The 110,126-nt window shown below is 67.0% G+C and carries 114 protein-coding genes, 3 tRNA genes and 2 pseudogenes (2 of these 119 cut by a window edge); 49 read left to right on the top strand and 70 right to left on the bottom strand.

What is annotated here, in order from left to right:
* The 6 genes in view from rplB to ACQY9P_RS20485 are tightly spaced (at most 15 nt apart) and all read right to left on the bottom strand, a layout consistent with a single transcriptional unit that may run on beyond the window.
* On the bottom strand, positions 1–219 hold the beginning of the coding sequence (rplB, locus tag ACQY9P_RS20460; RefSeq protein WP_421737412.1) for a 50S ribosomal protein L2. It extends 621 nt beyond the left edge of the window; the window shows 219 of its 840 coding nt (coding positions 1–219); it begins with the start codon at positions 217–219; the stop codon falls past the left edge of the window.
* A 4-nt stretch (positions 220–223) separates the two neighbouring features.
* Positions 224–520 (bottom strand): 50S ribosomal protein L23, encoded by a 297-nt coding sequence (locus tag ACQY9P_RS20465; RefSeq protein ID WP_419251732.1) that lies wholly within the window; start codon positions 518–520, stop codon positions 224–226.
* Entirely contained in the window at positions 520–1,158 is a 639-nt protein-coding gene (rplD, locus tag ACQY9P_RS20470; protein ID WP_421737411.1) for a 50S ribosomal protein L4, read from the bottom strand. Before rplD ends, ACQY9P_RS20465 begins: the two co-directional genes overlap by 1 nt.
* The gene (gene rplC, locus ACQY9P_RS20475) at positions 1,158–1,928 is read right to left on the bottom strand and encodes a 50S ribosomal protein L3 (protein WP_421737410.1); all 771 of its coding nucleotides are present in this window, start codon (positions 1,926–1,928) and stop codon (positions 1,158–1,160) included. Before rplC ends, rplD begins: the two co-directional genes overlap by 1 nt.
* 15 nt (positions 1,929–1,943) lie before the next feature.
* Positions 1,944–2,252 (bottom strand): 30S ribosomal protein S10, encoded by a 309-nt coding sequence (rpsJ, locus tag ACQY9P_RS20480; RefSeq protein ID WP_004616952.1) that lies wholly within the window; start codon positions 2,250–2,252, stop codon positions 1,944–1,946.
* Positions 2,253–2,265: 13 nt separating this feature from the next.
* Positions 2,266–2,451 carry a hypothetical protein gene (locus tag ACQY9P_RS20485; RefSeq protein WP_421738285.1) on the bottom strand — a complete coding sequence of 62 codons (186 nt, stop codon included), beginning with the start codon at positions 2,449–2,451 and terminating at the stop codon, positions 2,266–2,268.
* Positions 2,452–2,833: 382 nt separating this feature from the next.
* On the opposite strand from ACQY9P_RS20485, the gene ACQY9P_RS20490 reads away from it, so the two are divergent.
* The gene (locus ACQY9P_RS20490) at positions 2,834–3,592 is read left to right on the top strand and encodes a hypothetical protein (RefSeq protein ID WP_421737409.1); all 759 of its coding nucleotides are present in this window, start codon (positions 2,834–2,836) and stop codon (positions 3,590–3,592) included.
* A 100-nt stretch (positions 3,593–3,692) separates the two neighbouring features.
* On the opposite strand, the gene ACQY9P_RS20495 is transcribed toward ACQY9P_RS20490, so the two are convergent.
* The 7 genes from ACQY9P_RS20495 to ACQY9P_RS20525 all read right to left on the bottom strand — a co-directional run bounded on the left by ACQY9P_RS20495 (position 3,693) and on the right by ACQY9P_RS20525 (position 12,105).
* Positions 3,693–4,532: a GIN domain-containing protein gene (locus ACQY9P_RS20495; protein ID WP_421737408.1), complete on the bottom strand. Its 840-nt coding sequence runs from the start codon at positions 4,530–4,532 to the stop codon at positions 3,693–3,695.
* A 119-nt stretch (positions 4,533–4,651) separates the two neighbouring features.
* Positions 4,652–6,919 (bottom strand): FdhF/YdeP family oxidoreductase, encoded by a 2,268-nt coding sequence (locus tag ACQY9P_RS20500; RefSeq protein WP_421737407.1) that lies wholly within the window; start codon positions 6,917–6,919, stop codon positions 4,652–4,654.
* The gene (fdhD, locus tag ACQY9P_RS20505) at positions 6,919–7,734 is read right to left on the bottom strand and encodes a formate dehydrogenase accessory sulfurtransferase FdhD (RefSeq protein WP_421737406.1); all 816 of its coding nucleotides are present in this window, start codon (positions 7,732–7,734) and stop codon (positions 6,919–6,921) included. The genes ACQY9P_RS20500 and fdhD overlap by 1 nt, the downstream gene beginning before the upstream one ends.
* A 703-nt stretch (positions 7,735–8,437) precedes the next feature.
* Positions 8,438–10,390, bottom strand: coding sequence for a DUF3857 domain-containing protein (locus ACQY9P_RS20510; RefSeq protein WP_421737405.1), 1,953 nt, complete (start codon positions 10,388–10,390; stop codon positions 8,438–8,440).
* 213 nt (positions 10,391–10,603) lie between these two features.
* A complete protein-coding gene (tuf, locus tag ACQY9P_RS20515; protein WP_421736709.1) occupies positions 10,604–11,794 on the bottom strand; it encodes an elongation factor Tu in 1,191 nt (396 codons plus the stop codon).
* A gap of 57 nt (positions 11,795–11,851) precedes the next feature.
* A tRNA-Gly gene (locus ACQY9P_RS20520) sits at positions 11,852–11,925 on the bottom strand.
* Between the two features lie 94 nt (positions 11,926–12,019).
* Positions 12,020–12,105 (bottom strand) — tRNA-Tyr (locus ACQY9P_RS20525).
* 170 nt (positions 12,106–12,275) lie between these two features.
* On the opposite strand from ACQY9P_RS20525, the pseudogene rlmB reads away from it, so the two are divergent.
* From rlmB to ACQY9P_RS20540, 3 genes and pseudogenes are all read left to right on the top strand, one after another.
* Positions 12,276–13,113 (top strand): annotated as a pseudogene (gene rlmB / locus ACQY9P_RS20530) (23S rRNA (guanosine(2251)-2'-O)-methyltransferase RlmB).
* Between the two features lie 108 nt (positions 13,114–13,221).
* Positions 13,222–14,958 carry a stalk-specific protein X gene (locus tag ACQY9P_RS20535; protein ID WP_421737404.1) on the top strand — a complete coding sequence of 579 codons (1,737 nt, stop codon included), beginning with the start codon at positions 13,222–13,224 and terminating at the stop codon, positions 14,956–14,958.
* A 42-nt stretch (positions 14,959–15,000) separates the two neighbouring features.
* On the top strand, positions 15,001–15,753 hold the full coding sequence (locus tag ACQY9P_RS20540; protein ID WP_421737403.1) for a TerC family protein: 753 nt from the start codon (positions 15,001–15,003) through the stop codon (positions 15,751–15,753).
* 4 nt (positions 15,754–15,757) lie between these two features.
* Here ACQY9P_RS20540 and ACQY9P_RS20545 read toward each other — a convergent pair whose 3' ends face one another.
* The 3 genes from ACQY9P_RS20545 to ACQY9P_RS20555 are packed head-to-tail and all read right to left on the bottom strand — an operon-like array spanning position 15,758 to position 18,299.
* Positions 15,758–16,189, bottom strand: a complete 432-nt coding sequence (locus tag ACQY9P_RS20545) for a hypothetical protein (RefSeq protein WP_421737402.1) — start codon at positions 16,187–16,189, stop codon at positions 15,758–15,760.
* Complete coding sequence (locus ACQY9P_RS20550) at positions 16,186–17,196, bottom strand: phosphotransferase family protein (protein ID WP_421737401.1); 1,011 nt, start codon at positions 17,194–17,196, stop codon at positions 16,186–16,188. The genes ACQY9P_RS20545 and ACQY9P_RS20550 overlap by 4 nt, the downstream gene beginning before the upstream one ends.
* Positions 17,193–18,299 (bottom strand): hypothetical protein, encoded by a 1,107-nt coding sequence (locus ACQY9P_RS20555; protein ID WP_421737400.1) that lies wholly within the window; start codon positions 18,297–18,299, stop codon positions 17,193–17,195. Before ACQY9P_RS20555 ends, ACQY9P_RS20550 begins: the two co-directional genes overlap by 4 nt.
* A 111-nt stretch (positions 18,300–18,410) precedes the next feature.
* On the opposite strand from ACQY9P_RS20555, the gene ACQY9P_RS20560 reads away from it, so the two are divergent.
* The gene (locus ACQY9P_RS20560; RefSeq protein WP_421737399.1) at positions 18,411–18,791 is read left to right on the top strand and encodes a DUF423 domain-containing protein; all 381 of its coding nucleotides are present in this window, start codon (positions 18,411–18,413) and stop codon (positions 18,789–18,791) included.
* On the opposite strand, the gene ACQY9P_RS20565 is transcribed toward ACQY9P_RS20560, so the two are convergent.
* Positions 18,782–19,999, bottom strand: coding sequence for a multidrug effflux MFS transporter (locus ACQY9P_RS20565; protein ID WP_428150877.1), 1,218 nt, complete (start codon positions 19,997–19,999; stop codon positions 18,782–18,784). The two genes, ACQY9P_RS20560 and ACQY9P_RS20565, sit on opposite strands and share 10 nt — an antisense overlap.
* Positions 20,000–20,144: 145 nt before the next feature.
* On the opposite strand from ACQY9P_RS20565, the gene ACQY9P_RS20570 reads away from it, so the two are divergent.
* Positions 20,145–21,107 (top strand): alpha/beta fold hydrolase, encoded by a 963-nt coding sequence (locus tag ACQY9P_RS20570; protein WP_421738284.1) that lies wholly within the window; start codon positions 20,145–20,147, stop codon positions 21,105–21,107.
* Here the strand turns inward: ACQY9P_RS20570 and ACQY9P_RS20575 are convergent.
* The gene (locus tag ACQY9P_RS20575) at positions 21,104–21,364 is read right to left on the bottom strand and encodes a low temperature requirement protein A (RefSeq protein WP_421737398.1); all 261 of its coding nucleotides are present in this window, start codon (positions 21,362–21,364) and stop codon (positions 21,104–21,106) included. The two genes, ACQY9P_RS20570 and ACQY9P_RS20575, sit on opposite strands and share 4 nt — an antisense overlap.
* A 98-nt stretch (positions 21,365–21,462) precedes the next feature.
* On the opposite strand from ACQY9P_RS20575, the gene pip reads away from it, so the two are divergent.
* Positions 21,463–22,452, top strand: a complete 990-nt coding sequence (pip, locus tag ACQY9P_RS20580) for a prolyl aminopeptidase (RefSeq protein ID WP_421737397.1) — start codon at positions 21,463–21,465, stop codon at positions 22,450–22,452.
* On the opposite strand, the gene ACQY9P_RS20585 is transcribed toward pip, so the two are convergent.
* From ACQY9P_RS20585 to ACQY9P_RS20630, 10 genes are all read right to left on the bottom strand, one after another.
* Positions 22,449–22,994, bottom strand: a complete 546-nt coding sequence (locus ACQY9P_RS20585) for a GNAT family N-acetyltransferase (protein ID WP_421737396.1) — start codon at positions 22,992–22,994, stop codon at positions 22,449–22,451. The two genes, pip and ACQY9P_RS20585, sit on opposite strands and share 4 nt — an antisense overlap.
* Complete coding sequence (rodA, locus tag ACQY9P_RS20590) at positions 22,994–24,151, bottom strand: rod shape-determining protein RodA (protein WP_421737395.1); 1,158 nt, start codon at positions 24,149–24,151, stop codon at positions 22,994–22,996. Before rodA ends, ACQY9P_RS20585 begins: the two co-directional genes overlap by 1 nt.
* Positions 24,148–26,160, bottom strand: coding sequence for a penicillin-binding protein 2 (gene mrdA / locus ACQY9P_RS20595; protein ID WP_421737394.1), 2,013 nt, complete (start codon positions 26,158–26,160; stop codon positions 24,148–24,150). Before mrdA ends, rodA begins: the two co-directional genes overlap by 4 nt.
* A gap of 4 nt (positions 26,161–26,164) precedes the next feature.
* The gene (locus tag ACQY9P_RS20600; RefSeq protein WP_421737393.1) at positions 26,165–26,680 is read right to left on the bottom strand and encodes a hypothetical protein; all 516 of its coding nucleotides are present in this window, start codon (positions 26,678–26,680) and stop codon (positions 26,165–26,167) included.
* Positions 26,677–27,747 (bottom strand): rod shape-determining protein MreC, encoded by a 1,071-nt coding sequence (mreC, locus tag ACQY9P_RS20605; protein WP_421737392.1) that lies wholly within the window; start codon positions 27,745–27,747, stop codon positions 26,677–26,679. Before mreC ends, ACQY9P_RS20600 begins: the two co-directional genes overlap by 4 nt.
* A gap of 48 nt (positions 27,748–27,795) precedes the next feature.
* Positions 27,796–28,839 carry a rod shape-determining protein gene (locus tag ACQY9P_RS20610; protein ID WP_004623009.1) on the bottom strand — a complete coding sequence of 348 codons (1,044 nt, stop codon included), beginning with the start codon at positions 28,837–28,839 and terminating at the stop codon, positions 27,796–27,798.
* Between the two features lie 341 nt (positions 28,840–29,180).
* A complete protein-coding gene (locus ACQY9P_RS20615) occupies positions 29,181–30,059 on the bottom strand; it encodes a DMT family transporter (RefSeq protein WP_421737391.1) in 879 nt (292 codons plus the stop codon).
* Entirely contained in the window at positions 30,056–30,667 is a 612-nt protein-coding gene (locus tag ACQY9P_RS20620) for an O-methyltransferase (RefSeq protein ID WP_421737390.1), read from the bottom strand. Before ACQY9P_RS20620 ends, ACQY9P_RS20615 begins: the two co-directional genes overlap by 4 nt.
* 110 nt (positions 30,668–30,777) lie before the next feature.
* Positions 30,778–32,352: a 2-isopropylmalate synthase gene (locus ACQY9P_RS20625; protein ID WP_421737389.1), complete on the bottom strand. Its 1,575-nt coding sequence runs from the start codon at positions 32,350–32,352 to the stop codon at positions 30,778–30,780.
* Positions 32,353–32,589: 237 nt separating this feature from the next.
* Positions 32,590–34,563, bottom strand: a complete 1,974-nt coding sequence (locus ACQY9P_RS20630; RefSeq protein WP_421737388.1) for an alkyl/aryl-sulfatase — start codon at positions 34,561–34,563, stop codon at positions 32,590–32,592.
* 60 nt (positions 34,564–34,623) lie between these two features.
* Here ACQY9P_RS20630 and ACQY9P_RS20635 point away from each other — a divergent pair, with 60 nt between their 5' ends.
* Positions 34,624–35,304 carry a TetR/AcrR family transcriptional regulator gene (locus ACQY9P_RS20635; RefSeq protein ID WP_421737387.1) on the top strand — a complete coding sequence of 227 codons (681 nt, stop codon included), beginning with the start codon at positions 34,624–34,626 and terminating at the stop codon, positions 35,302–35,304.
* A gap of 97 nt (positions 35,305–35,401) precedes the next feature.
* On the opposite strand, the gene ACQY9P_RS20640 is transcribed toward ACQY9P_RS20635, so the two are convergent.
* Positions 35,402–36,109, bottom strand: coding sequence for a TVP38/TMEM64 family protein (locus tag ACQY9P_RS20640; protein ID WP_421737386.1), 708 nt, complete (start codon positions 36,107–36,109; stop codon positions 35,402–35,404).
* 217 nt (positions 36,110–36,326) lie between these two features.
* On the opposite strand from ACQY9P_RS20640, the gene ACQY9P_RS20645 reads away from it, so the two are divergent.
* Together ACQY9P_RS20645 and ACQY9P_RS20650 are read left to right on the top strand one after the other, a co-directional pair.
* Positions 36,327–36,989 carry an AAA family ATPase gene (locus tag ACQY9P_RS20645; RefSeq protein ID WP_421737385.1) on the top strand — a complete coding sequence of 221 codons (663 nt, stop codon included), beginning with the start codon at positions 36,327–36,329 and terminating at the stop codon, positions 36,987–36,989.
* A 60-nt stretch (positions 36,990–37,049) separates the two neighbouring features.
* Entirely contained in the window at positions 37,050–37,583 is a 534-nt protein-coding gene (locus ACQY9P_RS20650) for an NADPH-dependent FMN reductase (protein ID WP_421737384.1), read from the top strand.
* Here ACQY9P_RS20650 and ACQY9P_RS20655 read toward each other — a convergent pair.
* Positions 37,580–38,158, bottom strand: a complete 579-nt coding sequence (locus tag ACQY9P_RS20655) for a hypothetical protein (RefSeq protein WP_421737383.1) — start codon at positions 38,156–38,158, stop codon at positions 37,580–37,582. The genes ACQY9P_RS20650 and ACQY9P_RS20655 overlap by 4 nt on opposite strands.
* Before the next feature lie 285 nt (positions 38,159–38,443).
* Between ACQY9P_RS20655 and ACQY9P_RS20660 the strand changes: the two genes are divergently transcribed.
* The 5 genes from ACQY9P_RS20660 to ACQY9P_RS20680 all read left to right on the top strand — a co-directional run bounded on the left by ACQY9P_RS20660 (position 38,444) and on the right by ACQY9P_RS20680 (position 42,073).
* Positions 38,444–39,646, top strand: coding sequence for a pyridoxal phosphate-dependent aminotransferase (locus tag ACQY9P_RS20660; RefSeq protein ID WP_421737382.1), 1,203 nt, complete (start codon positions 38,444–38,446; stop codon positions 39,644–39,646).
* Positions 39,647–39,787: 141 nt separating this feature from the next.
* Positions 39,788–39,937: a hypothetical protein gene (locus tag ACQY9P_RS20665; protein WP_421737381.1), complete on the top strand. Its 150-nt coding sequence runs from the start codon at positions 39,788–39,790 to the stop codon at positions 39,935–39,937.
* A 9-nt stretch (positions 39,938–39,946) separates the two neighbouring features.
* Positions 39,947–40,207: a hypothetical protein gene (locus ACQY9P_RS20670; RefSeq protein ID WP_421737380.1), complete on the top strand. Its 261-nt coding sequence runs from the start codon at positions 39,947–39,949 to the stop codon at positions 40,205–40,207.
* Between the two features lie 138 nt (positions 40,208–40,345).
* The gene (locus ACQY9P_RS20675) at positions 40,346–41,416 is read left to right on the top strand and encodes a sensor histidine kinase (protein WP_421737379.1); all 1,071 of its coding nucleotides are present in this window, start codon (positions 40,346–40,348) and stop codon (positions 41,414–41,416) included.
* Positions 41,417–41,494: 78 nt separating this feature from the next.
* Complete coding sequence (locus ACQY9P_RS20680) at positions 41,495–42,073, top strand: carboxymuconolactone decarboxylase family protein (protein WP_421737378.1); 579 nt, start codon at positions 41,495–41,497, stop codon at positions 42,071–42,073.
* Here the strand turns inward: ACQY9P_RS20680 and ACQY9P_RS20685 are convergent.
* Entirely contained in the window at positions 42,070–42,705 is a 636-nt protein-coding gene (locus tag ACQY9P_RS20685) for a glutathione S-transferase family protein (protein ID WP_421737377.1), read from the bottom strand. The genes ACQY9P_RS20680 and ACQY9P_RS20685 overlap by 4 nt on opposite strands.
* Before the next feature lie 141 nt (positions 42,706–42,846).
* Between ACQY9P_RS20685 and ACQY9P_RS20690 the strand changes: the two genes are divergently transcribed.
* The 4 genes from ACQY9P_RS20690 to ACQY9P_RS20705 all read left to right on the top strand — a co-directional run bounded on the left by ACQY9P_RS20690 (position 42,847) and on the right by ACQY9P_RS20705 (position 44,824).
* Positions 42,847–43,431 (top strand): glutathione S-transferase family protein, encoded by a 585-nt coding sequence (locus ACQY9P_RS20690; RefSeq protein WP_421737376.1) that lies wholly within the window; start codon positions 42,847–42,849, stop codon positions 43,429–43,431.
* The gene (locus ACQY9P_RS20695; RefSeq protein ID WP_421737375.1) at positions 43,431–44,357 is read left to right on the top strand and encodes a DUF6807 family protein; all 927 of its coding nucleotides are present in this window, start codon (positions 43,431–43,433) and stop codon (positions 44,355–44,357) included. The genes ACQY9P_RS20690 and ACQY9P_RS20695 overlap by 1 nt, the downstream gene beginning before the upstream one ends.
* A gap of 2 nt (positions 44,358–44,359) precedes the next feature.
* Entirely contained in the window at positions 44,360–44,536 is a 177-nt protein-coding gene (locus tag ACQY9P_RS20700; RefSeq protein WP_421737374.1) for a DUF4169 family protein, read from the top strand.
* 66 nt (positions 44,537–44,602) lie between these two features.
* A complete protein-coding gene (locus tag ACQY9P_RS20705) occupies positions 44,603–44,824 on the top strand; it encodes a ribbon-helix-helix domain-containing protein (RefSeq protein ID WP_421737373.1) in 222 nt (73 codons plus the stop codon).
* Here the strand turns inward: ACQY9P_RS20705 and ACQY9P_RS20710 are convergent.
* On the bottom strand, positions 44,821–45,033 hold the full coding sequence (locus ACQY9P_RS20710) for a hypothetical protein (protein WP_421737372.1): 213 nt from the start codon (positions 45,031–45,033) through the stop codon (positions 44,821–44,823). The genes ACQY9P_RS20705 and ACQY9P_RS20710 overlap by 4 nt on opposite strands.
* A gap of 10 nt (positions 45,034–45,043) precedes the next feature.
* Positions 45,044–45,235: a hypothetical protein gene (locus ACQY9P_RS20715; RefSeq protein WP_421737371.1), complete on the bottom strand. Its 192-nt coding sequence runs from the start codon at positions 45,233–45,235 to the stop codon at positions 45,044–45,046.
* 109 nt (positions 45,236–45,344) lie between these two features.
* Between ACQY9P_RS20715 and ACQY9P_RS20720 the strand changes: the two genes are divergently transcribed.
* Positions 45,345–47,750, top strand: coding sequence for an ATP-dependent helicase (locus ACQY9P_RS20720; RefSeq protein ID WP_421737370.1), 2,406 nt, complete (start codon positions 45,345–45,347; stop codon positions 47,748–47,750).
* A 110-nt stretch (positions 47,751–47,860) separates the two neighbouring features.
* Positions 47,861–48,151, top strand: coding sequence for an EF-hand domain-containing protein (locus tag ACQY9P_RS20725; RefSeq protein WP_421737369.1), 291 nt, complete (start codon positions 47,861–47,863; stop codon positions 48,149–48,151).
* Between the two features lie 59 nt (positions 48,152–48,210).
* On the opposite strand, the gene ACQY9P_RS20730 is transcribed toward ACQY9P_RS20725, so the two are convergent.
* Entirely contained in the window at positions 48,211–49,779 is a 1,569-nt protein-coding gene (locus tag ACQY9P_RS20730) for a DUF885 domain-containing protein (RefSeq protein WP_421737368.1), read from the bottom strand.
* 137 nt (positions 49,780–49,916) lie between these two features.
* On the opposite strand from ACQY9P_RS20730, the pseudogene pcaF reads away from it, so the two are divergent.
* From pcaF to ACQY9P_RS20755, 5 genes and pseudogenes are all read left to right on the top strand, one after another.
* Positions 49,917–51,118: pseudogene (gene pcaF, locus ACQY9P_RS20735) on the top strand (3-oxoadipyl-CoA thiolase).
* Positions 51,119–51,193: 75 nt separating this feature from the next.
* Positions 51,194–52,741 (top strand): carboxylesterase/lipase family protein, encoded by a 1,548-nt coding sequence (locus ACQY9P_RS20740; RefSeq protein WP_421737367.1) that lies wholly within the window; start codon positions 51,194–51,196, stop codon positions 52,739–52,741.
* A 110-nt stretch (positions 52,742–52,851) separates the two neighbouring features.
* Complete coding sequence (locus ACQY9P_RS20745; RefSeq protein ID WP_428151685.1) at positions 52,852–54,705, top strand: glycoside hydrolase family 9 protein; 1,854 nt, start codon at positions 52,852–52,854, stop codon at positions 54,703–54,705.
* A 109-nt stretch (positions 54,706–54,814) separates the two neighbouring features.
* Positions 54,815–56,674: an ATP-binding protein gene (locus ACQY9P_RS20750; protein ID WP_421737365.1), complete on the top strand. Its 1,860-nt coding sequence runs from the start codon at positions 54,815–54,817 to the stop codon at positions 56,672–56,674.
* 74 nt (positions 56,675–56,748) lie between these two features.
* A tRNA-Gly gene (locus ACQY9P_RS20755) sits at positions 56,749–56,823 on the top strand.
* 22 nt (positions 56,824–56,845) lie between these two features.
* Here ACQY9P_RS20755 and ACQY9P_RS20760 read toward each other — a convergent pair.
* The gene (locus ACQY9P_RS20760) at positions 56,846–57,820 is read right to left on the bottom strand and encodes a UDP-glucuronic acid decarboxylase family protein (RefSeq protein WP_421737364.1); all 975 of its coding nucleotides are present in this window, start codon (positions 57,818–57,820) and stop codon (positions 56,846–56,848) included.
* Positions 57,821–57,973: 153 nt separating this feature from the next.
* Between ACQY9P_RS20760 and ACQY9P_RS20765 the strand changes: the two genes are divergently transcribed.
* Positions 57,974–58,579 carry an HD domain-containing protein gene (locus ACQY9P_RS20765; protein WP_421737363.1) on the top strand — a complete coding sequence of 202 codons (606 nt, stop codon included), beginning with the start codon at positions 57,974–57,976 and terminating at the stop codon, positions 58,577–58,579.
* A 14-nt stretch (positions 58,580–58,593) separates the two neighbouring features.
* Here the strand turns inward: ACQY9P_RS20765 and ACQY9P_RS20770 are convergent, their stop codons facing one another.
* Positions 58,594–58,968 carry a c-type cytochrome gene (locus tag ACQY9P_RS20770; protein WP_421737362.1) on the bottom strand — a complete coding sequence of 125 codons (375 nt, stop codon included), beginning with the start codon at positions 58,966–58,968 and terminating at the stop codon, positions 58,594–58,596.
* Positions 58,968–60,326 (bottom strand): hypothetical protein, encoded by a 1,359-nt coding sequence (locus ACQY9P_RS20775; RefSeq protein WP_421737361.1) that lies wholly within the window; start codon positions 60,324–60,326, stop codon positions 58,968–58,970. The genes ACQY9P_RS20770 and ACQY9P_RS20775 overlap by 1 nt, the downstream gene beginning before the upstream one ends.
* A gap of 186 nt (positions 60,327–60,512) precedes the next feature.
* Between ACQY9P_RS20775 and ACQY9P_RS20780 the strand changes: the two genes are divergently transcribed.
* Positions 60,513–61,094 (top strand): cytochrome b, encoded by a 582-nt coding sequence (locus ACQY9P_RS20780; protein ID WP_421737360.1) that lies wholly within the window; start codon positions 60,513–60,515, stop codon positions 61,092–61,094.
* A 150-nt stretch (positions 61,095–61,244) separates the two neighbouring features.
* Here the strand turns inward: ACQY9P_RS20780 and ACQY9P_RS20785 are convergent, their stop codons facing one another.
* From ACQY9P_RS20785 to ACQY9P_RS20820, 8 genes are all read right to left on the bottom strand, one after another.
* Positions 61,245–62,135: a TraB/GumN family protein gene (locus tag ACQY9P_RS20785; protein ID WP_421737359.1), complete on the bottom strand. Its 891-nt coding sequence runs from the start codon at positions 62,133–62,135 to the stop codon at positions 61,245–61,247.
* A gap of 73 nt (positions 62,136–62,208) precedes the next feature.
* The gene (locus ACQY9P_RS20790) at positions 62,209–63,102 is read right to left on the bottom strand and encodes an alpha/beta fold hydrolase (protein ID WP_421737358.1); all 894 of its coding nucleotides are present in this window, start codon (positions 63,100–63,102) and stop codon (positions 62,209–62,211) included.
* Positions 63,103–63,175: 73 nt separating this feature from the next.
* On the bottom strand, positions 63,176–63,850 hold the full coding sequence (locus ACQY9P_RS20795) for a hypothetical protein (RefSeq protein WP_421737357.1): 675 nt from the start codon (positions 63,848–63,850) through the stop codon (positions 63,176–63,178).
* A 25-nt stretch (positions 63,851–63,875) separates the two neighbouring features.
* Positions 63,876–64,070, bottom strand: a complete 195-nt coding sequence (locus ACQY9P_RS20800; RefSeq protein ID WP_421737356.1) for a helix-turn-helix transcriptional regulator — start codon at positions 64,068–64,070, stop codon at positions 63,876–63,878.
* The gene (locus ACQY9P_RS20805) at positions 64,067–64,468 is read right to left on the bottom strand and encodes a hypothetical protein (RefSeq protein WP_421737355.1); all 402 of its coding nucleotides are present in this window, start codon (positions 64,466–64,468) and stop codon (positions 64,067–64,069) included. The genes ACQY9P_RS20800 and ACQY9P_RS20805 overlap by 4 nt, the downstream gene beginning before the upstream one ends.
* 23 nt (positions 64,469–64,491) lie before the next feature.
* Entirely contained in the window at positions 64,492–64,932 is a 441-nt protein-coding gene (locus tag ACQY9P_RS20810; protein WP_421737354.1) for a hypothetical protein, read from the bottom strand.
* A gap of 125 nt (positions 64,933–65,057) precedes the next feature.
* On the bottom strand, positions 65,058–65,357 hold the full coding sequence (locus ACQY9P_RS20815; RefSeq protein WP_421737353.1) for a hypothetical protein: 300 nt from the start codon (positions 65,355–65,357) through the stop codon (positions 65,058–65,060).
* A 389-nt stretch (positions 65,358–65,746) separates the two neighbouring features.
* A complete protein-coding gene (locus ACQY9P_RS20820; protein ID WP_421737352.1) occupies positions 65,747–66,775 on the bottom strand; it encodes a 2'-deoxycytidine 5'-triphosphate deaminase in 1,029 nt (342 codons plus the stop codon).
* 159 nt (positions 66,776–66,934) lie between these two features.
* On the opposite strand from ACQY9P_RS20820, the gene metZ reads away from it, so the two are divergent.
* Both metZ and apaG read left to right on the top strand, forming a co-directional pair.
* Positions 66,935–68,119, top strand: coding sequence for an O-succinylhomoserine sulfhydrylase (gene metZ / locus ACQY9P_RS20825; protein ID WP_421737351.1), 1,185 nt, complete (start codon positions 66,935–66,937; stop codon positions 68,117–68,119).
* Positions 68,100–68,564, top strand: coding sequence for a Co2+/Mg2+ efflux protein ApaG (gene apaG / locus ACQY9P_RS20830; RefSeq protein WP_421737350.1), 465 nt, complete (start codon positions 68,100–68,102; stop codon positions 68,562–68,564). Before metZ ends, apaG begins: the two co-directional genes overlap by 20 nt.
* A gap of 125 nt (positions 68,565–68,689) precedes the next feature.
* Here apaG and ACQY9P_RS20835 read toward each other — a convergent pair whose 3' ends face one another.
* The 4 genes from ACQY9P_RS20835 to ACQY9P_RS20850 form a co-directional block, all read right to left on the bottom strand.
* Positions 68,690–69,595 (bottom strand): Hsp33 family molecular chaperone, encoded by a 906-nt coding sequence (locus ACQY9P_RS20835; RefSeq protein WP_421737349.1) that lies wholly within the window; start codon positions 69,593–69,595, stop codon positions 68,690–68,692.
* Positions 69,596–69,817: 222 nt separating this feature from the next.
* A complete protein-coding gene (gene argF / locus ACQY9P_RS20840; protein WP_421737348.1) occupies positions 69,818–70,753 on the bottom strand; it encodes an ornithine carbamoyltransferase in 936 nt (311 codons plus the stop codon).
* A 115-nt stretch (positions 70,754–70,868) separates the two neighbouring features.
* Positions 70,869–72,089 carry an aspartate aminotransferase family protein gene (locus ACQY9P_RS20845; protein WP_421737347.1) on the bottom strand — a complete coding sequence of 407 codons (1,221 nt, stop codon included), beginning with the start codon at positions 72,087–72,089 and terminating at the stop codon, positions 70,869–70,871.
* Positions 72,090–72,230: 141 nt separating this feature from the next.
* Positions 72,231–73,052, bottom strand: coding sequence for an ABC transporter permease (locus ACQY9P_RS20850; RefSeq protein ID WP_421737346.1), 822 nt, complete (start codon positions 73,050–73,052; stop codon positions 72,231–72,233).
* Between the two features lie 326 nt (positions 73,053–73,378).
* Between ACQY9P_RS20850 and ACQY9P_RS20855 the strand changes: the two genes are divergently transcribed.
* From ACQY9P_RS20855 to ACQY9P_RS20875, 5 genes are all read left to right on the top strand, one after another.
* Complete coding sequence (locus tag ACQY9P_RS20855; RefSeq protein WP_421737345.1) at positions 73,379–73,918, top strand: GcrA family cell cycle regulator; 540 nt, start codon at positions 73,379–73,381, stop codon at positions 73,916–73,918.
* A 77-nt stretch (positions 73,919–73,995) separates the two neighbouring features.
* Positions 73,996–75,528 (top strand): exodeoxyribonuclease VII large subunit, encoded by a 1,533-nt coding sequence (gene xseA, locus ACQY9P_RS20860; protein ID WP_421737344.1) that lies wholly within the window; start codon positions 73,996–73,998, stop codon positions 75,526–75,528.
* Between the two features lie 27 nt (positions 75,529–75,555).
* Positions 75,556–75,777: a DUF2093 domain-containing protein gene (locus ACQY9P_RS20865; protein ID WP_421737343.1), complete on the top strand. Its 222-nt coding sequence runs from the start codon at positions 75,556–75,558 to the stop codon at positions 75,775–75,777.
* Positions 75,774–76,610: a M23 family metallopeptidase gene (locus tag ACQY9P_RS20870; RefSeq protein ID WP_421738283.1), complete on the top strand. Its 837-nt coding sequence runs from the start codon at positions 75,774–75,776 to the stop codon at positions 76,608–76,610. Before ACQY9P_RS20865 ends, ACQY9P_RS20870 begins: the two co-directional genes overlap by 4 nt.
* A gap of 106 nt (positions 76,611–76,716) precedes the next feature.
* Positions 76,717–77,226, top strand: a complete 510-nt coding sequence (locus ACQY9P_RS20875; protein WP_421737342.1) for a response regulator — start codon at positions 76,717–76,719, stop codon at positions 77,224–77,226.
* Here ACQY9P_RS20875 and ACQY9P_RS20880 read toward each other — a convergent pair.
* Positions 77,223–78,149, bottom strand: coding sequence for a lysophospholipid acyltransferase family protein (locus tag ACQY9P_RS20880; protein WP_421737341.1), 927 nt, complete (start codon positions 78,147–78,149; stop codon positions 77,223–77,225). The two genes, ACQY9P_RS20875 and ACQY9P_RS20880, sit on opposite strands and share 4 nt — an antisense overlap.
* A 128-nt stretch (positions 78,150–78,277) precedes the next feature.
* Between ACQY9P_RS20880 and ACQY9P_RS20885 the strand changes: the two genes are divergently transcribed.
* The 3 genes from ACQY9P_RS20885 to ACQY9P_RS20895 all read left to right on the top strand — a co-directional run bounded on the left by ACQY9P_RS20885 (position 78,278) and on the right by ACQY9P_RS20895 (position 79,973).
* Positions 78,278–78,661 carry a helix-turn-helix transcriptional regulator gene (locus tag ACQY9P_RS20885; protein ID WP_035044176.1) on the top strand — a complete coding sequence of 128 codons (384 nt, stop codon included), beginning with the start codon at positions 78,278–78,280 and terminating at the stop codon, positions 78,659–78,661.
* Positions 78,662–78,703: 42 nt separating this feature from the next.
* Entirely contained in the window at positions 78,704–79,540 is an 837-nt protein-coding gene (hisN, locus tag ACQY9P_RS20890; RefSeq protein WP_421737340.1) for a histidinol-phosphatase, read from the top strand.
* Positions 79,541–79,610: 70 nt separating this feature from the next.
* Positions 79,611–79,973 carry a hypothetical protein gene (locus ACQY9P_RS20895; protein ID WP_421737339.1) on the top strand — a complete coding sequence of 121 codons (363 nt, stop codon included), beginning with the start codon at positions 79,611–79,613 and terminating at the stop codon, positions 79,971–79,973.
* A gap of 9 nt (positions 79,974–79,982) precedes the next feature.
* On the opposite strand, the gene ACQY9P_RS20900 is transcribed toward ACQY9P_RS20895, so the two are convergent.
* From ACQY9P_RS20900 to ACQY9P_RS20920, 5 genes are all read right to left on the bottom strand, one after another.
* A complete protein-coding gene (locus ACQY9P_RS20900; protein WP_421737338.1) occupies positions 79,983–80,939 on the bottom strand; it encodes an alpha/beta fold hydrolase in 957 nt (318 codons plus the stop codon).
* A 3-nt stretch (positions 80,940–80,942) separates the two neighbouring features.
* The gene (locus tag ACQY9P_RS20905) at positions 80,943–81,251 is read right to left on the bottom strand and encodes an SCP2 sterol-binding domain-containing protein (protein ID WP_421737337.1); all 309 of its coding nucleotides are present in this window, start codon (positions 81,249–81,251) and stop codon (positions 80,943–80,945) included.
* Between the two features lie 92 nt (positions 81,252–81,343).
* Positions 81,344–82,012, bottom strand: coding sequence for a hypothetical protein (locus ACQY9P_RS20910; protein WP_421737336.1), 669 nt, complete (start codon positions 82,010–82,012; stop codon positions 81,344–81,346).
* Complete coding sequence (locus ACQY9P_RS20915) at positions 82,009–82,896, bottom strand: class I SAM-dependent methyltransferase (RefSeq protein ID WP_421737335.1); 888 nt, start codon at positions 82,894–82,896, stop codon at positions 82,009–82,011. Before ACQY9P_RS20915 ends, ACQY9P_RS20910 begins: the two co-directional genes overlap by 4 nt.
* Positions 82,897–82,955: 59 nt before the next feature.
* On the bottom strand, positions 82,956–83,795 hold the full coding sequence (locus ACQY9P_RS20920; RefSeq protein ID WP_421737334.1) for a class I SAM-dependent methyltransferase: 840 nt from the start codon (positions 83,793–83,795) through the stop codon (positions 82,956–82,958).
* Between the two features lie 231 nt (positions 83,796–84,026).
* On the opposite strand from ACQY9P_RS20920, the gene ACQY9P_RS20925 reads away from it, so the two are divergent.
* A complete protein-coding gene (locus tag ACQY9P_RS20925; RefSeq protein WP_421737333.1) occupies positions 84,027–84,482 on the top strand; it encodes an Hsp20 family protein in 456 nt (151 codons plus the stop codon).
* An 81-nt stretch (positions 84,483–84,563) separates the two neighbouring features.
* Here the strand turns inward: ACQY9P_RS20925 and ACQY9P_RS20930 are convergent, their stop codons facing one another.
* The 3 genes from ACQY9P_RS20930 to gpmA all read right to left on the bottom strand — a co-directional run bounded on the left by ACQY9P_RS20930 (position 84,564) and on the right by gpmA (position 87,991).
* Positions 84,564–85,829 carry a pentapeptide repeat-containing protein gene (locus tag ACQY9P_RS20930; protein ID WP_421737332.1) on the bottom strand — a complete coding sequence of 422 codons (1,266 nt, stop codon included), beginning with the start codon at positions 85,827–85,829 and terminating at the stop codon, positions 84,564–84,566.
* Positions 85,830–85,930: 101 nt separating this feature from the next.
* On the bottom strand, positions 85,931–87,190 hold the full coding sequence (locus tag ACQY9P_RS20935) for a pentapeptide repeat-containing protein (RefSeq protein WP_421737331.1): 1,260 nt from the start codon (positions 87,188–87,190) through the stop codon (positions 85,931–85,933).
* Positions 87,191–87,277: 87 nt separating this feature from the next.
* A complete protein-coding gene (gpmA, locus tag ACQY9P_RS20940; RefSeq protein WP_421737330.1) occupies positions 87,278–87,991 on the bottom strand; it encodes a 2,3-diphosphoglycerate-dependent phosphoglycerate mutase in 714 nt (237 codons plus the stop codon).
* 98 nt (positions 87,992–88,089) lie between these two features.
* Here gpmA and ACQY9P_RS20945 point away from each other — a divergent pair, with 98 nt between their 5' ends.
* The 6 genes from ACQY9P_RS20945 (at position 88,090) to ACQY9P_RS20970 (ending at position 93,672) form a co-directional block, all read left to right on the top strand.
* Entirely contained in the window at positions 88,090–88,323 is a 234-nt protein-coding gene (locus ACQY9P_RS20945) for a hypothetical protein (protein ID WP_421737329.1), read from the top strand.
* Entirely contained in the window at positions 88,320–89,276 is a 957-nt protein-coding gene (locus ACQY9P_RS20950; RefSeq protein WP_421737328.1) for a KpsF/GutQ family sugar-phosphate isomerase, read from the top strand. Before ACQY9P_RS20945 ends, ACQY9P_RS20950 begins: the two co-directional genes overlap by 4 nt.
* A gap of 99 nt (positions 89,277–89,375) precedes the next feature.
* Positions 89,376–90,872 (top strand): phosphomannomutase/phosphoglucomutase, encoded by a 1,497-nt coding sequence (locus ACQY9P_RS20955; protein WP_421737327.1) that lies wholly within the window; start codon positions 89,376–89,378, stop codon positions 90,870–90,872.
* Positions 90,873–91,125: 253 nt separating this feature from the next.
* Positions 91,126–91,593 carry a GNAT family N-acetyltransferase gene (locus ACQY9P_RS20960; protein ID WP_421737326.1) on the top strand — a complete coding sequence of 156 codons (468 nt, stop codon included), beginning with the start codon at positions 91,126–91,128 and terminating at the stop codon, positions 91,591–91,593.
* Positions 91,594–91,698: 105 nt separating this feature from the next.
* A complete protein-coding gene (locus tag ACQY9P_RS20965) occupies positions 91,699–92,976 on the top strand; it encodes an amidohydrolase family protein (protein ID WP_421737325.1) in 1,278 nt (425 codons plus the stop codon).
* Positions 92,977–93,018: 42 nt separating this feature from the next.
* On the top strand, positions 93,019–93,672 hold the full coding sequence (locus ACQY9P_RS20970; RefSeq protein WP_421737324.1) for a hypothetical protein: 654 nt from the start codon (positions 93,019–93,021) through the stop codon (positions 93,670–93,672).
* Here ACQY9P_RS20970 and ACQY9P_RS20975 read toward each other — a convergent pair.
* Together ACQY9P_RS20975 and ACQY9P_RS20980 are read right to left on the bottom strand one after the other, a co-directional pair.
* On the bottom strand, positions 93,669–94,043 hold the full coding sequence (locus tag ACQY9P_RS20975) for a response regulator (protein ID WP_421737323.1): 375 nt from the start codon (positions 94,041–94,043) through the stop codon (positions 93,669–93,671). The two genes, ACQY9P_RS20970 and ACQY9P_RS20975, sit on opposite strands and share 4 nt — an antisense overlap.
* Positions 94,044–94,113: 70 nt before the next feature.
* Positions 94,114–96,966 (bottom strand): PAS domain S-box protein, encoded by a 2,853-nt coding sequence (locus ACQY9P_RS20980; protein ID WP_421737322.1) that lies wholly within the window; start codon positions 96,964–96,966, stop codon positions 94,114–94,116.
* 233 nt (positions 96,967–97,199) lie between these two features.
* Between ACQY9P_RS20980 and ACQY9P_RS20985 the strand changes: the two genes are divergently transcribed.
* Complete coding sequence (locus ACQY9P_RS20985) at positions 97,200–98,099, top strand: 5'-methylthioadenosine/S-adenosylhomocysteine nucleosidase (RefSeq protein WP_421737321.1); 900 nt, start codon at positions 97,200–97,202, stop codon at positions 98,097–98,099.
* A gap of 4 nt (positions 98,100–98,103) precedes the next feature.
* Here ACQY9P_RS20985 and upp read toward each other — a convergent pair whose 3' ends face one another.
* From upp to ACQY9P_RS21000, 3 genes are read right to left on the bottom strand one after another with little or no spacing between them, the layout of a single operon-like run.
* Positions 98,104–98,733 (bottom strand): uracil phosphoribosyltransferase, encoded by a 630-nt coding sequence (gene upp, locus ACQY9P_RS20990; protein WP_421737320.1) that lies wholly within the window; start codon positions 98,731–98,733, stop codon positions 98,104–98,106.
* Between the two features lie 50 nt (positions 98,734–98,783).
* On the bottom strand, positions 98,784–100,958 hold the full coding sequence (locus tag ACQY9P_RS20995; RefSeq protein ID WP_421737319.1) for a molybdopterin cofactor-binding domain-containing protein: 2,175 nt from the start codon (positions 100,956–100,958) through the stop codon (positions 98,784–98,786).
* A gap of 2 nt (positions 100,959–100,960) precedes the next feature.
* Positions 100,961–101,422, bottom strand: a complete 462-nt coding sequence (locus ACQY9P_RS21000) for a (2Fe-2S)-binding protein (protein WP_421737318.1) — start codon at positions 101,420–101,422, stop codon at positions 100,961–100,963.
* 387 nt (positions 101,423–101,809) lie between these two features.
* Here ACQY9P_RS21000 and ACQY9P_RS21005 point away from each other — a divergent pair, with 387 nt between their 5' ends.
* From ACQY9P_RS21005 to ACQY9P_RS21015, 3 genes are all read left to right on the top strand, one after another.
* On the top strand, positions 101,810–102,382 hold the full coding sequence (locus ACQY9P_RS21005; RefSeq protein ID WP_421737317.1) for an NUDIX hydrolase: 573 nt from the start codon (positions 101,810–101,812) through the stop codon (positions 102,380–102,382).
* A gap of 67 nt (positions 102,383–102,449) precedes the next feature.
* Positions 102,450–103,178, top strand: a complete 729-nt coding sequence (locus tag ACQY9P_RS21010; RefSeq protein ID WP_421737316.1) for an endonuclease III domain-containing protein — start codon at positions 102,450–102,452, stop codon at positions 103,176–103,178.
* A gap of 72 nt (positions 103,179–103,250) precedes the next feature.
* On the top strand, positions 103,251–103,700 hold the full coding sequence (locus ACQY9P_RS21015; protein WP_421737315.1) for a hypothetical protein: 450 nt from the start codon (positions 103,251–103,253) through the stop codon (positions 103,698–103,700).
* On the opposite strand, the gene ACQY9P_RS21020 is transcribed toward ACQY9P_RS21015, so the two are convergent.
* From ACQY9P_RS21020 to ACQY9P_RS21050, 7 genes are all read right to left on the bottom strand, one after another.
* Positions 103,657–104,646, bottom strand: a complete 990-nt coding sequence (locus ACQY9P_RS21020) for a M15 family metallopeptidase (RefSeq protein WP_421737314.1) — start codon at positions 104,644–104,646, stop codon at positions 103,657–103,659. The genes ACQY9P_RS21015 and ACQY9P_RS21020 overlap by 44 nt on opposite strands.
* A 15-nt stretch (positions 104,647–104,661) precedes the next feature.
* Positions 104,662–106,158: a CoA-acylating methylmalonate-semialdehyde dehydrogenase gene (locus ACQY9P_RS21025; protein WP_421737313.1), complete on the bottom strand. Its 1,497-nt coding sequence runs from the start codon at positions 106,156–106,158 to the stop codon at positions 104,662–104,664.
* A 76-nt stretch (positions 106,159–106,234) separates the two neighbouring features.
* Positions 106,235–106,759 (bottom strand): flavin reductase family protein, encoded by a 525-nt coding sequence (locus ACQY9P_RS21030; RefSeq protein ID WP_421737312.1) that lies wholly within the window; start codon positions 106,757–106,759, stop codon positions 106,235–106,237.
* A gap of 141 nt (positions 106,760–106,900) precedes the next feature.
* A complete protein-coding gene (locus ACQY9P_RS21035; protein ID WP_421737311.1) occupies positions 106,901–107,818 on the bottom strand; it encodes a hypothetical protein in 918 nt (305 codons plus the stop codon).
* Positions 107,815–108,735, bottom strand: a complete 921-nt coding sequence (locus tag ACQY9P_RS21040) for a glycosyltransferase family 2 protein (protein ID WP_421737310.1) — start codon at positions 108,733–108,735, stop codon at positions 107,815–107,817. The genes ACQY9P_RS21035 and ACQY9P_RS21040 overlap by 4 nt, the downstream gene beginning before the upstream one ends.
* On the bottom strand, positions 108,735–109,886 hold the full coding sequence (locus ACQY9P_RS21045; protein ID WP_421738282.1) for a GNAT family N-acetyltransferase: 1,152 nt from the start codon (positions 109,884–109,886) through the stop codon (positions 108,735–108,737). Before ACQY9P_RS21045 ends, ACQY9P_RS21040 begins: the two co-directional genes overlap by 1 nt.
* A gap of 120 nt (positions 109,887–110,006) precedes the next feature.
* Positions 110,007–110,126 carry the 3' end of a GAF domain-containing protein gene (locus tag ACQY9P_RS21050; protein ID WP_421737309.1) on the bottom strand. The gene runs 375 nt beyond the window's last position, so 120 of the gene's 495 nt are visible here — the last part of the coding sequence; the start codon falls outside the window, past its right edge; the stop codon is at positions 110,007–110,009.

The raw sequence follows: 110,126 nt of genomic DNA on the forward strand, positions 1-110,126 counted from the left end.
GCCTTGCTTGCGACGCTTGAAGTCGACCAGACGGTAGAGGCGCTTGGCGCCGCCGCCGCGGAAACGGACAGCGATACGGCCATTGCCGCCGCGACCGCCCGACTTGGTCAGACCTTCAACGAGCTTCTTTTCCGGGCGGCCCTTGTGGAGCTCGCTGCGGTCGATCAGCACCAGGCCGCGCTGGCCAGGGCTGGTCGGGTTAAAGTGCTTCAAGGCCATCTGATTAGAGCCCCGTCGTGATATCGATCGACTGGCCTTCGGCCAGGGTCACGATAGCTTTCTTGACGTCGGAACGACGACCAATGATGCCACGGAAGCGCTTGGTCTTGCCCTTGGTGACCATGGTGTTGACCTTGGTGACCTTGACCTTGAACAGCTCTTCGACTGCGGCGGCGATTTCGTCCTTGGACGCGTCGGCGGACACGCGGAAGACAACCTTGTTCTGCTCGGAAAGCAGGGTGGCCTTTTCGGTGATCACCGGCGACAGGATCGTGTCGTAGTGGCGGGCGGTTGCGGCCATTACGCGGCTTCCTTCTCAGCGAAACGCGCCGAGATCGCATCCACCGCGTCCTTGGTCAGGACCAGGGTGTGGCGACGCAGCACGTCATAGACGTTCAGGCCGGCGTTCGGCAGCACGTCGATGTTCGGAATGTTGCGGGCGGCGAGCTTGAAGTTGCCGTCCACTTCCGGACCCGCGATGACCAGCGCGTTCTTCAGACCCATCTTTTCGAAGTTGGCGCGCAGGGCGGCCGTCTTCGGATCGGTCAGAACCGCGCTGTCCAGCACGACGAGCGAACCGCTCTTGGCCTTCGACGACAGGGCGTGACGCAGAGCCATGGCTCGGATCTTCTTGGGAAGATCGAAGGCGTGGCTGCGGACGACCGGGCCGTGAGCCTTGGCGCCGCCGACGAACTGAGCCGCACGACGCGAGCCGTGACGAGCGCCGCCGGTGCCCTTTTGCTTGTACATCTTCTTGCCCGTACGAGAGACCTCGTTGCGGACCTGAATCTTGTGGTTGCCGGAGCGGCGCTTGGCCAGCTGCCAGGTGACGACGCGCTGCAGGATGTCGCCGCGGATGTCGGCGATGCCAAAGATGGCGTCGTCGAGATCAACGGAGCCGGCCTTGCCGCCGTCCAGATTGATGACGTCGAGTTTCATTAGCCTTCGCCCTCTTCGGTCGATGCCGCGGGGGCTTCCTCAGCGGGGGTTTCAGCAGCGGCGGACACCGGAGCCTGACCAGCCTTGCGGAAGGCGCCCGGACGCGGCAGGTCGGCCGGAGCGGCCTTCTTGATCGCGTCGCGAACCTTCACGTAGCTGCCTTCGTGACCGGGGACAGCGCCCTTGATCAGGATCAGGCCGCGTTCGACATCGACTTTCCAGACGGTGACGTTCAGCGTGGTGACGGTTTCTTGGCCCAGGTGGCCGGCCATCTTCTTGCCCTTGAACGTACGACCCGGATCCTGGCGTTGACCAGTCGAGCCGTGCGAACGGTGCGACACCGAGACGCCGTGGGTTGCGCGCAGACCACCGAAGTTCCAGCGCTTCATGGCGCCGGCAAAGCCCTTACCGACGGTGACGCCCTGGATGTCGACCTTCTGGCCGGCAACGTAGTGGTCGGCGGTGATTTCCGCGCCCACTTCAATCAGGGCAGCTTCTTCGACGCGGAACTCGGCGACGACCCGCTTGGGTTCGACCGAGGCCTTGGCGAAGTGGCCACGCATGCCATTGGGGGTGTTCTTCGGCTTCTTTGCGCCAGCGCCGAGTTGAAGGGCGGTATAACCGTCCTTTTCCTGGGTGCGTTGGGCGGTGACCTGGCAGCCGTCGAGCGAGAGGACGGTAACCGGGATGTGCTGTCCAGCTTCGTCGAAGAAGCGGGTCATGCCGAGCTTCTTGGCGATAACGCCAGTGCGTTGAGCGGGGAGAGTCATAAGATTCGGCCCTCCTTACAGCTTGATTTCGACGTCAACGCCGGCCGACAGGTCGAGCTTCATCAGCGCGTCCACGGTCTGCGGAGTCGGGTCAACGATATCGAGAACGCGCTTGTGCGTACGGATCTCGAACTGCTCGCGCGACTTCTTGTCGACGTGCGGCGAGCGGTTGACGGTGAATTTCTCGATAAGCGTGGGCAGGGGGATCGGGCCCCGTACCGTCGCACCAGTGCGCTTGGCCGTATTGACGATCTCGCGCGTGGAATGATCCAGCACGCGGTGATCGAAGGCCTTGAGCCGGATGCGGATGTTCTGACGATCCATATCGCTCGGTTTCCTAGTGGGCTGCGCCCGCGTCTCGAACCATTTCAAAGACCAACTCGAACCCCCGAGAGAGTTCGTACGCAGCGTCCGCAAAACAAATGACCCTCACGGTCGCCCGTGGGGGTTGATGTCCAGATATTGCACCAGATGGCGCTATGTCCGGGCGTCTCGCGAACCGCGTTTGAGCCCTAGAGCTCACAGCCGGTCCAACAGAGGCGCGCTTGTACGTTCCGAATCCGGTTTCGTCAAGCGCTCCGCTCGCTTCTTCGCCCCACAACGTGGAGCGACTCGGCGAGCCGCTTCTGGATAGGCGCCTGGCCCCTCCTCCGCAACCCCTCATCTGTAATGAGATTTTCAAAGAACAGCGTCACCCGAGCATGAACGTGCGCAGATGCGCGCTTAGTCGGTTAACCTGGTCTTTCAAGTGTCACAAATGCGCATCAAGTGACCCCCAAGCGGCGCCATTAGCCTTGTTAGCCCCCTCGAAGCTCCATAGATGCCGCCCTCCCCGACGGACTGGCGGCCCCTCCCCCCAATGACCGTCAGCGCCGGGGTTTCTCAGTAAGGGGATTACTCCACCAATGAAGACCAAGCTTTTCGCCGCCGCCGCCGTTCTGGCCCTGGCCGTCTCGGCCCCCGCCTTCGCCCAGCAAGTGGGTTCGGTCGGCGTCGCCGCGGACTACACCAACATCGACACCCGCCTGGGTGACGCTAACGGGACCTCGGCCCGTATCGACGGTTCGGTCGCGATCCCGACCGCCGCCGGCTGGACCGTCACGGTCAATGGCGACGTCAACATCGCCGACAACGACATCAGCGACGACACTGTCGCCTCGGGCGCCCTGCACCTGACCAGGGAACTGGGCGACAGCTGGCGCGTCGGTGGCTTCACCGCCCTGTCGAACCCGAACAACGACAATGTCTGGGCCGTCGGCGCCGAAGCTCACAAGTACCTCGACAAGGTCACCCTGTCGGGGGTCGCCGCCTATGGCCAGTCGGACGACCTGGACGCCGACCTCTACGCCGTGCGCGGCGAGGCCCGCTACTTCGTCACCGACGACTTCCGTCTCGACGGCGGTCTCGGCTATTCGCGGATCGACACCGGCTCCAAGGCCGAGCTGTGGGACGTCAACCTGGGCGGCGAATACAAGTTCGCCAACACCGGCTGGAGCACCTTCGGCAAGTACGCGCACACCGAGTCCGACGACCTGGCCGACCTGAAGTCGGACGCGGTCAAGATCGGCGTGCGCTACACCTTCGGCGGCAGCCTGAAGACCCGCGACCGCGCCGGCGCCGACCTGGTCGACGCCAGCACGCTGTTCGGCTTCGGCGCTCGCTAATCGCGACGACGACCGCCTGAAACGCGGAAGGCCCCGGGACATCCGTCCCGGGGCCTTCTCTTTGTCTCTCTATATATAAGAGTGCTCGGCGAGCCTCGGCCTAGTGGCCGATCATGACGTCACCCGAGCCGGCCACCGACTTGCTGATCGCGCCCGTCGCCTTGGCGACGCGCACGTCGCCCGACCCGGCCACCGAAACCTCGACATCGCCGACCTCGCCATTGTGGGTCACGTCACCCGAGCCCATGACGCTGACCTCAAGCGACCGCGACCGGCCGCCCGCGATGCTGACATCGCCGGAACCGAGAATATTGGCCTCGACCTTGCCGCCAACGGCGGCCGCGCTGGCGTCGCCGGAGCCGGCGATGGAGACCTCATAGTCCCCGGCGACGTCCTGGACCTTCACGCTGCCCGAACCGGCGATGTTGATCTCGGCCGAGCCGGCCGAGCCGACATTGGTGTCGCCCGACCCAGCCTGGCTGATCTCCAGCTTTCCCTTCACATTGGCGATGGTCCAGTCGCCGCACCCGGCGTTGGCCAGTTCCAGGCTTTCGCTGCGACCCACGCTGCCGAACACGGCGCCGCCGCCCGCGACCTCGACGTTCAGCGGCGTGCGGATGGCGATCTGCGGAATGTCTTCCCATTTCACATCGCCCACGCCGCGCACCTTGATGGTGACCTTGCCCATCGTGGTGTTGCAGCCGTGGATCTTGTTCATCCGCAGGTCGCCGTCGACGATCGTCTCATTGCCGTTCTGACGGATGCTCAGCGGCAGGCTCTTGTTGGTCGTGATGAACTCGACCTTCACGTCGGAGCGCGCTTCGGGAATGACCACGACGCGGGCCACCGCGTCCTTGATCTTGACGGAAGGCGCGGCGGAGGCGGCGCCGGCAAAGCCCAGGGCGGCCGCGCCGGCGGCCAGAACGAGAAGTGCGCGCATCGGATGTTTCCCCTGTCGGATGGCGTTGATGAGGGGAAGCTAGCGACGGTCGCGGATCGAGACGACTTAATTCGCGGTCATGACCGCGATGTCACAAATTGGCCGCTTTGCCGCAAAGCTCAGCTTGCGACATGCGCCGACAGCCGGACGGGGGCCGACTTGTAGGCCGGCGTGCCGCTGCGCGTATCGCGATCCTCCAGCGCCACCAGCACATTGGTCTCCGGATAGTAGGCGGCCAGGCAGCCGCGCGGGATCTCGCGCGCCACCACGGTGAAGCCGCGAACGACGCGCTCGCCGCTGGAGTCGAAGGCCGCGGCCAGGTCGATCAGGTCGCCCGACGCCAGCCCGCGCTCGGCGAGGTCGTCCGGGTGGGCGAAGACCACGTCCCGCCGACCGAACACGCCGCGATAGCGGTCGTTCTGGCCATAGATGGTGGTGTTGTACTGGTCGTGGCTGCGCAGGGTGGTCAGGATCATCACGCTGGCGTCGCCCTGGCGCGGATCACCACCGCTGGGCGCATGGGCCATGAAATTGGCCCGGCCCGAGGCCGTCTTCCACACCCGCTCCGACGGCGGCACCGGCAGACGGAAGCCGCCGGGCGTCCGGATTCGCTCATTATAGTCGTCAAAGGCCCCCGGGAACACGCGGGCGATCAGGTCGCGGATGCGGTCGTAGTCGGCGACCAGTCCGGCCCAGTCGACCCTGTCGTCCTCGCCCAGCACCGCCTGGGCGATCCCCGCCACGATGGCGGGCTCTGACATGAGGTGTTCAGACGCCGGCGGGTTCAGGCCCCTGGAGGCATGAACCATCGACATCGAGTCCTCGACCGTCACGGCCTGGCGACCGCCGACCTGGATGTCGATCTCGGTGCGGCCCAGGCAGGGCAGCAGCAGGCTCTCCTCGCCGACCAGCAGATGCGTGCGGTTGGGCTTGGTGGCGATGTGCACGGCCAGGTCCAGCCTGCGCATGGCGGCGAAGGTGCGGATCGGGTCCGGCGCCGCCACGGCGAAATTGCCGCCCAGGCCCAGGAACACCTTGGCCTCGCCCCGCTCCATCGCCTCGATGGCCTCGACCACCGTGTGGCCATGCTGGCGCGGCGGTTCGAAGTCGAAGACCACCTTGAGGGAGTCGAGCAAGGCGGCGGCCGGCTTCTCGGCCACGCCCACCGTGCGGGCGCCCTGCACATTGGAGTGGCCCCGCAGCGGACAGATGCCCGCCCCCGGCCGGCCGATGTTTCCGCGCAGCAGCAGCAGATTGACCAGCTGCTGCACCGTCCCCGACGAGTCCCGGTGCTGGGTCAGGCCCATGCCGTAGCAGAGGATCGCCGCCTTCGACCGCGCATAGACGGCGGCGGCCTCCTCGATCTGGGCCCGCGACAGCCCCGAGCCCATCTCGATCTCGTCCCAGGACAGCGCGTCCAGCGCCTCGACCAGGTCGTCGAACCCGGCCGTGTGCTCGGCGATGAAGTCGCGATCCACCGCCTGCAGGGCCAGCACCGCCTTCATCATGCCCTGCACCGCCAGGGCGTCGCCGCCGATGGTCAGCTGGTAATAGGCCGAGGCGATGGGCGTGGACGACAGGGTCGCCATCTCGATCGGATCCTGCGGCGAGGCGAACTTCTCCAGCGCCCGTTCGCGCAGCGGATTGAAGGCCAGGATGGTCGCGCCGCGTCGTGACGCCTCACGCAGGGTCGCCATCATGCGGGGATGGTTGGTGCCGGGGTTGTGGCCAAAGCAGAGGATCAGGTCGGCGTCGTCGAAATCTTCCAGCGTCACCGAGCCCTTGCCCATGCCGATCGAGTCCGGCAAGCCGACGCTGGTCGGCTCGTGGCACATGTTGGAGCAGTCGGGGAAATTGTTGGTCCCGAACCGGCGGCCCAGCAGCTGATAGAGGAACGCCGCCTCGTTGGACGCCCGGCCCGAGGCGTAGAATTCCGCCTGGTTGGGATTGTCCAAAGCCCGCAAGGCCGAACCGGTTCGCGCGAAGGCCTCGTCCCAACTGATCGGCAGGTAGCGGTCGCTGGCCGCGTCATAGGCCATGGGCTCGGTCAGCCGGCCCAGATCCTCGATCGCATGATCGCTCCAGGTCAGCAGCTCGCTGACCGTGTGGCGGGCGAAGACCTCGGGCGTGGCGCGCTTGCTGGTCGCCTCCCAGGCCACGGCCTTGGCGCCGTTCTCGCAGAACTCGAACGAGCTGGTGTGCTTGGGATCGGGCCAGGCGCAGCCGGGGCAGTCGAAGCCCTCGGGCTGGTTGGCCGACAGCAGGGTGCGCCCGCCCTCGATCACCGTGGCCTGATCGCCCAGGGCGCCGGCGACGGCCTTCAGCGCGCCCCAGCCCCCGGCCGGCGCATCATAGTCGCGGACGCCCGGGATCTTGATGTCCGACATCAGGCGGTCTCCATCGCGGCCTCGACCAGACGGTCGGCGCGGGTGAACACGGTATGCCCGTCGGCGCGGGCCAGGGCCACCAGGGTCAGACCCGCCTCCTCCGCCTTGCGGATCGCCAGATCGGTGGGCGCCGACACCGCCACCAGGATCGGGCAGCCGATGCGGACGGTCTTCTCGATCATCTCGAACGAGCAGCGACTGGTCACCAGAACAAAGCCGCTGTCGGCGTCGAGACCGCTGGCGGCCAACGCCCCGGCCAGCTTGTCCAGGGCGTTGTGCCGGCCCACATCCTCGCGCGACAGCAGGATGCGCCCGTCGACATCGGCGAAGGCGGCGGCGTGGGTCGCCCGCGTCAGCCGGCCCAGGGTCTGGGTCTCGGTCAGGGCGTCAAGCGCCCGCTGGATCGCCTGATGAGTCAGCGCCCTGCCCTCGCCGACGCGCGGCAGGGGCCGCACGGCGTCGGCCAGGCGCTGAACGCCGCACAGCCCGCAGCTGGACCGCCCCTCCAGGGTGCGCGGCCGGGCCTTGCGGGGCGCGGCCGCCGGGGCAAGCCGCACGTCGGCCATCAGGCCCAGCTCCGCTTCGGTAACCTCGATGGCCAGGATGTCGCCCGCGCCGGCGATGGCCTCGGTCAGGGTGAAGCCCCGCGCCAGATCCTCGATATCGGCCGGCGTCGCCATCAGCACCGTATGGGGCCGGCCGTTGAACGACAGTCCCACGGCGACCTCGTCGGGCACGGCGCGTTCGATGGGCTGGATCTCGGCGCCGACACGCCACTGGGCGGCGGCGCGGCGGGTAACGGAAGGCATCGACATGAACGCCAGCCTATCGCGCCGCGCGGCTCGCCGTCACGACAAATGCTGATGTCGGAATTTGCCGCGAAAGCCAGAACGCACGGGTTCGCATCCTCGCCGGTCTGACCGGCGAGTTGGGGAGGCGGCGGAGCGTCCGGGCCAGGCCCGGATGAGTGTGTAGTGGAGTACCGTTTCGGCCGTGGCCGGAGCGCTCCGCACGGTTGTTATCCCTCTGGCCGGGGCGCGCAGGTCTGGTTCAACCTTTCACCCCCATCCGGGTTTGTCCTGCCTCGCGACGGACCCAGCCTTGGGCTGCAGCCTCGCCGATTCCGGAGGACCCGGAACGTACCTTCGGACGGGCGGAGGCTTTGGCCTTCCTCCGATGGACAGGTTTACGTCCCCTGTCCTCTTGAACCCGTACAACCGCCCCCACCGCCCGTCAGGTCGCCAGCTTCGCGCCCTCCCCTGCGATGGGGCGAGGAGAAGTATGGGGCAGGTTTTGGGGGTGTTGCGTCGATTTTGCATCGTGACGCTGGGTGCGGCGGTTAGGGCATTGAATTTGCTGGGATCGAGGGGCGGCTATGCTCGTGAGGGCACGGGGATAGAGCTTCGTCGCAGCCAGAGTGAACGTTACAAAACTCTCTCTAATAGATAGAGGGGTTCTCAGGGGCGACTTCCGAGCCATTTGGGACATTGAGATCCCCACGGGCCGATACCGCGACGACTAGACAAGGTTACGGGCCACGTAGGACACGACCAAGATCAGAATCCAGATGCTGAAATAGATCAGTCTGACATCCAAGCTCACGCCCGCACCCTTGGGCTTGGGCGCGTCGGGATTGTCGGTGAGGACCAACGCGGACGAGTTCAGCGCCCCTTCGCGGAGGTCGAAGAACCGATCCGCCTCTTCGGCTTCGAGACACCGTCTGGACACCGTCACCCCCCTCATCAGGCGGAACGACCGTTCGCCGGACAAGGCTTCGAACTTCGAACTGGCGCGCACGCCCTTCATTTCGAACACGTCCGACCACGCCTCGACTAGGAACGACTTGGGCGTCTTGATCAGGGTTTCAACGGAAACGGCACGCGGCGCCCCCATGTCGATTGGATATTTGCGGTCGCTGGACCGCTGAGTCGTCAGATGCGGTGCGAAGAGATCGTCCCGCGTAGTGAACCTGACCTTCTTACCGTCCAAGGCTTCCCAGGCCCGAGCCAAGATATAGTGCTCGGTGATCTTCAGGACATTGGCGTCGAGGTCGTCAAAGGTCTCCATCGGTGAGACCTCGGTGACCCGACCATAGGACCGCTCGTAATACTCGCGATAGCTCTGCGCGAGCGCTTCGGGGCCCTCATTGTCCAAGCGTCGCCGCATGTCGTCGGCGCGCCAGGCGCGATAGACGGCCTCGACGCGCAGCGTGCTTACGCCGTCAGGCGCAGCGCCCAGATCGAATACCTCCTTCACGTCACACGTTGGCGTGGGCGTATCCTCCCCCATGGACTCCAGGGTCGCTTCGACCGTTAACGGCAGCGCCCAGCCATAACGAGGTTGGGCCAACACCGTCAGCGTGCCGCCCTGCGGATAGCGGGTGGGTTCCAGCCAATATGACACTCCGTCCAGGCGGGCTCGAACGATGCAGTGGTTGAATGCCAAGACGTTTGGCGCGTCCTGATGCAGGTCCGGGCCCTTCACGGTGTGAACCAGCGCGGGATCGGCTTCGATGCCCAGCCGTCGCAGCAAGGCGGTCAGCAGTCGCGATGAGTCCTTGCAGTCGCCGGCCCGGGTCGCCCAGATGCGGTCGATCGAGCGCGGTACAAATCCGCCCTCACCGAGGCTTACGGAGTGATAGCGCAACGAGCCCTGCACCAGGCGCAGCGCCTCGACCACGCGCAGGGCGGGATCGACCGACAAGGCCTCGATCCGGACCGCTTCGGCCTCGAGATCGTCGGGCAGGCTGGGCGGTGTGGCGTAGCCGCCGGCGAAGACGTCGGCGACTTCGCCCCATGACAGGGCGTCAGCGATCTTGAGCAGCGGCTGCGTCCGCACCCAGCCCGGCACGTCGGCCTCCGACCTGCAGGGTGGCGTATCGCGCGCGATCCAAACGCGGTCCACACCACCGTCGGCGAGGATACGCTTGTCTTCCTTGGGCGGATCCCGCCAGGCCTGCGTGACGAGTTGGCGCGAGGGGTCGGTGATGACCCGCACCTTGGTCTCGCCAACCCAGCAGCCCCACTGGAAGCAGACCTCGCAAGCGAACAGGCCCTTGAGCGCAGGATGCAGCCCGCTCTGGGTGTAGGCGTAGTCAACGATGTCGCCGATCCGTAGGTCCGGCACCACGACATGGGCGGTCAGGCGCCCGTCGTACATCGCCCGCTCCAGGTCGCGTTCCCGGCGGAAGACGCTGATCAGCGCGCGAACATCCAGTTCACGTACGGCGCCGTCACGAACGACCCGGATATGATGAATGTTGAGTTGCTCGTACGACGGCTCAAAGTCGATATTGATTTGCGCCGTCGGCTGCAGACCATCGGAACTGACGACCTCGGTGACGCCCCGCGTCATCCACTCGTGGCGGCCGCTCCGAAGGTCGACCTGATTGTCTGAAAGCCAGAACCGGCGACCACCATCCACACTGCCGTCCGGCGCGACCGCCGGCCGCGCGAAGACCGAAACCTCCACCCAATCGCCCACGGGCCCAAAACCGACCGGTCCTGGCCCCTCCCCCTCAACGTACACACAAGCCCCCGAAACTCGTCACTACAGCCTAGGATAGCAGCACGCCAAGGCACAGCTTACAACTAGGTTGCGGCCCACTTTCCCCCAAAGCAAAAGGCCCCGGCGTTTCCGCCGGGGCCTTCGCTTTAGATCAGCTTGTCGCTGAAGACCGGTCGACTACTCGACGATCTTGGCAACCACGCCGGCGCCGACCGTACGGCCGCCTTCGCGAATGGCGAAGCGCAGGCCCTGGTCCATGGCGATCGGGGTGATCAGCTCGACGTCCAGCTCGGCGTTGTCGCCCGGCATGATCATTTCCACGCCTTCGCGCAGCTTGATGATCCCGGTCACGTCCGTCGTGCGGAAGTAGAACTGCGGACGATAGTTGGTGAAGAACGGCGTGTGACGACCGCCTTCTTCCTTCGTCAGGATGTAGGCTTCAGCCACGAACTTGGTGTGCGGCGTGATCGAACCCGGCTTGCACAGCACTTGGCCGCGCTCGACGTCTTCGCGCTTGGTGCCGCGCAGCAGAACGCCGACGTTGTCGCCCGCTTGACCTTGGTCCAGCAGCTTGCGGAACATTTCGACGCCCGTGCAGACCGTCTTCTGAACCGGACGGATGCCGACGATTTCGACTTCTTCGCCGACCTTGACGATGCCCTTTTCGATACGGCCGGTCACCACGGTGCCGCGGCCCGAGATCGAGAACACGTCTTCGACCGGCATCAGGAAGGGCAGGTCAACAGGGCGTTCCGGCTGCGGGATGTAGTCGTCAACCGTCTGCATCAGCGCCAGGATCGACTGTTCGCCGATCTTGGGGTCGCCGCCGTCGATGGCGACCTTGGCCGAACCCTTGGTGATCGGAATGTCGTCGCCCGGGAAGTCATACGACGAAAGCAGCTCGCGCACTTCCATCTCGACCAGCTCGAGCAGCTCTTCGTCGTCGACCAGGTCGACCTTGTTCATGTAGACGACCAGCGCCGGAACGCCGACCTGACGGGCCAGCAGGATGTGCTCGCGGGTCTGGGGCATCGGGCCGTCGGCGGCCGAAACCACCAGGATCGCGCCGTCCATCTGCGCCGCGCCGGTGATCATGTTCTTCACATAGTCGGCGTGGCCGGGGCAGTCGACGTGGGCGTAGTGACGGTTGGCCGTCTCATATTCCACGTGCGCGGTGTTGATCGTGATGCCGCGGGCCTTTTCTTCCGGCGCCGCGTCGATGTCGGCGTAGTTCATCGCCTTGCCGCCGCCGGCCTTGGCCAGCGTGATCGTGATCGCAGCCGTCAGCGTCGTCTTGCCATGGTCAACGTGACCAATCGTGCCGATGTTGCAGTGCGGCTTGTTACGTTCGAACTTTTCCTTGGCCATGGTCTCTACCTTGCGCGCCGGCGGCTATGAGTGTGTGGGTCGGTATATATAGGGAGCTGGAGCGGGTAGCGGGAATCGAACCCGCATCCTCAGCTTGGAAGGCTGCTGCACTACCACTGTGCTATACCCGCCCAATACACCCCATCGGGCTAGCGGGGTCGCGGTCGGCTCCCGGTCTCTGGCTTTGAAACCCGTCTTGACCGCTCCAAAGGGCTCCAACGCGCGTGGTGGGGGAAGTAGGACTCGAACCTACGAAGGCGTACGCCAGGGGATTTACAGTCCCCCCCCTTTGCCACTCGGGACATTCCCCCAGCGCGCGTTGAGCGACCTCAGTGCGACCTTTCCCTTCCCGCGACCAACGGCGAGCCGTTCGTCATGAAAAAGGAACAAAAGCTTCCTCGAACACTGGCGGACGGTGCTAAAGCAGCGCCGCCCTGGCTCGTGGAAACCCTCAGGGCCCCAAATCGGAGCGCGTCTTATAGTGTCCTCTCATTCCGAACGCAACGACCGCCGGAAGCCTTCTGCACCGGGACGTGATTTTAGTCACAAGCCTCGGAATAAACAGCACTTTTCCAAGGGCGGAAGCGACGATAAGGACTGGATTTGGGGGATTCACGCTGTTGAAGCGGCCCTGGAGAACCCCGCGAGACCCGCTCCGAAGCGCCTGTTGGCCACTCCGGACCGCGCCAAACGACTCGCGCCGAATCTGGCCAAGCTGCCCTGTCTGCAGATCATGGAGGGCAGCGAGATCGCCCGCCTCCTGCCCCAGGGGGCCGCGCACCAGGGCCTGGCCCTGAAGATCGACGAGCCCGAGGCCCTGTCGATCGCCGAGCTGGGAACGCCCGCCGAAGGGTTCCTGGTCATGCTGGACCAGATCACCGACCCGCAGAACGTGGGCGCGATCTTCCGCTCGGCCGCCGCGTTCGGCGCGCGGGGCGTGATCCTGCAGGACCGCCACGCCCCGGCCCTGTCGGGCGTGCTGGCCAAGACCGCCGTCGGCGCGATCGACAAGGCCCCCTATGCGCGGGTGGTCAATCTGTCCCGCGCGCTCGAGGAACTGGCCGACATGGGCTGGCGGGCCGTGGGTCTTGCCGGCGAGGCCGAAGAAACCCTCGACGTGGTACTCGACGGCGCGCCGACCGTACTTGTTCTGGGGTCGGAAGGTGAAGGCGTACGCCGATTGGTCGCAGAGCATTGTGATGTCATGGGAAAAATTGCCATGCCCGGCGGCTTCGAGAGCCTGAATGTTTCAGCGGCGGCCGCGATCGCGCTCTACGAGACGTCGAGAGTTTCGCGCAGGGGATGAAATCGGTTCGTGAATCTTCCTTAACCGTTTTGATTTCGTCGCAAGCTCGTGTTCTTCTCGCGAAATAGTGTTCCGCGAGCGCCGCTCGGCGGATGAATCTAACATGGGATCGGGGGACCCGATGTTTGAACGTAACGTGCGTCTGGCGGCTCTAGGCGCTTCGGCGCTGGGCGCGTTGGTGCTGTCTGGCTGCGGCGCGAGCAACGGGGTCGACACCGCCCCGCCCGCGACGCGGGACCAGCCCAGCGCTTCGACGACGCCCGACCTGATGGGCGCGCCGCCTCCCCCGAACGCCGCCGCGGCGCCGGACGGCCTGCTGGGCGGGGCTCCCGGCACGGCCCCCGCGCCCGTCGCCGTCGCTCCGATCGCCGACGCGTCCAGCGCCCCGCCGAAGAAGGCGTCCATGCTGAAGACCTGGCGCCGTCCGGACGGCACGCTGGTCACGGCCATGCGGCCCATTCCCAATCCCAAGGCCGCGCGGGTGGTTCACCACCTGTCGCACGTCGCCTCGGCCCCCGCGCCGAAGGTGGTGGCCAAGCCCGTCCCGGCCAAGCCGGTCGTGGCCGCCGCGCCGGCGCCCAAGGTCGTCGCCGCAGCGCCCCCCGCCCTGAAGCCGGTGGCTCAGCCCAAGCCCGTCGAGGCGCTGGCCAAGGCCCCGACTCCCGCGATCCCGGCCCCGGTGGCCCCGGCCGCCAAGCCGCTGAGCAAGATCGACAAGCTGCAGGCCGCCATCGCGCCGGAAGCCACCAAGGGCGCCGTCCTGGCCGCCGGTGAAACCCTGGGCAAGGGCGAAGCGGGCCAGGTCACCCTGTCGCTGCCCGCCACTCTGGGCGATCTGATCAAGGCGCAAGCCGCCAAGCTGGGCCTGACCAAGGCCGCCAAGAAGACCAGCGCCTACGCCAAACTCGAAGGCGAAGGCTATGAGGTCACGCCCAACGGCAAGCAGACCGCCGTGGTCAAGCCGGGCGAGCCCACCACCTTCGCCTGGCAGGTCAAGCCGGGCGCCGACGCCAAGGGCCAGTTGAAGTCCGAGTTCGGCCTCGAACTGAACGGGGCCAAGACCGCCCAGACGTTCTCGCTGGGCGAGATCGTCAAGCGCGTCGCGCCGATCAAGGAAGAGGTCAAGACCAAGACCAACGGCCTGCTGACCAGGCTCAATCTCCCGGGCCTCGACGGCAGCGTCAACCTGCCCGGCCTGGGCGCGACGCCGCTGAAGTCGGTGCTGGGCGGCGCGCTTGTGCTGCTGGCGGTGATCATCCTGGCGATGATTTCGCGCGGGGCTTCTGCCAGCAAGGCCCGTGAGGAACGTCGCCGCAAGTTCCGCACCCTCACCGACTATGGCCGCAACGAGATGGAACCGGATGCGCCGACCACCGCGCATGTTTCCTATGTCAATCCGATGGTCGCCGCGGCGACCGGCGCGGCGGCGGCCACGGCGGTGAGCCATGATCACCACGACGATCATCACGCCCCGGCGGCGGATCATCATGACGATCACGCGGCGCACGACGATCATGGTCACGGGCACGATGAGCATGGCCACGGCCATGACGACCACGGCCATGCCGAGGACCTGCACGCCCACGCCCATCCCGATCCTCACGCTCCGGCCGAGCATGTCGGCTATGTCAGCCCGATGGTCGCCGCCACCCACGCGCCGGCGCATGACGACCATCATGGCCACGAGGATCACGGCCACGCCGCCGAAGCCGATCACGGCCACGACAGCCATGGTCACGAGGCTCACGGTCATGAGGCCCCGGCTCACGAGGCCTCTGGGCACGACGCGCACGCGGCGGGCGATCATGGCCCCGGCCATGATACGCACCACGCCAAAGAGCTTGAGCACGCACACTAGGTCGGGCTTGCCAGACCGGTCGCGCTGACGCATTGAGGGCCCATGTTTGACGCCCTGATCGCTCAAGGGAGCGGGCTGCAAGGCCCGCTCCTCGCCCTTCTGCAAGTCATGATGATCGACCTCGTCCTGGCGGGCGACAACGCGGTCGCGGTCGGCCTCGCGGCCGGCGGCCTGCCGGTCAAGGATCGCAAGAAGGTCATTCTGTACGGCCTGGGCGCGGCCGTGGTGCTGCGCATCGGCTTTGCCCTGATCACCACCTGGCTGCTGGGCGTGATCGGCCTGCTGCTGGCCGGCGGCGTCCTGCTGCTGTGGGTCTGCTGGAAGATGTGGCGTGAACTGCGCGAGCAGATGACCCACGACCAGGCCAACGCCATGGCCGATATCGACGGAAATCCGGCCACCGAGGCGGCGCCCCGCCCCGTCAAGAGCTTCAAGCAGGCCTTCCTGCAGGTGCTGATCGCCGACGTCTCGATGTCGCTGGACAACGTGCTGGCCGTGGCCGGCGCCGCCCGCGAACATCCCGCCGTGCTGGTCTTCGGCCTGCTGCTGTCGATCGTGCTGATGGGCCTGGCCGCTTCGGCGATCGCCAACCTTCTGCACAAGCACCGCTGGATCGGCTTCGTCGGCCTGGCGATCGTGCTCTATGTCGCCCTGCACATGGTGTGGCAGGGCCATCGCAGCGTGGTCATGGATCTGGACAAGACGGCCGCCTACAACGCCAGCGCGCCGGGCTTCATCGACATCAGCCCGGCCGAACAGGCCGAGCACGCCCGGCACGCCAAACCCAAGATCTAGCGGCTCACCGTCCCGGCAAGGGCGGCATGTCCAGCCGTCGCGCGTCGGCCATCTGGCCGTAGAGCCTCAGGATGGCGTGATCGCGGACGACATCCCCCGCCGTCTCGACCGCTTCATGCAGCGCGATCAGCGACCGACGCAGCGCGGCGTTGGCGCGGTCAAGCGCGCCCAGGGTGAAGTCCGTGTCCACGCCGGCGCCGGCCTCGGCGAAGGCGTCGCCATAGGCCTCTGCCGCATCGGTCAGCACCGCGCGGATGGCGGCGTTCTCCCAGACCCGGGCGGAAGGGCCGCGCTCGGCTTCCTGAGCGGCCAGCAGCGACAGCAGCGCCACGACGCCGACCTTGCCGGCCATGAATTCACCGGCCGACTCCGGCGGCGGCGGTTCGGCCATGCAGAGGAAATTACCGACCAGGATATCGGGCAGGCTTGGGGTCATGACAGGCCCTCCAGGCGCATGAGGCGATCGGCCAGGATCTGGTCGTGCCGACGGGCGGTGTACCAGCCCGAGATCGCCAGAACCGGATCCTTGAACCCGCCCTCGCGATATTCCCGCGCCGCCGAGGTCCAGATCGCCTGGCCCTTCACGGCGCTGAACAGTTCCCACCAGGCCAGGCCCTCGGGATCGATCGGCAGACCACTGGCCGAGCTCCAGATCGCCAGAGCCTCCGACCGGGGGATCATCCCGGCGACACGGTTGTCGTCATAATGTCCCCACAGGGGATCAATGGCCCAGGCCAGATCCTCCAGCGGATCGCCCAGATGCACCATCTCCCAGTCGAGGATCGCCAGGATCTTGCCCTGGCCGTCATGCAGGAAGTTGCCGGTGCGATAGTCGCCGTGCACCACCCGCACCGCGCTGGCGGGGGGTGGCGGCGCGCGGCGCAGGCGGCGAATGGCGGCGCGGACGATCGGCTGCGGATGCTGCTCGTCGGTCTCGATCACCTTGGCCCAGTGGTCCAGGGCGACGCGCCAGCAGTCGTCGGGCGCGGGCATGGGCGCATCGGCGGCCAGCGGCAGGCCCGCCGGCGGGGTCGCGGCGATGGCGCCCAGCGCGGTGAAGAAGGCCTCGCCGATCGCCTGGGCGTGCTCGCCATAGGGCTGCACGGTGAACGGCGACGCCGCCGCTCCTCCGTCCACACGGCTCATGATGAAGAAGGGCCGCTCCAGTTCGGTCCCCTCGCCTTCAAGGACGATCGGTTCAGGAACCGGCGCGCGACCGTGGAAGGACTGAAAGGCGAGATATTCCAGCCGCCGGTCGGTGTCGATCAGGCTGCCGGACGGATCGCGCCTCAGGATCAGCGGGCGAAGCTGGCCGTCGATCACCGCGTCGAAGCGATAGGTCTCGCGGCTGGCCCCGCCGGGAATGCGCGACAGGTCCGAGACCGTCGTCGGCGTCTGCCAATGACGGCTCAGATAGGCCTCCAGCCGTTCAGCGAGCGTCATGGCGCGACATCCAGAATCGAGGCGAACCCCGAGGGCGCGTGGGGGCCCAGCGCCAGTTGCTCGAACACGCCCCGTCCGACGCGAACACGGCCCGCGGCGTCGGTGAAGGTGACCCGGCTCAAGGCCTGGACGTGCAGGTGATGCGGCATCCGGCGGTCGAGGCCGGCGGCGTCGTAGTCCTCGCGCTCGACGGCCAGTTCGCCATGGTTCAGGCCATGGCCCCAGGTCGGATGCGTATAGCCCAGGCCCAGCATGAAGAACTCAGTCTGAGGCTCGACCACGACCTTGCCATCCGCGCCCAGGTCGATCGTCGCCGCCCTGGCGTTGCGCGTGCCCGAGCGCCAGTCGATCGTGCAGGACGCCTCTTCGAAGCCGCCCTCCCCGCCCTCGCGTCCGCCATCCTGAAGCCACAGCGCCCGGCGGTTCCAGGGGCGGCCCAGTTCGTCGTCATTGGTGTGGAAGAAGAGGCTGCCATCCTCGAAATTGCACGGCGACCACAGCCAGAAGAACTGCATGGGCGCGGGCGGCGCCAGCTCCTGCGGATCGCGCGCGCCCACGGGGCGCACGCCCCACGACCGATCGCGGGTGCCCACGAAGCCCTCGATGCTGGAACGGACGCCATCCACTTCGATCCAGCCGCTGTAGCGACCGTTCTGGGTCAGGCGAGTGTAGTCCATGAAAGTGCGGGGGCCGTTGCGGCGGATGAAGCGCGGCTCCTCCACCGGGAAGGCGCGGCCGTCGAAGGTGATCTCGGCGCGGATCGCGTGTTCGGGCGCCTCGACCGTCAGCTTCAGGCGCCGCAGGGGCTCAAGAACCTCGATGCTGATCGGTCCGACCCGCAGGTCCATCCGCTCCATGTTCAGCCAGCGGCTGGCGCGCAGGTTCACCTGCTTGCCGTCCTTCATCACGCAGAAGGCGGCGTCGGCGATGTTGAGATGGGGATAGACGCCGAACGCGGCGGCGAAGAACAGGTCGCCGCCGTCGCCGTCAGCGGCGTAGCCATTGAAGAAATAGCGGTCGTAGAAGTTTCGATCCGTACCGGCATAGGCCACCGGTTCAGGCGTCTGATGGATCGGATAATCGTCGCCCCAGGTGAGCGCCATGCCGTCCTCCCTTCTGGCCGCGCCAGGCCCTCTGACGGGGCGGCTTTACGGACAGGTGAACAACGTTAAGGTCGCGCCGAGCGAATGCAACAGTGACGGAACGTCAAGCACATGGCCACGTGGACTCCCAGGACCTGGACGGGCCTCGCGGCTCTGAGCGGATTGTCGGCCGTGGCGCTGGGCGCGTTCGCCGCGCATGGCGTCACGGCCCCCAAACCCGTGGAGTGGCTGCACACCGGCTCGCTCTATCAGATGACCCACGCCCTGGCGGTGTTCGCCGCCCTGGCCCTGCATCGCGCGGGCGCCAAGGGCATGGGAGTGGTCGCTGGGCTGTTCCTGGGCGGGACCCTGCTGTTTTCCGGTTCGCTCTACGCCATGGCCCTGGGCGCGCCGCGCGTGCTGGGCGCGGTGACCCCGCTGGGCGGCCTGGCGTTCCTGACCGGCTGGGCGGTGCTGGCGTGGCGGGCCTTCACCCTTCCCGATCAGGACTGAGCCTTGGCCCCGCCCTTGGGCAGGGCGATCAGGAAGATGGCCAGGGACGAGCCCACCAGGCAGACGAACATGACGCCGGCCATCGGACGTGGCGTGCCGTCGTGCAGCAGGCCGCTGACCCAGGACGCCAAGGCGCCAGAGCCGAACGAGGCCGAGCCCATCAGGGCCGATGTGGAACCCGCCCGCTTGGGATCGACGCTGAGCGCGCCCGCCATCGTGTTGCCGCCCATCAGGCCGTAGGTCGACAGCGACAGGAACAGCAGGGGCAGCACGGTCCACTGGCCGCCAAATCCCGTCCAGGCGGCCGTCACCAGCAGGAACGCGAAGACCAGCGAGGCGATGCTGGCCCGCATCAGCACCCGGTCCGGCGTCGTGCGGCGCAGCAGCAGGCGGTTGACCTGGCTGGCGCCGATGATGCCGACGGCGTTGAAGGCGAACAGGATATTGAAGACCAGCGGCGAGTGGCCATAGGTCCCCATGATCACATCGGGCCCGCCAGAGATGTAGGTGAACAGCACCGCGCCGTTCAGCGTGCCGGCCAGGCCGTAGCCCACCAGTCGCCGCATCCGCAGCAGGGCGGCGAAAGCCTTCAGCGGGTTTTCCGACCGCGCCTGGGCCAGGGTCTCGTCCGAACGGGACTCGCCCAGGGCCAGGGCCACCCAGATCCCGATGCACAGGCCGAACGCCGCCAGGGTCCAGAACACCCCGCGCCAGCCGGCGACCAACTGGATCAAACCGCCGAACTGCGGGGCCAGAACGGGCGCCAGGCCCATGATCAGGGTCATCAGCGACAGCACCCGGGCCGTGTCGGCATGGCTGAACTTGTCGCGCACCACGGCCCGCGCCACCACGGCCCCGGCGCAGCCGCCCAGGGCCTGGATGAAGCGGGCAGCGATCAGCGCCTCGATGGTCGGCGCCAGGGCGCAGGCGACCGAGGCCAGCACATAGACGCCGACCCCGAACAGGATCGGCCCCTTGCGCCCCAGCCGGTCGGAGGCCGGTCCGTACACGAACTGGCCGATCGCCATGCCGGCGAAGAAGGCCGCCAGGGTGGCCTGGGTCTGGTCGGGTCCGGCGTGCAGCGCGCGGCCGATCGATGGCAGGCTCGACAGATACATGTCGATCGACATCGGCGCGAAGGCGGTCAGGGCCCCGAGCAGCAGGACCAGTCGCCAGGGCGTCGCGGCGGGGGTTGGAGCGGCGGTCATGCGGGGGCTTCTACTCCCGTTTGACCTTGCGTGAACCCCTTAACCGCCTTGCGGGCCGCGCCAAGCGGCGTCACGGTGATCAGCAATAATACAGGGCAGGACGCATCCCATGACCGGTCAGCAACACCCTCCGCTCGCCCCGCCGATGCCTTCGCCATCGTTCGCGACGGTCAACGGGATTCGCATGGCCTATTACGAGGCCGGCCCCCGCCGTGGCGTTCCGATCGTGCTATGCCACGGCTTTCCCGAGTTTTCCTATTCCTGGCGGCATCAGGTGGCGGCCCTGGCGGCGGCCGGCCGCTGGGTCATCGCGCCCGACCAGCGCGGCTATGGTCTGACGGATCGTCCAGAAGCCGTCGAAGCCTATGACATGGAGCACCTGACCGGCGACCTGGTCGGGCTGCTGGATCATCTGGGCGTCGAGAAGGCCGTGTTCTGCGGCCACGACTGGGGCGGCATCATCGTCTGGGCGATGCCGCTGCTGCACCCAGAGCGCTGCGCCGGAATCATCGGCCTGAACACCCCGTTTACGCCACGCCTGCCGCTGGACCCGATCGAGATGTATCGCAACGCCTATGGCGACGAGATGTATATCGTCCACTTCCAGAAGCCGGGCGTCGCCGACGCGCAGCTGGGCGCCGATCCCGGCAAGACCATCCGCTTCTTCATGCGCGCGCCGGGCGACAGCGTCGAAGCTTTCGAGGCCCGCCCCGCCGAGCGCAAGAGCCTGGCCCTGCAGGAAGGGCTGGCGCGCTATGACCCGGCGAATGATCCGCTGCAGTTCCTGCGGCCCGAGGAGCTGGCGGTGTTCACCGAAAGCTTCACGCGCACCGGCTTCACCGGCGGCATCAACTGGTACCGCAACTTCACCCGCAACTGGGAGCGTTCGGAACACCTGCCGCGTCGCATCGACGGCATTCCTTGCCTGATGATCATGGCCGAGCATGACGTGGTGCTGCCCCCATCGCTGTGCGACCGCATGGGCGAGCAGATCGAGGATCTTGAGAAGCTTCTGATCAAGGGCAGCGGCCACTGGACCCAGCAGGAGAAGCCGGCGGAGGTCAGCACCGCGCTGATCGAGTGGATGAACCGGCGCTTTCCGGTCTAGCGCGCCGGCCGCGCCGCGGCCATGAGACCCGCCCGGCGACGCATCGCGGCGGCAAGTTGCAGCATCGCCAGGGCCGAGGTCTCGTCGCGCTCGGCCGCGCGCATCGTATAGACTTGGGCCAGCGCGAACAGCGCGTCGGCGCGATCGACCCCGCCGTCCGCGAAGGTCTCGCCGATCGTGCGATCCAGCTCGGCCAGCTGGCGCGGCGTCAGCATGCCCAGCAATTCTTCGTCGGTGAGGTCTTCAGGCGAGTCCATGACCGGAACATAGCAACTCGCTGGCGTGACGCATCCCTGATCACCGCGTGATCGATCTTCCGTTCACAGGACGATGGGAAGCGCGCTAGGTTCGGGGAATGGATCGTAACGCTTCTTCCACCGTGATGTCGTCCACCGGCCGCCGCGGCCTTTTCCGCGAGGTCGAGCCATTTTCATTCGGCTGGATGGCGACGGGCGGCCCGCATGAGATCTATTACGAGGAATGCGGCAACCCGCGCGGCAAGCCCTGCGTGATCCTGCACGGCGGCCCCGGCGGCGCGGTCAATCCGACCATGCGGCGGTTCTTCGACCCGGCCAAGTGGCGCATGGCGCTGTTCGACCAGCGCGGCTGCGGCCGCTCGCGCCCCAACGCCAGCCTCGACGACAACACCACCTGGAGCCTGATCGAGGACATCGAGCGGCTTCGCGAGCATCTGGGCGTCGAGAAGTGGACCGTGTTCGGCGGCTCGTGGGGTTCGACCCTGGCCCTGGCCTACGCCATCAAGCATCCCGACCGCGTCGAGGGCTTGGTGCTGCGCGGCATCTTCCTGCTCACCGAAAAGGAACTGCGCTGGTTCTATCAGGACGGCGCCTCGATGCTGTTCCCCGATGCGTGGGAACGGTTCCTGGCCCCGATCCCGGAGGATGAACGCAGCGACCTGATGGCCGCCTATCACCGCCGCCTCGTCGCCCCCGACCGCCGCGTGCAGCTGGAAGCCGCCGCCGCCTGGAGCCAGTGGGAAGGCGACACCATCTCGCTGCGAGGGCCCGAGGCCCGTCCCCCGAAATTCAATGAAGAAGACTTCGCCATCGCCTTCGCGCGCATCGAATGCCACTTCTTCACCAACAAGGGCTTCTTCGACCACGACGGCTGGATCCTGAAGAACATCGACAAGATCAAGCACATCCCCGGCTGGATCGTGCAGGGCCGCTTTGACGTGGTCACGCCGCTGGACAGCGCCTGGAGCCTGCACAAGGCCTGGCCGCAGGCCCGCTTCGACATCATCTGGGACGCCGGCCACGCCTCGACCGAGCCGGGGATCATCGACGGTCTGGTTCGGGCCACCGAGGCGGCGCTGGTCTCTTAAGCCGGTCGATTGATCGCGTAGACCCCGCACCATTCCCAGCGGTCGCGGGCCGGGGAATGGACCAGCTTGCGGCCGGTGGCGCTCATGCCCAGGCGGCGCATGACCTGGAACGACGGCTCATTCTCGTTCTGGGCGACCGCCTCGATGATCCTGATCTGCGGCCTTTGCCACAGGACCTCCATCACCGCCCTGCCCGCCTCGGTCATGTAGCCATGGCCGTGCGCCGGCTCAGCCAGGTGATAGCCGATCTCGATCCCGTCGAGATCTTCCACTGTGCCGCCGCCGAAGCCGCCGATGACGACGCCGTCCGACAGGCGTTCGATCGCATAGCAGACATGCCAGCCGGCCCGCACGCCCGCGCGGGCTTCGTTGATCCGCTGGGCGGCAAGGTCGATGGAAACCGGATCGGGCCAGGTCGCCAGCCACCGGGTCACGGGCGGCGTCAGGTTGGCGGCCAGGGCCGGCGCGTCTTCCGGTCGAAAGCAGCGAAGGCGCAGACGCGGCGTGACCAGGACTGGCAGAAGCTCGTCCGTCGCCGTCATCAGACCAGCGAGCCCTTGCCGCTGGTGACCTCGGTATAGCGATGCACGCGCACGGCCTGGACCAGGCCAAAGCCGATCATCACCGTGAGCATGACGGTGCCGCCGTACGACAGCATAGGCATCGGCACACCCACCACCGGCGCCAGCCCCATGACCATCGCGCCATTGATCAGCACGTAGAGCGCGAAGGTCGCGGTCGTGCCGGCGGCGGCCAGGCGTCCGAAGTGGCTGTGGCTGATCGAGGCGATCCGCAGGGCCATGAAGATCACCGCCCCATACAGGAACAGAACCCCGAAACAGCCCAGGAAGCCGAACTCCTCGGCCAGGGTGGCGAAGATGAAGTCGGTCTGCTTTTCCGGCAGGAAGTTCAGCTGGCTCTGCGAGCCCAGGCCAAAGCCCTTGCCCAGCAGCCCGCCCGAGCCCAGGGCGATCTTGGATTGCAGGATGTGATAGCCGTTGCCGGACGGATCCTGCTCGGGGTGCATGAAGGTCAGGATGCGATTGCGCTGATAGTCGTGCAGCACGAACAGCACGAAGGGCGGAATGGCGACCAGCGCCGCGACGATGCCGGCCACGATAACCCGCCACGACAGCCCGGCCAGCACCACGATCGACATTCCGGTGGCCGCGATCAGCACCGCCGTGCCCAGGTCCGGCTGGTGGGCGACCAGCAGAACCGGCGCGCCGATCATCAGCAGCGGCACGATCAGCCGCCACGACAGACGGGCGCTGTCGGCGGAAAGCCCGTGATAGTAGCGCGCCAGGGCCAGCACGAGGCCGATCTTCATCACCTCCGAAGGCTGGAAACGGAAGGATCCGATCGACAGCCAGCGCTGGGCGCCCAGCGACACATCCCCCACCACCTCGACCGCCACCAGCAGCAACAGGCCGATGACATAGACGGGATAGGCGATCGAGAACCACCAGCGCAGATCAACCATGGCCAGCACGACCATGATGATGAAGTAGAGGCCAAAGCGCAGCAGGTGCTTGGCGGCCCAGGGCTCCCACGACGCCCCCGCGATCGAGAACAGCATCAGCGCGCCCGTCCCCGCGATCAGGCAGAGGAACAGGCAGAAGGTCCAGTCGATCTCCATGAACTTGATGGTCGGCCGGTCGCGTTCGCCGGGCCGGCTGAGGCCGCCGCTGAGGGTCATATGTGCGGTCCTTGCGGCGCGGTCGGCGGCGCCGGCGGCGGGCCTTCGACCGGATCTTCCGGCGCCGCGCCTTCGACCACGTCCTCGACGGGCGCGTCGGGCAACGGCATCGGCTTTTCGATGCGGGCGCGGATTTCCGGATCCTTCAGCAGGGCCACGCGCATCACTTCGCGCGCGCGCGGCGCGCCGGCGGTGCCGCCGCCCATGCCGCCGTGCTCGATGATGACCGAAACGGCGTAGCGCGGATCGTCATAGGGCGCGAAGGCGACGAACAGGTTGTGGTCCTTCAGCCGCCAGCGAACGTTGTCGCTCTTGCGCGACGCAACCTTGTCGAAGCTGCGCACCTGGGCGGTGCCGGTCTTGCCGGCCATCTGGATGTCGCCCAGGCCCAGCTGGCTGTTGCGATAGGCGGTGCCGGTGACGTCGTTGGCCACCGCGGCCATGCCGCCGCGCACATAGGCCAGGTGCTCGGCCGAGAACGGCAGGTCTGGCACGGCCGCGCCGCTGGGCTGCTCGACGCCGCCCACCGACTTGATCAGGCGCGGCAGCAGGGCCTTTCGGGCGTTGGCCATGCGGGCCGTCATCACCGCCAGCTGCAGCGCGTTGACGTTCAAGGCCCCCTGCCCGATGCCGTAGCTGGGCGTTTCGCCCGGAAACCAGGTCTGGTTGGCCGGATTCTTCTTGAAGGCCCGCTTCTTCCATTCCGGATCGGGCACCAGGCCGCGCTTCTGGCCCGGAATGCCGATGTCGAAGATCTGACCAAACCCCATGGCCCGGGCGGCGTTGGCGATGTTGGTCGGACCCGTCTTCAGGGCCGTCTGGTAGAAATAGATGTCGCACGAGTTCTTGATGGCCTCGTGCATGTTCTGCGAGCCATGGCCGCCGGGCTTGTAGCAACGCCACGTACGGCCGCCATAATACCAGCCGCCGCTGCAGTGCACCCGCACCTCGGGATCAACGCCCGCCGTCAGCGCCGCCAGGGCCACGGTCGGCTTGAAGGTCGAGCCCGGCGGGAAGGTGCCGGTCATGGCCTTGTCGAGCAGCGGCTTGCGCTCGTACTCGGCCAGGGCCTTGTATTCGGGGCCGCTGAGACCGCGAACGAAGCGATTGGCGTCGAAGCTGGGCGTGGAGACCATGCACAGCAGGTCGCCGTTGCGACAGTCCATCACCACGATGGCGCCGCTCTCCTCGCCCATCACCTCAAGGGCGCGGTTCTGGATATCGGCGTCGAGGGTGAGGCGGATTTCCTTGCCCGGCGTGGGGCGGATGTCGCCCTCGGGGTCCAGGCGCACGACGCGCCCCTGGGCGTCGACCTCGGCCTTGGTGGCGCCGGCCCTGCCGCGCAGCTCGGTGTCGAAAGCCTTCTCGACGCCCTGCTTGCCGATCCGGAAGCCCGGATGGTGCAACAGGTCCTGGTCCTGGGTGGGATCGTTCTTGGCCGCTTCCAGGTCGCGGTCCGAGACCTTGGCGACATAGCCGATGACGTGGGCGAAGGCGCCGCCGAATGGATAGACCCGCACTTCGCCCATGTCGGCGGTGACGGCCGGCAGTTCGGGCGCCCGGATATTGACGCGGGAGAACTCCTCCCAGGTCATGTCCTCCATCACCGCCACCGGCGCCTTGCGCGGCGCGCGGGCCAGATCCTTGATGATCCGGGCGCGACGCGAGCCGTCGATAGGCACCAGCTTGGCCAGATCGTCGAGCGTCGCCTCGACATCCAGATCCTTGTCCTTGGTGACCAACAACCGGAAGTTCGGACGATTGGACGCCAGGGGCGTGCCGTTCCTGTCGAGGATCAGGCCGCGAGGCGGCGGCACCAGACGGTAGTTGAACTGGTTGCCGGCCGACAGCTTCTGATACCGCTGGGCCTCGACCAGCTGCAGCTGGGCCAGGCGACCGCCCAGGGCCAGCAGGCCAGCGCCCGCCAGGCCCCCCATCAGGAACGCGCGGCGGTGGAAGACCCCCTGGCGCTCATTGACCTCGAAGAACAGGATTGACGGTTCGCTCATCGCCCTACCGGAAACGGACGTCGGCGTCGTCGAAACGATCGACCAGACGATGGGCGAACGGGAACAGCAGGGCCGTGGCCAGGAACTGCCAGAACACCGCCATCAGACTGGGCATGGCCAGGCTGTCGAGCATCGAGAACAGGAAGCCGGCCACCATGGCGACGGCCGAGACCCCGGCGAACCAGGCCCACATCATCGGGCGACTCTGGCCGGTCATCATGTTGCGGGCGGTCAGCACCGTGGCGTAGGCGACCAGCAGCGACAGGCCCCACAGACCGGTGGGGCCGCCCCAGAAGATGTCGAGAAACAGGCCCAGGGCCAGGATCGCGAACGGGGCCAGAATGGACGGGCGGATCAGCGCCCAGGCGAAAGCCGGCACCATGGCGAACACAGGCTCGGGCAGTTGCAGGCCCCAGATCCGGATCGGCGCCGAAAAGACGATGGTGGCCGCGATGCAGGTCAGCAGCGGGATACCCAGCCAGCGCGCCGGGTGCAGAGGCCGGGCGCCGCGCATGCTCATCGTTGCGCTCCCGTCGTCGCCGGGACCGTCTCGGGTTTTGGGGGCGCGGGCTTTGTAGGCGCGGGCTTGGGCGGCGCCGGTTTGACGGCCGCCGGCGTCGGCGGCGACCCGGAGGGCGTGGTCGAGGCGGCGGGCGGCGGCGCGGCGCTCAGGATCGAGGTCTGTGGATCCTCGGTCGTCACCGGCGGCAGGCTGCGGGTCTGCAACTGCTTTTCATCGGCCAGTTGGGCGAAGTCCTTGAAGAGCAGGATGCGAACGAAGTCGATCGCGGCGTCGTCGGCGAACAGCACCACGCGCCAGCGACCGTCCAGCCCCTTGACCGCCGCACCCACCGGCAGGCCGCGCGGCACCACGCCGCCATCACCTGAAGTCACCACCCGGTCGCCCGGCTGGATCGGATCGACGCCGCGCAGATATTCCAGCTTCGGATTGGGTCCGCCGTCGCCGGTCAGGATGGCGCGGGCGTTGGTGCGGTCGATCATCACCGGCGTTCGCGAGGCGATGTCCGTGAGCAGCAGCACCCGGCTGGCGCCGTTGGAGACACCCACCACACGCCCCACCAGACCGCGCTCATTCAGGACGGGGTTGCCGACCACCACGCCCTTTTCCGAACCGGCGTCGGCCAGGCGCGTATTGGCGAAGGGCCCCCGGCTGTCGCTGACAACCCGGGCCGAGGCCATCGGGATCGGCGGATCGGTCTTCAGACCCAGCAGCGACTTGTAGCGGTCATTGGTGTCCTGCAGCGCCAGGGCCCGGTCGCGCCACTGGCGCATGTCGGCCAGCTCGGCCTTCAGCCGGCGGTTTTCCGAAGCGGTGAAAAAGTAGCTGCGAACGAAGTCCAGCCCCAGGCCCGTCCAGCGTCCCGGCGCGGCGATGACGCCGCTGACCGGCTTGGACACCGTGTCGACCGTCTGGCGGGTCACGCCATAGGCGTGGTCCTGAAGCGTCTCGCGCCGGTCGGCCAGAAGGAACGCCACCGCGATCACGACCGCGACGATGAGCGCCACGGCCGCGGTCCAGGTGAGCGGCACTTTCAGGTCGCCAAGGGGACCTTCGCGAAAGGGCACGAATGCGTTCTCCTGGCGCCGCCCCGGCGCCCTTGCAGGATTCTAGGCCTAGGCCAGGGTGGATTCCAGGACGCCCTTCATCCACTTGGGATGCTCGAGCACCTTGCCGCAACCCAGGGCCACACACGACAGCGGATCGTCGGCCACGGTGACCGGCAGGCCGGTGTGGTCGCGGATCTCGGCGTCCAGGCCGCGCAGCAGAGCGCCGCCACCGGTCAGCATGATGCCCTTGTCGGCGATGTCGGAGGCCAGCTCAGGCGGCGTGGCTTCAAGCGCGACCTTCACGGCCTCGACGATCTGCCCGACCGGTTCGGCCAGGGCGTCGGCGGCCTGCTTTTCGCTGATGCGCACTTCGCGCGGCACGCCCTGCATCAGGTCGCGGCCCTTGACGTCGATCGACAGGCCTTCGCCGTCGGCCGGCGCGCGGGCGGTGCCGATTTCCTTCTTGATGCGCTCGGCGGTCGTCTCGCCGATCAGCAGGTTATGGTGGCGACGCATGTAGCTGATGATCGCCTCGTCCATCTTGTCGCCGCCCACGCGGACCGAGCGCGAATAGACGATGCCTGACAGCGACAGCACGGCCACCTCGGTGGTGCCGCCGCCGATGTCGACGACCATCGAACCGGTCGGCTCGTGGATCGGCAGGCCGGCGCCGATCGCGGCGGCCATCGGCTCGTCGATCAGACCGACGCGGCGGGCCGAGGCGTTGAGGCAGGAATCGTTGATGGCGCGGCGTTCGACGGCGGTGGCGCCCGACGGCACGCAGACGATGACCTTGGGATTCACGAAGCCCTTGCGGTTGTGAACCTTGCGGATGAAATACTTGATCATCTCCTCGGCGACTTCGAAGTCGGCGATGACCCCGTCGCGCATCGGACGGATGGCTTCCATGTGGCCGGGCGTGCGACCCAGCATCTGTTTGGCTTCGATTCCCACGGCGTGGACGATCTTGCGACCGCCGACGTTGCGCAACGCAACCACCGACGGCTCATTCAGAACGATCCCCTTGCCCTTCATATAGATAAGGGTGTTGGCCGTTCCGAGATCGATGGCGATGTCGTTGGAGATCACGCCGAAGAGGGAAGAAAACATTGAAAGCCCTGACTGAGGGATAGAGGGGCAAGACGCTGCAATTCAACACGAAAGCGGGCCGAGGATGGTTCACGACGTGAAGATAGACTCCGCGCGTGAAAGTCTCCTAACCCACTCCCGGACAAGGACAACATGATTCCCCGGAATCGCCGTCTTACCCGGGTCTTTGTCCCTTGGAACACGACGGGAGCGCCGCCCCCTGGCCGCGCCGTCGCCAGACAGCCCCAAGGCGCATCGACGTCGCCCGTTTGCCCTGCGAAAGCGTTGATTTCAAGGTCTATTCGCGGCTGATCCAAAGGCATTTGCGAACGGGGGCCCCAAGCACTGGATCATGGCGAAATCTAGCCGAGCGCGGCCATCACCACACCGATCGCCGTGAGCAGTCCGGCGGCGATCTGCAAGGGCGTCAGACGCTCGGCGAACAGACGATTTCCGGCCAGGGCGGCGATGGGCATTTCGATCACGCCGACCGCCCGCACCGGTCCCACGGGGCTGAGCGCCATGGCCGTGAACCACAGGCCGGAGGCCGCCGCGCCGCAGAAGCCGGCGCCCAGGGACTGACGCCACGCGGCGATCACGGCGGTCAGGGCGGCGGGATTTCTCGCCGCCAGGAACCCCGTCAGCACCACGGTCTGGATGGCCTGCACCACCATGACCGTAGCAAAGGCCGACGCGACATGATGGGCGGGATCCAGGGTCAGGCTGGCCTGGCGGAAGCAATTGGCGCTCAGCGCGAACAGCGCGCCCGAGCCCAGGCCGGCCAGGGCCGCGCCGCGTCGCATCACCACCTCGCCTCTCGGCCAGGTCAGCGCCGCCAGCCCCGCCGAGGCCACCAGGCCGCCGGCCCAGGTCAGCGGGCTTATGTGATCGCCAAACAGCGTCGCGCCCCAGATCAGGGCGAACGGCAGGCCGCTCTGCTGCATGGCCGTGCCCAGGGCGAAGGTCGAGCGGTGCATGGCCACCAGTTGCGCGGCCGTGGCGCTCATCTGGGCCCCCGCCCCCGCCGCGCAGGCCAGCCAGAACCAGGCCGAGGGATGAGCTCTCGCGCCGGGCGTCAGGACCCAGGCGACAACCGCGAACACGGTGGCGAACGGCAGGCCAAACAGGAAGCGCACCAGCGTGGCGCCCCAGGGCCCCGCTCCGCCCATGACCGAGCGCTGGGCGGCGTTGCGGGCGACCTGCAGGGCCGCCGCGCCGATGGTGATGGGGATCCAGATCATGACCGGCGCGCCGCGACGATCAAACCCGACGCCCAGGGCAGACTGACGACGACAAGGTCGGGATGCGTTTTCAGACGCAAGGTCAAGGCGTCCACGCGCGCCTGGTGATTGGGCGGCCAGTTGGGCTGGGGAAGCATGTCATCGACCACATAGAGCCCGCCCGGCGCCAGCAGGGCCAGGGTTTCGTCCAGGCCGTCATACTTGCCCGGCCAGGCGTCGGCGAAGATCAGGTCCAGCGACCCGGGATGCTGCGTGCGGACGTGGTCCATGGCGTCGTCGAGGACGAAGGTCACGCGGGGATCATCGCCCAACACGTCCCGCGCCACGGCCTGAACGTCGGCGTCGTTGTCCAGGCTGGTCAGGATCGCGCCGGTATCCATGCCCGCCAGCAGGCAGGCCGTGGCGAGACCGGTCCCGGTGCCCAGCTCCAGCAGGCGTCCGCCCGGCTTGGCGGCGGCCAGCAGCCGCAGCAGGGCCCCGGTGTCAGCCTCGGAGGGCATGTCGAAGCCGAGCGCCGCCGTGCGGACGCCGATTTCCCGCCAGCCCTCCGGCAAGGCGGCGGCGTTGTCGCCGAACGCGGGGTTCGTCGAGAAGAAGGCAGAGGTCATCGGCCGCTCTTTCATGTGATCGCGCAGGACCGCGCGGCCCGTCGCGCAAGCGCGACGGGATCACCCGTGTGACGTGGGAAAGGAGTCGGGGCGCGCGAGCGCCTCCGATCCTAGAAGCCGCTGGCGATCGCCGCTTCGGGGCGGCTCTTTTCCTTGCGGGCGAAGAGGTTGTTGAGCGCGTTCACATAGGCCTTCGCGGAGGCCGTGAGCGTGTCGGTGTCGGCGGCCTGGCCGGTGGCGATGCGGCCGTCCTCTTCCAGACGCACCGAGACCTGGGCCTGGGCGTCGGTGCCTTCGGTGACCGCGTGCACCTGGAACAGGCGCAGCGCCGCGCTGTGCGGCACGATCTTGTGGATGGCGTTGAACACGGCGTCGACGGGACCGTCGCCGGTCGCCTCGGCGGTGCGCTCCTGGCCGTCGACGTCCAGGGTCAGTTCGGCCGACTGGCCGTCGGTGCCGGCCACCACGCGCAGGTGGGCGACGCGGATCTTCTCCGAGCCGCGCGCCAGGGCGTCGTCGACCAGGGCGATGATGTCGTCGTCGTAGACATGCTTCTTGCGGTCGGCCAGGTCCTTGAAGCGGCCAAAGGCCTCCTTCAGGGCGTTCTGGCCCAGCTCGTAGCCCAGGTCCTTCAGCTTGGCGCGGAAGGCGTGGCTGCCCGAGTGCTTGCCCATGACCAGGCTGGACGGAGCCTGGCCGACCGATTCCGGGGTCATGATCTCGTAGGTCTCGCGGTTCTTCAGCATCCCGTCCTGGTGGATGCCGCTTTCATGCGCGAAGGCGTTCTTGCCGACGATGGCCTTGTTGTACTGCACCGGGAACCCGGTGATGGCCGAGACGTAGCGGCTGGCGCGGGTGATGTGGGTGGTGTCGATCCTGGTCTCGTAAGGCAGGCGGTCGCCGCGCACCTTCAGGGCCATGACGATCTCTTCCAGCGCGGCGTTGCCGGCGCGCTCGCCCAGGCCGTTGATGGCGCACTCCACCTGACGCGCCCCGCCCTGCACGCCGGCCAGGCTGTTGGCCACGGCCAGGCCCAGATCGTTATGGCAGTGGGTCGAGAAGATCACCTTGTCGGCGCCCTCGACGTTCTGGGTCATCCAGCTGAACAGGTCGGCATATTCCGAAGGATAGGTGTAGCCGACGGTATCGGGCAGGTTGATCGTGGTGGCGCCGGCCTTGATCGCGGTCTCGATGGCGCGGCGCAGGAACTGGCGGTCGCTGCGGGTGGCGTCCTCGGCCGACCATTCGACGTCGTCGCGCAGATTGCGGGCGTGACCGACCGAGCGGGCGATCACGTCGATGACGGCGTCAGGCTCCATCTGCAGCTTGTGCTTCATGTGCAGGTCGCTGGTGGCGATGACCACGTGGATGCGACCGCGCTGGGTGGGCTTCAGGGCCTCGGCGCAGCGGTCGATATCGACCTGGTGCGCGCGGCACAGGCCGGCGATGGTGCTGTCCTTGACGATCTTGGCGATCTCGTGGACGGCCGCGAAGTCGCCGTTCGAGGCGATCGGGAAGCCGGCCTCGATGATGTCGACGCCCATCTCCTCGAGGATCTTGGCCAGTTCCAGCTTTTCATCATGCGACATCGAGGCGCCGGGCGATTGCTCGCCGTCGCGCATGGTGGTGTCGAAAATGACGACGTTGTCGCGCTTGTCGAAGGCGTCGGGTGATACGGAGGTCATGGAATTACTCGTCGGAAGGTGTCTGCGTGCGGGGCGGCGATGGATTGACTATCCCCTGCGCGCCCGGCCACGACGATGCGTGACCCTAGAGCGCCCAGGGGCTGATAAGCCGAAGCAGAAGCTGATTGCGCGCGACGTTCATGAGCACTTTCTACACATCACGCCAAAATCGAGCAAGCATTTTGCGCCTAACGGCTGATTGGCCGCACAGAACGCAACTTTCCTCCATGCATCAAACTATTTGAGGCGCGTCACGATCGGAAAATCGGTCGGAAAGGCGTCAAACCACCCCGCCAGCCGCCCAAGCGCGGCGCGATCGCCCTCCAGCTTCACCTCTCCCGACGTGATCTTCGGCAGCAAGGACGTCCCCCGGAACAGGGAATCCAGGAACACCGGTCGCGAGACCGTGAGGGTGGCGTCGACCGCCTCCGAGCCGAGCGCCGGCTGCGCCACCAGCACCCGGTTGCGGACCTCGACCACGAAGCGCTCGTTGCGTTCGGGGAAGACGAAAGCCAGCGTCAGATGGGCGTCGCCGACCTTGTCGGCGTTCAGGCGGATCGCCAGGACGTCGAAGATCATCTGGCTGGACAGACCCTGCAACATGTCCAGCGGCGCCATGGAGGCCGGCAGCTTGCGCACCCCGCCCCGCAGTTCGTCGGTCGCCGTCAGATACATGTTCCGCCAGATGGCGTTTTCGGTCTGGTAGCCGAGCTGCTCATACACCGCCGCCAGCTGGGTCTTGGCGGCCGCATCGCCGTCATCGGCCATCACCACATGATTGAGCAGCGAGGCGGCCCAGGCATAGTCACCGGTCTTGGCGGCCTCGGCGGCCATGGCCTTGACCTTGTCGGCCCCGCCCATCGCCGCGACATAGCGCTGACCGGTCCGGGCCGGCGGCGCGGGATCCAGGTGCGCCGGATTGGCGTCATACCAGCCCATGTAGCGCTGATAGACCGCGCGGCTGTTGAAGCTCATGCTCCCGTAGTAGCCGCGATTGTACCAGTCCCGGGCCAGGGTGGGCGGCAGCTGGATCTGGGCGGCGATCTCGTCGCCGGTCAGACCCTCGTTGAGCATCCGCACAGACTGGTCGTGGAGGTATTTGTAGGCGTCGCGGTGCTCGCCCAGGAAGGTCTTGACGGTCTCGCGGCCAAAGCGCGGCCAGCCGTGGCTGGTGATCATCAGGTCCGAGCCGTCGGCATAGAGACGGATCGACTCGGTCAGGTCGTCGGCCCACGCCTTGGAGTCACGCACCAGGGCTCCGCGAGGGGTCAGCACATTGTGCATCGAGACATTGGCGTTCTCGGCCATGTCGAGAATCCGCAGGTCCGGCAGGTAGAAGTTCATCTCCGCCGGGGCTTCGGTGTTGGGCGTGTACTGGAAGCGGAATTTCACCCCGTCCAGCACCAGTTCCTGGCCGGTATGATCCACGATCTGGGTCGGCGGGATCAGGGTGATCGTGCCCTTGGCGATGCCCTGGCCGATGCCCGAACTGATCTGCCCCTCGACGCCGGGCGGCAGCATCACGCCAAACTGATACTGCGCGCGACGGCTCATGGCGTTGCCGGCCAGGATGTTCTCGCTGACCACTTCCTTCATGAAGCCTTCCGGCGCCACGATCGCGATCCTGCCAGCTTCGACGTCCTTCTGGTCGACGATGCCGCGCACGCCGCCGAAGTGGTCGCTGTGGCTGTGGGTGTAGATGACCGCCCTGATCGGCAAGGCGCCGAGCTTTTCAGTGACCAGTTCGAACGCCGCCCTGGCCGTCTCGGCCGTGGTCAACGGATCGACCACCACCCAGCCGGTGTCGCCCTTGATGAAGGTGACGTTGGAGACATCGAACCCCCTCACCTGCCAGACCCTGTCCGACACCTGATAAAGGCCGTGACGGGCCAGCAGCTGGGCCTGGCGCCACAGGCTGGGGTTCACCGTCGCCGGACGCTCGCCCTTGAGAAAGTCATAGGCGGCGAGGTTCCAGGCCACCTGTCCGTCGGCGCGCTTGATCAGCGGATCCGCGCGCGTGCCCAGAAAGCCGCGATCGGCGAAATCGAAGTCCTGACGGTCGGCGAATGGCAAGGCCTCGGCGACGGCCTTCTGGTGCTGGATGGTGATGGGAGAGGCCGGCTGCCCTGCCTGGACCGCGCCTGGAGCCCCGATAAGCGCCACGGTTGAAATCAGCAGCGCGGCCTTCAGGCCAGCCCTAGGCTCCACCATCGAATCCTCCCTAGCTTCTTATTTTGAAACTCTATGGTTTCATTTTACATAGCATCGAAGATGACCAGCGCAAATCAGTCTCCTGAGCCCACGCCACGCGGCCGCCCCGGACAGCCCAAGCCCCGGGTGGATCGCGACGCGCGCGCCCAGGCGGTGCTGGACGCCGCGGTGATGGTGTTCACGGAAAAGGGCCTGCACGCGGCCACCATGCAGGACGTGGCCAACCGGGTTGGCATGGCCAAGATCCTGATCTATCGGCTCTATCCTTCTCGACAGGCCCTGATCGACGCTCTGTTCAGCGATATCCTGGGTGAAATCGAGGCGATCGCCACAAAGCCCTGGCGGGGCTATGGCTCTGGCATCGCCACCCTGATCGAGATGGGTCGAGCCCGTCCGGCGCTGTTCCTGCTGCTCTTGCGCGACGCGCGCGGGGGTCCGGAAACCGCGCCCTGGGCCACGGCCTGCGACACCCTGCTGACGGCCTTGACCGAACCCTTCGTGGCCGCGCCGGCCGACGCCCCGGATGACCTGCGGGCCGCCTGTGCTCACGCGGCGAGAGCCTTTCTGCCCTTTATCATAGAGACGTGGATCGCGGGGATCGAGCGCGGCGACGGCATGACGGACGCCGCCAGGATCACATGGTTCGGAGACATGGCGCTGGCCTGGAGAACCGCCACGCGCAAGGCGCTGGAGCTGCCTGAAGCGCCGGAGCCCGCCTCTCTGGCCCCTAGAGCCTTTTAGCTTCATATGGAATCATATGAGGCGTTCAAAAGGCTCTAAATCATACACTTAGAGCGCGATAGCCGCCGAAACCGCATACACTTTCGGCTATCGCGCTCTACTCCGCCGCCTCGCGCTTCTTGAGCCAGGCGCGCGCCACCAGGCCCGCGACGATCCAGACCGCGACCGCGATCACCAGCAAGACGATGTGCCTGCCGCCGCCGCCCTTCATGGCCTGAACGATGGAATTGCCCGCGAACGCGGTCAGGGCGATCTTTGGAATGATGCCGATGGCGGTGCCGGCCGCGAAGTCGCGGATCTTCATCGGCGTCACGCCAGCGGCCATGTTGACGACAATGAACGGCGCGGAGGGCACCAGGCGGACGATCAGGCTGGCCAGAAAGCCGTTCTTGCCGATCAGCTTCATGAACTTGGCCACGCCCTCGCCGGCGAAGTCGCGCAGCACCTTGGCCCCGAACGCCCGGCCCAGCCAGAAGCCGATGAGCGACGACACCAGGGTGCCGATCCAGCTGTAGGAAAAGCCGGTCCAGGGCCCGAAGGCGACCACCGCCGCGGCGATCAGCACGAACTGGGGCACGCCGATGAAGGCCAGGGCGGCGAAGGCCCCGACGGCGACCGGCAGCGCCCACGGACCATGCGCGGCGCCCAGCCAGTGCTCGACCGCCGCTTCCCCATTCAGGCCCAGCAACTGGGCCCCGAACAGGAAGACAATGCCCACGCCGCCGAACAGCACGAAGGACACCGCCACCGTGCGCCAGGCGCGGGCGTCCATATTGGTCACGAACTCGATCAGGCGGCGCATCACGGGTTCTGCCTCGCGCAATGGTGGCCACGGGTCAAGCGGCGTTGCCGTCCATCTGCGCAGAGTGCGCCCGGATTAACCAAGTCGGAGCCCTTCCCTCTTGATTCTCAAGGGTTACCACTCGCCCGTGGCGACAATTCGTTTGCCAAGTTTTCACATCACGCTGTTACTTATCCACAGACGGTGGGGATCGGATCGTGTGCGAACTGGAGTTCCGGACGTGAAAACTATCGCTGTGATCTCGCGGAAAGGTGGCTCCGGAAAGACCACCCTGGCGGTCAACCTGGCGATCACCGCCTATTTGTCCGGCCTGCGGACAATGCTGGCCGACATCGACCTTCAGCGCTCGGCGACAGATGCGCTGAAAGCCCGCGCGGCGCCGGGCCCCGCCGTGATGGAGATCAACGCCGGGAAACTGTTCCAGACCAAGACCCATGCCGACTATTCCGGCTTTGAGTGCCTGATCGTCGACACGCCCGCCGCGCCCGACACCGACGTGCTGCAGGCCGTGCAGTGCGCGGATCTTTGCCTCCTGGTCTGCCGCCCCACCTTCCTCGACATCGCCTCGATCGCCCGTTCGGCCGAGGCGGTTCGCCGCCTGGGCAAGAAGGGCCTGATCGTCCTCAACCAGGCGCCCCCGCGCCGCAATGGCGCCGAACCGTCGACCGTCCTCAAGGCCGCCGAGGCCCTGAGATTCACCGGCATGCCCATGGCGCCGGTCGGCCTGCGCGCCCGCGCCGCCTTCCAGCAATCGATCGCCCACGGCCGTTCGGTCTGCGAATGGGATGCGCAGTCTTCAGCCAGCCAGGAAATCGAGCGGCTGTGGGGGCACATCGCGCCCATCCTGCGCGGCCAGAGCGATCTGGAAGTCCGCGCCAGCTGATGAGCATGGCTTGCCGGCTTGATCCGCTCTAGCGTCCGCCCTCCTGTCCCAGGAGGCGATATGAAGATTCTCGGCGTTTCAGGCAGCCTGCGCGCGGCCTCGTTCAATACCGCTTTGCTGAGGGCCGCCCAGGAGCTGGCGCCGGAAGGCGTCGCGATCGAAATCTTTGGCCTGCACGACCTGCCGTTGTTCAACCAGGACGTCGAGGATCAGGGCGACCCCGCGCCGGTGGCGGCCTGGAAGGACGCCGTGCGCGGCGCCGACGCCCTGCTGCTGGCCTGTCCCGAATATAATGGCGGCGTCACGGGCGTACTGAAGAACGCCATCGACTGGGCCTCGCGCGGCAAGCCCGCGCCCCTGGACGGCAAGGTCGCCTGCATCATCGGCGCTTCGCCGGGCGTGACAGGCACGGTTCGCGCCCAGGACGCCCTGCGCCAGTCGCTGCGCAAGGTCAGCGCCCTCTACTGGCCGCTGGGCGAAGTGCTGGTCGGTCAGGCGCACACCAAGATCGAGGACGGTCGCCTGACCGACGAAAAGAGCCGCGCTGTGCTGCAAAGGCACCTGACGGCCTTCATCGAGAAACTGCGCGGCTAGTTGGCGAGCTTCGACAGGTCGTAGTTGGGCCCGAAGTCGAGCACGAAGACGGGGCCAAGAACGACCGTCTGCCTGGCGGAGGCCAGGTGCAGCGAGACGGTACCGCCACCCGCCGGGATGTCGATGCCGGCTTTTCCAGGCACGGTGTGCATCGCCCATTCGCCCCCGACCTTCACCGAGCCCTGCATGGCCGCGTCGTACGGCTCGCCGGCCTGCTGCACGCGGGCCGAAGAGATGGTCGCCGTGGCCGGACCGCCATCGACGCTCTCGGCCCTGGCCCAGAACGCGATCAGCAGGGTGTCGCCCGTCGTGATCTTGCCGGTGATGGGCTGCTGGGCCCCGACCGACCAGGGCTTGTCGCTGGCCGCGGCGACCTGGACGCGGATCCCGCCGCCGCCCACCACGGTCTTGTCCTTCACGGGCGAATTGGCCTGCCCCGCGCCATAGACCTGCCAGTTGGCCGACGGTTTGTTGATGGCCTTTTGCAGGATGTCGCCATCCTGACGGGCCCTGACAGACGTTCCGACCCCGATGGCGAGCGCCGCGAGCGAGGCGGCGATGATGATGGCTTTCATGGTGTTTCCCTCCCCATGGTTCGACCGGGGGATTCGTCCCGTGTCTGGACGGTCCCGGCATTTCCCCCCAAGGCCAGCCGACTGCGCGGCTTGATCGCCTTGATTGTTCTTATGATGGTAGCGCTACCGCGACATATCCGACGATGCAAGACGCCCAGGCTTCAAAAGCCTGTCGCCCAAAGGCCGCATTGACGGAAAGAGCGCCTCCCCCGCGTTGCGCCGCGGCAAGTGGGGGCGTAAAGACCCCCGCAATCCTGAAAACCGGTTTCCCAGGGGAGTCCTAGAATGTCGCTCGAGTCCGCCGCCCTGCGGCGCATCGCACCGTCGGCCACCATCGCCATCAGCGCCAAGGCGCGCGCCCTGAAGGCCGCCGGTCGTGACATCATCGCCCTCTCGGCGGGCGAGCCGGACTTCGACACCCCGGACAATATCAAGGAAGCCGGCATCGCGGCGATCCGCGCCGGCAAGACCAAATACACCGACCCCGACGGCATGCCCGAGCTGAAGGCCGCGATCTGCGCCAAGTTCAAGCGCGAGAACGGCCTCGACTACAAGCCCAGCCAGGTCCACGTGGCCCCCGGCGGCAAGCCGGTGATCTACAACGCCCTGGTCGCCACCCTGAACGCGGGCGATGAAGTGATCATCCCCGCCCCCTACTGGGTGTCGTATCCTGACATGGTCCTGCTGGCCGGCGGAACGCCCGTGGCGGTCGAAACCACCGCCGAGAGCGGCTTCAAGCTCACGCCCGAAGCCCTCGAAAAGGTCATCACGCCGAAGTCCAAGTGGCTGATCATCAACAGCCCGTCCAACCCCTCGGGCGGCGCCTATACCCGCGCCGAACTGCAGGCCATCGCCGACGTGCTGCTCAAGCACCCGCAGGTGTGGGTGCTGACCGACGACATGTACGAGCACCTGGTGTTCGACGACTTCGAGTTCACCACCATCGCCCAGGTCGAGCCCAGGCTCTATGACCGCACCCTGACGATGAACGGCGTCTCCAAGGCCTATGCCATGACCGGCTGGCGGATCGGCTACGCGGCCGGCCCTGAACCCCTGATCAAGGCCATGGCCAAGATGATCAGCCAGACGACCTCCAACCCCTCGTCCATCTCGCAGTGGGCGGCGCTGGAGGCGCTGAACGGCACGCAGGACTTCATCAAGCCCAACGCCAAGCTGTTCCAGGAGCGCCGCGACCTGGTGGTGTCGATGCTGAACCAGGCCAACGGCATCCACTGCCCGACCCCGGAAGGCGCGTTCTATGTCTATCCGTCGTGCGCCGGCCTGATCGGCAAGACCGCCCCCAGCGGCAAGGTCATCGCCAGCGACGAGGACTTCGCCGTCGAACTGCTGGAAACCGAGGGCGTCGCCGTGGTGCATGGCGCGGCGTTCGGCCTCTCGCCGTTCTTCCGCATCAGCTACGCCACCAGCAATGACGTTCTGGAAGACGCCTGCTCGCGCATCCAGCGCTTCTGCGGCAACGTAAAGTAGCCATAGGCACGCGCGGATAGGCGATCGCGGACACAGCGATCGCCTATCCGACGTTTTCGTCATAAAATCGCAACCCTCGCCGCCCGAAGCGCGCTAAGGGGAACGCCGTCGCGCTTCAAGCGGCCAAAGGAGGTCGCCGACATGGCGCGAACACCGAACTATTCCTTCGAACGTCAGGAACGCGAGCGCGCCAAGGCTCGCAAGGCCGCCGAGAAGGCCGCCGAAAAGGCCGCCGCCAAGCAGGCCCAGACCGGCGAGGACGCCCCGTCCCCGTCCGACGACGATCGGTAAAGACCCTCCATGCCCACCCTGACGATGTACAACCACGAGACTGTCGCGCTCGATGGCGAATATTTCTCGGACTGCGAGTTCCGCGGCTGCCGGCTGGTCTATGCCGGCGGCGAGGCGCCGACCTTCGACAACTGCCGCTTCGAATCCTGCGAGTGGAAGTTCGACGACGCCGCCGAGCGCACCCTGGCCCACCTGAAGGTGGTCTGGAACAACGGCGGCAAGGCTCCGGTCCAGGCGCTGATCAAGGAAATCACGGGCGGCGGTCGCTAGGCTTCGGGCCGCCTCGCCCGAGCCCCAAGGATTGCACGACATACGCCACCATATGGCGTAGGCTTTCGGCATCGGCACCTATCCGCTGCCGTCCGCGACGGAGCCGCCGCGTCCAGGATCGGATTCAAGATCCCGCCGATGACGCGATCGATACCCGGAATTGAGGACGCCCAGACTCTCGCCCAGGCGATCGTGGACACCATCCACGAGCCGCTTCTGGTGCTGGACGCCAATTTCGTGGTGCTGGGGGCCAGTCGATCCTTCTATGAGATCTTTCAGGTCGCCCCGCGGCAGACCATGGGACGTCTGCTCTACGACCTGGGCGACGGGCAATGGAACATCCCGGCCCTGCGCGTGCTGCTCGAGACGATCATTCCCGAACACACCGCGATGGATGGCTTCGAGGTCGAGCACGACTTTCCAAGTCTTGGCCAACGCACCATGCTGCTCAACGCGCGCATGGTGGTCTACGAAACCAGTCCCAATTCCACGATCCTGCTGGCCTTCACCGACATCACCGCGCGCCGCGTCATCGAGCGCGAGAAGGAAGACCTGCTAGAGCGAACCGAGGAGCTTCTGAACCAGAAGCAGGTGCTCTTGCAGGAGATGCAGCACCGGGTCGCCAACAGCCTGCAGATCATCGCCAGCATCCTGATGCTGAAAGCCCGGGCGGTGACCTCCGAGGAAATTCGCTTTCATCTCAAGGACGCGCACCAGCGCGTGCTGTCGGTGGCCCAGGTTCAATCGCACCTGCATGCCTCTGGCGGCGTCGACAAGATCGAGGTCGGCGTCTACCTGACCAAGCTGTGCGCCAGCCTCGGGGCGTCGATGATCGGCGAAGATCAGCCCATCGACCTGCGCGTGACCGCCGATCACGGCATGATCGGCTCCGACAAGGCCGTCAGCATCGGACTGATCGTCACCGAACTGGTCATCAACGCCATCAAGTATGCGTTCCCGACGCCCACCGCCAACGCGCGGATCGCCGTCACCTTCGTCAGCGACGAGGACGACTGGTCGCTCTCGGTGTTCGACAACGGCGTTGGCAAGGTTGGCGAGACGGCTCCGGGTCTGGTTGGCGGATTGGGGACCGTGATCGTCCAGGCCCTGGTCAAGCAGCTCGACGCCAGGATGATCGTCGACGGCGTCGGAGGCATGAGGGTCGCGATAAGTCGCATCCGCGCCCCAAAGCTCGACAAGGCGGCCTGAACGACCGTTTGACCCCGCCCCGCGCGCAAGGCCATGCTGGGCGCGACGCGGCTTCAGACCGCGCGAGGGAGCCAAGTGATGCGGTTGAGCCAGCCCAGGGTCCATCCCCTGACGAACGACCTGACACCCGAGCAGGCCGAGGTTCTGGCGCCGCTGGGCCAGGGTGGGGTCATCCCAGCCGGACCCGTGCTCAACATCTTCCGCACGCTGGCTCACGCGCCCCAGGCCCTGAAGGCCTTCCTGACCTGGGGAAACTATATCCTGTCAAAGAAGAATGACCTGCCGGCCCGCGAGCGCGAGATCGTCATCCTGCGCACCGGCTTCCTGTGCCGGAGCGGCTATGAATGGACGCAGCACGTCGAGATCGGCCTGCGTTGCGGCCTGACGCCGGACGAGATCCAGATGCTGAAGGCCGGTCCTGACGCCGGATGGTCCCCGGCCGACGCCGCCCTTGTTCGAGCGACGGACGAACTGCACGCCGACCAGTTCATCAGCAACGAGACCTGGACCCAGCTCCTGACCCACTTCAGCCAGAAGCAGGCGATGGACGTGGTGTTCACGGCCGGCCAGTACACGCAGGTCAGCATGATCCTCAACACCTTCGGCGTGCAGCTGGACCCCGGCCAGACCCTCGACCCGGACCTGCGGGTCGGCTAGCCGTCGATCCAGTCGGTTAGGGCTTCCCGGCGGTGGACCTCGCGCAGGGCGGGCCGCTGACGGATGCGATCCAGATAGCGCTTCAGGTTGGGCCACGCCGTCGCCGGACGCGGCATGTTGCGGCTCCAGCGGCAGAGGATCGTGGCCAGCAGGTCGACGGTCGAGAAGCGGTCGCCGACGATGAACTCGCGATCGGCCAGACGAGCGTCCAGTCGCGCCAGACCCGTCTCGATACGGGCGCGGGCGCAGGCCTGCGCCGCATCCGCGCTCTGCTCGCCCGCGGGTTCGTCGGCGTAGAACCAGGCCCGGAACGCGGGCTGCATCCCGTTGGCCAGCCAGAAACTCCAGCTGAAATAGGCCGCGCGCTCGGGCGATCCGACGGGGGGCGCGAAACCCGCCTCCGGATGCCGCTCCGCCAGCAGCGTGGCGATGGCCGCCATCTCCGTCACCGGCGCGCCGTCCACGATCAGGGTCGGCACCACCCCGTCGGGATTGACCGTCAGATAGGCCGGGCTCTTCTGCTCCCTGGTCTCGAAGTCGAGCATGGTGATCTCGAAGGGAACCCCAAGCTCCAGCAACAGCCAGTGAATCGCGGTGCCGGCGGTGCTGGGGGAACCATAGAGCCTGTACACGCAAGACCTCCGCCGGGTTGGAATGGCGCGATAGGCGGGTGGTTCTCCCACCCGGTCAAGCCTGGCTTTTGCCAAGCGCCAGACACTCTTGCCCGGAGCCTTTGTTCCGGTTACGTTCGCGCCAGGATAGAGGAGACGTCGATGCTCACCCTGGTGCACGCCCCCCGTTCGCGCTCGACGCGGTTCCTCTGGCTGCTGGAAGAACTGGGCGCGCCGTACGAAGTCATGACGGTCGATGTCTATCGTTCCAACACCCGGACAGGCGCTCGCGATCCGCGCAATCCGCATCCGCACGGCCAGGTGCCCGCCCTACTGGATGACGGCGTGCTGATCACAGAGTCGGCGGCCATCGCGCTCTACCTGACCGACAAGTTCCCGGCCAACGGCCTTGGCCCCACGGTCGGCGATCCCCTGCGCGGGCCGTATCTGTCCTGGCTGGCCTATTATGCGGGCGTGCTGGAGCCGGCCGTCGTCAACCTGTGGAAGCAGCGGCAGGACGACGAAGACAAGGCGATGTATCAGGCCATGGACGACCGGCTGCGCACCACGCTTGAGGCCTCGCCCTGGCTGCTGGGCGACACCTTCTCGGCCGCGGACATGCTGTTTGTCAGCCTGCTGCAATTCGCCCGTCAGATGCTGCCGCCCCATGCCGTCTATGACGACTGGCTGGCGCGCGCCAACGCCCGCCCCGCCCTGGCGCGGGCCCTGGCCAGGGACGACGCCTGATGGCGCGCCTGATCGGTTTCGCCGCTGCCCTGGCCCTGCTGGCGACGGCCACTGGGGTTCGGGCCGATCCCGCCATCGGCGCCCGGGTCGACGCCGTGCTGGCCGATGACGCCGTGACTATCACGGAGGCGGGCAAGACCGTGCTGGTCTACCGCACCAAGTCGCTGGACCCCGCCAACGAGCCTGGGCGGCTGAACTATGTCCATCCGCTGTATGCGCCCGACGGCACGGTGCTGACTGAAGACAAGCCCGCCGATCACCTGCACCAGCGCGGGGCCTTCTGGAGCTGGCATCAGGTGCAGGTGAACGGCAAGGCCGTCGCCGATGGCTGGTTCATGAAGGGTCTGACCTTTCATGTGCGCGAAACACGCTTCAAGGGCGACGCCCAGGGCGGCGGAGCCCTCACCGTCAATGCCGACTGGATCGTCAATTCCGGTCCGGAACTGGAGTATGTGGCGCGCGAGACCACGCGCGTTCATGTCTATCCGCTAAAGGATGGCGCGCGGCGCATAGACTTCGACACCCTCATCACGTCGCGGGTCGACGCCCTGGGCCTGGGCGGCAGCGACGACGCCAAGGGCTATGGCGGCTTCTCGATCCGCCTGATCCGCCCCGATCGCCTGACCTTCGCCTCGGGCGGCAAGACCGTCACGCCGACGGACACGGCGCTCGAAGCCGGCAATTCGATGGGCTTTGCCTGGTCCGCCGAGCCCGGATCGCCGGCCTGGACGGTGGGGCTCAGCTGTCGGGCCAATGACCAGCCGATCAAGACCTGGATCCTGCGCAAGGCGCTGTCGATGCAGAACTGCGTCTTCCCCGGCCGCGCGCCTTATGTGATCAAGAAGGATGAAACGCTGCGTCTGCGGGAGACCCTGGTCATCCGGGCCGCGACGCCGCCCAAACCGCAGCCCCCGAAGAAGCCCTGATCATGGCCGAGATCCTGAACCTCAACCGAGCCCGCAAGGCCAAGGCCAGGACCGAGGACAAGACCCGCGCCGCCGAGAACCGCGCCAAGCACGGCCGCAGCAAGGTCGACAAGGCGCTGGACGCCGCGCGCGCCGACAAGCTGCGCCGCGCGCTGGACGGCGCCAAGCGCGAGGATTGACGCGAAGGCCGCCACAACGGCAGAGCTAACCGCGCGCCAGTGTCACCAAGGAGCCGATCGCGTCGCATGGGCAGTCTGAAGAAGCGCTCCGTCAATCTGGCCGGCCACGCCACGTCCCTGGCGCTTGAACTGGAATTCTGGGACGTCCTGGACCGGGCGGCCACGGAAGACGCCGTCAGTCTGGCGGCCCTGATCCAGCGGATCGACAGCGGGCGCGGCGAGCGCCCCCTGGCCTCGGCCTGCCGGGTCTTTGCGCTTCAACGTGTGATGGATACCCCGTCAGCCTAGCGTGGGCGCGGCGAGATCGGCAAAGGCGAAGGCTCGGGGTTGGGGACCGATCGCGACGGAATGGCGGGCGCCCGGAACTGAAGCGCCGGCGGAACCCCCACCGCCCCGCCCATCTGCCAGGCCATCCACAGGGTCAGAACCACCGCGACGACGGCCACGCCGGCCATCCAGGCGCCGGCTCTCGAAGGATGCGGATGGGCCTGTTTCATCGGTTCGGCCTCAGCTTCCCGGAGGCTTTGGCGGGTCGGGCATTTTCGGCGCCGAGGCCGAGACATTGACGTCGATCGACTTCTTCTGCGTGAAGCCGCCCGAATAGACGACGAACGCGATCACAGCGACGACGACGACCAGCGCCCCGACAATGAAGGCCAGGCCGCTGTTGCCGCCGCTGTTGCTCGTACCTTCGGCCATGCGGGCCTCCCGTGATTGATGTGCCGGATCAACGGCGCGCCGCGCTCGCGGTTCCGCAATCGCCGTCTCGGGGGCTTAAGCCGCCGAACCTTTGTGCTACATATGTTCCATGTCTTCAGGCTTCGACTCGCGCCCTCCTCAGGGCGACCTCCCCTCCCCGCGCATCTCCGACCTCGCAAGGCCTCAGGCGCCGGGCGGCGGCAGCGGTGGCGCGCCGAACTATCTGGAGGGACTGAACCCCGAACAGCGGGCTGCGGTCGAGACCACGGAAGGCCCAGTCCTGGTCCTGGCCGGGGCCGGAACGGGCAAGACGCGCGTCCTGACCACCCGCCTGGCGCACATCCTGTCGACCGGCCGGGCCCGTCCCTGGGAACTGCTGGCGGTGACCTTCACCAACAAGGCCGCCCGCGAGATGCGCGAGCGGATCACCCACATCATCGGCGCCGAGGCCGAAGGCCTGCGCTGGCTGGGCACATTCCACTCGGTGGCCGCCCAGATCCTGCGGCGCCATTCCGAGCTGGTGGGCCTGAAGTCCAGCTACACCATCATCGACAACGACGATCAGGAGCGCCTGCTCAAGCAACTGATCGAGGCCGAGAACATCGACGCCAAGCGCTGGACGCCCAAGATCCTGGCCGGGATGATCGACAACTGGAAGAACAAGGGCTGGACGCCCGACCGGGTGCCGCCCGCCGACGGCTCCGAGTTCGCGGCGGGCAAGGGCATTACGCTCTACCGCCAGTATCAGGAGCGGCTGCGCATCCTGAACGCCTGTGATTTCGGCGACCTGCTGCTGCACAACATCACGATCTTCACCAGCCACCCGGACGTGCTGACCGACTACCAGACCCGCTTCAAATATGTGCTGGTCGACGAGTACCAGGACACCAACATCGCTCAGTATCTGTGGCTGCGCCTGCTGGCCCAGGGCCGGCAGAACGTGTGCTGCGTGGGCGACGACGACCAGTCGATCTATGGCTGGCGCGGGGCCGAGGTGGACAACATCCTGCGGTTCGAGCGCGACTTTCCGGGCGCCAAGGTCGTCAAGCTGGAGCGCAACTATCGCTCGACCGAGCATATCCTGGCCGCGGCGTCCGGCCTGATCACCGCCAACAAGGACCGCCTGGGCAAGACCTTGTGGACCGAGGCGACCGGCGGCGAAAAGGTCAAGGTCAGCGGCGTCTGGGACGGCGAGGCCGAAAGCCGGATGGTCGCCGACGAGATCGAGAAGGCCAAGCGCGCCGGCCGCAAATACACCCAGATGGCCATCCTGGTTCGGGCCAGCTTCCAGATGCGCGCCTTCGAAGAGCGCTTCGTGATGCTGCAGATCCCCTACAAGGTGGTCGGCGGTCCGCGCTTCTTCGAACGGGCCGAGATCCGCGACGCCCACGCCTATCTGCGCCTGATCCAGTCGCCCGACGATGATCTGGCCTTCGAGCGCATCGTCAACACCCCCAAGCGCGGCATCGGCGACACCTCGGTGCAGAAGCTGCTGCACATCGCCCGGGCCGAGAGCCTGTCGGCGGTGGAGTCGGCCCGCGTGCTGGTCGGCAGCGACGAGCTTCCGGCCCGCACCCGCACGGCGCTCAGCAATTTCCTGCGCGACCTGGATCGCTGGCGGGCCTTGGCCCAGACCATGCCGCACCAACGGGTGCTGGAAGCGGTGCTGGAGGAGAGCGGCTATACCGACGCCCTTCGCCTCGACAAGGGCCCCACCAGCCAGACCCGGCTGGAAAACCTGAAGGAACTTGTTCAGTCGATGAGCGCCTTCGACACGCTGGAAAGCTATCTGGAGCACGTGTCGCTGGTCATGGACCTGGACAAGGGCTCCAGCGACGACTCCGTCTGGATCATGACCCTGCACTCTGCCAAGGGCCTGGAATTCCCGCTGGTCTTCCTGCCGGGCTGGGAGGAAGGCGTCTTCCCCAGCCAGCGCAGCATGGACGACAAAGGGACCAAGGGCCTCGAGGAAGAGCGTCGCCTGGCCTATGTGGGCATCACCCGGGCCCGCGAGGAAGCCCGGATCAGCTTCGTGGCCAACCGGCAGGTCTATGGCCGCTGGACCAGCCAACTGCCCAGCCGCTTCGTCGATGAACTGCCACTAGCCCATGTCGAGGCGGCGTCCGAGACCGGCTACTATGGCGGCGGTCCGGGCATGCAGCAGACGGCGGCCTCGCGCTGGGACGACGCCGGCGCCAGTTCATCGTTCGGCGGTTCCGGCTATGCCAGCCCCGGCTGGAAGCGCGCCCAGGACCGCATGGCCGGCGGCGGCAATTCGTGGAGCAATCCCCGCACCGGCGGGTCTGGCGGCCGCTCGGCCCCGATCGAGGGCGAAGGCCGGCTGGTGGCGGTGTCGGCGCCGTCCAAGGCCAGCGCCTACCAGCGCGGCGACCGGGTGTTCCACGTCAAGTTCGGCTACGGCAAGGTCTCGGCCGTCGAGGGCAACAAGCTGTCGGTGGCCTTCGACAAGGCCGGCGACAAGAAGGTCATCGACAGTTTTGTCGAAAAGGCCTGAGGCCCGCCTTCAGCCAGGCCCCGTCCGCCAGACGCTTCGCCGTAATATGGCCGCAACAAATCGGGCAGATCACGTTCGACGGGAAACAAGTCGGAAGGAACCGAAACTCCATGCGTCGCACCATTTTCGCCGCCGCCCTGGCCTCGATCGCCGCCCTCGCCGCCGGCGCGGCCCTGGCCCAGATGCCGGCCCCGGCCGAGATCATCAAGGCCTGGGACAAGAACGCCGACGGTGCTGTCGACAAGGACGAATGGGTCGCCGCGGGCCGCCCTGAAGCCCGCTTCGCCATGGTCGACGCCGACAAGGACGGCAAGATCTCGGCCGACGAACTGGCGACCGCCATGGCCCGCATGCGCGGCGGCAGCGCGCCCCCGGCCCCGCCGGCCGAACCCAAGACCTAGGCTCTCCGCCAAGCCGAAAGAAACGCCGTCCGGTCTCACGACCGGGCGGCGTTTCGCGTTCAGGCGCCCAGCACCCGCGTTCGCAGCATCGACAGCGGCAGGGTTCCGCTGACCAGCACGGCGTCGTGGAACGCCTTGAGGTCGAAGCCCGCCCCCTTCGCCTTGCGAGCAGCGGCGCGCAGGCGGACCAGTTCCAGCCAGGCCAGCCCTTGCGCGCCCGCGCCGGCGGGGCCGATAGCCGAGCGTTCAACATCCTGAGCGATCGGCGCGAAGACCGGCGGCGGGCCCTGCAGGTCGGCGAAGACGGCCGCCGCCTTCTCATGGCTCCAACCCTGGCTGTGCATGCCGGTGTCGATCAGGGTGCGGCCCACGCGGAACAGCATCCACTGCACATAGCCCAGCTCCGACAGCGGATCACCGGCGAAGGCGCCGTCCTCGTCGGCCAGTTGCTCGGCGTAGATCGCCCAGCCCTCGATGAACCCCGGACAGGCCAGGCGGGTGCGCAACGGATGAGCGCCCGAGCCCTCTTCCAGGGGAATCTGCACCATGTGCCCCGGGAGGCTCTCGTGATGCACCACGCTGCCGAGGGTCCAGCTGGGCCGGGTGCGGATCGCCTTGAGGTCCACATAGTAGGCGCCCGGCCTGGAGCCGTCGAAGGCCGGCGCCTCGCGATAGCCCTGGCGGCCGGCGGCCTCGTCGGCGGGCGACATGCGGCTGATACGGACCTTGCGCGAGCCCGGCGCCAGCGTCGCGAACGATGTCGGCAGGCGGGCGATGGCCCTGTCCAGCCAGAGGTTCATGTCGGCCACGGCCCGGTCGCGGCCAGCGTCGTCGTCGCTGTAGAGCCAGCGCTCGTCGCGGGTCAGGGCGGTGAATCGCTCGCCGACCGAGCCCCGGGTCAGGCCCTGGGCCTTCAGAAGGCCGTCGGCGCGGGCGGTCAGGGCCCTAGCGGTCTCCAGGGCGCGGGCATGGGCGTCGCGCGGCGTCAGGGACAGGCCCAGGTTCAGCTTCAGCAGCAGGCCGTAATAGGCCTCGCCGTCCTTGAAGCGGCAGACGCCCGCCCCGGTCCCGGCCTTGGCGCGCACCCCTTGCAGGGCGTCGCGCTGACGCCCCAGGGCGGCGACGATTTCCGGCGCGGCCTGTGCGGCGGACGCGGTCGCCGTCAGGCCCGTCAGGACCTTGTCGATGATGAAGGCCGGCGGCACGACGCCCTGCCCTGCGTCGGCGGCGATCTGCGCTGTCTCCTGGTCGAGGCGCCGGGCGCTGGCGATCACGGCGTCGCCCCCGGCCCTGGCCGCGTCGGCGGCCTTCAGCCAGGTGCCGGACCGCGGCGTGACCACATAGGGCGCGCCCGGACCCGAGCCGAACGGGAAGCGCGTGGAGATCTCGACTTCGGTGGCCACCGATTGCAGCACGGCCTCATGGTCGATCCGGGCCAGGGGCGAAAGCTGCGCAGGCTGGAAAGCGCGCAGCATCGCCAGGCGCTCGGGCGCTGGTCCACCCTTGGCGACGGTGTCCAGCAGGGCCTTCAACGCCGCGTCGCCCGGAGCCGCCGCTCGCGCGCCGCCGGTGGCCAGCAGCGTCGCGCCGCAGGCGGCGCCGCCCATCACCTCCCGCCGGCTGATCATCGCGTCTCGTCCCCGACCCTGGTTGTTGTCTCTGTCTTAGGTCAACTGACACCGGTGTCCAAGCATCCGATGCTTGATCGCGCGGGGCCGGGCTCTAGGGTGAGCCGAACACCTGTTGGAGCTTGTCGGAGACCCGCATGGCCGAAGCCTTCATCTGCGACGCCGTTCGCACCCCGATCGGCCGCTACGCCGGCGCGCTGTCGTCGGTCCGCGCCGACGATCTGGCCGCCATCCCGCTGAAGGCCCTGGCCGCGCGCAACGCCGGCCTCGACTGGAGTTTGGTGGACGACGTGGTGCTGGGCTGCGCCAACCAGGCCGGCGAGGACAACCGCAACGTCGCCCGCATGGCCGCCCTCCTGGCGGGCCTGGGCACGGAGGTCTCGGGCTCGACCATCAATCGCCTGTGCGGCTCTGGCCTGGACGCCGTGGGCGTCTCTGCCCGCGCCATCAAGTCGGGTGAGGCCCAGCTGATGATTGCCGGCGGCGTGGAAAGCATGAGCCGCGCGCCCTTCGTGATGGGTAAGGCCGACAGCGCCTTCTCGCGCAACGCCGAGATCTTCGACACCACCATCGGCTGGCGGTTCGTCAATCCCGCCATGCGCAAGGCCTATGGCGTCGACTCGATGCCAGAGACCGCCGAGAACGTCGCCGACGACTACGGGATCAAACGCGCCGACCAGGACGCCTTCGCCCTGCGCAGCCAGGCCCGCGCCGCCGCCGCCCAGGCCAGCGGGCGCTTCGACGCCGAGATCGTTCCGGTGACAATCCCCCAGCGCAAGGGCGACCCGGTGGTGGTCAGCCGGGACGAGCATCCGCGCGCGACGACGATCGAGGCCCTGTCGGCGCTGAAGCCGATCGTCCGTCCCGACGGCACCATCACCGCCGGCAACGCCTCGGGCGTCAATGACGGCGCGGCGGCGCTGATCATCGCTTCGGAGGACGCCATCAAGCGCCACGGCCTGACGCCGCGCGCGCGGATCGTCGGCTCGGCCGCCGCCGGCGTCGCCCCGCGCGTCATGGGCTTTGGTCCCGCCCCCTCGACCCAGAAGCTGCTGGCGCGTCTGGGGCTGACCATTGGCCAGATGGACGTGGTCGAACTGAACGAGGCCTTCGCGGCGCAGGGCCTGGCGGTGCTGCGGGCGCTGGGGCTTCCCGACGACGGCGAGCATGTGAACCCTAACGGCGGGGCCATCGCCCTGGGCCACCCGCTGGGCATGAGCGGCGCCCGCCTGGCCCTGACGGCGGTCGAGGAACTGCATCGCCGCAAGCGCGCTATGGCCTGGCGACCATGTGCATCGGGGTGGGCCAAGGGATTTCGATGGTGGTGGAGCGGGTCTAGCTCAGGTTGCGATGGACGGGTGACAACGCCCCCCGCCCCTGATCATCTACAGGCTCGCAACAGCCGGGCCGTCCCATGTCCTTCCGCGCCGCCTTCATCGCCCTGACACTGACAGCGCTGGCCACCGTCGCCAGCGCCCAAACCGTAACCGGCGGCAGGCTGGCGCCGCCCAAGGCTGACGCGTTCGGGATCAAGGCCTACAAGGGTGTCCCCTACGCCGCGCCGCCGATCGGCGACCTGCGCTGGCGCGCCCCGGCGCCCGTTGTCGCCTGGACGGGCGAGCGCCGCACGGATCGCTTCGCGCCCAATTGCCTCCAGCCCAAGGTCTATGCCGACCTGGACCCTTTCACGCCGGGCATGTCGGAGGACTGCCTGTACCTAAACGTGTGGAGCCCGGCCAAGACGGGCGGGTCCCTGCCGGTGTTCTTCTGGATCCACGGCGGCGGCTATGCGGCCGGCTCGGGCGCCGAGCCGCGCCACGACGGCGTGGCCTTGGCGAAAAAGGGCGTGGTGGTGGTGACCATCAACTATCGCCTGGGCCCGTTGGGCTTCTTCGCCCATCCGGAGCTGACCCGGGAATCGCCCAACAGGGCCAGCGGCGACCAGGCCCTGGCCGACATGATCGCCGCTCTGCGCTGGGTTAAGGCCAATATCGCCCTGCTGGGTGGCGATCCCGACCGGGTCACCATCGCCGGCGAGTCGGCGGGCTCCGACGCCGTCAGCAGGCTGATGAGCTCGCCCCAGGCCAAGGGCCTGTTCCATCGCGCCATCGGCCAAAGCGGTTCGGCGTTCGGCACGTTGGGGCGCGACGACAGTCTGGCGGATGCGGAAGCGGCCGGGCTGCGCTTCGCCAAGGCGTTCGGCGGTGATGACCTGGCCGCCCTGCGCCGCCGCTCCTCGGCCGAGATCCTGGCGATGTGGACGTCTCCCGGCCTGAACGTCCCCTACCGCCCCATTCTTGACGGTTGGATCCTGCCGAAGGGCGCGGCCGAGACCTTCGCGGCGCGCCAACAGAACGACGTGCCGCTGCTGACCGGCTGGAACCGCGACGAGGGCAGCCTGATGGAAGGCGGCGTGTTCGGCGCCGCCAGCCTGGCCGATACCCTCAAGATACGGTTCGGCGACCGCGCGACGGAAGCCGCCAAGTTCTATCCCTCGGAGACACCCGAGCAGATGATCCGCTCACGGATCAGCTTCGCCGGCGACGCCTGGATGGGCCTGCCCACCTGGTCCTGGGCCGTGGCGCAGACACGCTCGGGCAAGGCGCCCACCTATCTCTATCGCTTCGACCACGCCCCCAAGGTCCCCGCCGACTGGTTCGGCGCAAACAATCGCGGCAAGTCCCTCGGGGCCTTCCACTCGGCCGACATCGTCTATGTGTTCGACCATCCCGAGATCATCGGGACCTGGACGACGGACGCCACCGACCGGCGGGTCGCCGACCAGATGTCGTCCTACTGGGTCAACTTCGCGAAAACCGGCGATCCCAATGGCCCCGGACTGCCCGTCTGGCCGGCCTATGCGCCCGAGGGCGACGCCCGCAAGATGCTGATCGGCGCGGAGACCGGCGCGACGCCCGATCCGGATCTGGCGCGGCTGCGGTTCTTGGCCGAGGGTCGCTGAGCGAAATTCTGTTGGCGACAACGCTGTCAGGTTACCGCTAACCTGCCATCGAGGCGCGCGAGACGATGCGCCGAGACGGTAGGAAACCCATGCCCAGGCTCTGCTCCGCGATGGCGGCGATCGCCCTGACATTCGCCTTCGCCGGCGACGCCCTTGCCGCCGAAGAACCCGCGCGCGAGATTCGTCTAAACCAGCTTGGCTTGGAGGTCGCGGGACCCAAACGCGCGATGTTGGCCCACCCTTCAATGACTCCACTCCCCTGGACCCTGCGCGATGCAAAGGGCGAGACTGTCGCCCGTGGCCGGACCAGGGTGTTCGGGGATGACGCCGCTTCGGGCGAGCACGTCCACCAGATCGACTTCAGCGGCTTCCGCAAGGCCGGCGACGGCTATCGCCTGACCGTCGGCGCCCTCGAGAGCCGCCCCTTCGCGATCGACGGTCGACTGTATGGCGCGTTGAAGGCCGACGCGCTGGGCTTCTTCTATCAGAACCGCAGCGGCATCCCGATCGAGGCGCGGTTTGTTCAAAGACCAGATCTGGCCCGCCCCGCGGGCCACGCACAGGACAGGGCGACCTGCTTCAACAAGGCCGACGAACGCGGCCAGGTCTGGGCGGGTTGCGACTACACGCTCGACGCGAGTCATGGCTGGTACGACGCCGGCGACCACGGGAAATACGTGGTCAATGGCGGCATCTCGGTCTGGACGCTCCTGAACGTACACGAACGCGCGGCCGTGCTGGGCCGGACGGCGACCCTGGCCGCCTTCGCCGACGGCAAGGGACGTATCCCCGAAGACGCCAACGGGGTCTCCGATCTGCTGGACGAGGCCCGCTGGGAGCTGGACTTCCTGCTGGCGATGCAGATTCCGGCGGGCAAGACCCTGGAGCTGCCGGTCGAGATGCAGCATCCCGGCCCCGCCGGAAGGCTGGTCCTGACGCCGGTCGACGCCTCGGGCATGGCCCACCAGCGGCTGGCGGACGAACACTGGACCGCTCTGCCCACCGCACCGGCGGACGACAGGGAAACCCGCTATCTCTATCACCCGACCACCGCCGCGACCCTGAACCTGGCGGCCGCCGCGGCGCAGGCGGCGCGAATCTGGAAGACCATCGACCCGGCCTTCTCGGCCCGCTGCCTGGACGCGGCCACGCGCGCCTATGCCGCCGCGCGGCGCAACCCGGAGATCTACGCCCTGGGCGCCTTCACCGGCAGCGGCGGGTATGGCGACTCCAATCTGGAGGATGAGTTCTACTGGGCGACCGCCGAGCTCTACGCGACCACGGGCGCACCCGAATATGAAACCGCCCTTCGCGCCTCGCCGCTGTTCCTGGCCGGACCTTCCACCGGCGGCAAGCCGACCGGCGACATCAGCTGGGGCTCGGTCGGGGCGCTGGGAACCGTTACCCTGGCGCTGGCGCCCAACGGCCTGAAGCCCGCCGAGATCGCGACCGCCCGCGCCAACCTGATCGCCAGCGCCGACCGCTACCTGGCCGACGCGGCCAGCCAGGGCTATGGCCTGCCCTATGCGGCGGCCGGCTATCCCTGGGGCTCCAATTCCTCGATCCTGAACCGGGCGATGGTGCTGGGCCTGGCCTACGACTTCAGCGGCAAGAGCGCCTATCGCGACGGCGCGGTTGACGCCATGGACTATGTGCTGGGCCGCAACCCGCTGGACCGCTCCTACGTCACCGGCTTCGGGGCGCGACCCATGCTTCATCCGCACCACCGCTTCTGGGCGCGGCAGGCTGAAGCGCGCTACCCCGCGCCGCCGGCGGGCGTGCTGTCGGGCGGCCCCAATTCGACCAGCATGGGCGATCCGGTGGCAAGGGAGATGAAGGGCCGCTGCGCGCCCCAGACGTGCTGGAGCGACGACTACCGCGCCTTCACCCAAAATGAGGTGGCCATCAACTGGAACGCCCCGCTGTTCTGGGTGGCCGCCTGGCTGGACGAGCCCGCCGACTAGGGCCCCGCCACCGGCAAAGCCGCGCGGCGTTTTGTCGCTTCGATTGGCATACCCTCGTTCACCTCGCGCGGTCTAGACAGGCAAACGTTTGTTTTCAGAGCAACGAACCATGCGACCTGACGAAGCGGAGGAGACGTCCAAGGGGGGAGCCCTGAAGCTCGCCCTGCTGGGTCATGCGCATCGCAACAGCCTGGCGACCATGGCGGTGCAGGCCGCCACCGCGATCGGAATCTGCTTTATAGCCCCGGCCCGGGAACGCCCGGTCTATCTGGTCTGGCTGGCGATCGTCCTGATCCTGCTGGGCGCCCGGATGGCGATAGACCGCCTGCTCGGCGCGGCGCTGGCCGGCCGCTTCATGGCCGACCGGCTTTCGCTGCTGGCGCGGGCCCACCGGCTGGGCCTGCTGCTCAGCGCCGTCCTTTGGGCGACGCTGGCCTGCGCGCGTATCCCGGTCGAGGACGTCGCCACGCGCTACGCCATGATCATCGTCCTGTCGGCCCTGGCCGGCGGCGCGGTCGGCGTCCTCTCACCGCTGAAGTGGACCGGGCGGATCTATGTCTCGCTGATGTTGCTGCCCGCATCGCTGACTCTGCTCATGAACAGGGGGGTCGACACCACCCTGGGCGTGCTGGGTCTGATCTTCTGGGTCGTGATGCTGGTGGGCCACCGCAACAACCACGCCCTGCTGCTGGACTGCCTCAGGCTGCGCGACGAGAACCGCGAACTGCTGGAAGACATCGCGCGGCGCAATCACCATACCGGCCTGGCTAACCAGGAGCTGGAAATCCGCGTACGCGCCCGCACCGAGGAGCTGGAACGCGTTTCCGAAGAAGCCCAGGTCGCCAACCGCGCCAAGTCGCAGTTCCTGGCCACCGTCAGCCACGAGTTGCGTACGCCTCTGAACGCCATTTTCGGCGAGGGCCAGTTGCTGGGCCGGGAGCCTTTGGCGCCGCCACAGATGGCGCGCGTCAAGGTGATCACATCGGCATCCCGCGTCATGCGGCAACTCATCGACGACATTCTGGATATCTCGCAGATCGAGGCCGGCGGCCTGCAGTTGCGCCCCAATGCGTTCTCGCTCGAAACCTTCACCCAGGATCTACGGGAGCTCTATCGGCCCATGGCCGAGGAGCGCGGCCTGACCTTGGTGATCTCCATTCAACCGGGCATGGCGACCTTCCGGCGCGGCGACCAGGACCGACTCCGCCAGATCGCCTGCAACCTGATCTCCAACGCCCTGAAATTCACCCGGACCGGCGGCATCACGGTGAAGATCACCGGCGACGACCAGACGCTCAAGCTGTCTGTGATCGATACCGGCATCGGCGTGGACCGTAAGGATCACGACGCGATCTTCCAGCGCTTCGTTCAGGTCGACAATTCCTCCACCCGCCAGGTCGGCGGCATCGGGCTGGGCCTAGCCATCTGCCGCGAGCTATCCGAACGCATGGGAGGCTCGCTGACGGTCATGTCGGCCCTGGGCGTTGGCGCGCGTTTCGACTTCACCGCGCCGATGCCCTCGGTGATCTCCGCCGAAACGGCGGCCGAAGCGGCGCTTGAGGACGACTGGGCCGAAGCCGCCGGCGACACGCCGACATCCCTGCTGGTCGTGGACGACAACCCCGTCAATCGTCGTATCCTCGCCGCCCTGGTCGAGCCGTTCGGGGTAACCTGTGGTTTCGCCGCCAGCGGCAAGGAAGCCGTCGAAGCCTGGCGTCGCCAACCGTGGGACGCGATCTTCATGGACGTGCACATGCCCGACATGGACGGCCTGGAGGCCACGCGGGTCATCCGGTCGGAAGAGGCCCGGATCGGCGCCGTTCGCACGCCGATCATCGCCGTCACCGCCAGCGTGCTCAATCACGAGATCGATGGCTATCGATCGGCGGGCATGGACGACATTCTGCCCAAGCCCATAGAGAGCGCGGCCCTGGCCGTCATGCTGGCGCGCTGCGTCGCCGTGGCCTGATCGCGTGCGCGACGGTTTCCGCCGCTCCGCCCTTGAGAACGCCGTCGAGACCCGCTAGACGACCCGAACGCCGCGCGGGCGTAGCTCAGAGGTAGAGCGTCTGCTTCCCAAGCAGAATGTCGTGGGTTCGATTCCCATCGCCCGCTCCAGGCCTTTTCCCGCCCTCAGAGCCTAAGCTTCGACCAGCCCCTTGCCCAGCAGGGCCCGGAAGTGGGCGATGGTCTTGCCAAGACCTTCCTTCAGCTGGGTCTTGGGCTCCCAGTCCAGCGCCGACTTGGCCAGGGTGATGTCGGGCTGACGCTGGCGGGGGTCGTCCTGTGGCAGGGGCTTGCGCTCGATCACCGAGGTCGAACCGATCTGGGCGATCGTCTCCTGGGCCAGCTCCAGGATCGTGAACTCGTTGGGATTGCCGATATTGACCGGGCCGGTGAAGCCGGCGGGCGTGGCCATCATCCGGATGAAGCCTTCGACCAGATCGTCGACATAGCAGAAGCTGCGGGTCTGCGCGCCTTCGCCATAGATGGTGATCGGCTGGTTGGTCAGGGCCTGGACCACGAAGTTGCTGACGACCCGGCCGTCATTGATCGCCATGCGCGGGCCGTAGGTATTGAAGATCCGCACCACCTTGATGTCGACGCCGTCCTGGCGGAACGAGTCGAAGAACAGGGTCTCGGCGCAGCGCTTGCCCTCGTCGTAGCAGGCGCGCGGGCCGATCGGATTGACCCGGCCCCAATAGGTTTCGACCTGCGGATGGATCTCGGGATCGCCATAGACCTCGCTGGTCGAGGCCTGCATCACGCGAGCACCGGTGCGCTTGGCCAGATCCAGCATGTTGATCGCGCCCATCACATTGGTGCGCACGGTCATGACCGGGTCGTACTGATAATGGATCGGCGAGGCCGGACAGGCCAGGTTGTAGATCTGGTCCACCGGAATGAAGATCGGGTGGTTCACGTCGTGATGGACGAACTCGAAGTTCGGATGGCCCATCAGATGGGCGATGTTGTCCTTGCTGCCGGTGAACAGGTTGTCGACGCAGATCACCTGGTCGCCCCGCGCGATCAGCCGGTCGCACAGGTGAGACCCGACAAAGCCAGCCCCACCGGTGACCAGGATGCGAAGCGCGGTATGTTTCTTGGCGGACATTTTGCGGTCTCTGGGTCGGTCTCTGGGGCGGTGACGTCAACCGTGGCCTGATTTGCGTAACGGGTCTCGCCCCCTCGCTCAACAGCCGCGCGCGTTGACGGATGCGACCGACCGGCGCACCATCCCTCAAACAAATGTTCGGGGAGAGACGCCATGGCTGACGGGGAAGATCATCCGCGCGCCAAGTTCCACGCCATGACCGAGGGCACGGCCGAGGACTGGGGCATCATCGCCAACGCCTCGATGGAGTTCGGCCGCGACCTGCCCAAGCGCCTGGTCAGTCATCTGATGCTGCTGCAGGGCGACTGCGGCGGCTTCGCCATTGACCGGCTGGAGCACAGCCTGCAGACCGCCACCCGCGCCCATCAGGACGGCCGCGACGAGGAATATGTCGTCTGCGCCCTGCTGCACGACATCGGCGACATCCTGGGCCCGCGCAATCACGCCGACATCGCCGCCGCGATCGTCCAGCCGTTCGTGTCGGAGCGAAACCACTGGATGGTGGCCAACCACGCCATCTTCCAGGGCTACTACTTCTTCCACCACCTGGGCCTGGACCGCGACATGCGCGAGCAGTTCCGGGGGCATCCCGACTTTGAATATACCGCCCAGTTCGGGCACCTGTACGATCAGGAAGCCTTCGATCCGAACTTCAAGTCGATGCCGATCGAGGCTTTCGAGCCGATGCTGCACCGGGTGATGAGCACGCCCAAGCGCTCGATCTATCTGCGCAAGCCCGAGGTCGAGGCGGCCGAATAGACCGCCTCGACGCCTTACTTGTTTTCGGCCAGGAAGGCGATGACGTCGGCGCGGTCGCCCGGCTTGGACATCCCCTCGAACTTCATCTTGCCCTGCGGGGCCAGCTTCTTGGGATTGGCGATATAGCCGTCCAGCGAGGCCGGCGACCAGACGACGCCGGTTCCCGCCAGGGACGGCGAATACTCGAAGCCCGGCACGGTCCCGACCTTGCGGCCGATCACCCGAAAGAGGCTGGGCCCCTTCTTGTTGTGCAGGTTCGACGCCACGCTGTGGCACTCACTGCAGCTTTCGTCGAACAGGTCGGCGCCGCGACCGGCGTCACCGGCGTGGGCGACGCCCGCCAGGCCCAGCGCAAGCGCCAGGCATGGCAGGCTCATCAAATGACGCATCAAAAAGCGCTCCACAGGAATAGGGACAGGGTGTTGTTATCCTTGGCGTTGCGGCCTTCGCCGTCGTAGTCGGCGTGCGACCCGTTGAAGCGGGAATAGCCGACATACTGCACGCCCAGCCGCAGATTGACGTTCGGCGCGCCCCACGAGCTTTCCTGGCCAAACGGGGTCCAATCGGCCTGCAGCATGTAGCCCGAAGTGTCCGGACGGCCGGTGCGGCTGCCGATATCGGCTTCCGGCGCGAACAGGCCCTCATCGACGCTGCCGGTGGTCCGGAACAGACCCACGGTCGCGCCATAGCGGCGATCCCAATAGTAGGAGCCGTCCAGTGTGAAGCTGTCGATATTGCCCGCACGGCTCTCGGCGGCGCCCGCGGCGTAGCTGGCGTCGAAGCGGCGCTTCTCATGGATGTAGGCGGCGTTGACGCTGGCGCTGGCCTTCTTGGGCAAGCGGATCTGATAGGTCGCGTCGACGCCGATATCGGTGAAGTGATCCGTGGCGGACTCCGTGGGATCGGGTCGCAGCTTGGCGTCCAGGCCAAACAGGCCGATCGAGGCGCTGCGCCCCGCATGGTCGCGGCTATAGGCGACGCGCCAGTACGGGGCCGTGCCGTCCACCACCACGTCCTGCGACAGGTTCAGGCTCTTGAGCGCATTGTCGCTGACCGAGCGATAGCCGCCGAACTCGGCGTAGAAGCGGTCGTCGAACCAGACATAGCCCGTCGCGCCCAGAACCTGCTGACCCAGGCCGCCGGCGATCAGGGGTGACCCTGCGCGCTCGGGAACCAGATCTGGCGAGGTGTAGGGATAGCCCCAGGCCGGCGTTGAGTTCCAGACATCCTGGACAGTGGGGTTGTTGTTGATCGACGCGCCGATGACGGCGTCCTTGCCGCCCAGCTTGATCTCTTTGGCGACCCGGATGTCCATGTTGTCGAGCGAGGCCTTCCGCTCGATGCCGGAATAGGTGCCCTGGATGAAAGCGCCCAGCCCCGGCGCGAGCTTGCCCGCCAGGAACAGCGAGACTTCCTGCAGGGCGAAATTGTCATTGGTCTTGAAGTGCGGCGCGGCTTCCGACTGGGCGGCGGCGGTGTGGGTGTAGTTGGCGACGGCCATCACGGCCAGCTTGTAGTCATTCTTGGCCTGCACGCCGCTCCATGAGCTGGTCGCGCCATACCCCTCAAGCTTGAACATCCGACCATGGGTCGTCAGCTGGGGACCGTATCCGCCGACGTGGCAGGCGGCGCACTCTTCGCCGGTCTGCCGGGAAAAGGATGGCAGAGCGGACGCCGGCGAGGCCTGCAGCGCCAGCAGCAAAAACCCTGGCGCGCCGACCCCCGCCAGCCGGACCATCCTGTTCAAGAGCGATTGTCCCTGTTTCACGATCTATTTCCCCTCGGATTGTTGAAGTCTTGAAAGTTGAATTATTCAGTCAGCAAAAACGTCCAAATTCGATATACAGTCTCTTTTTCAAGAAGTATTTGACAAAATAATTTTCGATATCCGATAATAAAAGACAGAAAATAAATGACCTTGAGAGACGTTATCATGACGAATGAATTCGATAATTCTCAAAATGAGAAATCTCTGAAACCCAATCAATTCAAAACACCTCAAATCGCGATCCATTGGGCCACTCTGGCGCTGGTCGCGATTGTGATCGCCATAGGGTTTGGGAGCGACCTGATCGAGGCGCGCGCCACCAAGCATCTGGCGATGGACATCCATCGCCTTCTGGGCCTGATAATCGGACTGTTGGTGCTGGCGCGGCTGGCGATGCGACTGGGCAACCGGTCGCCCGATCTCGAGACGCCTCTGCCGTTGCGACTGGCGGGCGCGGCCTCGCAAGGCGCGATGTATCTGCTGCTGGTGGGGATGCCGATCATCGGGCTGATGCAGACCAGCGCCGCGCGGGCTCATCCGACCCTGTTCGGCGTCATCCCCCTGCCGGTCCTGACGGCGCATGACCGGGATCTGGCCGACAGTCTGGGCGAATGGCACGAGCGGGGAGCGTGGGTGCTGATCGCCGTGATCGGCCTGCACGCGGCGGCCGCCCTCTGGCATCACTACGGGCGCAAGGATGACGTCCTGACGCGCATGGCGCCCTGGATCAAAACACGTCGCGCCTGACATACTCGCCGCCCCACTGACGCGCACCGGCCAGCGTTGCGCGTCAGTGAGACGACATGAGGCCCTACATGCCTCAAAGGTTCTTGGGCTTATTTTTGGACTGTATCGAAGGGCGGGGCGGCCAGACAGATCCGGCCGCCCCCAGCCCCGCTATTGAACGCGCTCGGCGTTGACGCCCAGCTTGGCCAGTTGAACCTGAACGCTGTCGGGCCCGACCAGGTGGCCCGCGCCGACGGCGACGAAGCTGACGCCCGAGCCGTCGAGCTTCGCCTTCAGCTTCTGGGCCCAGTCGATGTTGCGATCGGTCAGCAGCACCTCATAGACGTCGGCGTATTCGGCCTTCATCTCGGTGACAAACTCGGTTTCGAGCTGCTGGACGTCGCCGGCCGCCCAGGCGCTGACCATCTTGTCGATCTTGGCGGGGCCTTCGGCGGCGTCATCGAGCGTGGACTTCAGCATCTCGACCTCGGTCTTGACCGGCATGTCGGCGAAGAACCGGATCTGCTGCTCGGCGGTCTCGAAGGACGAGGCCGGCTTGCCGGCGGCCTTCATGTCGGCCTGCACCACCTGCTCGACCCCGCTCTTGGGATCATAGCCCGCCTTGATGACCGGCAGCATGGCCAGGGAGATCGAGGCCAACCAGGGCCGCATCATCTCCAGCGCCTGGGGCGGCACGCCCGCCCCCTGAGCCAGGGTCTGGGCGCGCTTGAGGTCTTCCGGGTTCAGCTTCTTGGACAGCGGCGTGGCCTGATCGACGCCGTATTTTAGAACCAGCGGCTGCATCAGCGCCGGATCATCGGCGCCCAGCACCTCGATCACCAGATCGTCGCTGGCCTTCAGGGCGCCGTCGATGCGCGCCGAACGCCACTGGGTGTCGGGCTTCAGCACGTGGATGGTGCCGAACAGGTAGATCGTGGAGTCCTTGTCCTTGATCGCCCACAGGGCGGGCTCGGCCATGGCCGGCGCGGCGGCGCCCAGCAGCAGGACGGACACCAGGCCAAGGGCGGCGCGGCGGGCGGGCTTGAAGAAGGTCGAGAGCATGGAAGTCCCTTTGCTTGAGTTTGAAAACTTGGGGCTGAACGGCGGCCGGGCGCAATGGCGCAGGCCCAGCCGGCTATTTCAGGAAGCGATCCACCGCTGCGGCGAAGGCGGCGGGCTGGTCCAGCATGATGAAGTGGAATGAACCGTCGATCCGCTCCAGCCTGACACCCCGCAGGGCCGCATAGGCGCCCGCATAGGTCTGATCGATCGTCGCCTGGGGCGCGCCCATGACCGGATCATAGGGATAGAGCATCGTCGTCGGGATGGTCACCGCCGCCAGTTCGCCACGCAGGTCGGTGGTCAGGACATCGTACATGGCGCGCGCCACGACCGACTGCGACGAGGCTCTGGACCACTCCAGCGCCGCCTTCAGCCCCTCGGGCGACTTGACCAGGCGCGGCATGGTCATCGCCTGCTGGGCGGCGAAAGTCTCCGGAGCCATGGCGGCCATGCCGTCGCGCATGGCGGCGGCTTGCGGCTCGACCGCCTCGACCGTGGCGCTCGGCGAGAACAGCACGGAATAGAATGGCAGGCTGTCGACGATCATCAGGCGGCTGAGATCCTCCGGATGGCGCCGGGCCAGGGCCAGGCCGGTCAGGCCGCCCATCGAGTGGCCAATCACGGCGGGCGACTTCAGTCCGGCCGACTTGATGTAGCCGTCGACGGCCTCGACCAGCGGATCGAAGACCGGACCCTCGCCGTTGCCGCCCACCGACGCCCCGGCAAAGCCCGCCACCTGGACCACGTGGACACGGTGGCTGCCGGCCAGTTGCTTGACGGTGGCGTCCCAGACGGCGCCGGACGAGGCCAGGCCGGGGATCAGGATCACGTCGGGCCCCTGCCCCGTCACGGTCACGGCAATACGGTCCGAGGGGGCCGCATGGGCGTGGTTGCCGCCGAACACGCCAATGGCGGCGAGGATGGCGATCACGCAGGCGAAGGCGCGCGCTGAAAGGCGGTGGGTCATGACGATTCCGTTCGGGTCGATGCGACGCTCAGCGCCGCGAAATGAAGAATGAAGCGGTGCGTGCCGGCCGGCGTCAGCCCAGGCCGCGGCGCCCGGCCACGATCGCGGAGATCAAGAGGTAGCCAGCCATCATCAGGCTGACCGCGTCCCACAGCGACAAGGGCGGGAGCAGGCCCAGCTTCTCGCCGGCCGCCCACAGGAACAGGGCGCCCTGCAGTATCCAGAAGGTGGCTGAGCCGGTCTCGGAAATGACGCGCCGCACCATCTCGTCGCTACGGAACCACAGGGTCAGGTTGACCACCGTCTGCAGCAGGAAGAGCGCGACAATGCCGGTCATCACCGCCGCCGAGAGTTCAAAAGGCGGCGGATCATTGACCGCGAGCACCAGGACCGGCGCCGCCAGCATCAGGCCCGCGAGCAGAGCCACAAGACCCTGCTGCCGGTAGTAGGAAGCCTGCGCCGAGGTGGCGTCGCGCTGGCTCGCGGGATCCAGCAGTCGACCCGAAGCCTTGCGGCTGAAGCTGACGGTCAGAACCATCAGCCCCGTGGCGATCAGCATGAGGGCGATGACGCCGGACAGCACGTCAGACCAGCCCAGGGTTTCGAGGCTCAACGCCCCGCCCTTTTCGAGCTTGCCGATCAGCATTCCAGAACTGAAACCAACCACCCCACCCCCAAGACCCAGAACGGCGGCGACGCGCGCCTTGGGCGTTGTGAGAAACTTCGGAAACTTCGACGCGATGGTCATGACGATGCTCCTGACTGGACGGGCCTCAGACCTCGTCCTGGAAGATGGCTTCGATGGACTGCTCGAAGAGACGGGCGATCTTGAAGGCCAGCGGCAGGCTGGGATCGTACTTGCCCGTCTCCAGGGCGTTGATGGTCTGGCGCGAGACCTCCAGCCGGTCGGCCAGATCGGCCTGGCTCCAGTCACGCTCCGCGCGGAGGACCTTCAGTCGGTTCTTCACTGATACCTCCTGCGGACAAAGGGCTGGGCCAGACCGAAGCTGCCGCAGAACAGCGGGAAGATCAGGTACAGCGGCGGATGCGGCAGCAGACCGGCGTTCTCGAGAAAGCCCCAGGCCGTCGTGAGCGTCAGGGTCACCCCGATGCCCCACAGCATCGACTGCACCAGCACCGAGCGCAGGAACTCGTCCGTTTCCTCCACCAGATAGAGGCCCATGCTCGCGATAACGGCAATCACTGGTATCGCGGGCGCGACGGCCAGGACCCAGAGCATTGGTCCGCTCGGCGACAGATGGGTGATCGACCAGAGCGCTCCGCACAGCACGGCGACGTAGCCGAGCATCGCGGGCGTGAACCGGGCCATGTAGCGGCGACCGGCGAGAGACATGGGCTGGGCCATCGTTGATCTCCTTTGCCTGGCGCTCAGCGCTGACGAACCAGCCACCAGCCGGCCCAGGTGAGCCCGTAGCCAGCGATCTGCAGAACGACCATGCCGATCAGTCCGCCCGCGACCCATTCGCTGGGCTCATGCGGACCAAACACCAGTTCGAGCCTGTTGGTGGTGACCAGGGCCATGAGCGGCAGGGCCAGGAGCAATCCACCCGAACCGCCCCAGAACCACGCGAACTTGTGGGCTTCGCGCGCCGCCTCATCGACGTTGCGCCAATAGATCAGCATGGCCCAGGCCAGGGCCGGGATCGCGACGACGGCGGAGACGACCAGCAGGGGCCGCGGGACGGCGATCTCCATGGCGCTCAGCGCGCCCCAGAGCGCGCCGGTGACACCGCCAGCCAGGCCACATCCAACCAGCACCCGCTGGGCCAACGCTTCCCGAGCGCCCTGACGCGTAACCTTCTCACCCATGACAAGCACCCTCACCTAAATGACAAGGGTATTTGTCATTCACCGGCGCGACGTGTCAAGCGTGCTTTTCATTTTGTATGGGAGAGACGACTAAATGTAAGGCGAACGCGTCGCCGCGCGGTGACCTACGCCGCCTTGGCCAGGGCGAACACGTCACGGGCGTCGTCGCCCAGAACGCCGCGCCAATGAGTGGCCTCGACCGTGTGGCGATGGAAAGCCCGACCCAGCAGACCCGTGCTGGGGCGATCGCGCATCTCCCAGCCATAACGCGAGAAGCGATCGCCAAAATCGGCCCAGCGGATCACCCGCCCGGCGGCGTCCTGCCGCCAGATGGACTTGTCGCAACCCGGGATGCGGGCGCAGCCCTCCCAAGCGCGTACGCGGGTCCGAAGGATCGAAAACGGGTCGGAATTCAAACGGGCCAAGACGCGGCCTCCTTCGACGGGGTGGCGCCGGAAACGGATCATCTTACTCGAACCGCCCGGCCCCTTACTTCTATCATTAGTATTTCTACCAATCTCGGCCACCAGATGTAGTGTGACGCAATGCCGCGACGGTCTGAAACGGGATGATCGAAGGCAAAGACCGGCGCAGGTTCGGGCCCGCACAGGCGCCGTGGGACGATCGCCGGGCGACGTTCACGTCCGCCGCTCTCGCTGTCAGGGCGACGACGCGAATCCATCCGCGCCCCGCTTTCCGCTCACGCACCATCACACTCTGGCTCGCTCGAAAACTCGTCAGGCAGAGCTAAGCGTGAGTCGGCTCGGGGCGGAGCCCGGGACAGCCGCGACCTAACGCCCCAGGACGTATCGGGTCAGGACCAGGCCTTGAAGTGCTTCGACAATTTCAGGCCCTGGCGCTGGTAGTGCGACCCACCCTCGCCATAGAGCCGGGCGGGCCGCGCGGTCAGCGGCTCATAGACCAGGCGCGCCACGGTCTGGCCGTCCTCGAGAAGAAACGGCGTCTCGTGACTGCGCACTTCCAGCACGCCCTTGGAGCCCACGGCCAGCGCCTCTTCGGTGCCGAACCCCGGATCGAAGAAGCCGGCATAGTGGACCCGGAACTCGCCGACCGACGGATCGATCGGCGTCATCTCGGCCGCCTCCATCACCGGGATCTCGATGTCGTCCTTGGACGCCAGGATATAGAACTCGCCGGGATCCAGCAGCAGCTCGCCATGGCGGGTTTCCAGCGGCTCCCAGAAGTCGCGCGGATCGTGCCCGTCCTCGTGGTCCAGGTCGACGACCCCGGCGTGGCGACGGCCCCGGAAGCCGACGATGCCGCCCATGCCGGGCGAAAGATCGACGCCGACGCTGCGGATCGACAGCTTGGCCGGTTCGCCGCGCTTCAGGCGCAACTGGTTCAGGCGGGTGCCCGACCGCACCAGCACCGAGAAGGTCTGGGGCGCGATTTCCATATAGAGCGGGCCTTCATAGCCGGCGCCCACGTCGTCGAAGGCGCGGCTGTAGTTGGTCAGCAAGCGGACGAAGACGTCTACCCGCCCCGTCGAGCTCTTGGGATTGCCGCGGGCCGAGACATTGCCCGGCAGGGCCAGGCTTTCCTGCAACTCGGCGATATAGACGCAGCCCTTTTCCAGCACCGCGCCCCGGGTCAGATCCAGCTCGTGCATGGCCACGTCCCTGAGGCGCTCGGTCACGCGTCGGCCCAGTCCCGGCAGGAACGAGGCCCGCACGCGCCAGGCGCGCGCGCCCAGGCGCAGATCAAGGCTGGCGGGCTGCACCTGGTCGACGTCGAATGGCGTCTGAGAGGTGATCGCCTCCTGGGCGATGAGGTCTTCGATGTTTTGGCAGGGCAGAATCCCTGCGGAATGGGCGTCGGTCATTGGCGCGACAGTCGCTAAAGCTCGCCTGGAAGGCAAGGCTGCAGCGACCTCGGCTCGCCTCAAGCAATTCTGATGTTGAAATCAGTCCTATCCGCCTTGACCCTGAGCGTCGCTAAACCCCTTATGCCGGCCTTTTCCGCGCCGAAGAAGGAACACCCCGTGGCCGAGGACCCGAAGGACTGGGACATCGCGACCAAGCTGATCCGCGGGGGGCTGGCGCGGTCGCAGTATATGGAGACCGCCGAGGCGCTCTACCTGACCCAGGGCTTCACCTATGACAGCGCCGAGGGCGCCGACCGCCGGTTTTCTGGCGAGGAGCCGGGCTTTGTCTATACGCGGTTCAACAACCCGACCGTGAAGATGTTCGAGGATCGCCTGGCCCTGCTGGAAGGCGCGGAAGTCTGCCGCGCCCAGGCCACGGGCATGGCCTCGATCCACATGGCCCTGATGGGTCTGGTGAAGGCCGGCGACCATGTCGTGGCCGGCCGGGCCCTGTTCGGCTCATGCCGCTGGATCATCTCCGAGTGGCTGCCGCGCTTTGGCGTCGAGACCACCTTCGTCGACGCCACCGACCCCAAGGCGTGGGAAGCGGCCATACGGCCCAACACCAAGGCCGTGCTGATCGAGACACCGTCCAACCCCGTGCTGGAGATCACCGATATCCGCGCCGTCAGCGAGATGGCGCACGCGGTCGGGGCCAAGGTCATCGTCGACAACGTCTTCGCCACCCCGATCTTCCAGCAACCGCTGACGCTGGGCGCCGACGTCGTGGTCTATTCGGCCACCAAGCACATCGACGGCCAGGGCCGCGTCCTGGGCGGAGCGATCCTGACCAGCGAAGCGATCAACGATGAATTCTATCGCGACGCCCTGCGCCACACCGGCCCGGCGCTGTCGCCGTTCAACGCGTGGGTCCTGGTCAAGGGTCTCGAGACCCTTGACCTGCGCGTGCGCCGCCAGGCTGATACCGCCTTCGCGCTGGCCAATGTGATGGCAGAGCACAAGAAGACCAAGTCTGTGCTCTATCCCTTCCGTCCCGACCATCCTGGCCACAATGTCGCCAAGTCGCAGATGACCGGCGGCGGCACCGTCGTGGCGCTGGATCTCGGGAGCCGGGAAGCCGCCTTCAAGTTCCTGAACGCGTTGGAGATTGTCGACATCTCCAACAATCTGGGCGACGCCAAGTCGATGGCCACCCACCCGCCGACCACCACCCACCGCTCGGTGCCCGAGGCCGAACGTCCATCGCTGGGCGTCACCGAGGGCGGCGTGCGCCTTTCCGTCGGCCTCGAGAGCCTTGCCGATCTGACGCGAGATGTGACCCGTGCGCTCGACCAGGCGTGAAAACTCGCTTCCGCTGCAGCGGATCCGTCGGCGTCGCGGCGCCGATGGCGGAATCTATGAGGCCCGCACGCGCGACATCGTCGTGCGCGTGGCGCCCGTCTATCTGCCCGAAGAGTCCGCCCCCGAGGAAGGTCTCTATCTGTGGTCCTACACGGTGGAGATCGAGAACCACGGCGCGGAGACCGTGCATCTGGTCGCCCGCCGCTGGTCGATCACCGACGCCCTCAACCGCTGCAACGAGGTCGAAGGTTCCGGCGTGGTCGGCGAGCAGCCCGAGCTGAAGGCCCGCGAGGCGTTCCGCTACGTCTCCAACTGCCCGCTGCCGACGTCGTCTGGCGCCATGCGCGGCAGCTATCAGATGATGACCGAGGGCGGCGATGTGTTCGACGCCGAGATTCCGGAATTCTCGCTGCACCTGCCAGGCGCGGCCAGGCGATATAACTAATCCAGCGCGCGCCGAGCCCCGTCGCCGCGCCCATCCGGGCCCTGGCTTTGGTCGTCCTGAAGCGCTGACGAGCCGGAACGGATCGAAAGAAAGCCGGCGCCCGAAGGGTCGCCGGCTTTTCCGTGTCAGACCGCTTGCGGATCCATCTGATAGACCCGCGAGCAGTACTCGCAGGTGACATGGATCTTGCCGTCCGGTTCGACCATCTCGGCCTTCTCCTCGTCGGTGAACGACTCGATGACCACGCGGATACGGTCGTCTGAGCAGCGGCAGAAGGCGTGCAGCGGCTTTTCTTCCAGCAGGCGCACGCCGTCCTCGTTGTACAGTCGCCACAGCAGGGTGGGCGTGCTGAGCAACGGATCGATCAACTCGTCCTCGCCGGTCGTCTCGAAGAAGGCCTGAGCGTGTCGCCAGGCTTCCTTGGTCTCGCCGCGCGTCTCGTCGCCGGCGATCGACTGGATCAGGATGCCGCCCGCGCGCCAGCTGGGACCTTCGCCCGTATCGACCTGGCCGACGGCCAGCCGCACGCGCGTCGGCGTCTGCTCCGACTGGGCGAAATACTGCTCGGCGCACAGGGCCAGGGTTTCGCCCTCGATCGGGGTGACGCCCTGATAGCGGTCGGTGTCCGGACCCTGGTCCAGCGTCATGATGAACACGCCACCACCCAGCAGGGTCTTGGCGCCCGGACGCACGAAACCCTCGGAGACCTTGGCGACTTCCTCGGCGTCGAACCGGCAATAGCCGCGCAGACCGCCGCTGGTGTCATAGTCGACCACCACATAGCGGACGGGACCATCGCCCTGGGCCTGGATGATCAGCCGCCCCTCGAACTTCAGGCTGGAGCCGACCAGCGCCGCCAGGGCGCAAGCCTCGCCCAGCAGATTGGCGACAGGCTCGGGATAGGCGTGATGGCTCAGCACTTCGTTCACGGCGGCGCCGAGGCGCACGACGCGGCCGCGCACAGGCAGGCCTTCGATCTGAAAGGCGGAAACGACGTCGTCGAGGACGGGAATGGCGGTGATGTCGGTCATGGGGCGGTTAGATAGGAGCTTCCGGCGAAAATGCGAGCCCCCTGGCGTCGGAACCGTAAACCGCCAGGGTTCCTATCCATAATGGGTACAGTCCAGCCAGGCGCCCATTGTCGTGCGTGAAGAGTCGGAGCACGCCAGCAAAGTCGCCGCTTTTGCCCATACGCGGCGACATAGCCGGTCAGTGTTCCAACCCCACAGGACACTGGCCGGCGCGCCCTTCCCCTAACCGATCGCGCCGAACGCCCAGGCCAGCACTGACTTCTGGGCATGGATGCGGTTTTCCGCCTCGTCCCAGGCCAGGGAGCGCGGACCGTCCAGCACGGCGTCGGTCACCTCCTCGCCGCGGTGGGCCGGCAGGCAGTGCAGGAAGACGCCGTCGGGCTTTGACAGGTCCATCAGGGCCTCGTCGACCTGATAGGGCTCAAGCGCCGCCAAGCGCTCGTCATGATCGGTATCGCCCATCGAGACCCAGGTGTCGGCCACCACCACATCGGCGCCGCGCACGGCTTCCTTGGGGTCGTCCGTCATCGTCACCAGCCCCTGCAGGTCCTGAGCGCGGGCCAGGTCCACCAGGTCGGGGTGATAGACCGCCGGACAGGCGATCTTCAGCTTGAAGCCCAGCAGCGGGGCGGCATGGATGAAGCTGGAGCAGACATTGTTGCCGTCGCCGACCCAGGCGATGGTCTTGCCGCCCACGTCGCCGCGATGCTCCTCGATCGTCAGCAGGTCGGCCATGATCTGGCACGGGTGGCTCTTGTCGGTCAGGCCGTTGATCACCGGCACGGTCGAGACCTGGGCGAAGCGTTCCACGTCGGCGTGGTTGTTGGCGCGGATCATCACCGCGTCGACCATGCGCGACAGCACCCTGGCGGTGTCCTCGATGGTCTCGCCGCGCCCCAATTGCATGTCGTTGGCGGTCGAGATAATGCCGGCGCCGCCCAGCTGACGGATCGCCGCGTCGAACGAGAAGCGGGTGCGGGTCGAGTTCTTCTGGAAGATCATCGCCAGCACGCGGCCGTCAGCCGGGGCGTCGGCGTCGACCTTGCCCTGCCCCCAGCCCTTGCGGGCGGCCTTGCGAGCCTTGGCGTCCTCAAGCATCAGGCGCAGCGTCGCGCCGTCCAGCTTCCAGAGATCGATGAAGTGCCGGGGTTGGGTCATTGCCATTCCCTCCCCGCTCTCCCCGGCGATGGCCGGGGCCCGGATACATCCGGGAAAGCAGCGGGCTTGATCTGGGTCCCGACCTTCGCCGGGAAGAGCGGAAAAGAGTGAGGCCTTAGGCGGCTGCCAGCTTGGCCCGCGCGACTTCGCAGGCCTTTTCAAGCTTGCCAATCGCCTCGCTGGCTTCCTCGATCGTCAGGTTCAGCGGCGGAAGCAGGCGCACGCAGTTGTCGCCGCCGCCAGCCACCAGCAGATGCTGGTCGCGCGCCAGAACCATGAACTCGCGGTTGTTGGGGATCAGCTTTATGCCGATCAGCAGGCCCTTGCCGCGAATGTCGACGATGACGTCCGGAAAGCGATCCTTCAGGCCGTTCAATTGCTGGGTGAAGTAGCCGGCCACGGTCTTCACGTTGTCGAGGATCTCGGGCGTGTTGATCGTGTCGAAGGCCGCCTTGCCGACCGCCATGGCCAGCGGGTTGCCGCCGAAGGTCGAGCCGTGGACGCCCACGGTCATGCCCTTGGCCGCCTCGGTGGTGGCCAGGCAGGCGCCGACCGGGAAACCACCGCCCAGGGCCTTGGCCACAGCCATGATGTGCGGCTCGCCGCCGGGCGCCCATTCATAGGCGAACAGCTTGCCGGTGCGGCCCATGCCGCATTGCACTTCGTCATAGATCAGCAGGACGCCGTGCTCGTCGCACAGCGCGCGCAGGCTGACCAGGCAGTGTTCCGGGATCGAACGCGCGCCGCCTTCGCCCTGCACGGGCTCGACGATGATCGCCGCCGTGGTCGGCAGGGCGATCGCGGCCTTGAGGGCGTCGTGATCGCCGAACTTCAGCTGGCTGTAGCCCGGCAGGCGCGGGCCAAAGCCCTCGACATAGCTGGGATTGCCCGACGCGTTCACGGCCGCGTACGAGCGCCCGTGGAACGAGCCGTCGAAGCCGAAGATCTCGGTCCGCTCGGACTGGCCGTTGGCGGTGTGATACTTGCGGGCCGTCTTCAGCGCGCACTCGATCGCCTCGGTGCCCGAGTTGGTGAAGAACACCACGTCGGCGAAGCTGTGAGCGCACAGCTTGTCGGCCAGCTCTTCCTGCTCGGGAATGCGATAGATGTTGGAGACGTGCCAGAGCTTCTCGCCCTGGGTCTTCAGCGCCTCGACCAGCACGGGGTGGGCATGGCCCAGACCGTCGGTGGCGATACCCGCCACGCAGTCCAGATACTCACCGCCGTCGGTCGAGAACAGGCGCGCGCCTCGGCCTCGCTCGAACGCCAGCGGGGCGCGGTTGTAGACGCCCATGATGTGGTGCTGCGAGGGCGTGGACGACGTCTGACTGCTCAAGACAGCCTCCCTAAAAGGAAAGAAGCCCCCGCGCTGTTCGCACGGGGACCGGAAGGCCGCAGGTTGTCGCCTTGGAACACTGATCTGTCAATGAAACTGCCGTGAAATTACGGAGCTTGGGCGCTGCAAAGGTCAGGCCCCTCAGGTCTTGAGACGATAGCCGGTGCGGAACAGGTGCCAGCACCACAGGAACAGCGCGATCGTCAGGCCCGCCGTGGTCAGCACGCCCGTCGTGATCGAGCCGTCGGCGTGGCCGATGAAGCCGTAGCGGAAGCCGTCGATCAGATAGAAGAACGGGTTGTAGTGGCTGGCCGAGCGGAACGGCTCCGGCAGCTTGTCGACCAGATAGAAGGTCCCGGACAGGAAGGTCATCGGCATGATCAGGAAGTTGGTCACCGCCGCCAGCTGGTCGAACTTCTCAGCCCAAAGGCCCGCCAGAATGCCCGCCAGGCCCAGGATCAGAGATGCGCCGACGCCGAAATAGAGCACCGGCCACAGATGGGCGACGCCCAGGCCCGCGCCCGGCAGGACGCTGATCACCAGGGCCGTGACCGCCCCCACCACCACGCCGCGCGTCGCCGCGCCCAGCGCGAACGCGCAGACCTGCTCCAGCGGCGACAGCGGCGGGGTCAGGAAGTCTGGCGTCAGGCCCATCATCTTGGCCTGGATCAGAGACGAAGATGAATTGGCGAAGGCATTGTTCAAAATGGCCATCATGATCAGGCCGGGCGCCACGAAGTGACCAAAGCTGACGCCATCCACCGCCTGGCGAGCCGGCCCCACCGCGACCACGAACACCAGCATGTAGAGCAGGGTCGTCACCACCGGCGCGGCGACGGTCTGGGTGCCCACCTTCCAGAAGCGACGGATCTCGCGCTGGTAAAGGGTGAAGAAGCCGCTCCAGTTCCAGCCGTGATAGTCACGCGGCTGCGGCGGAACGACGCTGTCTGCCATGTCTCTCATAAGCCCTGGTCCCGAATTCGCCCCGAGTTTTCGAGGATCTCGAAAACTCTGAACCCCTTAGCATTAGCGCGATTGCCGCCGAAACCGGCGTCCATTTTCAGTTACCGCGCTGATGGCATGTGCGCGTTGCGGCTTCCCGACGCAAGACCGACCCCGCCCGAATCAACATCTAGTTTCTGTGGACAGACCACTGGGCGCCCATTGTGTGATTTAACGTTTTCTTTACGATATGTTGTAGGACGACCGCCGGCGGGGCGGTCACAGCACCAGATATGGGGTCCATGGCTTGGGGAAGTCGTGGATCACGTTATTGGCGGGAGACGGGCATGAGCTGGACCGACGAACGGGTCACGACCTTGAAGAAACTCTGGCTCGACGGGCTTTCCGCCAGTCAGATCGCCAAGCAACTGGGCGGCGTTACGCGTAACGCCGTGATCGGCAAGGTGCACCGCCTGGGCCTCTCGGGCCGCGCGGCCCCCTCGCAACCGGCGCGTCCGGCCTTCAAGGCCCCGCGCCCCGCCCGCCCCGCCGCGCAGACCATGCCGTCCGCGCCGCGCCGGGTCGTCGCCCCGGAACAATCGGCCCCCGCGCCGATGACCGCCTCGGCCGTGACCAACGCGTCGCCGCCGTCGCTGCAGGCCTATCGCGATGAGCAACCCGGTTCGGCCACCGTGCTGACCCTCGGCGCTCACATGTGCAAGTGGCCGATCGGCGATCCCTCGTCGGACGGCTTCACCTTCTGCGGCCGCCGCTCGTCGGAAGGCCCCTATTGCGGCGAACACGCCCGGGTGGCCTACCAACCGCAACAATCCAAGAAGAAGGCCGGCCCGACCGAGCTGGCCCGCTCGCTGCGCCGCTACATCTAGCGGTCTGCGAACACCTATAAGAACAAGTCTCTCATGCGGCCCTCCCCGTTCGTCGGGGAGGGCCTTATGCTGTGAGCATGACCGACGTCGCCGCTCCTGATTCCAACGCGCCCGCCTATTCCGTCTCGGAACTGGCCTTTGCGCTGAAGCGCACGCTGGAGACCAGCTACGCCCACGTGCGGCTGCGCGGCGAACTGAGCAAGGTCACCCATCACGGCAACGGCCACGTCTATCTGACCATCAAGGACGACAAGGCCGCCATCGACGGCGTCGTCTGGAAGGGTTCGGTTCGAGGCCTCGGCGTGCGGCCCGAGCAGGGCCTTGAAGTCATCGTCACCGGCAAGATCACCACCTTCCCGGCCGGCTCGCGCTACCAGATCGTCATCGAGAGCATGGAGGCCGCCGGCGTCGGCGCGCTTCTGGCCCAACTGGAACGCCTCAAGGCCAAGCTGCACGGCGAAGGTCTTTTCGAGGCGGGCCGAAAGCGCCCTCTTCCGACCATGCCCGCCGTGGTCGGGGTGATCACCAGCCCGACCGGCGCGGTGATCCGCGACATCCTGCACCGCATCCGCGATCGCTGGCCGTGTCACGTGCTGGTCTGGCCGGTCGTTGTCCAGGGCGACCAGGCCGCGCTTCAGGTGGCGAACGCCATTCGCGGCTTCAACGCCATCGCGCCGGGCGAGCCCACGCCGCGTCCCGACATCCTGATCGTCGCCCGGGGCGGCGGCTCGGTGGAGGATCTTTGGGCGTTCAATGACGAAACCCTGGCCCGCACCGTGGCGGCCAGCGAGATCCCGCTGATCTCGGCCGTCGGCCACGAGACCGACACCACCCTGATCGACTTCGTCTCCGACCGCAGGGCGCCCACGCCCACGGCCGCCGCCGAGATCGCCACGCCGGTGCTCGGTGAGCTGCGGGCCTTGGTCTCGGACTATGATCGCCGCCTGAACCGCAGCGGCGCGCGGCTGATCGAGGATCGCCGCACCCGTCTGGTCAGCGCCGCGCGCGGCCTGCCCCGTCCCGCCGACTTGCTGGCCTTGGCCCAGCAACGGTTCGACATCGCCGCCGGACGGCTGGACGCCGCCCTGGGCCGCAACACCGCCGTCCACGCCCAGGCCCTGCTGCGCGTCACCGCCCGCCTGTCGCCCGAGGCCCTGGGTCGTCAGCGTCAGATGAAGGCCGACCGGCTGACCGATCTGACCCGCCGCCTGGATCTGGCCGCCCGCCGCGCGCCCGACCGCGTGGCCGAGCACGCCCGCCTGCCCGCCCTGTGGAACCGCCTCAACGCCGCCGGCGAGCGTCGCCTGCGGCGTGACGAGGATCGCCTGGCCAATCTTGAGAAGCTGCGCCAGTCGCTCAATCCGCGCCGACCTCTGGACATGGGCTTCGCCCTGGTCCGCAAGGCCGACCACTCGATCGTCCGCTCGGCCGCCAGCCTGGGCCCGGGCGACTGGGTCAGCCTGCAGTTTGGCGACGGCGATCGCAGCGCGCTGATCGACGACAGCGCGCCGCCCGCCGTCGCGCCGAGCGCTTCCCTGGCGCCGCAACCGCCCCGCCCCGCGAGGCCAAAGGCGACTACACCAAAACCTGATCAGGGCGACCTGTTCTGAGACGACGCTCTGACGTAGAATGATCAGATGAACGCTTACGATCGCGACCTTGGAAAATCCGACGGCATGGCCGTGCTGCACTATGGCGACGGCGAATTCGCCGTGATGTCGCCAGGCCGCTACGTGCTGTGCGCCGTCAGTGGCGCGAAGGTGCCGCTGGAGGCCCTTCGCTACTGGAGCCCCGAGCATCAGGAAGCCTATGCCGGCCCGGCGGAGGCGCTGAAGCGCTGGCAAGGCCAGAACACCTGAACCGTCGCGCGCTCCTGGCGGGACTGACCGTCAGCGGTCTCGCGCCTGTCGCCCATGCCGCGGCGCCCGGTCTGGCGCTCTCGGGAAAGTTCGTTCAGGGCGGCTACGCCCTCGGCCGCACCGCGCCCCGCGCCACGATCGATCTTGACGGTGAAGTCATCGGTCTGGCCTCGGCCGACGGCTGGTTCGTGGTCGGCTTCGATCGCGACGCTCCCCCTCTGCTCAACATCACGGTCACCACCCCGGACGGCTCCGCCAGTCACGAGGCGCTGATCGCCCCGGGAACCTTCGACATCCAGCGGATCGACGGCCTGCCCTCCAATCAGGTCGCTCCGGAGGATCCCGTCCTGCTGGAGCGCATCGCAGCGGAGGGCTCACGCAAGGCCCTGGGCTTCGCCAGCGTCGCCGATATGGACGCCTTCCGGAGCGGCTTCATCCCGCCGGTCGAGGCCGCACGACGATCGGCGCGCTTTGGCGGCCAACGCATACTCAACGGCGAGCCAGGGCGTCCCCACTTTGGGGTTGACCTCGCGGCCCCGGTGGGAACCCCGGTTCGGGCGCCCGCCGGCGGCGTGGTCGTGTTCGCCGAGACGGGACTGCATTTCGAGGGTGGACTGATCCTGATCGACCACGGCCAGGGCCTGATCACGGCCTACCTTCACCTGTCTAAAATCCTCGTGAATACAGGAACTTCGGTCAGCCGGGGCCAGACAATCGCCGCTGTGGGTAAGGAAGGCCGCGCCACCGGGCCGCACCTGTGCTGGCGGATGAAGTGGCGTGGCCGAAACCTGGACCCGTCGCTCATGCTCGCGGCGACGCCGCCTCGCGTGTAACGCGAAAATAAACCCTTCATTAGCCTTGATCTCCCTATCCAGAGGTCAGGCCGCGTGCTTAACCACCACGCTCCGGTTTCCGGTGAAGTGAGGAGACGACACCCGCATGTCGGCGGAGCTTGCTAACCTGCGCTTCCTACTGGTGGACGATAACCACCACATGCGGGCCATTGTCAGCGCCATCCTCAAGGGTGTCGGTGTCAAGCACGTGCGGGAAGCCATGGACGGCGCCGAGGCGCTGCAGGCCATGCGGGAAGGTCCGGTCGACATCGCCATTGTCGATTTCAAGATGACGCCACTGGACGGCGTGCAGTTCACCCAGTTGGTCCGCAACTCGCACGACAGCGTCGACCCGTTCCTGCCCATCATCATGCTGACCGGGTTCGCCGAGCGGCACCGGGTGTTCGAGGCGCGCGACGCGGGCGTCACCGAGATCGTGGTCAAGCCCGTGACAGCGCGTTCGCTGCTGGACCGGATCAATATCGTGATCTTCCGACCACGCCCCTTCATCCGTTCGGGGGACTATTTCGGCCCCTGCCGGCGTCGGCGCGACGAGCCCAACTATTCAGGACCGTTGCGCCGCGAAAGCGACGGGCTGGGCGCGCTGGAAATCTAGACTTCCCCGGCGGCCAGCGCGGCGTAGACCTCGTTGGGCCAGCGGCGGTGCACCCAGAACCATTCGGCCGGCCGCTCGCGAATGCGCTCCTCCATGAAGGCGTTGACCAGCCGCACCCCGGCTTCGATGTCGGCCGTACGATCGCCGGTCGAGGGCAGGACGATCGGATCATGCACCACCGCCCGGAACCGCGCGCCCTTGATGCGCTGAACCGACATCGGCTGCAGCACCGTGCCAAAGCGGATCGCCAGGCGTGACGGCCCTGGCGCCGTACGGGCGTCATGTCCAAAGAACGGGGCCGAGACCCCACCGTTGAACTTCTGGTCGTTCATCAGCGCCACGGATCGGCCCTGCTTCATCCCCTCCAGCAGTTCCCGCGCGCCATCGCCGCCCTTGGGGGCGAACAGCCGAACGCCATAGCGGTGGCGGCTGGCCTTGATCCGCTCATCGACATAGGGATTGTTGGCCGCCCGATAGGTCATCTCGCAGATGACACCGGAGTCGACGATGGCGGCGGGCATCACCTCCCAGTTGGAGAGGTGACCCGAGACAAAGACCACCGGCGTCTTGTCGGCGGCGATCTGGAACAGGCGCTCCTGGTTGACGACCTCGACCCGGCCGGTCGAGGGCAGGATGCGATCCATCAGCGGGAATTCGGCGAAGGTGCGGCCCAGACCGTCCCATTGCGCCACCAGCATTTCGGCCCGCCAAGCGGCGTCCTTTTCCGGGAAGGCCAGCTTCAGATTGCGCTCGGCGACCTTGTGGGCCCCGCTCATCGGTCCAAACGTGCGACCCAGCCAGCCGCCAAAATTCGACGCGGCGTCCACGCCCAGCAGGCGAACCACCCCGATGAAGAGATCAAAACCCAGCGCCTCGCAGCGCCAGAGCAGGTCCTGGGCCCAAGGCCGACGCTTATCCGACATGGCTTCTTAGTAGGCTGGCTTGCACGCCGCGCGCAACGCCGCTTCGCCCGGCACGCGACTTGCGACCGTTGATGCGGACCGTTCCGTTTCGGGACGCTCGATAGATAGCAGGGGGGGCTTGGCTTTCCATGGGTAACGACATCGACGTGCATCTGGGCAAGCGACTGCGCCGCCGCCGCCGCCTGCTGGGTCTGACCCAGCAGCAACTGGCCGGCACGGTGGGGGTGCGATTCCAGCAGATCCAGAAATATGAATGCGGAGCCAACCGCATCTCGGCCGCTCGCCTCTGGCAGTTGTCCGAGGCGCTGGAGGTGCCGGTGGGCTATTTCTACGACGGCCTTTCGGATCAGGCCCGGCGCGAGACCGCTAGCGAGGCCGAAGGCGGTGAGATGTTCGCCCGCAAGGAAACGCTGGATCTGATCCGCGCCTACTACCTGCTCGGTGAACGTCCGCGTCGTCGTCTACTGGATCTGGCCAAGTCTCTGAACGGCGGCGAACACGCCGACGCGTAGTCTCCGGTAGCGTACGTGCGGCGGGGGCGTTAAACCCCGCCCATGACGCTTTCCGCTGACCGGCTCGTGGCGCTTGACGCCTTCATCATCGATCTCAACCGAGCTTCGGCCGAGGTGATCCTCCCGCTGTTCCGGGCTGATCACGGGCTTGAAGACAAGGGCGCCGGCAAAAACCTGCCGCGTGATTCCCATGGCGCCTTCGATCCGGTGACGGAAGCCGATCGCGGCGCGGAAGCGGTTATCCGCAAGCTGATCGCGGAGCACTATCCCGAGCACGGCGTGATCGGCGAGGAATATGGCGAGGATCGACCTGACGCCGAGTTCGTCTGGGTGCTCGATCCCATCGACGGCACCCGCGCCTTCATTTCGGGACTGCCTCTCTGGACAACCCTGATCGGCCTGCGCCATCAGGGCCGCCCCGTGCTCGGCTCGATCGGCCAGCCCTATGTCGGCGAGATCTTTATCGGCCACGCGGGTGGCTCGCGCCTGCTCGCACGCGGCCAGACCACGCCCCTGCAGGTCCGCGAGTGCGCGAACCTGACCGACGCCGTCATCGCCACCACGGACGCCGACGCCTGTTTCGATGGGGCTGAGCGCGGCGCCTGGCTGCAGGTTCGCGCCGCCGCCAAGCTGGCCCGCCTGGGCTGCGACGCCTATGCCTACGCCATGGTCGCCATGGGCAAGATGGACATGGTCATCGAAGCCGGCCTGAAGTCGTGGGACATCGAGGCGGCCATCCCCGTCGTCGAAGGCGCCGGCGGCATCGTCACCGACTGGCGCGGCGAGCCGATCGGCAAGAACGGCGGCCAGATGGTGATCTCGGGCGACCGCAGACCGCTGGATGAAGCGCTGGTTTCCCTCAGGCGTTCAGCGAAATAGTCGAAACACGTCTAGATTGATTTTTCTGCAGCCCGTGCTTTGATCTCTCTCGCACGGGTTTGGAACCATCATGGACTCCCATCTATGGCAGAGCTTGCGGGGTCTCGTTATCGCGCAAGGCCTACTGCTGCTGTTCGCGACCCTTCCCTACTGGTGTGTCGCCAGACGCACGGCCTCGACGCGTAACCTGCTGATCGCCGCCGGTTTGCCGACAATTGTCGCGGCGACACCGTTCCTGGCCCTGGCCCTGCTGTCCTGGCGCTACTTCTTCGTCGCGCCTCTGGGGCTGCTAGCGACAACCGTTCTGACAGCGATCATCTGGGGCATTTTCAACAGGCGGCAGCGGCTGGCGACGGCGGTGTCGGTCGGCCCCTTCCTGATGCTGAGCACCTGGACCTTCCTGACCCTGGGAGTATTCGGCTCGGGAATGTGAAGCAGGCTGTCAGGCCCTGGGCGCGACCGCGTCGACCGTCTCGTCGAACGCCTTCCAGAACCGCGCCCGATGGTCGTCGATCTCGATCAGGATTTCGTGGAACGCGCCCGCCACCTCCAGGTAGCGCCCCTTGGGGATCCGACTGGCGATCGCCCTGAGGTCGGCGTTCAGCACGCGGGTGTCCTCCGCCGCCCCGACGATGGTCACCGGGATCGATATGGCCTCCACGCCCGAAGCGCGGCGCAGCCAGGCGCAGGCTGAAAAGGCGAAGTCGACCCAGCCCCAGGTCGCGCCGCCCAGGGCGATGTCGCGATTGGACAGCAGTTGCGCCCTGTAGCGCTCATAGCGGGCCCGATCGTGGGTCAGGGCGTCGGTGGCGAAGCTATCGGCGAAGGGATCCCCCCTGTCGCCCAAGGTGTAGTCGCCGGCGAACCCGGCGCGGGCCATGATCCAGGCCAGAGCGCGCGCCGCTCGGGTGGGACGGCCGCCGGTGTTCAGGCCTAGCATCGGAGCGGAGAGCACGCAGGCGGAAAACCTATTCTCGCCGTGGGCCAGGGCCAGGGTCGTCAGACAGCCGCCCATCGAATGCCCCAGGGCGATCCAGGGTTTGGGCAGGCGGTCTTCGAAGGTGTTCAGGAGGGCCGTGTAGTCAGCCAGGAAGGGCTTGAACCCCTGGGCATGACCCTTGAGTCGATCCGGCAGGGCGCGGGCCGACAGCCCCTGCCCTCTCCAGTCGTGGACCAGGACCGCGAAGCCACGGTTCAGCAGGTCCTCGACGACCTCGTAATATTTCTCGATCGGTTCGCTTCGGCCCGGACTGACAATCACCGAGCCACGGGGCTTGCCCGCCGGGAAAAAGGAAGCGGCGCGGAGGGTCGCCCCATCCGCGCCGACAAACCATTCAGCCGTGCCATGGTCTGGAACAGGCGCCTCGGGAATGGAAACCAGAGGCGCGCGCTCCGGCATGGATCAGCGCATCTTTGCGAACAGCGTCGCCATCTTGGACTGCAGCGCCATGGCGGCGCCCATGTCCGACAGCTTCAGCTTGCCGGTCATCACCGCCATGGTGGGGTCCAGCGTGCCGGCGCCGATGGCCAGCAGATCGTCCATGGCCAGGGTCATGGTCAGGTCGGCGGGCTTGTCTTCGTTGGTGACCGAGCCGCCATCGATGTGGACAACGCCGGCGTCCTTGAGGTCGAACTTCAGGCTCTTGCCCAGCCCGCTGTCGTCGCCCACGGCGCCTTTGATACGGTCGGTGATTTCCTGCAGCGTGGCCATGAGCGCGATCTCCCTGTGTGTTTCGCGTGGTGATTGGCGATAGCTAGACCGGGCAGGGACGACAAGTAAACACCGTTCAGACCCGGGCCGGCCTATTTCTTCTTCGGATAGAACCCGACCTTAGTTGGCGATTTTGTCAACTTTACCCTTACGGCGCCCTGGAAATCCTCGGGACGGAAATATGGGGTTTCCTTGACCTGAGGCAGGGGCTGGGTGCGCCCATCGGCGAAGACCGCGACGCCGCTTATCGCCTTCACAAAGGCCACGCCGCCCATCTTGGGGGCGAGCATGGCCGCAGGTCCCGCCTGACGACGGATAACGCTGTTGGTCTCTTCGACCGTGGCCACCAGTTCCCTGACCTCGTACTCGGTGTCAGGCTTCAGCGTCGTGACAAAGCTCATCATCGATCCGAACTTGGCCCCGGCCGGCGCATCGAACACCACCTTGGCGTCTGAAAGCTGAGCCAGGCTCGGCGTTCGCTCGAAAAAGCCGTCCACGCCGATCGGGATGACAGTCCTTGCGCCGTTGGCCTCGATCAGGGTCGCCTTCTGGCCAGAGATGGCCTTGCCGTCGAACCGGGGCGAATAGATCAGACGAAAGCGGGTCTTGTCGCTGGGCGGCAACTTGAGAAACTTTTCCAGAAAGGGAAACGCCTTGCCTGTCGGGATGGCCAGCTCGTCCGCGCTGGCGGGCGAGACAGCGCACGCCGCCACGACCAAGGCCAGGGCCAGACCCGCGCGATGGGTCATCGTCAGACTCATTTGGGCTTCACGAACTTGAGGGTCATGCGGTCGCTCTCTCCGATAGCGTCATACCTGGCGTGATCGAAACCGGGTTCGGCCGGCTCGCCGCGCGGGGCGGACAGGCGGGTGGGCGGCAGGGTCCAGACCCCGAAGGGATGGTCCTTGGTGTCCTTTGGATTGGCGTTGATCTCGCTGGAGCCGGCCATGATGAAGCCGGCCTCCTTGGCCATCTGGATCACATAGGCTTCCTGCACATAGCCGTCGGCGGCTAGGACGTCCTGGACCCGCCCCGGCTCACCGCGATGCTCCTCCACGCCTAGGATCCCGCCAGGCTTGAGGGCCACCAGGGCGTCCTTGAAGGCTTTTTCGGCGATGCCGCCAGCCATCCAGTTGTGCACGTTGCGCAGGAACAGCACGAGGTCGGCGGAGCCCGCGGGCGCGACGGGGCCCGTTGTGGGGCCAAAGCTGGTGATCTCGACCTTGCCGTAGAGCCTGGGCTTTTCGTTCAGCTTGCGTCGATAGGCCTCGACGATCTCGGCGGCGGCCGGATCGCTGGGGTCGGCCTGCAGGGTCGCGGCGTAGAGCTTGCCCTTCGTCGACGCCAGGAACGGCGCCAGGATTTCAGTGTACCAGCCCGCGCCGGGCCAGAATTCGACGACCGTCTGACCGGGTTTCAGCTCCCAGAATCCGAGGGTCTCGACGGGATGGCGCCAGATGTCACGCGCCCGGTCGGCGGGAGATCTCCAGGTCCCGGCGACGGAGGCCTCGATCGTGTCCGCGCCGCCCTTCACGGGCGCCTTGGGGGTCTCCGAGGCGGTCTTCTTGCGGCCACAGCCGACAAGCCCGGTCGCCGCCCCGCCGACGATCAGACCGCGCCGGGACCATGAAAGCTCTGGACGCATCGTTCCCCCGTTTCCTCTGCCGCCAGGCTAGGTGGCGACCTTGGCCAAAAGGCGCCGGATCAGGATGGTTTGCGGAATCGCAGGGTCATCCGGTCGCTCTCGCCGATCGCGTCGTACTTGGTTCGGTCGAAACTGGGATCGGCCGGCTGACCGGCGGGCGCGGTGCGCTTGACCGGAGGCAGGGTCCACACGCCGAAGGGATGATCCTTGGTATCCTTGGGATTGGCGTTGATTTCGGACTTGGCGTCCAGCTTGAAGCCCGCCTTCTCCGCCAGCGCGATCACGGTCGCGGTGGCGAGATAACCATCGGCGCCGGCGCTGTTTTCGGGCTTGGGGTCGGCGCGATGGTCCTCGACCGCCAGAACGCCGCCCGGCTTCAGCACCGCGAAGAAGTCGGCGAACACCTTGTCGGCGACGCCGGGTTGAACCGTCCAGTTATGGACGTTGCGAGCGGTGAGAACGAGATCGGCCGACCCCGGCGCGCCCAACGGGGCCGAGACCGCGCCAAAATTGGCATAGCCGACCTTGCCGTAGCGCGCTTCGTCGGCGAAGCGCGCCTCGAAGGCGGCGCGACCCTTTCGGGCGCCCTCCGACAGCTTTGGATTGGCCAAGTCGGCGACGCCGGCGATGTAGGTCCCGCCGGTGGCCTTGGCGTAGGGGGCGAGAATCTCGGTCCAGTAGCCGTTGCCTGGCGAGACCTCGATCACGGCCTGCCCGGGCTTCAGCCCCCAGAACACCAGGCTGTCATAGGGATGACGAGCGCCGTCGCGGGCCACATCCTCAGCGGGACGGGCGGACGAAGCGACAGCGGCTTTGAGCGCTGTATCGGCGGCGAAGGCGGACGGCGCGGCCAGGCAGAGCGCAGCGGCCAGGAACAGGACTTGGCGACGGTGGGGCATCTTCTTGGTCTCTTCCGCGTCAGGTGCGGCGACCTTAGCGGGGGCCAGCAGGCGATCAAGCTTTTCACCCGCGATGTTGGAAATCAGCCCTTGAAGTCCAAATCGGGGATCCCACCTGTCTAAACGAAGGCGCTGGAAACCCGGGCCTTCCGGACTGCGGGCGATGCCGATTTCGGGTCGCCACAGGTACGAACATCAAACACGACCTTGCTTGAAGAGAAGGATGTGACCATGCGTACGATCGACCTTTCCCCCCTTTACCGCTCGCTCGTCGGCTTTGACCGTCTGGCCGCGCAGCTCGACGCCGCCGCCAACAACGAAGCCGCCTCGGGCTATCCCCCCTACAACATCGAGCGCACCGACGAGAACGCTTACCGCATCGAAATCGCCGTCGCCGGCTTCAAGCCGGAAGAGCTGGCGATCGAGGTGAAGGAGAACCTTCTCACCGTCACCGGCCGCAAGACGGCCAATGACGAAGCCAAGCGCTACCTGCATCGCGGCCTGGCCGAGCGTAATTTCGAGCGGAAGTTCCAGCTGGCCGACTATGTGATCGTCACGGATGCGGCGCTGGCCGACGGTCTGCTTTCGATCGCCCTGAAGCGCGAACTGCCCGAAGCGCTGAAGACCCGCACCATCGAGATCAAGACGACCCCCGCGCCGCTGATCGAAGGTGAAAAGGCCGCCTAAGCGACGGCCTTCGGTACTGTCTTCCCAATCCCCCCCGACTTCTGGCGGCGCAGCGATGCGCCGCCTTTTTCGTGGGCGGGATCAGGCCGGCGCGGAGAGGTCCAGGCCCTGGGCCTGGTTGAGGTCGCAGTCGCGGAAGCTGGCGCGATGGGCTCTCGCGCCCGTGAAGTCCGCGCCGCGCAGGTCAGCGCCGTCGAACACCGCCTCGCTGAGATCGGCCGTCTGGAACATCACATAGCGCAGGCGCGCCGAGGCCAGGCTCGTCACGGTCCGGCGATCCGGCCCCAGGGGCAGCGGGCTCAGGAAGGCCTGGCGGAGATCCGCCTTTGTGAGATTGGCGCCGGTCAGCTTGGCGCCGCGCAGGTCAGCGCCGCGCAGATCGGCCGCGCGCAGATCCGCGTTCTGAAGATTGGCGCCCTGCAGTTGGGCTCCGGACAGGTCCAGCCCCACCATGCAGGCGCCCTTGGCGCTCATGGCGGTCAGACGCAGGCCTTTCAGCTTGTCACCCAATGGGCGCAAATCCTCGCCGTCCAGCCGCGCGCACTCGCCTTCCTTGCCGCCGGTCTGGCACCAGCGCTGGTTGGCCATGGCCCGTTGATAAAGCTCCTGCGCCTTGGCCTGGGCCTGGGGCGTCACCGTGACCAGGGCGCCGGTCATGCTGGCGCCGGAGGTGCGGGCCGTCGACGTGTCGACCCCGGCCATGACCGAGCCCTGCAGGTTGGCGCCCTCGAGATTGGCGCCCTTGATGTCAGCCCCGTCAAGGATCGCGCCAGACAGGTTGGCTTCCTTCAGGTTGGCGCCGGACAGCTTGGCGCCGCGCAGCGAACAGTCGCTGAAATCGGCCTTGAAGGCCGAAACGCCCTCGAACTGCGAGCCGTCCAGGGTGGCGCCCGAGAAGTTGACCTCGTCGACCTCGCCGGTGCGCGTTTCATGGCGCAGGGTGTCGAGACCCTTGCGGGGGTGCGGAACGGCGATCTGCCCTTCGCGGAAGTCGGCTTGGGTGAGGTCAGCCTGGGCCAGATTTGCGCCGCGCAGGCATGCGCCGCGCAAATCGGCCCGGATCAACACCGCCTGTCGAAGGTCCGCCTTGCGCAGGTCGCAACCAAAGAGGTTGGCGCGCTCCAGCTTGGTGCGGACCAGGCGACAGCCGTCGAGGACGGAGCCCGAGAAATCGGCGTCGGCCAGATTGCGGAAAGAAAGATCCAGACCGGACAGGTTCGTGAACTTCAGGGCGGCGCGTTTCCCCCCCTGCTTGCCAGCCACGAATTTCTCGTGGGCGGTCACGATCATGTCGAGCTCGGCCTGGCTCAGGCGTCGTCTGCCAGCCATGCTCAGCGCGGCGGTCATGCCCTGCTATCTCCCCCGAAAGTCAAAGCGCTTGAAGCCGGCCACAATAACGGCGATCGACGAGCGAACCGTTAAGAACCGCGCCAAATTGTCGCGGCCTTCTAGATGACGTCGTCGAGCCCCCTCGCCCCCAAGCGGATGGAGCCGGTGATGTCGACATCCTTGAGCAGCGCGTTGGTGAAATTGGCGCGCGACAGGTCCGCGCCGCTGAGGCAGGCCTGCCTGAGATCGGCGCGCGCCAGATCGGCGTTTGTCAGCAGCACGCCGGTCAGGTCCGACGGCAGCAGTCGATCACGTCCGATCAACAAAGGTCCCAACTGCGCGTCACGCAGATCAGATCCCGACAGCTTCGCGCCCTTCAGGCGGGCCCCGCGAAGGTCGGCATGGCGCAGGTTGCAGGCCCTGAGGTCCGCGCCCTCCAGCTGGGCGCCCTGCATCTGCACGCCCTCCATGTCGAGGCCGTAGAACACCGCGCCCTTGGCCGACAGAGCCGTCAGGTTGAAGCCGCGGACAGATTTCAGGTTGCGGAGGTCCGCCTTGTCGAAGGACGACGGCTTGCCTTCGGCGCCGCCGGTCTCGCACCAGCGAGCGTGGTCGGCGATCATCTGCTCGTAGGGCATGTCGGAGATGCTCGTGCCCGACGGCTTGTCGGTCAGGGCTCCCTCCATGTTGGTGTCGTTGACATTCCACGACTGGGTCTTGGCGCCCACAAGCACGGTGTTGCGCAGGTCCGCGCCGGCCAGATTGGCGCCCGACAGATCGGCCCCCGCCAGATTGGCGCCATTAAAATTGGCCTGTTTCAGATTGGCCCGGACGAGCTTGGCGTCTTTCAGGATCGCGTCGCTGAAGTCAGCCTTGGTCGCCACGATGCCCGACAGGCGCGAACGCTCCAGGTTCGCGCCCGCCAGCACGGCGCCGGTCGCATAGGCCTCGCGCTGCACGGGCTCGATGATCTTGTAGCCTTCCTTGCGGTCGGCCGCGGCGATCGAGCCTTCGCGCAGGTCGGCCTCGAACAAGTCCGCGCCGGTCAGATTGGCGCCGCGCAGGCTGGAGCCGCGCAGGTCCGCCCGGCGCATCGACGCGTCGGTCAGGTCGGCGCCCTGCATGTCGGCGCCGTACATGTTGGCGTTATCGAGCTTGGCCTTGCGCATGTCGCAGCCCACCAGCAAGGCGCCGGTGAAATCCGCGTCGCAGAGGTTGCGCTCGGTTACGGACAGACCGGACAGGTCGCAGAAGGCGAAGACCGCGCGTGCGCCGCCAAGCCGGGCCGCCCACAGGCGGTCATGCTTGGCGCAGATAACGTCCACGTCATATTGCGTCAGGCGCCGGTACTCGTGGCCTGACGCCACCGGGGCGGTCATGATGCTTGCGATCTATCCCAGAATGGATTGACCCCGACCATGCCCCCCGGCGCATTAACGCTGAGTTTCCAAGCGCTTCCCTGAAAATCAGGCGATCGGCGGCAGCTTTTCCGCGCGGCTCTCGTCCAGGTAGCGGACAGCTACAGGCCTGAGCGCCGCGTCCAGATCGATCACCAGCGGATTGCCTGTCGGGATCTCGACATGGACGATGTCCGAGTCCGGAACCTTGAACAGGTGCTTGACGATGGCCCGCAGCGAATTGCCGTGGGCGGCGACCAGGATGGTCTCGCCGGCGGCCAGCTTCGGCGCGATATCCGACTCCCAGTAGGGCAGAACGCGGACCAGGGTGGTGGCCAGGCTTTCCGTGCTCGGCAGGTCCTTGCCGGCGTAGCGGCGGTCCTTGCTGAAGTCGTACTCACCGCCAGGCGCGAGTTCCGGAGGGGGGATGTCATAGGAGCGGCGCCAGATCGTAACCTGTTCCTCGCCGTGCTTGGCGGCGGTCTCGGCCTTGTTCAGCCCCGTCAGCCCGCCGTAGTGGCGCTCATTCAGGCGCCAGTCCTTGGTCACCGGCACGAAGCTCTGCCGGGCGGCGTCCAGCGCCAGATTGCAGGTGCGGATGGCGCGGGTCTGGACCGAGGTGAAAGCCTCGTCGATGTCGATGCCCGCGGCCTTGATCAGTTCGCCGCCCTTTCGCGCCTGGGCTTCGCCCTCGGCGGTCAGGTCAACGTCCACCCAGCCGGTGAAGCGGTTCTCGAGATTCCATTGGCTTTGGCCATGGCGAAGCAGAACGAGGACGGGCATCGAGCCTCCTTGAGAATGTCACCGGCGGGCTATGCCCACCCGGGCCCGACGTCAAGCGCCCCCTCCCCGTCCGCGCGACACATGCTATACGCACGTGCATGTCTGACCGCTTCTTCCTGCCTCTCATGGCGCTGATCGCCCTCGCGATGATCTCCCTCTCCATGGTCTGGCCCCAGGGCTACGGCGCCCGCTCGCCAGCTCCGTTCGGCCACACCCCTATCCAGCAGACCGCCGAGATGCGCGCCAAGATCGAACGCGAGAAAGAGAGCGCCCGCAAACGCGCCGAGGAAGCCATCCGCGCCGTGAAGGCCGCCGACGGGAACGCCCAGTGAGGGACTTCGACGCCATCGCCGTTGGCCAACGGGTAATCCTGGGCGAAGCCGACGCGCTGCGCACGCTGTCCGACGATCTGGGCGAGACCTTCACCAAAGCTGTCGAGACGATTTTCAACGCCAAGGGCCGGGTCGTCTGCACCGGGATGGGCAAGTCCGGCCACGTGGCGCGCAAGATCGCCGCGACCCTGGCCTCGACCGGAACCTCGGCGATGTTTGTCCATCCGGCCGAGGCCAGCCACGGCGACCTGGGTATGATCGGCCCCGACGACGTCGTCCTGGCCCTGTCGAAATCGGGCGCGGGCCGTGAACTGTCCGACACCCTGGCCTACGCCAAGCGCTTCTCCATCCCGTTGATCGCCATGACCGCCGTGGCGGATAGCCAACTGGGCCGCGCCGCCGACACCCTGCTGCTGCTGCCGGACGCACCGGAAGCGACCGCCGAGGTCAGCGCCCCGACCACCTCAACCACCCTTCAGATCGCCCTCGGCGACGCCCTGGCCGTGGCGCTGCTGGAACGTCGGGGCTTCACCGCCAGCGACTTCCGCGTCTTCCACCCCGGCGGCAAGCTGGGCGCGATGCTGAGCACTGTCGGCGACCTTATGCATGGTGAGCGGGAACTCCCGCTGACCCCCGCCGCCACGACGATGCGCGACGCCCTGCTGGTGATGAGCGAAAAGCGCTTCGGCGCGGTTGGCGTGCTGGACGAGGCGGGCCGGCTGATCGGCCTGATCACCGACGGCGACCTTCGCCGGCACATGGACGGCCTGCTGGACCATCGCGCCGACGAGGTCATGACCCGCGCGCCCCTGACCATCGCCCCCCACGCCCTGGCCGCTGAAGCGCTCAAGATCATGAACGAGCGCCGCATCACCGTGCTGTTCGTCGTGGAGGGGGATCGCCCTGTCGGCATCCTGCATGTTCACGACTTGCTACGGGCGGGCGTGATCTAGGCAAAATTCCGATTTCCATCCTGTTTGTCATACGACGGCGCTAGCGGCATGAGCGTCGGCCGTCTAAAGACAGGCTTTCAATATTCAGAGCGAGCCAAGATGTTCTCAAAGCCCCGCGCGGATCTCGTCCCCAACACAGCCGCTTACGAGAACGAACCGTTGGTCAAGGCCACGGGCTTTCGCGAGTACGACGCGCGCTGGCTGTTCGGGCCCGACATCAATCTGTTGGGCGTTCAGGCGCTAGGCCTGGGGCTGGGCACCTATATCCACGAACTGGGCCTGTCGAAGATCGTCGTCGGCCACGACTTCCGCTCCTACTCGTCCTCGATCAAGAACGCCCTGATGCTGGGCCTGATCTCGGCGGGCTGCGAAGTGCACGATATCGGCCTGGCGCTTTCGCCGACCGCCTATTTCGCCCAGTTCGATCTCGACATCCCCTGCGTGGCGATGGTCACGGCCAGCCACAACGAAAACGGCTGGACGGGCGTGAAGATGGGCGCCCAGCGTCCCCTCACCTTCGGTCCTGACGAGATGGGCCGCCTGCGCGACATCGTTCTGGGCGGAGCCTTCGTGGAACGTGAGGGCGGCAAGCTGATCCGCGTCGAGGACGAGGCCGAGCGCTTCATCGCCGACGTCGCCAAGCGCGCCCAGATCACCCGCCCCCTGAAGGTCATCGCCGCCTGCGGCAACGGCACAGCCGGGGCCTTCGCGGTCGACGCCCTGCAGCGCATGGGTGTCAGCGACGTCATCGGCATGGACACCGAGCTCGACTACACCTTCCCCAAATACAATCCGAACCCGGAAGACGTGGAGATGCTGCACTCCATGGCCGCGGCTGTCCGTGAGCATGGCGCGGACCTGGCGTTCGGCTTCGACGGCGACGGCGACCGCTGCGGCGTGGTCGATGACGAGGGCGAGGAGATCTTCGCCGACAAGATCGGCCTGATGCTGGCGCGCGACCTGGCGCCGCTGAATCCCGGCGCGACCTTCGTGGTCGATGTGAAGTCGACGGGCCTCTACGCGACCGACCCGATCCTGGCCCAGCACGGCTGCAAGGTGGTCTACTGGAAGACGGGCCACAGCTATATCAAGCGCAAGAGCGCCGAGCTGGGCGCCCTGGCCGGCTTCGAGAAGAGCGGCCACTTCTTCATGAACGGCGACCTGGGCTACGGCTATGACTGCGGCCTGACGGCGGCCGCCGCCATCCTGGCCATGCTGGATCGCAATCCCGGCCAGAAGCTGTCGGACATGCGCAAGGCCCTGCCCGTCGCCTTCACGTCCCTCACCATGAGCCCGCACTGCGGCGATGAGGTGAAGTACGGCGTCGTCGATGACGTGGTGAAGGAATACCAGGACCTGTTCGCCGCCGGCGGTTCGATCCTGGGTCGCAAGATCACCGAGGTCATCACTGTCAATGGCGTGCGCGTGCACCTGGAAGACGGCTCGTGGGTTCTGGTCCGCGCCTCGTCCAACAAGCCCGAGATCGTGGTGGTTGTTGAAAGCACCAGCTCCGAGGATGACATGCGGGCGCTGTTCCGCCAGGAAGTGAAGCCCCGCCTGGGTGACCGGGTGGGCAAGTACAATCAGGAAATCTGACGCTGGTCGCAGCTGATGGGCGAGAGGCCGGGGGAAACCCCGGCCTTTTTTGCATCCGTCGCGCGGTTTACAGCCATGACCGTCGGTGCGAACCTGCCGCTCGCCAGATTCAGGAGAATGCCTTTGCTCACCGCGCCCGCCTTGGACCGCTTCAGCGGCCAGCGTCGGCGCGCGTGCGCGTGAATGGCGACTGACCGCTCGAAGCGAAGACCTGACGTCGCAGACGTCTCCTTCTTCTCATTCGAGAGCAGACATGATCCTAGAAACCAATGAAGACGACTACGCGCGGTTGTTGCTGGGCAAAGCCCCGCGCGACCTGCGACTGGCCGATACGGACATCGCGCCGCCTGAAGTGCTGGCCATGCTGTTCGATCTAGCCCGGCGCGTGGGGGCCGACTTCTCCCCCGCCGCCTGGCTTATCGTGGAGCAAGGCGAGACGGTGGGACTATGCTCGGTCACCAAACCGCCCTGCGGAGGGGTCGTCGAGATCGGCTACGGCGTCGCGCCCAGCCGGCAAGGACGAGGCTGCGCCACGCGCGCCATCGCCGAGGTTGTGGCCTGGGCCAAAGCCGATCCGCGGGTGGAGGCGCTAAGCGCCGAAACCGCGACGACGAACCTGGCCTCGCAAGCGGTCCTGGCGGGAAACGGCTTTCTCCAGGTTGGCGAACGCATCGACGATGAGGACGGTCCGCTGATCCTCTGGCGTTGTCAGACCCGATGACGCCCTAGCCTAAGACGGGTGCGGGCGGACCCTCCCCCGCATCCGTCAATGTTTGGGCCTGGCGCGAATCTCGGCTTAGCTCATCCATCCCATCGCGAGTCACCCATGCGCCGCCTGCTCACCGCCCTTGTCCTGATCCTCGCGCCGCGCCTCGCCCTGGCCGCGCAGCCCATCCTGCTCAAGCCCGCCCGCGTCTGGACGGCCGAGGACGCCGGGCCGCCACACGCAGGTTGGGGCGTCCTGATCAAGGACAACAGGATCGCCGCCGTCGGTCCCGCCGCAGGCCTCGACGCGACCGGCGCGGAGGTAATCGACTTGCCCGGCGCCACCGTGATCCCTGGCCTGATGGACCTGCACAGCCATCTGCTGCTGCATCCCTATAACGAGACCTCCTGGGACGATCAGGTGCTGAAGGAAGCGCCGGACTACCGGATCATCCGCGCCACCGTGCAGGCCAGGGCGACGCTGGACGCCGGTTTCACCACCCTGCGTGAACTGGGCACCGAGGGCGCGGGCGTTTCGGACGTTTCGCTGAAGCGCGCGATCAACGACAAGCTGATACCGGGGCCGCGTCTGTTCGTCGCCACACGCGCCATCGTCGCCACCGGCGCTTATGGCCCAGCCCGCCGCAACTACAATCCCGATGCCGACCTGCCGCAGGGCGCGCAGGAGGCCAGCGGCGTCGACGAAGCGGTCAAGGCCGTGCGCGAGCAGGCCGGCGCGGGCGCCGACTGGATCAAGATCTATGCCGACTATCGCGTCGGCCCCGACGGCTCGACCCAGCCGACCTTCAGCCTGGAAGAACTCAAGGCCATGGTCGACGCCGCCCATTCTGGCGGACGTCCCGTGGCGGTCCATGCCTCCAGCGACGAAGGCATGCGCCGCGCGATCCTGGCGGGCGTCGACACTATCGAGCACGGCTATGGCGGCTCTGAAGCCACCTTCAAGCTGATGGCCGAGAAGGGCGTGGCCTATTTCCCCACCCTGACAGCCAGCGAGAGCACCTCGACCTATTTCGCAGGCTATGTCGCCGGCAAGACCCCGCCCACCCCCGCCATGCAGGCCGCCGAACGGGCGTTCAAGCTGGCGATGAAGAGCGGCGTAACGATCGGCATGGGCAGCGACGTGGGCGTGTTCCGCCACGGTGACAACGCCCGCGAACTGGTCTGGATGGTCCGCCACGGCATGACCCCGGCGCAGGCCCTGCTGGCCTCGACCGCCGTCGACGCCAGGGTGCTGCGACGCCAGAACGACCTGGGCCAACTGAAGGCGGGCTATCTGGCCGACATCGTCGCCATCACGGGCGATCCGACCCGGGACATAGAGGCGACCAAGGCCGTGGTCTTCGTGATGAAGGACGGTGCGATCCATCGCCGCCCCTGATCTCTCTTGCGCGAAACCGCAAAGCCAGGCGATCTCAAGCCCATGCGCCGACCGTTCCTGCCCGCCTTGATCTCCGCCACCCTGCTGGCCGGACCCGCGCTATCGGGGCCTGCCTTGGCGGCCGATCCCGGCACGATGCAGGAGCGCGACACCTTGCGCGATGCGGTGACCGCGCCGCTTGAGGACCTGAACCTCAAGCACAAGGACATTCCGGCGGTGCTGACCCGCGCGGTCACCGATCCCTATGACGTAACGGGCCTGACTCGCTGTGAACCCATAGCCGCCGAGATTGGCCGGCTGGACGCGGCCCTGGGTCCCGACCTGGACGAGGCGCCACCGCCCGACGAACGCTCTAGGGGCGCGAAGGTCGCCCAAGGCGCCTGGAAGGCCGGGGTGGCGGAGGTGCGCGACAAGACCACCCATGTGCTGCCGTTCCGCGGCTGGATCCGCAAGCTGACCGGCGCGGCCAGGCACGACAAGGCCGTGCAGGCCGCGATCCGCTCCGGCGGCATCCGGCGAGGCTATCTGAAGGGCGTCGGCATGCGGATGAACTGCGCGCCACCCGCGGCGCCAAGCTGGTTCGTACTCGCGCCGCCGCCCAAGCCGCCGCCCGCCGAGCCGGCGCAACGCGCCCTGGCGAGCATCTTCACGCTGTGGAATGATTTCCTGGCCTGGATCCGCGAACTGATCGGCTAGTTGAGCAGGTCCCAGACCCGCTCAACTAGCTGGGTAGGCTCGAACGGCTTCATGACATAGCCGGCGGCCCCCAGTTGCATGGCCTGAACAATGCGATCGAGACGCCCGTCCCCGGTCAGCATCAAGACCGGGATGGCCGCGCTGGCCGGATCTTCCTTGATGGCCTTCAGGGCGTCCAGCCCGCTCTGGCCCGGAATGCGAACATCCAGCAGGACAGCGGCGGGCGCCCGGACCGCCAGCTCGGTCAGCAGGGCGTCGGCTGAAGTGAAAGCCGACACCTCGAACCCGCCCCGGGTCAAAACAAGCTCAACCAGCTCCAGAATCGCCGGGTCATCATCGGCGACATAGATCGGAAACTTGGCTGGGGACATCAGTTGAGGCTCAAAACCAGAAACGGCGAATCCCCAGTGAGAGAAATGCCGGTTCCAATCTTTGGCGGTGTCAGGCGCTGTTCGTCAAATTCTGGTTGGCGGCCACTCGCCCCGCGCTGGTCAGGGCCAGGGCCACGGACTCGATCAGGCCGAACGCCGACAGCGGCTTGGCGATCTGGCCGTCGAACACGGCGTCGATCGCCAGGGTCGAGGCGTCGGCTGAGAAGGCCAGGATTGGAGTGCTGATATTGGCTCCGCCCTGCCGGATCCGGGTCGCGGCGGTGCGGCCGTCCACCCGCGGCATCCTCAGGTCCATGAGGATGAGGTCAAATGGCGTCGCGCACGCGCTGGCGATGGCTTCATCGCCGTCGGAAGCATCGGTCATGTCGGGGCCGAACGGACCCAGGATCGCCCGGACAAGCTCGCGGTTGGCCTTGTTATCATCGACGATCAGGATGCGGCAGTGCTCGGGCAGGGCCAGCGGCGAGGGAATCTCGCGCGCGCTTTGGTCGTCCCGCTCCACGGGATCAGCCGGAAGCGAGAACCAGAATCGGGAGCCCTGCCCTTCCTGACTCTCGACGCCGATCTCGCCCTGCATGGCTTCGACCAGACCCTTGCAGATCGCCAGCCCCAGCCCCGTGCCGCCATATTTCCGCGTCGAGGAGCCATCGACCTGCGAAAAGCGCTGAAAGAGATCACCGACCCGATCGGCGGGCATGCCCGGCCCGGTGTCAGTGATCGAGAAGGCCAGTCGCCCGCTCGCCCGATCAAAGCTGGCGGCGGCCGTGACCCCGCCCTGTTCGGTAAACTTCACGGCGTTCCCGACGAGGTTGAGCAGGATCTGTCGCAGGCGATCCGGATCGATCAGGAGCAGTGGCGGCAACCCGTCCAAGCCTTCCGTGGTCAGCGACAGTCCCTTGGTCCGCGCCTCGGCGCCGAACAGCTCAACCGTCTCGCGCGTCAGTTCGGCTGGAGAGGTCGACCGTGGCTTGATATCGACCTGACCGGCCTCCAGCTTGGAGAAATCAAGGATGTCATTGACGGTCGCCCGCAGCGCCTTGCCCGCATTCGACACGCGCTCGACATAGCCCCGCGTCTCCGGGCTCAGTTCGGGCTGATCCTCGACCAGCTTTGTGAAGCCCAGCACCGCTGTCAGCGGCGTGCGCAGTTCGTGGCTCATATTGGCCAGGAACTCGGCCTTGACGCTGGCCGACTCCTCGGCGTCGGCGCGAGCCTTGCGCAGTTCGATCTCCAGCGCCTTGCGCCGGGAGATGTCGCGAATGATGTCGGTGACGCCGCTGATCAACCCCGTCGTCGGATCGAAGACCAGGGTTGGCCGCGCCTCGAACCATATCTCGCGACCATCCTTGTGGCTCGCGCGGTATTCCACCCGCATCGGAGGAGCCCGCCCCCGTCCCTGGAACTGTGTCTTGACCACGGCCTGGACAGCCCCGATGTCGTCGGGGTGGACGAACTCCGAGAACTGACGCCCCACCACCTCCTCGGGCGAATAGCCCAGGCGGTGCTCGACAGAGGGCGAAACATAGGTAACCCGACCATCCAGCCCCGAATGGGCCAGAATGTCGCTGCCGTTCTCGGCCAGCATCCGGAACCGGGCCTCGCTCTCGACGATCGCCTGCTCCGCCTGCATCCGGGCCGTGACGTCCATGACGACGCCAAAGATGGTGACCGGGCGACCTTCGGCGTCCCGCTCAACGACCATGTTGCCCGTGACATAACGCACCTCGCCGCTCACCCGCACCACCCGTGTCAGGGTGGTCGGGCTGGGCAGGAAGGTCTCCAGCACCGTCAGATAGCGTAGGCGGGCGGCCTCTCGGTCATCCTGATGAACCGCGCCGATCCACTGCTCGACGGTCACGGCTGTCCCGGGCTCCATGCCCAGAATGACATACATCTGCTCCGACCAGGTCATGGCGCGGCTGGCCAGATGCAGGCGCCAGTAGCCGACACCGGCCAGGCCCTCGGCCATGTCGGCCAGGCGGGTCTGTTCCTGGGCGACGTCGCGCAGCCGACGCCGCTGGGCGCTAATCGCGGCCAGCGGCAGGACCGCGAAGATCGACACCACCAGGAACACCTGCAGCAACAGCGCCCGCTCGGCCATGGTGGACGCCATGAGACTGACGGGTCCGATATTCAAAGCCGTGAACGCCAGCGACATGCCGGCCAGGATCACGATCCCTATCGCCGCGCCCAGCATTTCCAGTTCCAGAGCTACGAACGCCAGGACCGGGGGGATCAGGAACAGCATTGGATAGCGAGGCCGCGTAAAGACCAGCAGGATCGTCAGGACAAGCGCCACGATCCAGAGCCAGCCACCACGCCTAATCGGGCGCTCGGCCAGCAGGGTCCGCGCCTGCCGGAACGCCAGCAGCGTGGGCGTTACCAGCATCAGGCCCAGGCCATTGGACAGCACCCAGCTGATCATCACCTTGGAAACGGGCACATGCCGGGCGACATAAAAGACGCTGGCCGCGATACTGCCCGACAGCAGCGGCGCCGCGAACCCGCAGATCGTACCAATCCAGATCAGGTCACGCGGGCGACTGACGTCAATATCGCGCCCCAGAACCTGGCGCAGGATCAGCGCGCAGAAGAGATACTCAACGACGTTGGCGACGCTCAGGCCGAGAATGATGTTCACATGACCGCCGGCATGGAGACTGGCGATAACAATGCCGATCACCGAACAGAGCACCAACAGGGGCCATCTGCCCCTATCGGTCGACAACAAGGCGACCAGTACAACGGCGTTGGCCAGCCAGATCGGCGTGATCTGTCTCAGGTCACGCGGCAACTCCATGCAAACATAGGCCAGCGCCGCCACCACGACGCCCAAGGCGATCGCGCCGGCGATTCGCGCGGCCAGGGTGGGCCATGTCTTTTGCGGCTGGACGTTGGTCATGCCGAGACAAAATGCCACTGCTGTCTGGAGCACAGGTTAACACAGGGGCAATCACTCTCGTTTCGCGAACAATATCCAATCGCGGAAACGGGACGTTGCGGACTTGCCATTGATGAGATCCGGCGCGATTGGCGGCGCCTGGATCCTTCGGCTATGTCGAAGCCTCGGTGGCCTTGCCGCCCCAGGTTTATCAATGCGCCACCGTCGGGGTGGCGTCTCGGAAGGTCTTTTCCATGCGTCTGCTGGCGGCACTGATCCTTTGCCTGCTCACGACCCTGCCCGCCACGGCGGCCGAACAGGTCGATCCCACGCCGCGCATCGCGGTGATGTCGGCCTTCCCCCCTGAACTGGTCGCCCTGGAGGCGGCCACAAGCGCGCAGAAGCACTATGCCGTGGGGGGCTTCACCTTCACGACCGGCACACTGGAGGGAAAGCCGATCGTGCTGTTTCTCAGCGGCGTCAGCATGGTCAACGCGGCCATGACCACCCAGATGGCGCTGGACCGCTTCAACATCACCCGGATCGTGTTTTCGGGGATCGCGGGCGGCGTCGACGAGAGCCTCGACATTGGCGACGTCCTGGTGGCCGATCAATGGACGCAAAGCCTCGAGACGGCCTTCGCCCGCGAGACCGACAAGGGCTTCGAGCTGTCCCCCACGGTGCGTAACGACGACCTGGCCAACTACGGGATGATGTATCCGCGCGCGATCCTGCTGCCGCGCGCCGACGGTCCGCCGGAGACCCGCCGCTGGTTCCCCGCCGATCCGGCCATGCTGGCCCTGGCCCGTGAAGTGGCCTCCAGCGCCAAGCTGGCGCGTTGTGTCGCGGACAGGTGCCTGGTTCACGCGCCCAAGATCGTGGTCGGCGGCAACGGCGTCTCAGCCCCGGTGTTTCTCGACAACGCGGCCTACCGCAAATATCTCAGCGCCACCTTCCAGGCCCGCGTCGCGGACATGGAAAGCGCCGCCGTCGCCCACGTGGCCTATGTCAACGGCACGCCGTTCATCGCCTTCCGCAGTCTGTCGGATCTGGCCGGCGGCGGCGCGGGCGCCAACGAGATGCACACCTTCATGGGCCTGGCTTCGGACAACTCCGCCAGCGTGGTGAAGGCCTTCGTGAAGGCGCTGCCCTGACCGCCTAGCGCGTGCCGAAGGTCCGGTCGCCCGCGTCGCCCAGGCCCGGCACGATGTAGCCGTGATCGTTCAGTTCGGCGTCGATGGCGGCGGTCCAGATCGGCACGTCGGGATGGGCGGCGCGCAGATTGTCGACCCCAACCTGGGCGGCCAGCAGGCAGACGAACCGCAGGTCGGTCACGCCCGCCGCCTTCAGGCGCGAAATGGCGGCGATGGCCGAATGACCGGTGGCCAGCATCGGATCGACCACGATGACCAACCGCCCGGCGATGTCCTGCGGGGCCTTGAAGTAATATTCGACCGCCTCCAGCGACTCCGGATCGCGGTAGAGGCCCACGTGCGCCACGCGGGCCGAGGGCACCAGATCCAGCATGCCGTCGGCCATACCCAGGCCGGCCCGCAGGATCGGCGCGAACACCAGCTTCTTGCCAGCGATCTCCCTGGCCGTGGTCGGGGCGACCGGGGTCTCGATCCGGACCTCGTCCATCGGGAGATCGCGGGTGACCTCGTAGCAGATCAGCGTCGCCGTCTCACGCATCAGGGCGCGGAACGTCTTGGTGGAGGTGGTCTTGTCCCGCATCTTGGTCAGCTTGTGCTGCACGAGCGGGTGGCTGACGACGGTGACGTTGGACATGAGGAGACCTTGCTAGGAGCGGGCTTTCGCTCCTAGCAGGCGACCGCCCGTCAGGCCAGTTGATCACCGATGGGCAGGGACCGGATGCGTTTGCCCGTCGCCGCAAAGATGGCGTTGCACAGAGCCGGCGGGGTTGGCGGATAGGCGGGCTCGCCCAGGCCCGTGGGCCGGTTGTCGCTGAGCTTGAAATGCACCTCGACCGGCGGAGCCTCTGCCATCCGCAGCAGCGGGAAGTCGCCGAAATTGGCCTGGGTGGCCGCGCCGTTCTCGAAGGTCACCTCCTGACGCAGGGTCGCGCCGATCGCATCGAGGATCGAGCCCTGCACCTGCTGCTCGGCGCCGCTGGGATTGACGATCTGTGAGCCGCAGTCGACGGCGGCCCAGACCTTGTGGATCTTCAGTTCGCCCTTGGTCACGGAAACTTCCATCACCACCGCCACATAGCCCAGATGACTGAAGTGACAGGCCACGCCCAGGCCCGTTCCCTTGGGAACCTCGCGGCCCCAGCCCGACTTCTCGGCCACCAGGTCGAGCACCCCGCGCATCCGGCCGGTGTGGAAGGCGTCGCCCTGCCCCGCCTCGCCCAGCAGGCGCGGCTCGCCCAGCAGCCTGCGGCGGAAGGCGACCGGATCCTGCCTGGCGGCCACGGCCAACTCGTCGGTGAAGCCCTGGATGACAAAGCCAAAGGCGTTGTTGCCGGGCGCGCGCAGGAAGCCGGTCGGAAAGCCCAGCGGCATGACCGAGACGTCGTGCCTGTAATTGGCCACGGCCCGGCCCGGGAACTGGGTGGAGTTCATGCCCGCCGAGGTCGCGAACTGTTCGCCCGCGCCGAAGGTGATGAAGTGGTCGCGCCAGGCGACGAGGTCGCCGTTGGCGTCGAGACCGGCGGTGAAGTTGTGCCAGCCCGCCGGACGATAGAAGTCGTGGCGGATGTCGTCCTCGCGCGTCCACAGCAGCTTGACCGGCGCGCCGGCCATCTTCGAGATGACGGCGGCCTCGACCATGTAGTCGTTCATCAGCCGCCGGCCGAAGCCGCCGCCGATGCGGGTCATGTGGATGGTGATGTCGGCCTCGGTGATCCCGAGGGCGGCGGCGACCAGCTTGCGGCCGCTCTCGGGGTTCTGGGTCGGGGCCCAGATCTCGACCTTGCCGTCCTTGAAGCTGGCCGTGCAGTTCTGCGGCTCGAGATTGGCGTGGGCGATGAAGGGATAGCTGTATTCCGCCGTGACGACCTTGGCCGCGCCCTTCAGGGCGGCGTCAACGTCACCGTCGGCCTTAAGCGTGCGATGCGGCGGGGCCTTGGCCAGTTCGGCGGCCTTGGCGGCGAAGCTGGCCGTGCTCTGGGCGGCGGTCGGGTGTTCGGCCCACTTGATGTCGAGCGCGTTGCGGCCCTTGCGCGCCTGCCACCAGCTGTCGGCGACCACGGCCACGCCGGACATGATGCTCTGCAGGTTGGCGCCGCCCTCGACGACGAAGGCGCCTCGCACGCCGGCCACGGCCTTGGCCGGCGCCAGGTCAACGCTGGCCACCTTGGCGCCATAGGTCGGGGCCTTGGCGAAGGTGGCGTACAGCATCCCCGGCAGGCGGGTGTCGATGCCGAACAGCGGCTGGCCGGTGGTGATGGCGTCCAGGTCCTGGCCCGCATGGCGCTGGCCAATGATGCGGAAGGCCTTGGGATCCTTCAGGGTCAGACTCTTGGGATCGGGCGGGGTCAGCAGGGCGGCGGCTTCGGCCAGGTCGCCATAGGCCAGTCGACGATCGCTGGCGGCATGGACGACGACGCCAGGCTCGGTGGCGCAGGTCTCGGCGCTGACACCCCAGCGCGCGGCGGCGGCGGCGATCAGCAGAGCCCGTCCCGTCGCGCCCACGCGGCGCAGGCCGTCATATTCCAACGTCGTCGCCATGCTGCCGCCCGCCACCTGGCGACCGAAGACCTTGGTGTCGGCGATGGCCTGTTCGACCCTGACCGCTGACCAGTCGACGTCCAGCTCCTCGGCGACCAGCATCGGCAGCGAGGTCTTGATGCCCTGCCCCACCTCGGGAACCTTCGAGACGATGGTGACAACGCCATTTGGCGCGACGCGGACGTAAGCGTTAAGTCTGCCCTCGCCTGCGGCGCGGCCTTCGCCCGACAGGCTGAACGACAGCATCAAGCCGCCGCCCACGGCGGCTCCGGTTTGCAGGAACAGGCGACGGGTCGGGTCGCGAAGGATCTCGCCGTCCATGCTCAGGCCTCCTGACCAGAGGCGGTCTTGATCGCCTTCTTGATGCGAATGTAGGTCGCGCAGCGGCACAGATTGCCGTTCATCGCCGCGTCGATATCGGCGTCGGTCGGCTTGGGCTTGGCGGTCAGCAGGGCCGTGGCCGACATGATCTGGCCGGCCTGGCAGTAGCCGCACTGCGGCACGTCGATGGCCTTCCAGGCCTCCTGGACCTTGGCGCCAACCGGATCCTTGCCGACGCCCTCGATGGTGACGACTTTCTTGTCGCCCACGCGCCGCACTGGCGTTACGCAGGCGCGAACCGGGACACCGTCCAGATGCACCGTGCAGGCCCCGCACTGGGCCGCGCCGCAGCCGAATTTGGTCCCGACCAGGCCCAGCGTATCGCGCAGCACCCAAAGCAGCGGGGTGTCGCCCTCGACCTCGACCGATCGGGTTTCCCCGTTGATGGTGAGCGTGAACGCCATGCTCGACTCCTGACCCTACTTGCGGACCGATAGTGCCTCACCCCGGCGCCGTTCGCGAGAGGCCCCATAGCGATCACGAAGGTTTCAGGGATACCGCTGACGCTCGATCCTCGTCCGACACCCGTGCGTCGCCCATGATCCACGCGACTTGCCCCAGGACGCGACGCAGAAGCCTGCCAGGCCCCGACATTGTTGCCGGCGCCCCATATTGGCGTTCAGGTCTCGACGACTCACGCCAATAGGAGCGCTATTGTCGGCGACGGCGCCTCGCGCCGCGTTTCGGCCATTGCTGGGGCGGGGCCAGGGACACCGTCACCGCATGGGCCGTGACCCCGCCGACGGCGGGACTGGCGGCGATACTGTTCCATATCTCGGATTCTGAATGAAGTGACCGATACGACGAGCAAACAGGGCGGGAGCGGCCAGGGGCGCGGCAAGCCGGGCAAACGACGTCAGGTCGCCGCCCTGCCTTGGCGTGGCCAGGGCTCGACGCTTCAGATCCTGCTGGTCTCGTCGCGAGAGACCCGCCGCTGGGTCATTCCCAAGGGCTGGCCGATGAAAGGAAAGACCGACCACGAGGCGGCCGCCCAGGAAGCCTATGAGGAAGCCGGCCTCGACGGTGTGATCGTCACCACGCCCGCCGGAGACTACGAGTACCTCAAGCGTCTCAAGAGCGGCGCGGCTCGCCTGGTCAAGGTCGACGTCTACCCCCTGCAGGTCACGGGCGAGCATGCGACCTGGCCGGAAAAGGGCCAGCGCACGCTGCAGTGGATGAACCCGGTCGAGGCGGCCGTGGCCGTGCAGGAGCCCGAGCTGCGCGACCTCATCGCGCGCTTCGCCAATATCGAGCTCCCAGAAGAGGAGCGCCCGGCGCCGGCTCCTGCCCCCACACCCGTCAAGGTCGCCTTCGAGCGCCTGCGCCGGCGGGTGACCTCGCTCTGGGATCGTCCCCGGCGCTAGTCAACAGCCTGTGGACAATCGGGATCGCGCGACATAATGTTCTCATTATGTTCCGGCGCGAGGTTCCATGCAGCTTTCCCTAGGCCTCTCCCGCTCCCCGCTTGAAGCCCTGCGCGACTCGCTGCTGTGCGAGTTTGGCCCGCAGCGGCCCGTGGCGCGTATGGATCCGATCTCGCAGCTGGTGAAATCGTCGATCAGCGGCCGTACTACTGACGCCGTCTCCTGGGCGGCCTTCCTGCGCCTGCGGGCCGCGTTCAAGTGCTGGGAAGACCTCGCGCAGGCCACGGAGGCCCATGTGCTGGAGATCATCCAAGACGTCACCTATCCACAGGACAAGGCCCGACGCCTGCCGATGGCGCTGCGGATGATTCAGGATCGGATCGGCTGGCTGTCGCTGAGCCACCTGAAGGCGCTCAGCGTGGACTCCGCCCGTCATGAGCTCCAGAGCCTTCCGGGCGTCGGGGTCAAGGTCGCGGCCAGCGTGCTGAATTTCAGCGACCTGGCCATGCGGGCGTTGGTGGTCGACACCCACGTCGATCGCGTGGCCAAGCGCGTGGGCTTGGTCGGATCGGGCGATACCAGCCAGACCTATCATGCGCTCATGACCCTGGCGCCAGACGCCTGGACGGCCGACGACCTCTTCGAGCTGCACTGGCTGCTGAAACGGGGCCTGGGCCAGATGCTGTGCTCGCACGACGCTCCCCGATGCGGAGCCTGCCCGTTGAAGCACGACTGCGCCAAGCTCGGCGTGGGTCACAGCGCCGACGTGCTGCCCTGGCGGCCACGCGACGCCTGATCCGCGACGCCGGATGGCGCCTGGCCCCTCCCGCATGACAAGCTGGGGCCTGTCGCCTTGAGGGAACCACCCATGACCGCGAGCAGCGCTTCCGCACCCGACGCCGCGATGATGGCGGGCCCTGAAAAGCTCGCCCGCTTCCTGGAAACCGGCGACGCGCGCGTCTTGGACGGCGTCTTCTCGACCGGCGAGGTGACCATTCTCGAGAACTTTCCACCGCACGTCTTCAGCGGCCGGGACGGCCTGGCGCATTGGCGCGCCCTGATGACGCGACACGTGGGGAGCATCGGCGACCTGCGCCACACGTTCGGCCCACCGCAGGACTTCGCGCTGACGGATGGCGTCGTTCACTTCACTCTGCCCACGCACTGGCAGGGTGAGCGGGACGGAAAGCCCTTCACCGAGCTTGGCGGCTGGACGTTCGTTCAGGTGCGGGAAGACGGCGGCTGGCGCATCCGCTCTTACGGCTGGGCGGTCATCAGTTTCGAAGAGGCGCAGGCCCCTGGCCCGCCAGAGCCGTGAAGGTCTTCGTGCCGATCCCGTAGCGGCGCCAGTCCCTGTAGTCGAAGTGCCACCATTCCTCGGCGTAGACCTCGAAACCCTCGGCGGTCATGGCGTCGCGCAGCATGGCGCGCAGGGCCCGCTGCCGTGTCGTGCCGCCGATGAAATCGGCATAGGCGCGGTCCGAGAACTCGTCATAGCGGCTGGGCATCTCGACGGGCCTCCCGGTCTTGAGGTCGTACAGCGTCAGGTCGACGGCGCAGCCGCGATTGTGGCGCGAGCCCTTGGTCGGATCGGCGACGAAGGCGTGGCTCTCGGGCGGGGTCGCCTCCCAGAACATCCAGGTGACGAACCAGGGTCGATAGGCGTCATGGATCAGCAGGCCAAAGCCCTTGCCCGCCAGGGCGTGCTGGACCCGCCCAAGGGCCTCGGCGGCGGGCCGCTGCAGATAGCCGGCCGCCCGTTCGTACAGCGGGATGCCCATGAAGTTGTCTGAGCCGGCATAGCGGATGTCGAGCCGGATGCGCGGGTCGATCGCCGTCAGGTCGACGAGGTCGGCCGGAAGATGCGCCTCGGTCTCGACCGGCGGCGTGGCGGCCAGGGCCCGCTGGCGCAAGGCCATCGGATCGGCGCGGACCGCCCTGTGGATCGCCGCCTGGGTCTCGGCGCCGAAGTCGTGGAAGGCCAGCCGGGTTCCGTCCAGACGGATCGCGCCCGGCTCGAGGAACACCTCCCCGCCACCCGCGACAGCGTAGCGACCGCCGCCCAGCGCCGTGAGCCGCGCCACGGGCAGGTCCTTGCCGAAGAGGTGCAGCGCGCCGTCCCGCTCGAACACGGTGACCGGCGCGGCCCTGTCGCCATACTGCCCGACCGCCGCCCACTCGGCACGGGTCTGGGCGAAGGCGGCGGGAGCGGCGAGGCCAGCGGCGGCGATGGACAGGAAGGATCGTCGAACCAGACCGCTCATCGCCGCCCCCTGGCGCTATTTCATCGTCGGGATGACGAAGGCGGAGTCCTCGACCTCGCCTTCGGGCCACCGCGCGGTGATCGTCTTGACCTTGGTGTAGAACTTCACGCCCTCGACGCCGTGCTGGTTGGTGTCGCCGAAGGCGCTGCGCTTCCAGCCGCCGAAGGTGTGATAGGCCACCGGCACCGGGATCGGCACATTGATGCCGACCATGCCGACATTGACCCGCGAAGCGAACTCTCGCGCCGCGCGGCCGTTGCGGGTGAAGATGGCGACGCCGTTGCCGTACTGGTGCTCGCTGGGCAGGCTGAGCGCTTCCTCGAAGCTCTCGGCGCGCACGATCTGCAGGACTGGACCGAAGATCTCTTCCTGATAGGTCTTCATGCCCTTCTTGACACCATCGAACAGCGACGGGCCGATGAAGAAGCCCTTTTCGAAGCCCTGCAGGGAAAAGTCGCGGCCATCGACGACCAGCTCGGCGCCTTCCTCAACGCCGATGCGGATATAGTCGGCGATCTTGTCGCGGTGGGCGGCGCTGACCACCGGGCCGTAGTGGGCGGCCGGGTCGCTGGAGATCCCGACCTGCAGGGTCTCGATCTCGGCGACCATGCGCTCGCGCAGTTCGTCGGCCGTGGCCTTGCCCACGGGAACGACGACCGGCAGGGCCATGCAGCGCTCGCCGGCCGAGCCGAAGGCCGCGCCCGACAGGTCCTTGACGACTTGGTCCAGGTCGGCGTCGGGCAGGACGATGCCGTGGTTCTTGGCGCCGCCCATGGCCTGGACGCGTTTCCCGTGCGCCGTGCCGGTCTGATAGACATAGTGGGCGATGTCGGAGCTGCCGACGAAGCTGACGGCGCGGATCAGCGGATGGGTCAGGATGGCGTCGACGGCGCTCTTGTCGCCATGCACGACGTTGAGCACGCCGGCCGGCGCGCCGGCTTCCATCATCAGCTCGGCCAGCTTCACCGGCACGGTCGGATCCTTCTCCGACGGCTTGAGGATGAAGGTGTTGCCCACGGCGATGCTGATGCCGAACATCCACATCGGGATCATGGCCGGGAAGTTGAACGGGGTGATGCCCGCGCACACGCCCAGCGGCTGGCGCATCGAATAGACGTCGATGCCGGGACCCGCGCCCTCGGTGTATTCGCCCTTCAGGATGTGGGGGATGCCGCAGGCGAACTCGATCACCTCCAGGCCGCGCTGGATGTCACCCTTGCTGTCGGCGATGACCTTGCCGTGCTCGGACGACAGGATCTCGGCCAAACTGTTCATGTCGCGCTCGATCAGGCGCTTGAACTCGAACATCACCCGGGCGCGGCGCTGCGGATTGGTCTGGGCCCAGCCGATCTGCGCGGCGGCGGCGGCCTGGACAGCGGCGTCCAGCTCGGCGTCGGTCGCCAGTTGCACCCGGGCCTGAACCTCGCCTGTGTTGGGATTGAAGACGTCGCCGAAGCGGCCGGAGGTTCCGACCAGGGCCTGGCCGTTCACGAAATGGGCGATGTCTCGCATGATGCGCTCCCTGGATCTTGTTTTGCGCGTCGATAGCATCCCGAGATCACGGCGTAACGCGCCAAATCCTGTCGGCTTATTCCGCGTCCACGTGCACCCGACGGAACCGGCCCTGCAGATAGACCAGCGGTTCGTGATCCGGATCGTAGCGCAGTTTCACCACCCGGCCGACATAGACCCGGTGATCGCCGGCGTCGAAGACGTGATGGGTCTCGCACTCGAAATTGGCCATGCAGCCCGGAAGGATCGGCACACCGGTGCGCCAGGTCTCGGTCTCGATCCCGGCGAACCGATCGACGTCCTTGCGCACGAAGTTGCGGGCCAGGTCCTGATGCTCGGCGTGCAGCACATTGACGGCGAAGACGCCGGCGGCGTCCAGCGACGGCAGGCTGCTGGACTTCAGGTCCACGCAGATCAGGGCCAGCGGCGGATCCAGCGACACCGAGGTGAAGGAGTTCGCGGTCAGGCCCACCTTGCGGCCGTCCGCGCCGACGGTGGTCACCACCGTGACGCCCGTGGTGAAACACCCGAAAGCGTCTCGCAGGGCGCGGGCGTCGTGAAGACCCCCCTCGCCCAGTTCAATCGTAACCGCCTGACTCATAGGGCTAGCAGTGGGGCAAAGTTCGGCCCGGGGCAAGGCCATGCAGGGCCCGGGCGCGACGCGACCTTCGCTGCCGCCCGGGAATGGAGTCTCGGCGCCAACTGCTCAGACTTTCGGCGGCGGACTTGAGCGCAAGCGCCCTCAGGCGTGCTCAACCAGAACACCGGGCTGTCGGGCGTCGAGGCCGAAGGTCACCGGCAGATGGCGCACATGCGGCGTCTGCAGGTTCAACGCCTTGGCCCCGCGCGCCACGGCCAGCTTGCCCAGCGCCGCCGGGCCAAAGCCGCTCTGGATGCGCGGCCGGGCGCCCAGCCGACGGCGCAGCACCCCGTTGGCATAGATGACGTTGGCCCGCATCAGCGCCGCCGGGGTCATGTATTCGATCGACAGCGAGACGTTCAGCATCGGGCCGTTCTCGATCCGGTGCGGGGCGTTCTGCTTCCAGGTGACCATCTTGCCCGGCGTCAGGTCATAGACCGCCGCGCCCCTGTCCCATTCGGGATCGAAGGCGAACTGCTCGGCGGTCTCCCGCAGCACGATCTTTTCGAGGTCCAGCTCGCCGACATAGGGGTCGGCCACTGGATAGACCCAGACCCTCTTCTGGCCCCTCAGCTGCCACAGCGACACCAGCGGCACGTCCAGATGATAGAAGACCTGGGCGTTGGCCGAACTGATCAGCATGCCCAGGTCGCGCTTGAAGGTGCGCAGGCCCGGAACATGCGCCTCCTTTTCGGCGAAGATCTCGTCGCCCAGGGCGGCGTATTCCGGCACGTGGTCGTTGGTGTGGCGCAGGTTCAGCCAGATGCGGCCGCTCTTGGCGGCGTCCAGCAACTGATCGCCCGAGAGGCCGCTGGCCGCGCCCCGGCGCCAGGTCGTCCAGGCCTTGGGGTCCTCGCCCATGGTGAAGACGCCCAGCTGGTCGCGGGGATACTGGTCGAGCAGCCGCGCCAGGCCCTCGTCGTCGAACATCGGCCGCTCGTGCAGGCGATGCTGAAAGGCCAGGTTCTCATTGCCGAAAGCCTTGGCCTTTTCCGGCGTCCAGTCGGTGATCACGCTCATGCGGTCCTCCCGTAGAATTGGATCTTGAAGGGGCCCCACCAGAAGGTCTTGCCCAGGCCGCGCGCGGCCCTGTCGAGCCAGTCGGCCCGGTCTTTCGATCGCGTCAGCCACTTGAGCCCGGCCACCGCGCCGAACACGACGGCTTGGCCGACGCCGATGGCCATCCAGCGGGCCACGCCCAGCCGGTCGGGCGGACTAGCGGCCGCGCAGTGGGCCGAGGGCCCCTGGCCGTAAGCGAAGGCTCGGGCCAGCGTGTAGTCCAGGGTCAGGCGGTCGGGCACGGGATCTTCCCAGACCCAGGCGGCAGGCTCCCAGGCGAAGGTCGCGCCCGCCGCCCGCATCTGGCCGAAAAGCATATCGTCCTCGCCGCCGATCAGGTTGCGCTCGGCCGCGAAGGGCGAGACCGGATCGGGCAAGGCCGCGCGGCGCAGCAGGCTGTCGCCGCAGCCGTAATAATGGTCGATCACCCCGGCCTCGGCCGGTCCGAGGCGCGAGAAGAAGCGTTCCAGATAGTCGCGATGCAGGGCCACGCTGTCGGGCGCCCGAGCCCTGACCGGGCCGAACACGACGTCTGCGGCATAGCGCGCCTGGGCCGCCAGCAGCGCCGCGAGCCAGCCGGCGGGGGCCTCTTCGTCGTCGTCCAGAAAGGCGATGAAATCGCCCGACGCCCGGGTCATGCCGGCGTTGCGGGCGTTGGCGACCCCGGCGCGCGGCTCATGCACATAGTGGACGGGGCAAGCCGCGCCGACCGCCAGGCCTTCGACCGTGGACCGGGCCGAGTCGACCTGATCGTTGTCGACGACCAAGATCTCGAGATCGCCGAAGTCGACGTGCGTCTGGGTCAGCACCGACCGCACTGCGACGGCCAGGCCGCCGAGCCGTCTCTGGGTCGGGATCATGACCGTGACGCGGGCCATCACGCTTCCTCGCGGGCTCCCACATCGCCGCGACGGCGCGACTGGCTGGCGACGGCGTGAACCAGCCCCCGCACCTGCCCGCCGACCGTCAGTTCGACGCTGTTGATGACGTCCATCCGGCGGCGCAGACGGGCGACGACGCCCGTGCCGTTGGCGCCGGCCAGGTTCCAGGCCCCCTCGACCGAGCTGGCCATCAGGCCGGCGACGCTGACCGCCGTGGCCGCGCCGCTCAGGGCCGTGGTCTGGGTGCGGGCATAGGTCCGCTTGTAGTGGTCGTGGTCGGGAGCAAGGTCATAGTGGTTCAGGCCCAGCTCCGGCATGGCCGCGATGGCCCGCAGGAAGAAGATCTGCCCCGGCGACCAGGCCCCGAACACCGGGTTGGTCGAGGCGATCCAGGGGTGATAGACGCCCCCGGCCCGCACGCCGAAATGGCCGGCCACCAGCTGATCGCCGGCATAGAGGTTGATCATCAGCCCCTGGAAGTCGCCCGACTGGCGCTCGAACAGGTTGCTCAGCAGGTCCCGCGTCCAGTCGGGCCGCAGGAAGTCGTGCAGGCCGGTGCGCTGCAGTTGCTCGCGCTTCCAGGTCAGCAGTTGATCGAAGGCCGCGCGGGAGGTGTCGGCCGCGACCAGGCGCACCTCGCCCACTTCGCGACCCAGCTTGTGGTCCAGGCGGCGGTAGTTCTTGATCTTCTTGGGGCTGGCGGCGCGGACAGCCTCCAGATAGTCGTCGGCCGGGCCGTCAAAGGCGATCACGAAGGCCGGCTTGGCCTCGCCGACGCCGCCGAACACGCCGAACGGGTCAACCAGGCCGGTGTATCGAAACACGCCAAGGTCGGCGGCGCGCAGCACGTCCTCGGCGCGAAATCCCGGATCGGGACGCGAGACGATGGCGTGATAGTCCGAAAGCGGCGAGCCGATGGCCCGCGCCAGGCGGCCGGGACGGCGATGATGCGGCAGGAAGCCCAGGGTTTCCCCGTTGCGCCGGATGATCGAAACCCGTGCATCTTCCCGAACCAAACCAACGGCTTGCGCGAAATCAGGGCCCAGCAGGGGGCTCTGAAACGCCGGCTCCGCGCGGGCCATGGCGCGCCAGAGCGCCGCGTCGGCGGGCGTGACAAGGCTCGGGTGGAGGGTCTCGACGTCCAGCATAGCCACCTGTCCTAGTCCAAAGCGGTTAGGGAATGATGGAAGCCGGGCTGCAACCCCGAGGCCAGTTCCCCGCCGCTAAACCCAGGATGGGGATCGGCGATGACGGCGGCGGCGAGGTCGTTAGGCGAACGTGGCCTTCAGGATCCGCTCCAGGCCCTGCTGGTCAATCGCGTCGAAGGCGGCGGGCTGGTCGGAATCGACATCGAACACCGCCAACAGCGTTCCGGCGCTGTCGAACAC

Origin of the sequence: Caulobacter sp., from assembly GCF_965279145.1 — a bacterium.
GTDB lineage: Bacteria > Pseudomonadota > Alphaproteobacteria > Caulobacterales > Caulobacteraceae > Caulobacter.

Coding starts and splice junctions, on each gene's coding strand:
- ACQY9P_RS20465 (WP_419251732.1), bottom strand. CDS start 520: ATGGCCGCAACCGCCCGCCACTACGACACGATCCTGTCGCCGGTGATC.
- rplD (WP_421737411.1), bottom strand. CDS start 1,158: ATGAAACTCGACGTCATCAATCTGGACGGCGGCAAGGCCGGCTCCGTT.
- rplC (WP_421737410.1), bottom strand. CDS start 1,928: ATGACTCTCCCCGCTCAACGCACTGGCGTTATCGCCAAGAAGCTCGGC.
- rpsJ (WP_004616952.1), bottom strand. CDS start 2,252: ATGGATCGTCAGAACATCCGCATCCGGCTCAAGGCCTTCGATCACCGC.
- ACQY9P_RS20490 (WP_421737409.1), top strand. CDS start 2,834: ATGAAGACCAAGCTTTTCGCCGCCGCCGCCGTTCTGGCCCTGGCCGTC.
- ACQY9P_RS20495 (WP_421737408.1), bottom strand. CDS start 4,532: ATGCGCGCACTTCTCGTTCTGGCCGCCGGCGCGGCCGCCCTGGGCTTT.
- ACQY9P_RS20500 (WP_421737407.1), bottom strand. CDS start 6,919: ATGTCGGACATCAAGATCCCGGGCGTCCGCGACTATGATGCGCCGGCC.
- fdhD (WP_421737406.1), bottom strand. CDS start 7,734: ATGTCGATGCCTTCCGTTACCCGCCGCGCCGCCGCCCAGTGGCGTGTC.
- tuf (WP_421736709.1), bottom strand. CDS start 11,794: ATGGCCAAGGAAAAGTTCGAACGTAACAAGCCGCACTGCAACATCGGC.
- ACQY9P_RS20535 (WP_421737404.1), top strand. CDS start 13,222: ATGTTTGAACGTAACGTGCGTCTGGCGGCTCTAGGCGCTTCGGCGCTG.
- ACQY9P_RS20540 (WP_421737403.1), top strand. CDS start 15,001: ATGTTTGACGCCCTGATCGCTCAAGGGAGCGGGCTGCAAGGCCCGCTC.
- ACQY9P_RS20545 (WP_421737402.1), bottom strand. CDS start 16,189: ATGACCCCAAGCCTGCCCGATATCCTGGTCGGTAATTTCCTCTGCATG.
- ACQY9P_RS20550 (WP_421737401.1), bottom strand. CDS start 17,196: ATGACGCTCGCTGAACGGCTGGAGGCCTATCTGAGCCGTCATTGGCAG.
- ACQY9P_RS20555 (WP_421737400.1), bottom strand. CDS start 18,299: ATGGCGCTCACCTGGGGCGACGATTATCCGATCCATCAGACGCCTGAA.
- ACQY9P_RS20560 (WP_421737399.1), top strand. CDS start 18,411: ATGGCCACGTGGACTCCCAGGACCTGGACGGGCCTCGCGGCTCTGAGC.
- ACQY9P_RS20565 (WP_428150877.1), bottom strand. CDS start 19,999: ATGACCGCCGCTCCAACCCCCGCCGCGACGCCCTGGCGACTGGTCCTG.
- ACQY9P_RS20570 (WP_421738284.1), top strand. CDS start 20,145: ATGCCTTCGCCATCGTTCGCGACGGTCAACGGGATTCGCATGGCCTAT.
- ACQY9P_RS20575 (WP_421737398.1), bottom strand. CDS start 21,364: ATGGACTCGCCTGAAGACCTCACCGACGAAGAATTGCTGGGCATGCTG.
- pip (WP_421737397.1), top strand. CDS start 21,463: ATGGATCGTAACGCTTCTTCCACCGTGATGTCGTCCACCGGCCGCCGC.
- ACQY9P_RS20585 (WP_421737396.1), bottom strand. CDS start 22,994: ATGACGGCGACGGACGAGCTTCTGCCAGTCCTGGTCACGCCGCGTCTG.
- rodA (WP_421737395.1), bottom strand. CDS start 24,151: ATGACCCTCAGCGGCGGCCTCAGCCGGCCCGGCGAACGCGACCGGCCG.
- mrdA (WP_421737394.1), bottom strand. CDS start 26,160: ATGAGCGAACCGTCAATCCTGTTCTTCGAGGTCAATGAGCGCCAGGGG.
- ACQY9P_RS20600 (WP_421737393.1), bottom strand. CDS start 26,680: ATGAGCATGCGCGGCGCCCGGCCTCTGCACCCGGCGCGCTGGCTGGGT.
- ACQY9P_RS20610 (WP_004623009.1), bottom strand. CDS start 28,839: ATGTTTTCTTCCCTCTTCGGCGTGATCTCCAACGACATCGCCATCGAT.
- ACQY9P_RS20615 (WP_421737391.1), bottom strand. CDS start 30,059: ATGATCTGGATCCCCATCACCATCGGCGCGGCGGCCCTGCAGGTCGCC.
- ACQY9P_RS20620 (WP_421737390.1), bottom strand. CDS start 30,667: ATGACCTCTGCCTTCTTCTCGACGAACCCCGCGTTCGGCGACAACGCC.
- ACQY9P_RS20625 (WP_421737389.1), bottom strand. CDS start 32,352: ATGACCTCCGTATCACCCGACGCCTTCGACAAGCGCGACAACGTCGTC.
- ACQY9P_RS20630 (WP_421737388.1), bottom strand. CDS start 34,563: ATGGTGGAGCCTAGGGCTGGCCTGAAGGCCGCGCTGCTGATTTCAACC.
- ACQY9P_RS20635 (WP_421737387.1), top strand. CDS start 34,624: ATGACCAGCGCAAATCAGTCTCCTGAGCCCACGCCACGCGGCCGCCCC.
- ACQY9P_RS20650 (WP_421737384.1), top strand. CDS start 37,050: ATGAAGATTCTCGGCGTTTCAGGCAGCCTGCGCGCGGCCTCGTTCAAT.
- ACQY9P_RS20655 (WP_421737383.1), bottom strand. CDS start 38,158: ATGAAAGCCATCATCATCGCCGCCTCGCTCGCGGCGCTCGCCATCGGG.
- ACQY9P_RS20660 (WP_421737382.1), top strand. CDS start 38,444: ATGTCGCTCGAGTCCGCCGCCCTGCGGCGCATCGCACCGTCGGCCACC.
- ACQY9P_RS20665 (WP_421737381.1), top strand. CDS start 39,788: ATGGCGCGAACACCGAACTATTCCTTCGAACGTCAGGAACGCGAGCGC.
- ACQY9P_RS20670 (WP_421737380.1), top strand. CDS start 39,947: ATGCCCACCCTGACGATGTACAACCACGAGACTGTCGCGCTCGATGGC.
- ACQY9P_RS20675 (WP_421737379.1), top strand. CDS start 40,346: ATGACGCGATCGATACCCGGAATTGAGGACGCCCAGACTCTCGCCCAG.
- ACQY9P_RS20680 (WP_421737378.1), top strand. CDS start 41,495: ATGCGGTTGAGCCAGCCCAGGGTCCATCCCCTGACGAACGACCTGACA.
- ACQY9P_RS20690 (WP_421737376.1), top strand. CDS start 42,847: ATGCTCACCCTGGTGCACGCCCCCCGTTCGCGCTCGACGCGGTTCCTC.
- ACQY9P_RS20695 (WP_421737375.1), top strand. CDS start 43,431: ATGGCGCGCCTGATCGGTTTCGCCGCTGCCCTGGCCCTGCTGGCGACG.
- ACQY9P_RS20700 (WP_421737374.1), top strand. CDS start 44,360: ATGGCCGAGATCCTGAACCTCAACCGAGCCCGCAAGGCCAAGGCCAGG.
- ACQY9P_RS20705 (WP_421737373.1), top strand. CDS start 44,603: ATGGGCAGTCTGAAGAAGCGCTCCGTCAATCTGGCCGGCCACGCCACG.
- ACQY9P_RS20710 (WP_421737372.1), bottom strand. CDS start 45,033: ATGAAACAGGCCCATCCGCATCCTTCGAGAGCCGGCGCCTGGATGGCC.
- ACQY9P_RS20715 (WP_421737371.1), bottom strand. CDS start 45,235: ATGGCCGAAGGTACGAGCAACAGCGGCGGCAACAGCGGCCTGGCCTTC.
- ACQY9P_RS20720 (WP_421737370.1), top strand. CDS start 45,345: ATGTCTTCAGGCTTCGACTCGCGCCCTCCTCAGGGCGACCTCCCCTCC.
- ACQY9P_RS20725 (WP_421737369.1), top strand. CDS start 47,861: ATGCGTCGCACCATTTTCGCCGCCGCCCTGGCCTCGATCGCCGCCCTC.
- ACQY9P_RS20730 (WP_421737368.1), bottom strand. CDS start 49,779: ATGATCAGCCGGCGGGAGGTGATGGGCGGCGCCGCCTGCGGCGCGACG.
- ACQY9P_RS20740 (WP_421737367.1), top strand. CDS start 51,194: ATGTCCTTCCGCGCCGCCTTCATCGCCCTGACACTGACAGCGCTGGCC.
- ACQY9P_RS20745 (WP_428151685.1), top strand. CDS start 52,852: ATGGCGGCGATCGCCCTGACATTCGCCTTCGCCGGCGACGCCCTTGCC.
- ACQY9P_RS20750 (WP_421737365.1), top strand. CDS start 54,815: ATGCGACCTGACGAAGCGGAGGAGACGTCCAAGGGGGGAGCCCTGAAG.
- ACQY9P_RS20760 (WP_421737364.1), bottom strand. CDS start 57,820: ATGTCCGCCAAGAAACATACCGCGCTTCGCATCCTGGTCACCGGTGGG.
- ACQY9P_RS20765 (WP_421737363.1), top strand. CDS start 57,974: ATGGCTGACGGGGAAGATCATCCGCGCGCCAAGTTCCACGCCATGACC.
- ACQY9P_RS20770 (WP_421737362.1), bottom strand. CDS start 58,968: ATGCGTCATTTGATGAGCCTGCCATGCCTGGCGCTTGCGCTGGGCCTG.
- ACQY9P_RS20780 (WP_421737360.1), top strand. CDS start 60,513: ATGACGAATGAATTCGATAATTCTCAAAATGAGAAATCTCTGAAACCC.
- ACQY9P_RS20785 (WP_421737359.1), bottom strand. CDS start 62,135: ATGCTCTCGACCTTCTTCAAGCCCGCCCGCCGCGCCGCCCTTGGCCTG.
- ACQY9P_RS20790 (WP_421737358.1), bottom strand. CDS start 63,102: ATGACCCACCGCCTTTCAGCGCGCGCCTTCGCCTGCGTGATCGCCATC.
- ACQY9P_RS20795 (WP_421737357.1), bottom strand. CDS start 63,850: ATGACCATCGCGTCGAAGTTTCCGAAGTTTCTCACAACGCCCAAGGCG.
- ACQY9P_RS20805 (WP_421737355.1), bottom strand. CDS start 64,468: ATGGCCCAGCCCATGTCTCTCGCCGGTCGCCGCTACATGGCCCGGTTC.
- ACQY9P_RS20810 (WP_421737354.1), bottom strand. CDS start 64,932: ATGGGTGAGAAGGTTACGCGTCAGGGCGCTCGGGAAGCGTTGGCCCAG.
- ACQY9P_RS20820 (WP_421737352.1), bottom strand. CDS start 66,775: ATGACCGACGCCCATTCCGCAGGGATTCTGCCCTGCCAAAACATCGAA.
- ACQY9P_RS20835 (WP_421737349.1), bottom strand. CDS start 69,595: ATGACCGACATCACCGCCATTCCCGTCCTCGACGACGTCGTTTCCGCC.
- argF (WP_421737348.1), bottom strand. CDS start 70,753: ATGACCCAACCCCGGCACTTCATCGATCTCTGGAAGCTGGACGGCGCG.
- ACQY9P_RS20850 (WP_421737346.1), bottom strand. CDS start 73,052: ATGAGAGACATGGCAGACAGCGTCGTTCCGCCGCAGCCGCGTGACTAT.
- ACQY9P_RS20855 (WP_421737345.1), top strand. CDS start 73,379: ATGAGCTGGACCGACGAACGGGTCACGACCTTGAAGAAACTCTGGCTC.
- xseA (WP_421737344.1), top strand. CDS start 73,996: ATGACCGACGTCGCCGCTCCTGATTCCAACGCGCCCGCCTATTCCGTC.
- ACQY9P_RS20865 (WP_421737343.1), top strand. CDS start 75,556: ATGAACGCTTACGATCGCGACCTTGGAAAATCCGACGGCATGGCCGTG.
- ACQY9P_RS20875 (WP_421737342.1), top strand. CDS start 76,717: ATGTCGGCGGAGCTTGCTAACCTGCGCTTCCTACTGGTGGACGATAAC.
- ACQY9P_RS20880 (WP_421737341.1), bottom strand. CDS start 78,149: ATGTCGGATAAGCGTCGGCCTTGGGCCCAGGACCTGCTCTGGCGCTGC.
- ACQY9P_RS20885 (WP_035044176.1), top strand. CDS start 78,278: ATGGGTAACGACATCGACGTGCATCTGGGCAAGCGACTGCGCCGCCGC.
- hisN (WP_421737340.1), top strand. CDS start 78,704: ATGACGCTTTCCGCTGACCGGCTCGTGGCGCTTGACGCCTTCATCATC.
- ACQY9P_RS20895 (WP_421737339.1), top strand. CDS start 79,611: ATGGACTCCCATCTATGGCAGAGCTTGCGGGGTCTCGTTATCGCGCAA.
- ACQY9P_RS20900 (WP_421737338.1), bottom strand. CDS start 80,939: ATGCCGGAGCGCGCGCCTCTGGTTTCCATTCCCGAGGCGCCTGTTCCA.
- ACQY9P_RS20905 (WP_421737337.1), bottom strand. CDS start 81,251: ATGGCCACGCTGCAGGAAATCACCGACCGTATCAAAGGCGCCGTGGGC.
- ACQY9P_RS20910 (WP_421737336.1), bottom strand. CDS start 82,012: ATGAGTCTGACGATGACCCATCGCGCGGGTCTGGCCCTGGCCTTGGTC.
- ACQY9P_RS20915 (WP_421737335.1), bottom strand. CDS start 82,896: ATGCGTCCAGAGCTTTCATGGTCCCGGCGCGGTCTGATCGTCGGCGGG.
- ACQY9P_RS20920 (WP_421737334.1), bottom strand. CDS start 83,795: ATGCCCCACCGTCGCCAAGTCCTGTTCCTGGCCGCTGCGCTCTGCCTG.
- ACQY9P_RS20925 (WP_421737333.1), top strand. CDS start 84,027: ATGCGTACGATCGACCTTTCCCCCCTTTACCGCTCGCTCGTCGGCTTT.
- ACQY9P_RS20930 (WP_421737332.1), bottom strand. CDS start 85,829: ATGACCGCCGCGCTGAGCATGGCTGGCAGACGACGCCTGAGCCAGGCC.
- ACQY9P_RS20935 (WP_421737331.1), bottom strand. CDS start 87,190: ATGACCGCCCCGGTGGCGTCAGGCCACGAGTACCGGCGCCTGACGCAA.
- gpmA (WP_421737330.1), bottom strand. CDS start 87,991: ATGCCCGTCCTCGTTCTGCTTCGCCATGGCCAAAGCCAATGGAATCTC.
- ACQY9P_RS20945 (WP_421737329.1), top strand. CDS start 88,090: ATGTCTGACCGCTTCTTCCTGCCTCTCATGGCGCTGATCGCCCTCGCG.
- ACQY9P_RS20955 (WP_421737327.1), top strand. CDS start 89,376: ATGTTCTCAAAGCCCCGCGCGGATCTCGTCCCCAACACAGCCGCTTAC.
- ACQY9P_RS20960 (WP_421737326.1), top strand. CDS start 91,126: ATGATCCTAGAAACCAATGAAGACGACTACGCGCGGTTGTTGCTGGGC.
- ACQY9P_RS20965 (WP_421737325.1), top strand. CDS start 91,699: ATGCGCCGCCTGCTCACCGCCCTTGTCCTGATCCTCGCGCCGCGCCTC.
- ACQY9P_RS20970 (WP_421737324.1), top strand. CDS start 93,019: ATGCGCCGACCGTTCCTGCCCGCCTTGATCTCCGCCACCCTGCTGGCC.
- ACQY9P_RS20975 (WP_421737323.1), bottom strand. CDS start 94,043: ATGTCCCCAGCCAAGTTTCCGATCTATGTCGCCGATGATGACCCGGCG.
- ACQY9P_RS20980 (WP_421737322.1), bottom strand. CDS start 96,966: ATGACCAACGTCCAGCCGCAAAAGACATGGCCCACCCTGGCCGCGCGA.
- ACQY9P_RS20985 (WP_421737321.1), top strand. CDS start 97,200: ATGCGTCTGCTGGCGGCACTGATCCTTTGCCTGCTCACGACCCTGCCC.
- upp (WP_421737320.1), bottom strand. CDS start 98,733: ATGTCCAACGTCACCGTCGTCAGCCACCCGCTCGTGCAGCACAAGCTG.
- ACQY9P_RS20995 (WP_421737319.1), bottom strand. CDS start 100,958: ATGGACGGCGAGATCCTTCGCGACCCGACCCGTCGCCTGTTCCTGCAA.
- ACQY9P_RS21000 (WP_421737318.1), bottom strand. CDS start 101,422: ATGGCGTTCACGCTCACCATCAACGGGGAAACCCGATCGGTCGAGGTC.
- ACQY9P_RS21010 (WP_421737316.1), top strand. CDS start 102,450: ATGCAGCTTTCCCTAGGCCTCTCCCGCTCCCCGCTTGAAGCCCTGCGC.
- ACQY9P_RS21015 (WP_421737315.1), top strand. CDS start 103,251: ATGACCGCGAGCAGCGCTTCCGCACCCGACGCCGCGATGATGGCGGGC.
- ACQY9P_RS21020 (WP_421737314.1), bottom strand. CDS start 104,646: ATGAGCGGTCTGGTTCGACGATCCTTCCTGTCCATCGCCGCCGCTGGC.
- ACQY9P_RS21025 (WP_421737313.1), bottom strand. CDS start 106,158: ATGCGAGACATCGCCCATTTCGTGAACGGCCAGGCCCTGGTCGGAACC.
- ACQY9P_RS21030 (WP_421737312.1), bottom strand. CDS start 106,759: ATGAGTCAGGCGGTTACGATTGAACTGGGCGAGGGGGGTCTTCACGAC.
- ACQY9P_RS21035 (WP_421737311.1), bottom strand. CDS start 107,818: ATGAGCGTGATCACCGACTGGACGCCGGAAAAGGCCAAGGCTTTCGGC.
- ACQY9P_RS21040 (WP_421737310.1), bottom strand. CDS start 108,735: ATGGCCCGCGTCACGGTCATGATCCCGACCCAGAGACGGCTCGGCGGC.
- ACQY9P_RS21045 (WP_421738282.1), bottom strand. CDS start 109,886: ATGCTGGACGTCGAGACCCTCCACCCGAGCCTTGTCACGCCCGCCGAC.